This is a genomic window from Cytobacillus sp., assembly GCF_032154635.1.
In the GTDB taxonomy this organism is placed as follows: Bacteria; Bacillota; Bacilli; order Bacillales; family Cytobacillaceae; genus Cytobacillus.
Genome location: NZ_JALDXW010000003.1, coordinates 1 through 115,343, shown reverse-complemented (window position 1 = coordinate 115,343; position 115,343 = coordinate 1). Strand labels below are relative to the sequence as shown.

The window sequence follows — 115,343 nt, the reverse complement described above, 5'->3', positions numbered from 1 at the left end:
ATGAAACATTTGAACATCTAACTTATAAAGAACGATTGTTGCTACCGATAAGATAAGTGTATTTATACAAAAGGAAACTAACATCCCTAACCATTTGTTTTGCTTTATTTTTACTATCCGAATACAAGCTAGAGCTGAAACAAGGAAGGAAATAATTATGATAACGAAAAACGTGATATTCAAAAATTTGCACTCCCCTCCAATATATTTTAAATATTATCCGAATTCGTTAGTTGAATAAGAAAATCACCTGAATCGGCAGCTGGGTCTTAAAATAAAGCACCCTCGTTTGACCATTTAAGTTAAATACTCGGTTAAACAATGTCTTCTTTATTTGAACATAACTATCTAATTTTGATCAAGTTCGTTATTCAATAATTTGGCCTAATTGCAAAATATCTTATGCCATGACATTCCCTCAATTTTTTTAAATAAAATTAACTTCTTTTAAAGTGGTTAATCATGCAATAAATATCATAAGCTGATTATATGTTTTACTAAGCTTATGATTATTTTTATGCTAAATTTGTCTTTACAACATTAAATAAACGGAGTAATATATCTTTCATAAATTAATAAATCATCTTTATCGCTGAATCCGTATGGAACGGGGGAACCAGTTTTGTAGCAATCTTTATTGCTACTTGGGGTGAATCCTGAATTAGAAGGTAGGGTTACTTCTTGACCCGAATCCGACAGCTAACTTCGTAAGCGTTATGGGAGAGGGTGATTCAAACTTGTGATCTAAAAAAGACCACGGGGTAATCCCCTGTGGTCTTTTTTTCAATGGAAAAAGTTATTGTGGTTTCCTAATAGGAGCAAATCCTAATGAAATCGAGATAAGGAAGGTTAAGATGACAAAAAAATCATTTGCCGTATTCGGTTTAGGACGTTTCGGAGGTACAATCGTTAAGGAGTTTTATGATATGGGCATTGAAGTAATAGCAATCGACAAAGATGAAGCAAAGGTTAATGAATATATCCAATATGCAACACATGCAGTTTGTGCAGAAGTGATTGATGAAACGATTATAAGCCAGCTTGGGATTCGAAATGTCGATCATGCATTTGTTTCTTTTGGGGATAATTTGCAATCAAGTATATTAACTTCACTGATTTTGAAAGAAATTGGTGTTCCACAAGTTTGGGCAAAAGCTAAAAATGATTATCACTCAAAAGTACTTGAGAAAGTTGGAGTAGATAAAATCATTCATCCAGAACGTGATGTAGCAAAAAGGATTGCCCATCATATTGTAACAGATAAAATGATTGATTTTATCGAGTTATCAAACGATCACAGTATGGTTGAGATTGTGGCAACAAAGAAGATTGATGGATGCAGCTTAGGTGATCTTAATGTACGTGCAAATTATGGATGTACGATTGTTGGGATACAGCGTCATGGATCATTTATTGTCTCTCCCTCCGCTTTAGAAGTGATTAATAAAGATGATATTTTAATTGTTATCGGTCACAATCGTGCGATTTCTCTCTTTGAAAAAGAAGGTGTTTAAATGAAGTTTATGTATATTCGATTAACCCCTTCTCAGTTACTGATACTTGTGTTCCTTGTTTTTATTACATTGGGAACACTGTTATTAAAACTGCCTATGGCAACGACTAATTCTGTTAGTTGGATTGATGCTTTGTTTACAGCAACTTCGGCTATGACCGTGACTGGTCTTGCTGTAGTCGATACCGGAACAGCATATACTGCCTTTGGTCAATTAATCATTCTCTTTCTTATTCAAGTCGGCGGATTGGGTATCATGTCATTTGCTGTCCTCATTTTTATCATGCTAGGAAAGAAAATTGGGGTTAAAGAAAGATTGATCATTCAACACGCTCTAAATCAAACATCTATTGGTGGAATAATAAAATTAGTAAGAAACTTATTTATCTATTCGTTTACGATAGAAATCATTGCCATGCTTATTTTAGCTATTAGGTGGGTACCAGAGTATGGCTGGGGAAAAGGGATGTATTATAGCTTTTTTCACTCTATATCAGCTTTTAATAATGCAGGATTCTCAATATGGCCTGATAGTTTGATTCAATATGTTGGAGATCCATTGGTGAATATAGTAATAACTTTCCTATTTATTATCGGGGGGATTGGTTTTACAGTATTAGCGGATATATGGCATAAACGTAATTATAAAAAATTAAGTCTCCATTCAAAACTGATGATTGTTGGCACTTTTGTTCTAAACCTTTTTGCAATGATTATTGTTTTCTTTTTAGAGTACGGTAATCCCAACACTTTAGGCTCTTTGTCATCATTAGGCGATAAAATTTGGGCATCCTATTTCCAAGCAGTAACTACTCGTACGGCAGGGTTTAATACACTTGATATTGCGAATTTACAAGAAGGAACAATTACACTAATGTTACTATTAATGTTTGTTGGAGCCGGTAGTGCTTCAACCGGTGGTGGAATTAAACTGACAACATTCATAGTCATTGTTTTAGCTGTATTGACCTTTTTAAGAGAAAAGAGTCAAATTAAGATAGCGAATAGATCCATTAAAGACAAGGTCATTTTTCGATCACTTGCCATTTTGACAATAAGTAATGTGTTTATTTTCTTAAATGTATTACTATTAAATATTACAGAACGAGAGCCCTTTCTAAAACTATTATTTGAAGTGATTTCAGCTTTTGGTACAGTAGGGTTGTCGATGGGAATAACAGGAGAACTGTCAAACTTCGGGAAAATAATAATTGTGTTTACCATGTTCTTTGGTAAATTAGGACCTTTAACCTTAGCCTTTTCACTAGCAAAACCTCAACAAGAAAAAGTTCGATACCCAAGTGAGGATATTCTAACAGGTTAATAATTTTAATTTCTGAGTGACAAAGATAAATAGTCCCACACTAGAATGAGACATTTGAAAAAATAAATTCGAGTGTCTTCTTTTTTTCGTTTATCGTGTATGACAATAAATTTAAGGAAATTCCTCCTAGTCATCTAGTTACTTTCATAATCAGCCAGCCAATTTTGAAATTGACTAAATATCTTTGTATTTTCACATGACGAAAACTTATTGAGGAGGCAATAAATTAGTGTGGAAGTACAGTGGGGAGTCTGACATAATTGATTCATATAAGGTAAAAACTTATATACTATTCATTTTGAAAAAAGGGTGACTTTTATGAAAAATACAGTATTGGTTAATCTTACAGCAAATAGGAGGGGGACTATACTTTAACCCTCCTAGAAACAAGGAGGAAAATATGAACCGGAATGAAGTGATTAAAGTTTGTGATGAATTTTTGCTCTCAGCCATTTCAAAATTATATGGATTGGAAGAATATCGAATTGGACTGATTTCCCCACACGAGGGAGGACGAAATCTCGTTTATCTTTGTGAAAAAGAAGGATCAAAAACAAAAATACTTAGGATTTCTTACTTAAACGACAGGCGCCTAGAAGATTATCTCGGTGAATTAGAATATATAAACTACCTATTCAATCATGGTGGCAGTGTTTCAAATGTAATCCCTTCATTAAACGGGAATATTCTTGAAAAAATATCCTATAACGGCCATACGTTTTTTGCCAGCTTATTTGAAAAAGCAAAAGGAAAAAGGCTTGTGGAAAACAATTATAAATACCGAGAAGGTGTTGAAATAACTGAATATTATTATAATTGTGGAAAAACCCTTGGTAAACTGCATCAATTATCAAAAGAATATGCTCCTGTTCATAGCAGATATAATTTTTTCGACAAATATAATGAAAACTACATCGATGAGTTGATACCCGATACTCTATCTTTACTTAAAACGAAACTGAAAGACCTTATTAAAACACTGAAAAACTTCAATAAAAGCAGAGAAAATTTCGGTATGATTCATTTTGATTATAATGACGGGAATTATTCAATAGACTTTGATAATGGGCAAATTACGGTGTATGATTTTGATAATTCTTGTCTTGGCTATTATATGTATGACCTCGCTGACCTTTGGACACAAGGGGTTGGGTGGATTCAATTCGAGCCAGATCCTAAAAAACGCAGAAAATTTATGAAAGATTACTTTACTATCATTCTTGAGGGGTATAGGTCTGAAACCGATATCGCTGACAATATGTTAAATAAATTACCAGTATTTATTAACGCAACTATTATGGAAAATATCGTAGACAAGTATGAGAGAATGAAGAATACTGAAAACGATCCAGTGTGTGACAAGGAGTTCATGTATCTTGTAAAGTGTTTGGAGGACGACATTCCGTATAAGGGATTCTTTCATGAAATGTATTCAAATGATGCACCATTTGAATTTTAGGTACGGAGCGTATAACGAATTTAACATTCATTGTTACTTTTAAGTAACGTTCAAGCGAGCTATGCACAAATTGCTTTAGCTCGCTTGATAACAAATGTTGCTTTCAATTAGTTTAACTGACTTCAAATGAGTTTACTTTTTCTTCATTTCCCTGAACCTCTTATTCAGCTAACCTGCTCCGTTCGTTTAATTATTATCTCTATCTTTCACAAGCCCATCCATCATTGTCTCGATCATGTTTGCGTTCATATGCTGGATGGTCAGAAGGGACACCATTAGGATAGTATTTTCTTAATTCAGTACAATTTTTGAATGATGTTGGTGCATTTGGATCAATATTATCACCATTTATTGAATCTTCCTGTTCTAGTAGCGCTAACTTCGCTTTTGAAGGAGTTTCATATTTAACTTTATCTGATTTTTGAACAAACAGTCCTCCTCCTAAACCATAGTATCCTATACCTGATACTACTCTATAACTATATATTCGGTATTCCTCACCTTTTTTAAGACTCTTATCCTGTGTTAATATATTGTCATTTATCTTAGTTGCGTTAACGTTAGCCAGGATCGTTACTTTACCAATTTGTCCTTTTTTTAGTTCGGTTTTCCCCCACATAACTTTTGCTGAAGCCACACTTGAAGAAAAGAGCAACAAAAACACTATAAAAATACTAACCATTGTTTTCTTTTTGTTATTCATTCTTAACCCCTCCTATTTATCTAGTATTTTAATAACATGCCATCATTTTACTACAATGCCCAAAATTTTCCTACTATTTATCAAAAAGGTAAAATTAGACGATTTCTGATTTTGGGACAAATCCCCCTCCACCTAATCATCCGCACCAACTGATACACAGTTATGCGACCCATTAACACTTACACACCATTAAATGGTTCCCATAAGGGTCTTTAAAATTAAACCAATGGTTATGCTCAATTCCTGTTGTTAATTCGACATTCTTACTTTTCAAATACTCATATGCTTGCTCGATATTGTTCGTGTTAAAATGAAAAAGTGGTGTTTTAAAAGTATTTTCTTCTGAATAAATCTTGCTATCTAATACAATTCCTGTCCCATCCATTTGTACTATATATAAATGACCATAAAGTATTTCACCTTCTGCTATTAACCCTAATATGTCACAATACCAATCACGTGCTTCTTCCACACTACTAACAGGAATAAAAATGGTACCGATTTTATTTAATATAGGATTCATAAGACTACCTCCAAAAATAAATTTCGCGTATTCAGAGATAATTCTCTACTGTTTATGTATTTCCTGCTTGTTAAGCTAAATTGCACCGTTAGTAGAATGATTTCATCAAAAAGGCGCGTAATCCTACTTAGGATAAAACTACCCGATCATTTAAGCACATTTTGCAACAAATAAATTCCCCTTTCAGTTCAATAAAAAAGAGCAAACTCCTATTTGAAGTTTTGCCCCCGTTCGTTGACTAATCCATTGATAACTTATCAATTTGCCGATACAAAATGGTCATTATTTAATATTGGAACTGCTTCATAAATATTTAAACGACTGCAATGACTTACATCCTCTTCAAATCCTTTTTGACGTAGCTCTCTTCCACTTCCGCATTCCCAAATTAATTCAGTGATTTTTTCTTTGGCATTTTGGAAGGCACCTATACATACTTCGGCTTCTGGTGATTTTTCACCCTCTAAATAAGAAAGGACGGCTCCAGCACCTAAATAATCTTCAATTGATGGCCGAAGACTATTTTCATGCTCTCTTACCTCATTCCACTGTTCGCCACAAGGGACAACAGTAATATTTGCCTTAGATTGTAATCTTAATTTATTAGCAACAGAGGCTACCGCTGAAGCATTAAGTAATGAACCTATTAAAAGAGCAGGAACTTTAGCAGCCATCCAAGTACAAAATGCACCATTTAGCGAGGACAATACGTACTTCTTATTGTAATGTTTTTTCTTAAAGGAAACAGGCGATAAAGTCGGTTTTCCCGCTTTAGCTGCTTCAGCCCTCCCCAATATATATTCAGCTCCAATTTTTTCTGCGAAACTCTTTCCGTCTAAATTGGGTGGATAAGGATAGATTATTGCTCCCTGTCTTAAAGCTGAAATAACAGTTGATGAAAAACTAAGAACATCTACTATGATAATAATGTCACCACGTTCGGCTGCTTCTCTTGCACCGCGTATGCCCCATTCTACTCGACAAGAAAAAGGAGCTTGATTAAACATATAACCACCTATCCTAAACAAAGATTCACATTACAATTCAATTTTATAAAGGACCATTCCTTCTTGATCTAATCTCCCTGTTAGCTAAATATGAAAATCGACCTTTAAATTACAGACTCCTTTATTCCTTTGGATTGTTCCCACTCTTCTCTTAATAGTCCCATTCTGATAGAGTCATAATATTCTCCATTATAGTACCGGCATTTTCTAAGTCTAGCTTCCAATGTCATTCCAAGCTTTTCTCCTACTTTGACCATTCTATGATTACCCGACCAATTCTTTTGGTGATGATATTAGGATAAGTGTTAAGTCGATCATGGCGGTACTGAACCGTAAAAAAGCATGGAGGAATTAGTGTAAAAATGAATAATGTTTGGGTTTAAATACCATCATAAAAAGATAGAAAGGGTTTAGGCAATATTAAGGAGGACAGGGGTAGAATGACAAATACAAATAAGGATGAAAAAGTATTGACAGAACATAACATTCCTCTTACTGCTTCAGAAATAGGTTTTCTTTGGACGCAATATATGAACGATAGCTTAGCTGTTTGTGTAATGAAGTATTATAAAAGCATATGTGAAGATAAAGAAATCCTTCCCTTAATAGAAAATTCACTAAGTATAGCAGAAAATGACCTCAAAATTATTACAGAGATTTTTACTAAAGAAAATCATCCGATCCCAATCGGCTTTACGGATAAAGATGTAAATGTGAATGCACCAAGGTTATTCTCGGACACTTTTATCCTTATGTATATACAAAAATTAGAGGTAATTGCCATGGCGAGTATTGGAGTCGCAATTGGTATTTCGGCACGTTCTGATGTAAGTAACTTTTTTAGAAATTTACTTATTTCCGTTTCTGAATTACACGATAAGTCAAGAAAAGTCCTGTTATCAAAAGGTGTATATGTCCGATCAGCGCAAATACCTAGTCCTAATAAGGTTGACTTTATAAACAAACAAGGGTTTCTATTTGATTTTTTAGGTTCTCATAAACGTCCATTAACAGCTATTGAAATCACACATCTTTTTATCAATATTCAAACCAATGCAATGGGTAAAGCAATGATGATGGCATTTGCACAAGTTTGTAAGAATGAAGATGTCAGGCAATTCTTTGTAGAAGGTATAGGGATTTCTAATAAGCACATGAAGAAATTTGGTTCAACTTTAACTAATGAAGATATTCCCGCACCTATGAGTTGGGATTCTCACGTAACGGATAGTACGGTTCCCCCATTTTCTGATAAGTTAATGATGTTTCATACAACTACATTAATTGCTGTAGGAATAGGAAACTACGGGACGGCCGCAGGAACTTGCCAACGAATGGACTTAAGTGCTACATATACAAGACTTTCTGCAGAAATTGCTTTGTATGCGGAAGACGGGGCGAACATAATGATTAAACATGCATATCTAGAAGAACCACCAAAGGCGACCGACCATAAAGCACTTTTCAAAAAAAAGAAGTAGCATCCTGCACTGTTTTTAAATTAGGTCTCGCGACAAGAATCTGGTTTACTTATTCAGGAACATTTATCACCTGATAAAATTAATGAGCTGTATTTTGACAATTGAAAAGACTACCTATCATCCTTTTAGACCATTTATTATATTCATGCGAAAAAAAATAAAAACATATGAAAGATATTTAGCACACTGCCAGCGCTTACCCAAACTGCCCCCGGTTACTGGACTGTGTTAAACAATTGGGGGGCAGTTCACTAATACACAATCTCGGCTTAACCGCTTTGCACAGTTCTCTCTTATAGGAAAGGAAAGAAAAAACAAAATCAATATTTATGATCTCTTGTTTTACGCCATTACAATAAGCTAGCTTACGATTGAGAAGACACCATTTGGTTATCCCATTCTTCCGCTAAAATAGCATAGTAATATTCATCCCACCATTGATCCCCATGAGGGATGCATTTTTTAAAATACCCTTCTCTTCGCATGCCGATTTTTTCCATGACACGATAAGATGGAATATTTTCTGGCTGACATGTAGCTACAATTCGATGTAACTTTAGATCCTCAAAACCATATTTTACGATTGCAGAAGCAGCTTCCGTTGCGTAACCTTTATTGTAATATTCAGGGTTAAATACCCATCCTATTTCATAAGAGTGCTCTCCAAAATATTTGAAGAACTCTACATGCCCGATTAAAATATCTTCATCAGCTAATATTACTGCAAATTTCTCAGCTGAATCACCTATATTTCTATTAATAAACTCCTTTGTCTCTTTTTCCGTTAATACACCTTCTGGCATATATTTCATCACGCTCTTTTTGGAAGTATACGCATGTACTGCTTTCCAATCATCTAATTCAAAATTACGTATAATTAATCTTTCCGTTTTTATATACATATTTTTTCCCCTTAAAAAATTCCATATTTGTTAATCCTCGATTAAATTGGACTTTACATATAGAAAGGTTAGTTTACGTGTCAGACTTCGCAAGTTAATCATATTTAAATAAGATTACCTCTTCATTTTTATTCCTGATTTTAACTCCATTTATAAATGGTTCATTTTTTATAATATCCTTCTTCGTTAAATCTTTGGAATCGAAAATTACATAGCCTTTAACTAGTATCTTGTCTTCATGAAAGCTTTTCTCTATCGTTTTATGTTCGATTAGTTTTTCGTTAGTCCAGTCCGTTAAAACAAATTCAATAGAGTTATCAATGATAGATACATTTCCTTTACCACTAATAGTAAATTCATAATTTATTTTTTGCTTATCAAATGTTCCACTAACTTCACCGATAGAAATCAAAGCATCAGCAATTTGTAAGTCATTATTCTTTGCTGTTATGTTCGAACAGCCAGTCAATAGATATAACGTCATTAACGGAACCAATATTTTATTCAAAATTCCCCCCCTCTACGATTTTATTTTACCATAATAATCCAATCAGATATTCAACTATTCTGATTTCATCATTTCTTTTCAGGTATAATACACATATCCCATTATTTTAAGAAATTTTCTAAATTTAGTTGCTCCAGCATCTGGCCCTTTCATGAAGAAAGACGATTCCCCTTCTTTCAGAATAAATAGAGCCTTAACATAAACAAAGAGCGCAATTCTAGCTGCAGAATTGCGCCCGCCAATTGAATAACTAAAGAAAATTTTCAATAAATTGTTCTTCTGAAAGGACTTGTAAACCATTTCTTTTAAGTAAGGCTGAAGTAACTCCATTTCCAACAATTTTCTTCCCCTTAAATTCACCGTTATAAATCATCGAACTGCCACAGGATGGGCTATTCTCTTTGAGAACAACGGCTGTTGCGTTTATTTTTTTGGCCTTTTCCAAAGTAGCATAAGCTCCTTTTATGTAAAGTTCAGTTACGTCTTTACCAGATTTCTCAACCACTTTAGCTTTTCCATCCAGTACATCTCCTCCGTCTCCGCCTACTATTTCAGCAGGTTCTCTTGGGGTTAAAAATCCACCAAGCAGTTCAGGACAGATAGTAACCGCTTTATTCTCTCCAACTAATTTACTTATTCTATGATCTAGACTATGTGTACCGTTATACCTTACTTCTAATCCAGCTAAACAAGAACTGACCAAAATCATGAACTACACCTCTCAAATCAAATCATACATTGTCATCCTTATTGTACTAAACTGTCCCTATAGTTTAAATGCATTTATTCACAAAGTCTTTCCTTTTATAATTAAAAGAATCTTGAAGTACTATGGAAGTATGATAGCTGTAAAGAACCATTACACAACACCTAAAAAATTTTCACCTTTTGATTATTATATTAAAGTTAAATAGATTGTTTCTTTTGTTTTCAAAATGAATATCCTCCTTTCAGTCAATAAAAATGCACCGCTAAACCCTAAAGGTTTAGCGGTGCTTCCACTTAAAATGATTATTATTTTTTCTATTAATGGTGAGATGGAATTCCAAAAGTTGAGATTAGTTCTGCACTATGATGGGATGGAATTCCTGCAACTTCTGTTACAGGTTTAATTACATGATGAGATGGGATTCCCGCTTGATCATAGCTTGCAGAACCAGAATTCAAGCCGAAAATACTAAGTGTTATGGCCCCAATGATAAGAACTTTTTTCAATGTAGCACCTCCTAATTAATCTTCTATAGTAATAATATTATCACTTATTGAGAAGTTTTTCCAGTTCTTCCTCTATATAATTCGCAAGATGCTCATTATTTTGAATTCTCAAAAAATCAATAGCGGTATTAATATAGTTTGTTCCTAGTTCCTTTTCCCCTAATTCAATTAAATTCTCCCCTGTTTGATAATAAAATTCAGAAAATAGATAAAGGGTTTCATATTGAATACAATGATCAATTCCTTTTTTACTGTACTTAAGAGATTCTTCGAATTCGCCTATGTAGGTAAGAGCTTGTGATAAAGCAAACATGGCACGTAATTTTGATTTGGGATCAACGATATTTGGTAATTTGTCTAAGTCTGCTAATGCTTCAACAAGTAAAGTAATAGAATGTCTGTAATTTTTTTCTTCATTAAAAAGAATAGCAATACTTGTTAATACTTCAATTTCTCTTTCTGTGAGATTCTTTCTAGATGGATTGGTTAAATCGATTGCAGAATACAGAATATTTATTGCCTTGTCAAAGTTGCTATCTAGATAATAAACACATATACCTTGGTGCCATACTAGATATTGTTTAAGAGAGGTATCATTAAAAAGAGGGTTACCTTCTTCCCTTTTAATTATATTTTGAATGGCATGGTAATTTCGTTCTCTTTTATACTTGTTGATTAAATTAATTATTGCAGTCGTGTAACTATGAGGCGTGTTAGAAGTTAAAGCATAAAAATAACTCAAATCCACATTTAACTTTTCAGCAAAATGATTAAGTTGGTCAATTCTCGGATACTGTTTTTCTTTTTCAAATTGGATTAGTTCTTCTTCTGTACATATTCCTGAAGCTAATTCTTTCACTGACATTTTCTTGTATTTTCTTAGATCATGTAAAACTTCTCCATATCCCATTACACTTGACATTATCAACATCACCTCGATTTTAATCTATTTAATTTTATCATAGGCTCATTATTTAACATGTCAAACTTTGTCACTTTCTTTAATCTTTCTATATGAATTTGATTCATACATCTAATTTTTGAATGAAGCATATGGTTTAGGGCTGTTCCCTTCTTTTCTTATATAATTTTGAAAGAGGGTTTTCGATTTTAGTATCCATCACTTAAAAATAAAATCCCAATAAAAATAAGAAAAAACACACTAAAACGAGTGTGCTTCTTCTTATTTTAATGTTCTAAAATCTGATTCAATTGAAGTTATTTTTTTAAAAATATTTTTTTAAATGATGGCTTCCATTCTGACAAATCCTGATAAACAAATGTTATATTGTCACATATTTTTTCTGCAACTTCGTACATATGTTTGATATCATTAGCCGTAAATAAGATATATCCTTGGCGCCCTGTACTGTCTACAATAGTTGGTATGGTTTCACCCTCTTTAACTAATAGATCAATTAATACAACCTCGGATATGTTTGCTAACCCTTTATACTTGATTTCTTTTAAGCAGCCTGGTTTTGGAATCAAGCTTAAAGACATCGCTTGACATTTTGAAGGTACACATCTAAATTCATCTATCGTCTTAGTAGCTAACGCATCATAATAATATCCAAATTGAGAGATGCCGGTTGTTAATTCGACCATTTTCCAAATATTGCCCCCGCCTATCCTGACTTGAGACTCTATAATGATTGGCTTATTTTGTTTGTCCATCTTTACCTCTGTATGAGTAATGCCGGCTTCCAGTTGGATGTCGTCCAAAAATAGCATGACTTTTTCAATTATTAATTTTTTTTGAGATTCATTTATAGGTGCCGGCATCATAGTATAGTTTATTAAAAACGTATCTTCTTTAAATATTTCTGCTGATATAGCTAGTACAGAATGTTTTTTGTTATAAGAAACGGCTTCGACCGTATAAACTACGTCACCTTCAACGTACTCTTCCACTAAAATAGGTAGTTGAATACCATGATCTTTAAAATACCCCTCTACGTCATCTCCTATGTCTAGCTTAGATACTCCTTTGCCACCTGCACCAATCGGGGGCTTTATTATCAAACTATCTTTTTTGTTCAAAAATTCATCCATGTCTTTAATGTTATTGCAAACGAACGAATCGATCGAAAAGTCTTTGCCCGCTAGAATTTCACGCATCATGTCTTTATTGCGGGTTATCATATTAGCATTGAAGGAAGGTCCTTTCACATTAAATATCTTTGCAATGATGCAAGCCGTATCTAAGGCTGCTTCGTTGAAAGATACTACCACATCAAACGGTCTCTCATTGTACAATTCTTCCGCATAGTATACACACACAGGTATGTTTGTTGTGTCTATTTCTTTTTTATAGAAACACTTTTCTATGATCGCTCCATCGAAATATATGTGTGTAGTGTAAGGCCCTATATACGAAACTGTATATCCCCTGTCTAAAGCATCTTGTATAGGCTTTGTCCATCCCCCTATAAATAAAACGTGTGGTGTATTTTCTATGTCAGTTCCTTTTGAAAACTTATCCATCATTATCATCTCCACTAAATTGAACTCATATATTCAATGTTGGTTCCTTTTGATATACCTCGCCTTAACAACACGATTAAACACAATGTTGTTCCGAAGCCCCCTATAAATAACGTAGTTTGAAGCCCAAATATAGAAACTAAAAATGCACTAGCAAAACTTCCCAATGCCCACGCTCCCCAATTAAGCGTACGCTGTACAGCATTTACTCTGCCTAGCATGTGATTTGGTGAGGCAAGTTGTCTTATGGTTGCAGCGTAAGGGCCAAATACCCCTTCTCCCACACCATGTATGATACTTGCAGCTACTATCCCGTAAACAGTTCCCAAATATCCCATTATCGGTATTAAGGACAAACCGATAACTGATACAGCAGCGCTATAAATAAGCATTTTAGTATGATTCATTTGCCGACTTTTTTTTACGAGGATCGTATTGCCTATTAAAAATCCCACCGCTGCCGAACCTATAACAAAGCCTATTTCAAGTTCAGATAGACCCATTACCTTATAAAGAAATATGACTAAAATGCTATTTAGTATGTATTTAAAAAAACCGTACACAGCGCCACAGCTTACAATCGGTTCCAATACAGGGTGGTTTTTAAAATAGATCAAACCTTCATATATGTTTTTATATATCGATTTTATATTTATGTTTTTTAAAGAACCTTCTGTATGCGGTTTAAACCTTGAAATAAATAATACACACACAAAACAAACAAAATACGTTACTGCATCAACAGTAAATAAGCCTGTTAATCCAACTAGAGTAATAACGATTCCTGCTAGCATAGGACCAATTACTATAGAAAGAGACTCCGAAAGGGCTAGCTGAGCATTTCCTTTTTTTAAGTTGTCTTTATCTGTTACTATTTCCGGTAAGAAAGAAGGAATGGCAATGTTGTAAAACGTAGTAAATATGCCATTTATAAACATGAGAAGCACTAATATAGGAAACGTTATTATATTTGTTACAGTCAGTATGAATACTGATAAAAATAAAACGCCTTGACATATACTACAAACTAGCAAAACCTTTTTTCTATGTAGGATGTCTATCAAAGCACCGGCTACTAATCCGAAAATTAGGTAGGGGATGAATATAATCCCACGAAGCATGGCAGCATTCGCCTCACTTGTTTCTAGCACCTCTAATGCAAAAAGAGGCAAAGCAACTACTGTAAACTGGGTGCCTAACAAACTGATAGACTGTCCTAGCCAAAGCTTGTAAAAATTAAAATGTTTGTTATTTTTCATAATAAACCCCGTTCATATTTTAAAAATTTTCAAGTTTACGATTGATATAAGTTGGTTCAGGCGAAACAAAAATAAAGACTTGATGTATACATACCATTAGGGTTCGAACCCCTTCTGGCTAATGAAAAGTTCATCTTCCGAAAAATATTGCCGCATGCGTTTATAAACCATTTGATAGACGGATGGATGATACCATTCTTCCATTTCCAGATTTCTATATAACGCTTGTAAGCCCATTTTGTGTGTTCGTTTCCCACCGCTGCCGTCCCCCATAAAATAATCGTCAATACATACTCGGTTAACCAAGGGACGCAATCTTTCGGCAAATTGCTCGCTGCTTGGTAATACAGGTGCGATAGCAGCCTGTACAGGAATCCCGAATTCAGCAAGCAGCTGGAGTGTTTTAAACCTTGCTGGAATTGGGGGAGCATGGGGCGTAAAATGCTTGCGAATATCTTCCCTATCAGTCTCTACTGTCATACTTACCCGAACTTTATCTTTAAAAATCTGCAGCAAATCGATATCACGGCTCACAAGTGGGCTTCTAGTCTGTACGAATAGGAAGTCAGGGGGATCTTCTGCCATTACTTCAAGTAATGATCGCGTCACTTTTTCCTTATGCTCTATTGGTTGATACGGGTCTGTACTTGATGACATGAAAATGGTTACATTCCCTTTGGCTTTAGCGCGATGGAGCTCCTTTTTTAATAAATTCGCAGCTCCGTTTTTAACATCGACCCAATGTCCCCATTCCCCTTCTCGAAAAAGAGAGACAGGCATTTCGCGTACATAACAATAGGAACACCCAAATGAACAGCCTGTATAAGGATTTAGCGAATGAGTATATCCAGAAAGAAAGCCAGTCCCTTTATTCAGAATGGTTTTCGGGCTTTTGTAGAATAATTCACATTTCATGACGGAAACCTCCATTCACTGTACGGCAATCATTCCTCATTGCTAGATGAAGCTCGCTTCTCAAGTTCCAGGAGCCGTGTCTTCATTTCTATTCCTCCCCGATAGCCAGTTATTGAGCCACTCTTTCCTATTACCCGATGGCACGGTACAGTAATTAATACCGGATTCGCCCCAATAGCGGTACCTACAGCACGAACAGCTGCTGGTTTATTTATATCGTTTGCAATGTCAGAATAGGATTTCGTCTGTCCATAAGGAATTTCACAAAGTGCATTCCAGACTGCAAGCTGAAATTGTGTACCTGCGTACTCAAATGGAATAGTAAAGGTTTTCCGTTTTCCTTCTAGATACTGAGTGATTTCAACGGCATAGGGTTCAAGCTTTTCATCATCTTCAACAAGAGGACTTCCTGGAAAGCGTTTCTTAGCCCATTCAAACAATTCCTCGAATGGGTAGTTCTGCGAACCTACAAACACAAGCCCCTTTGAAGATGAAGCAATATAAAAATTCCAATCCTTAAACTTTAGCAGAGACCAATAAAGGGTTGGTTTATTCGTTATTTTCATTGTACGTTTCCTCCATTTTACTCATTTGACGAAATTGTGCTGGTGTCTGTCCCGTTTTCTTTTTAAATAAAGTAATAAAATAAGGCGCGTTAGCCATACCTACACTTATGGCGATATCTCCAATCGCTTTATTTGTCTGAATCAAATACTTTTTAGCCGCATGTACTCTAACTTGTTGTATATACTCAACCGGTGTAATGCCTTTAATCTTTTTAAATGTTCGATGCATATGATACGGACTCCCGTGACAAATAGTTGCTAACGATTCAAGCGTTAATTTTTCTGTAAAATTTTTATCAATGTATTCAGTAATTAAATCAACCCACTCGCTATCAGGCAGATTTTCATTCGTGGGCTTGCAACGTTTACAAGGGCGAAAATTTGCGCGGAGAGCTTGTTCTGCGTTTGGAAAAATACATACATTTTCTTTTTTCGGCACGCGAGATTTACAGGATGGTTTACAGAAGATCCCTGTCGACTTTACAGCGTAGAAAAATTGATTATTGTATGCTGTATCATTATTTATAATTGCTTGCCACTTTTCATCTGTCATCATTTCAAAATCATTCAAAATTCTATGAACAGGGCTCTCTTTATGTTCGTTATTATTGATATCCGACATGTATTTCACCTCTCCTTACAATTTACTCCTTATAAGATCTCATTTCTAAGAGTGGAATAGCTAGATATTGAAGTTTAATTTTTTATTTAGAGTCATGAAAAATGATTCCAAGACCGTATCGTTCTCCAGAAGTAACCGTGCTTACTCCGTGACGAACTGTATTTTTGTAATATCCTTTTTTACCTAGAACAGGTCTATAGTTGGTAGGAAAGATCAGTGCACTGCCTTGTTCTAAAGTAATGACATGTCCCCTGCTCTGAGCACGAGGAATTTGTTCAACTAATAGAGATTCTCCACCGCAAAAGTCTTTTTCTCGTTGATTTAATACAAATACTACTTGAAACGGGAAAAATATGTCGCCATATAAATCTTGATGCAAACAATTAAACCCGCCTATTTCATACTTTAATAGTAAAGGTGTCGGTCTAATTTGTTCATATTCTTCACAAGTGTTCAAAAAATCTTGAAGATGAGCTGGAAACTGTTCTGTTTTCTTTAAATAGCCTAACCATCGATTGGCTGTTTTGGCCAATTCTAAATAAAAGGACTCTCTTAAACTTTGGATGATTCCAGGCAATGGATAGGAAAAATATTTGTACTCCCCATTCCCAAAGCGATATCTAGTCATATTGATTGTCGTTCGGTATGACTCTTCCTCCCTATACAATTCTATGAAGAATTCACATTCCTCTTTTGTTAAAATCGCAGGAAGCTTTGCAAACCCTTGCTCATCTAATTCATTTTGAATAGAATCACAATGTAAGTTTTCGACACGTGTTTTTATATCTAGGACCAATTTTATCCACTCCTATTTAGCATTCTTGATAACTAACACTATAACCTCATAAATAGAAAAAAATAAGATGTTTAGAATGTAATAGCAAGATAACAAAATTAGAAAAAATTATTATGTGATAAAGTTAAATTTAGTAAATAGAATAGAAAATCGTAATAAGATGAGGAGAATGAAAAGTGATATGGCATGAAGTCAATGATGTTATTGTCATTACATTACCTGAGCATTTCGACATGAATGCAAATCTTGACTATCTAACAAGGGAACAAAATGAATGCATGTATGAAATAGCGAACAATATCATTACAAAAGTTATAGCTATTGGGGAAATTCGATCCTTAGTACAGATAAGCGTAAACAATCACAATCAAATGGTCGTTCAATTCCTAAACGGTTCTAGACCTGCTGAAAAGTGGATGCGGGAAGAGATTGTAAACAATATTCAAGAATGGTTCGATCTTAATAACGATTTAACACCATTTTATGAAATGGCAAAAGCAGACCCTTTACTTAAAATGCCTGCCTGCAAGTTCTATGGATTACGAGTGGTCGGCATTCCCGATTTATTTGAAGCTTTATGTTGGGGAGTTTTAGGACAGCAAATTAACTTAGCCTTCGCGTACGCCTTAAAGAAGCAATTGGTAGAAGGCTTTGGCGATTCTATCGAATGGAATGGCAAAAAGTATTGGGTGTTCCCACCGTATGAACGAATTGCACAGTTAACACCTGCCGACCTTGCAGATATTAAAATGACGGTAAAAAAAAGGGAATATATCATTGGAATTGCCAGATCAATGGCAAGTGGAGAATTATCGAAGGAAAAATTAATGAAAATGAACTTTAAAGATGCTGAAAAAAGCTTAATGAAAATACGAGGCATCGGTCCCTGGACTGCCAATTATGTCCTGATGCGCTGCCTCAGGTTCCAAACAGCTTTTCCAATTGATGATGCGGGTCTTATTCATTCGATAAAAATAGTACGTAATATGAACCGCAAGCCTACGAAAGATGAAATCTTAGAAATCTCGTTGCCATGGAAAAACTGGGAATCATACGCTACCTTTTATTTATGGAGAGTCCTTTACTGAATAAGGGCGCGATTGTTGAAAATGGAATGTCTCCAAAATGGAGACATTCCTTTAGATTTTTTAGATAGGTATGTTACATGTAACAGACATTAATCAGATTGAGGGAAGATTTTAAATATGCCTATGTCTATACTTCATTTCTACTCACTTTAAGTGAATGTTCGATAATCAAGTCAAGTAGCTTATGATAAGGAATACCCGCTCCCTGTGCACTTTTTGGCAGCAAACTATTTTTCGTCATTCCAGGTAATGTATTCACTTCCATCACATAAGGAATACCATCTTTAATCATCATGTCGACTCGGGCGTAAACACTACATTTCAAAGATTTATAGCAAGTCATTGCAGCGGAAGAGACACGGGCCTGTGTTTCGGGCGGGAGCTGAACTACCTCTTCAATGGTAGCCACATCATTATATTTGGAGGTATAATCAAAAAATTCACCCTTATGACGAATGGAAATCACCGGTAGAAGCTTGCCATCTAATATGGAACAAGTGATTTCCTCTCCCGTAATAAGCTTTTCGATGATCACTTCAGAATCCCATTTGAATACGTCCGCAATCGCAGGCATTAGCGTTTCTTTGTCATAAACAATTTTCACTCCTACACTCGAACCGCCTGAATTAGGTTTCACAACTAATGGGTAACCCATATGATCTAGTTCATCCATTTTAAGTTCTTCCATGTCCGTAAGATGAATCCAATCCGGCGTTTGAACGCCTTCAAAACGGATGATTTTTTTGGAGATATTCTTATCCATGCATAAACTGCTGGAAAGGACGTTGCTCCCTGTATAAGGAACTCCCATCGTTTCAAGGGCACCTTGAATCGTGCCGTCCTCACCGAATTTGCCATGCAGTGCCAGTAGCGCAACGTCAAGATCTTTCACCTTTTCCACTAAACCTTCTTTGTTTACTAGGTGGATCGGTACAATTTCATATTTATTTTTATCTAAATGTTCCATCATTTCTTCACCTGTCATGATCGAAACTTGCTTCTCGGAAGAAACCCCTCCCATAATTACGCCAACTCTCATTTTTCTAGCCTCCATAATCATTTTTTAACGTGTCCCCTATGATTTTAATCCCCTGAATAATTTCTCTTTCTTTCAGCCTAGAAAATCCTAATCGTAACGTATGATTTCCACTACTGTCAGTGTGAAAAACATTACCTGGTAAAAAAACAACGCCCCTTTGATAACATTTTTCTAATAGATTTCGTGAATCAATGTGGTTTTCTAGTTCTATAAAAAGGTGGAGTCCACCGTCACCAGTTATCCGTTTAAAAGGAATAAACTGCTTACAGTAATGAACCGTTAATTCATACTTTTTCTTATAGACTGATTTCGCCTTCTTTATATACTTCTCAAAGTATCCATCATTCAAATATTGATATAACACAGCTTGATCTAATGTAGACGTATGAATCGTTCGAGCTCTTTTTATGCTTTCTAAGTAATAAATCAACTCTTTATCTGCTACTATCCACCCAACCCGTAAGCCAGGAAAAAGAATTTTCGAGAAGCTGCTAATATAAATCACATTATTGCCTTGTCCGGAGAAGGATGCCAGCGATGCAAGATGTGACCCTGAGTAACGTAATTCTTCATTAAATCCATTTTCAATGATAGGAAGCTGATAGGCGGAAAACAGATCCATGATTTCTTTCCTTTTTTTAGAGGATGTTACGATTCCAGTCGGATTATGATAGGACGGAATGAAGTAGGCAAAATCATATTCTTTTTTTGATAAGAATGTTTCTAGCTGACTAACATTGATGCCGTCATTATCCATTTCAATTCCATCAATTTCGAAGCCATGTAACCGAAACAGCTTAAGAGCAGAATCATTGGTTGGATTTTCACAAATAACACGGCCGCTTTTTTTATTTAAAGACGATAAAATGATATCCAGACCTTCTGTAAATCCATTGGTAATTAAAACATCTTTATTTCTAGTGTCTACTCCTTTAATTTCCATGTAGTGAAGCAAGTATTCGATAAGTGGTTTATAACCCTTCGCATATCCATAGTTAAGAACGATGTCTCCTTCAATGGACATCCGATTTAAAAAAGCCCGTTTAAAATTTTCTACATCAAAAAGCTTTTCATCGGGTGCAATGCTAGTAAATGAAATCATTTCCTTATTCCAGCGCACGCCATGCTTCATAAGGTCCAATTCATCTGCCAAAAAGGTTTGCTCATTGACTTTTTCAGTCCAATTTAACTGGATAGATGGGGATTTGAAGGTCTCAACATGACTTACAAAGTTTCCTTTTCCTTTTACCGCATAGATAAGGCCTTCTTGTTCCAAATCCGCATAAGCTGTTAGAACCGTGCTTCGGCTAATTGATAATAAAGAACTGAGTTCACGAGTGGATGGAAGCTTTTGGTGTTCAAGCAAATGCCCGTTGGTTATCATTCTTTTTAAATATTCCTTAAGTTGAATATATACAGGACGGCCTTCTGTAATCTTAAAATCGTTAAACACTACTTTCATCCCCTTGCTAACATTTTTACATTCCTGCACCCATTTCAAAAGGTCCACCCCATATGTATTTTTACGGTCTTGTGGTAGGGTGTATACCATTGGTCTTATTCCAGCTAAATGACCCGAAGTTTCATCGTTGATTTACCATGTTTATTCATATCCATTTGATCAAACTTTATTTTAAAGCAACAATAGGAAAACTTGAAATCTAAGGTAATCATTATTACAGAGGATCCAGTGGAATTGGCAGCGAGAGGAGAGGAACGACTCGATTTCATCGTGAACGGAATAAATCAGGAAGACGGAGAAGCTGTTTGTATAGCAGCCAATGTGACTTCTGCTTAAGACATGCAAAAACCAGCCGAGTTTGCTGTTGAAGAGTATGGTCGAATTAAGTGATCAATCTTTTTTATAAAACTACATTTACAGGTGTACTGAACATACGATGTTGATTTTCCCTGTGACAATATTCAAAAACAACCAACCGATTATTGACAAGATGGGTTTATTACAATAAACTAACAAGCAAGAGGTTTAGGTTTACCTCAATAAACCATACGAGGAGGACGTTCAGAATGGAGCCGTATAAATTGTTCGATGCCGAATACAAATTTACATGCCTGATTTGGGATAACGAACCTATTAATTCTACTGATCTTGTAAAGCTAAGCCTAGCGGAGCTTGGCTGGAAAAAATCCACAACTTATACTGTTCTAAGAAAGTTATGTAAACGGGGAATCCTTAGAAACGAGAATGCAACGGTCACATCCATTGTTAAAAAAGAGGATGCACAGAAATACGAAAGTCAGTTGGTTGTTGAAAAATCCTTCAATGGATCCTTACCGCAATTTTTAACTGCATTTCTAGGTGGAAAGGGGATTTCTAATGAGGAAGCCGAAGAGTTGAAACGGATTATTGAGGAGGCAACTAAATCATGAACCTGTTTCTTGTCATCCTTAATATGAGCATTACTGCAAGCTTTGTTGCACTTGCGGTTATCATCGTGAGGCTTCTTTTAAGACGCGCTCCTAAAATATTCTCCTATATTCTATGGGCAGCCGTAGCCATCCGACTGATCACCCCTGTTAGTTTTACCTCAAACTTTAGTATGTTAAGTCTTGTAAAGTTTCCGAATAACACTGGCACAGGTTTCATGGGATTTATCCCCCAAGAAATTGGGATGCAGAAAAATCCAGTTGTGGATATCGGAATGAAAGAGATAAGCCATTTTATAAATTCATCCCTTCCAGTGGCTGCCCCAATGGCGAGCGCAAACCCCATGCAAATCATCGTGTGGATTGGAAGTATAATTTGGATAACAGGTGTAATCATTCTTTTGCTTTCTAGTATTCTATCTTACTTAAAAATATTAATTAAGGTCCGAACAGCAACACTTTTCAAGGATAATATCTATGAGACTGACCAGATTGACACACCCTTTGTTTGTGGTTTTCTAAATCCGAAAATATACATCCCAATTGGCATGAGTGATCATGAGCTGTCTTACATTTTACTACATGAGAAAATTCATATTAAAAGACGTGATTATCTGATAAAACCTTTTGCATTTATGCTTCTTATCATTCATTGGTTTAATCCACTAATGTGGTTATCTTATGCACTTATGAATAAAGATATGGAGATGTCCTGCGATGAAAGTGTTGTTAACAAAATGGGGGATCAGATTAAAAGAAGCTATTCAAGCTCATTGCTTACGCTTTCTGTTCGTAAAAAAGGGGTACTAACCGGTAGTCCTCTTCCTTTTGGAGAGAGCAATGTAAAGGCAAGAATTAAAAATATTCTTACTTACCGTCAACCTTCTAAGAGGATGATTGCAGTCTACATACTCATTATTGTAGCCTTAGTTGTAGGATGTACGTCCAATCCAATGCCTTTGCAGCAATTGCCATTGGAATCCTCGCAGTCATTATATTCAGGATATAACATAAATCAGCTAATGGAGAACAAAACACTTTATGTTGGTAGCGCTAGTAAGGTAGGTGGCCTCATTGGTGGAATGGCTAAGCCAACAGGTGTTGAGTGGAATGGGATGGCACTTCAAACAAAAGCTCAACCTTATGGAGTAACTGTCAACTATATAATGAACGACTCTATTCATGGGATGGAGGAAAGGGAAATAAATAACAAAACTTTTCTTCGTAACTCCATTCTACTATTAAGCCTCATTGATAACGTTGATATTATAACCTATTCCTTTGTTGACAACTTGGGGCAAAATGATGATATGGTTAATACCCTTAAGTTCACAAGAGAACAGGCAGATAAACTATTTGGAATGGATGTCAGGTATTTTGCTAAAGATGAAACAAGCCTACGGCAACTAATTGATCGTTTAGACAATATGCACTTCAGTGAAATCAATAACACCCCTTAATGTATATCATTGAAAATATGCCTAATGGGGGATACCTTAATTGGATCACACATAGCGTGAATGTTATTATTTTTTAGACTGCTTTAGATGTAAAGTGATAATAAAGTTATTTAATTTTGATATGAAAAAATAAGAGCCTTGATACATTTTATTGTAGTAAGGCTCTTTAAAGCTGTTTAATTTCTATCCATCTAAATGTATTTGCAATCAAAAATCAATCATTCTATAAAAATTAGAATATCTTCGGGCAAGTCTTTATATACAGTTACCGGTTAGCTGCCAAGTATCACCAAGAGGGTGGCGGCCATTCTCCAATTAATTGCCGAATCAGTGCGATCTGTCCGGTATGATAACTGTTGTGTGCCATAAGAGTGGCTAAAATTTCTCCACGAGTCCTTTCCAATCTTAGGTCTTTCAATTCATTTAAATCTTTTTTTGCTTCGTTTTCAGCTTCCTTTAACCCCTTACTGAATAGAAGAAGTGTGTCACTCCACTCTGTTTCATTTGACGGAGCTGTTTCATTTGGCCATGAGTCTTCATCACGTTCTGGATGTTTGGGCACCTTCCCTTTTAGAAAGGCAAGGTAGAAATCTTGCCAGAAAATCATATGGTTAAGAATCTGCCATACTGAATATGGACAGTTTGCAGGTTTCCCCCCAGCCTTCTCCCACCGTAAACCCTCAAATACCTCCAAGGGGTCAACATGAGCATTTACCCCATGTAACCCGTTTTCAAAGAAATAAGATGACATAAGCATTCCCCCACTTTTACAAAATTGAACATTTTTTTCTTACAACAAAGTTGACCACCCTACTGTTTCATAGGCCTTTGGCACGTTTTGTGTACTTTACATACAACAAGGGATGAATATTCAGTATTTTCAGTATAACAGATATACACTAATCTTTCTTTTAATTTTCTATTAGCTGGTTTAGTGAAATCTAGAATAGCTGTGCTTAACATATTTTGCAACGAACCCATATGAATGCTACATCTGTCATTAATTTTTATATGTTTCCTTTACAAAATTTCAATGCATGATCAGCTTCTTGCGTATCTTTCCATAATCCTAACGCGTGACCAACAGCAACTGTAAATTCAGCAAAGGCTGTTCCTTTAGCTGTTATGAAACCTTCTTCGACTTCTATTTCTGCTCCTGTATAGTGAGCATCTTTAAAGACCTCTTTAAATGCTTTATATGTACCCGGAACACACGTAAAACGTTTATTCTGAAGTAGCCCTGCTTTTCCTAACAGTGTCGCTGATGCACAAATAGAAGCAATGGGAATGCCTAAAGATTTTGCTTCCTGTAGGAAAGAATGAACTTTTAATTCGTCCATTACCTCATGTACACCATCACCACCAGGAATTAAAACAAGATCGTAATCCCTCATTTTGACATCAGAGATTGATCGTTGTGGCAAAGTTTTTAAACCAGCAAGACTTTCTACTGGATTCCCATCTAACGTCATTGTCGTAACTATTGCTTTTCCTTTTTTTCTGAGAAAAAATAGCACATGAGCAATTTCGAAGTCTGCATAACTTGGATATGCAAAAAACAATACTTTCATCCCGTATTTCCCCTTTTCCCATTAAATTCAAAACATTGTTCCAAGAAACTATTAAATACCAGCATTTTTATAAAACATCAAAAATATTCCATATGGAATTTCGGAAGGTAATTTTTCATTTAAAAGATTTATATTAACAATCTACTAGCTGGTTTGCCGAATATCGTTATTCATGCAATGTCGTTTTTGTCTGCACATTCACGAAAATATTGAAAAAGAGGCGATCCATTTTTGGATCCCCCTTTCTTCTCTAATAATAAAATTTCTAGTAAAGTTTTCACCCTTGGTCACTTCAGCGTATTTCCAGCTTTACTTTTAAAGAAGACTCTCCAAAAATGAATCGGCTTTTAATCTTTGAAAACTATGAGAATACTACAATTTTACGTGCAATAGATTCTGTTAAACGTGAGGCTACCTTTGGAACAGCCCATTTAATAATTGGTGTTAACACCGCACCCGATAATCCACCAGCATGGACGTTCACCGTACAAGTCATTAATGTTTTACCGCTAACATCCTCTGCAGTAAAGTGACCGCTTCCTGTAAAATTATCTGATAACCCTTTTAGTTCAAACTTAATATTTGAAGGTTCATTCCATTCTGTAATATCTACCTGTGCTTGTATTGTTTTTCTGATCCCTTTCACATTACCTTCAAATGTCCAAATAGATTGCTTATCATTTAAGATTTCATGTTCTTTATAGGCCGGTACTGACGTTGCCCATTTTTCAAGATCACTTACATAGTCCCAAACTGCTTGTACTTCTACTGGAATTTCTACTGTATGTGTTCCCGTTGCCATTATGATTCCCACTTTCGCTATGTATGAATGGTGAATTTGCATTTCTTTAAAATTATTATGACATAAAAAGCGTAAACTCACATCAATTACCCACAAGAAAAACCGAAATCCCTTCTTTATAGAGATAGGAAATTTCGGCTCATCCTTTTTATAAACAGCTCAATTTTCTTTAAAAGCTACAACTGTTGTTGCATAAAAAAATTCTTTATTACATGTCATAAAATCATTAACGGGCAATTACGTTATTTACACTGTTAAGATAGATTATTTAACCGCTTCTTTTAATTCCTTACCTGGCTTAAAAGCAGGGACTTTAGAAGCAGCAATATCTATTTCTTCACCGGTTTGTGGATTACGGCCTTTTCGTGCTGAACGTTCGCGTACTTCAAATGTTCCAAATCCAATTAATTGGATTTTCTCTCCATCAGCTAATGTGTTAGAAATCGTATTCAATAACGCATCAACTGCCTTTGAAGCATCCTTCTGTGTCAGTTCAGCTTGGGCTGATACAAATTTTACTAATTCAGTTTTATTCATTCTTATACACCTCAAGTTTTTTTATGTAGAAATAAAAACATAACATATTTTCTTCATTTTTTCTATTTTAAGCTAATACTTATAAGATCATTTTAAAACTCACACTAAACGATATTTCCCATGCCGAACAACTGTATTTGGCTGTTCGTATCCTAAAGCTTTTGCATCCTTACTTGAAATTTTTACTAATACACTATTAGTCCGAACAATAAACACTCTACCTTCATAGATGTTACTTTTTCTTTCAAAAAGAATAATATCTCCTGTATTTGCCCTCGTTTTAATGGAAAATTCACTCTTTTCTTTTTGCATTTTTAGTTATAACGCTCCTGTTTATATATTCAAAATATCAAACTCCGACAGTTTCCTTCCCTTGTGTTATCAGACTAATTGCATATTTTAGATTTTCTATACATTCTAACCGAATTCTTTCATCGCATACAAAATCATATAAAATTTCTTTTTGTAGTTTTGAAATAATGACAGCTAGAGAATCTCCATTTATTTCTTTTAATTGATTCTCATTCAGATAGTTGTACATTTCCCTTTCAAAGTATTCAACTGTACCAAATAACACAGTCAATGATCATCCCTCCTCCTTTTTTCTATTTACTCGAAAGTACAAACTTCGACAAAACTATCTCAAAAAAAAAACCCACCCAAAAGATTGGTGGACTTGTATGATAAAGGCTATTCTATCATAGGTAACAGTATCCAATCATTTGGTAACCCGATTATCCTAGCTAATCACCTTAGACTCGTGGCTTTGCGTCCTTATTTTTCAATAAGTTTGCCTTTATCAAACTGATACTTTTATAATAAAACTTTAGCATGATAATTTCCAATGAAATCCGTCATTTTCCAACATACTTTAATGAAAATAGTAGTTTTTTACCATTATAATACAGGCAAAAGGATACAACTATCCTTTAAGAGAAAGATGTATGAGAAATTTCAGGGTGCACCCTGGAGGAATTCATCTATAAATTCTATAAAAAAACCATAAACAAAAATACTGATAGGTGCTAGATTTACAACTAAAGAAAAAATTCTTTTAGCTAAGTTTTCTTTACTGAACATTGAAACGATGCTCAAAGGGACGCCAAACAAGGAAGCACAAAGTGTAAGTAATATAAAGGCTATAGGATAGATTCCATACTCTCATCAGAAGTATTTAATAATAAATAGAGAGAAATAGGAATAGTAATAACCGTAGTCATCGCAATAAAGAACGAAATTTTAGTGAATACCCTTAGATTTTCCCTTGCCAAAAATCCCACCTCACCTAATAATAGTTCTATCCCAGCCCTGTTTTTTACTATTTTCCTACCTTATTTATACATTAACATAAATATCCAATTTTTTTTAAGGTGTTGTACAATTAAATGGCCCGATTCATGAAGAAAGACGCTTTCCTTATTTCAGAAAAGCGGCCTTTAGCGGAAGATACCATCATTTTGTATTAGCAGATTATGCTAGTTCAAGTATTAAAAATCGGTGTGGAAAACGGATTCTAACTGATTTTCTTGTATTTTGGAAGGCAGGATTCTCATAACTGAATTACGAATCCTAATTTGAAGTCGGTTTTCTATCTGTGCAACTTTTCCTGCTCGCCATGAGAGATTGACAATCTTTTTTGTTTTTGGCATGCGTAATTTTTCAAATTCACAAAAAGCAGCTTGAATATTTCTGTTATTCTTTATAACGTTGCTTAGTATGATGGCATCTTCAATTACTTGACCTGCTCCTTGACCAATATTAGAAATTTGTAATCCCTAAGCGTGTGAGCCCTTTCCAGGCATTGGTGCCAAGCCCCAGACCTGCGCCAGCCACTTTTAATTCAGGACTGCGCTCAAGTACCTTGACATGGTAACCATCTTTTTGCAATGCAATGGCTGCTGACAATCCAGCAATTCCGCCTCCTACGATAATAAAGTCATATTTCACCTTACTATCCTCCATTTTACTTACTGATTTTCAATACAGCAGGTTTGAGATAAAGTTCGATCATTTCTTCACCCCTTACCATTAAGTTCCCCGACGTTAAAAAGTGTTCCAGACACTTCACACTGAAAGGATATTCACGGTAAGCACTGGAAACTGATTACTGTTTATCATACCCTTTTTGATGTAGAATGATAATTAAGTTATTTAATATAAAAGGCCAAACAAGCATAACCCTGTTCTAAAATTAGGACGGGGTTAAAAATATAGTTGTTAAGTTTTTGATGCAAGATACTTCAATTACTAAATAATATAATAATAAAGTCGTTTAAAATCTAAAGTTTATTCAACAATCGCTCCCTTTAATGGAGTATTAATTAGTTTCTATTTGCTAGTTTAGTTGATGAGGAAATCATTTATTTATCTTTCAACTGTTTTAGTAAGTTATAACGACAAGGCTACAATCATCAATACGTAATTTTTTTGTAGCAGATTTGGGTTGATTTAAGTTTAAAAAACAAATCCACCTCATAGTAAAACAGAAGTGGATTTGTTATTAAGTCTATTTATTTCTTTTTATTTAAATAGTCCTTATAGACTAAAACAGCAACAACAAGAAAGCTTAAACTTACAATCCGAAAAATCATCTCTAAACTAATCCATTCAGCTAACAAACCTAATATGAATGCGCTAACTCCAACACCAACGTCGAAGCTAGAAAGAAAGGTTGCATTAGCTGCACCACTTTTTTCTTCACTAACATATTGAACCGCCAGTGTTTGCAGACAAGGCATCACTGTTCCATAACCTGCCCCAAATAAAATCGCAGCGATAACAAGATGAAAGTCGTTTGTTGCAAAAGACAACACAACTAAAGATAAAAACCCGATTATGGAAGAAACAATGATGATAGACCAGGGTCCTTTTCTATCATACCATTTCCCTGTATACGGACGTAACAAAGTTGAGACTGCCGCATTGACAAGGAAAAACAGAAAAATATGATCCAAGTTCTGTTGTTCTCCAAATACAACTAAGAACGTAATAATCGCACCAAAACCGAGTGTTGTTATGACCGTCAATAACGCTGGGAACCATGCACTTTTTTCAAAAATCATATCAAAAAAAACAAATGGTTCTTTCTCTTTCTTTATCGGGGCAGGCGAATTTACGAATAGAAGTGCAGTGAACGCTAATAGACTGAGTATAACTGATGACCAAATTACCATGTTAAACGAATAAGAGCCATATATAAAGATACCTAAACTCTGTGCAATTATCGCCCCGCCTGTTGTTGAAATAGAGAAATACCCCAATCCTTCTCCCAATCGTGCTTTAGGAATCGAGTCGACTGCTATTGTACTATTGGCTGTTGTTGATACACCCCATGCTGCACCATGAAAAAATCGTAACAATAGCAACATCCAAATAATGTTAAGAAAAGGATAAACAAAGGTAATTATCATTAACAATGCACTTGCACCGATCGCTAAAGCTTTCCGTTTGTTATCAATTAGAAAGTATCCCACAAAAGGTCTAATTAATATTGCGCCTATTGTGAATAACGTTGTTACTAAACCTATTTGAATGGGTGACATAAGCCGGTAAAATAGGAAGCAGCATTTCAAACCCAATAAAGATTAAAAAGTTGCTAATAAATATGAAAAGAAATGATTTGTTAACTATTCTTTGATTTTCCATATAGAGATTCCTCGCTTCTAAATTTTTTTCATTCAATTCAGAAGCGTCTTGAACACTGAAACGTTTCTACATTGCCTAAGTTTTTTAAGCATGAGTCTCACCCTTTCTTACGACATCTTTCTAGTTAACTTTTCATGATTCTCATCCAATAAGAGGTCTTATATACAAACTCATCTCAAGCTTCTCTCCTTTAGAACAAAAAAGATGCCGGCGTAAACCGGCATCTAGTAATTTTTTAGTTTTAATCGAATGCACTAAAAAACTCATTTCGTCTTCAATAAACCTAAAATAAAAAGACAAAAAGTTTCCGGGAACTGTTTTCCATATGAAGTTTACTTAAAAAAGGACAGACTACTCCCTTTGCCCGTAAATCTCCTAATTGTAAAAATGACTTTACTTCTTCTGCTATACTTCTGAAAACAGTTTCCATTACTTTTTGCCTCCTTTCTTAATGATTAATTTTATCTATTTTAGTGCATCTTAATAAAAAATGCAACCACCTCAGACTTTATTGTAAATTAAACAACTTTATTATCTCTGTACATTTGAGTCTGCTTGTTTTTCATTCGGTGCTGAAACGACAGAGTTGCTATAAATACAGTTACTCCCCACAGGAACAATCCACCGTACGTTACCACATACACCCAAACGGCTAACCCTTCAGCGTATCCTCTTGGAAGCACTCCTAAAAATTGAAGAGCTGTTAAGAAACTAATTAGAACAGTCAATCCCCCTACTGACCATCCTGCTATGATTAGTACACATTTTGGCAGCTTCTCCCCCCATGAAGTCACAAGTGCTAAAGCAAATAAAGATGCCAGTAGTGCCAAGAGAGCTGTGAAGTCTATTCCGATGGTATATAATGTATATAAAAAAGCAGGTCCTTCCTTTAATGTATCACTAAACCCTGCTACATTTTGTACCGCTTGTTTTGTTGTAAGTCCTACCGTTGACCCCCATGCCCAAAGTGATTTTAAAATCGCATACGGCAACAGTGCAAGTGCTGCAACATAGCCCCATCCTTTAGTCAAATACGTTTTATCAGCTATTTCCGACCTCATTTGTTTCTCATATGTTAAGCTCAACAGACATTCTCCCTTCTTATAAAAAAATGAAGCTTATTAGTTTTAAAAACTATCTAATAGTGAGAAATTTCAAAAATTAAGATTTAGTTCCACCTTACTCTATCACCTCTCATGCAGTATTCACATTTTCCACGACGACGATAATAGTAGGAAATAGCCGCAAGTCCTAGAGCTAATCCCCAAGGCATCCAGGACAGCATCGGCCCAATGGTCCCTCCCATTTCACTTAATACAATGCCCTCTGCTGGAACAACCTGAAGTTTTATAGCGAAAAAGCCAAAGGTAAAAATAAAGCCAGCAGTTGTCAAAGCAATCGCTACTATACATGCAGGAATAACAGCCATCAGAACCGGTACTCTCTTACTCCCAATAAAAGGAACCCAGCGTGGAAAAACCTCCCCCCACTTTTGAATTAATCCAATTGTTAAAAATCCGCCTCCTACACATAACCCTCCAAAGACCCATTCAGTTAAAATAGCATCTGGATTCACTTTTATACTTTCTTCTAAGAATTGAGGATCTACACCTAGTGGGACTCCCATTGCCCAGGCAATTCTTGTAACAGCATATGGCAGTGGTGCAAGCGCAGCTATGATCGTAATCCAATTTCCCCACCTTATTAAAACAGACGGCTTACTATTTTCTCTTCTTCCACAATCCCTACAAGCATTACGTACTTTACGCTGATAAGAAATAGCCGCAAAAATCCACAATAATGCACCAATGATGCAAATGATTTGATTCAACATCTGCCAGCTAAGTGCAAACTTAAACAAAAAAGCATAAGCAATGGCGGCAATCAATCTGAAATCAGGGATAAAAAGGAGCAAGAAAACAGCAAACGTCCAAGAAAAAATGATGATCAACGAGTAAGGTATCATTTTCCCCCATGGACGAATCATAGCTGAGCTAATAAATAATCCGAAAATACAGAGCACACAAAAAATGATGCTGCCTGCTTGAACTGGCAGATAGGTGAATAACGCTGAAAAGATCCCCGTTCCTGATTCCTGTATATAGGGATACCCTTCTCCCCCTTGTAACCAATAAAAATTGATCATTCCGTAAAGTACTGACCAAAGTAAAGCTGCATATCCAATCCATGAATGCCACCTAATCATGTGTTTTCCGCGTTTGTTTTCTAATTTTTGAGTATTAATCCCCATTTGAATACAATCCTTTCTATTTGGTATTTATAAAAAGGATATAATACAAAGGTGTTCATTAAGATGACTTCATTTTAAAGATTTGTTTAAGTTTTCATCCCCAAATAGATGCTAGTTCCCTCCGAGGAAGTGGTCACTTCCCAATCTAAATTCATTTCCTTTGCCATAAGAGAAACGATTGATAGTCCAATCCCAGCCCCTTTATCTTCAGATTCATGATTGAATCCTTTGCCCTTGTCCCTAATGACGATGAAAGTGGATCCATGACATTCGAGCGCTTGAATTCCAATATATCGCCCTGAGCGAGCGTGTCGAATAACATTTTGAATGAAGTTATCCAAAATACTTTTAAACCAAATTGGGTCTACCTCCCATACCAGCGATTTTTCCGGTAAATCAATATCTATTTCAAACGTATACTCTTCAAATATCGGATACCATTCCGCTATCACTTTCCGAACTTCATCCAATATATCCGTGTCCCTCATTTCGATTGGATGTTTGCCAGCTGAAAGCAGTGTGTAAGAAAGGAGATTGTTGATCATTTTAGCCATATCATCTAGTTTGTTTTCAACAATTTGAAGTGATTCTAATTCTGCAGAGGATGTTGAGTACTTCTTTACGGAATATACGTGCTGCCTCATAACTGTTAAAGGTGTTCGTAAGTCATGAGATATATTGGCGATTAGCTGTTTTCTAAGATTTTCTTCCTTTTTCTCCCGATCCCTGCTGCACTTCAATTGGTTGATCATCTTGTTAAAAGCACCTTCTAGTCTTCCAATCTCGTCCAATTTACTAATGACGACTTTATCGGGGATCCCTTCATCTCCCATTTCAGACATCGCAAATTGAAGTTTAACAAGCCTTTTGCGTATATTAAAAAAGAAAAACCATGAGATTAATAGAAAAGCTCCACTAATGGAGATAAAAAAAATCACAAATGGAAAGTCTTCGTATAGAGAAATACTGCCAAGATTTGTGTCAGTAATCGGAACTTGAAGAACCATTACCCCTTGATTAGGATCGTTTCCTATTAATGCTGAAATGGTATATATATTTTGAGGATTTTTATTTTGTAAAAACGTGTCCACATGAAATTTGCTTTCCTCCATAAATACAAGAGAGTCGGTAAATGTCCAATGTTCAGGAATATCGTCAGACCGATTTCCAATAAACCTAGATTCGCCACTGCCATTTATCCAGAACACCGCAGCCTTTGGATACGTATTTTTTATAGACTCAAGACGGCGCTGAATGACCTCCTCTTTCTGATTATTCAATTCAGCTGCCTCCTGTTTCCATATCTCTTCTATTTCCTCCGGATCGTACAATACTTTATTGAACAAAAGAGGGGAATAATAAATGGCAGGAATAAGAGGAAAAAGAGCGAAAGCAAATAAAATAAGTAACAAATATCTGGTCATTAAAGATTGTATGATATTCATGAGCTCATCCTATATCCAATCCCCCGGATTGTCTGAATAATTTGCGGATTGCTTGTATCCAACTCAATTTTTTCACGCAAATGGCGGATGTGAACCATTAAAGTTTTATCCCCTTCAATATAAGTATCTCCCCATACTGCTTCGTAAATTTGTTTTTTCGTCAATATTTGATTCAAGTGGTCTAATAAATACATAAATATATGAAATTGTTTTCCCGTCAAAATGATATCTTCATTTGAGCTTGTATCGAATATACGATTTGACCTCTGATCGATTCGTAAATGCTTAACCTCGATACTTTCTGGGGCAATCACTCCTAAACGCCTTACTAGTACTTGAATACGGGCAATTAACTCATCCGGATGATAGGGCTTTGTCATATAATCATCCGCGAAATGGAGTCCCTGCAGCTTATCTTCCATAGCAGTTCTTGCTGATAGCATCATAATTGGTGTATTCGGGTACTTCTGCTTCAGACGCTGACCGATTGTAAATCCATCTAAACCAGGCAGCATAATATCTAAAATAACAAGATCAGCCCGTTCCATATGCTCCATTGCCTCATGACCAGACGTAATCCAAATCACTTCATATCCACATTCAGTTAAAAATTTGCTTACCCATGAGCCAATTTCTTGATCATCCTCTATATGCAAAATGGTTAGCTTCATAAACTAGGTGCCTCCCTTCCTTAATAAAACAGGAAAATTTCACCTTATTATACCATGTGATTTATCTAATTATTTTAAATTGATTGAGTACTGCCAACAGAAGTGCTTTTGTAATCATTCCACTTACTCCATGCGCAATCAAAAAGGAAGCGTTAATAAGGGTTGCGGTCAATAAAATAACCTCCCTTTCACTCTAACTATCGAAAGTTAAATGAAAGTGAGGTCATATTTTAGTTTTGTTTAATATTTTTGAAATAGTGGAATACCCAAGCTATCCGACATATTGAAGAATTAACTTATATATTGCTAGGCAAAGTCCTAAAATACACGCTTTCATTTTGGATGGATGGTTTCTTTTACTACCAAATAAGTACAAGAAAACGACTATAAATCCCAAGGGAACCCATAGTTGGAAGACACCTTCTTTTGTACTGTGAGAAAAAATTGGAGCAATGTAAGTACTAATCAGAAAGTAAAAGAAAACGGTAAAACGACGTGTTTCTAATTGTTTGCTCCACCTTACTAAAAAGAAAATAATTATGATTGCGATAATCGTTATATGTAAAGGAGGTAGAACAATAGCACCATTTCCAAATTCGAATTCCATTCTGGATCGCCTCCTTTTTCATAATGTATTACCTATATTCCTTCATCCACTAATCTGCACCGTTAGTAAAAAAGCGACTGCCCGTTATTACGTAATCGTGTCCTACCCCCGTTAACTTAACAATCACTTTTCAGATATAGGCATATATTTTGTAAAATAAGCACCTAAAATCAACAATACAACAGTAATTGACCAATTCAATAACCCCATAAAGTTAAACCAATAAGCTAAAAGGTTTGTTATACCAATAAGATAAAAACAACTTGGAGTTAAAGCACTTTTTATCCCTGTTATACCTGCCTTCTTTCTTTTTTGAACCACAAGAGTTATGGAAAAAATAAGTGCGAGTATTAATATTATAGATAAAATAATCGGTACGATTTTAATTCCCTCCTTTTTATAGAAATATATACCATATTTCCTTTTCTAAATTTACGTTTCATAACTCATTTAGTTTCATAACTTACTGCATTATCCTGCTCTGCCCCGTTACTTTATGTACAAAACTTTACATTCTCTTCTAATCTCTAACATACTTATCCAATTTTCTTTGAAGTGTTATTCTATTAAATAGCATTTTTCATAAAGAAAGACGCTTTCCATATTTCAGAAAAGCGTCCTATAATGGAATAACGGCTTACTCCTTATCATTATCGAAAGCAATTTCAATTAGGGCAATTAACAATGCCATCATTATCTCTGTTTCCCTTGAAAGTGTAATACTGTCCATAAACTCATCCACTGTAAACAGGACTAGCCAGTTCGAAGTGAACTCCAGACTGATTCGGATAAGAAATCCCCATATTCTTCCTGTCATATTTCGGATCGACAGCTTGAAAATTGTTGTGAAAAACAATTCGACAATCATGGCTAGAAAAAAGTAACTGACAACAAAAACAACCAATGACCAGATAGATTTATACTGAACACCGAGCAATTTAAACATCCCTGCCATGCCAAAGAAATAAATCCCCAATACAAAACCAGCTACCAGGATAATGAGCAATAATATTCCTGCAACTGTTGTCGCTTTATCTTTTAGATTCATGTTACGAAATGAATCATTTTTTTCTGGCATCGATCTATTTCTCCTTCTGTAAGTTTTCTCCATTGTTATTTAAGTATACAATTTCATAATTACTTCTAAACATTAATATAGAGTTTCAGCATTTTATAGTGGACTTGAAACGTAAAAGACATATACTATTCAACAATCTCCTCTCTACTTTAACATAAATATCCAGTTTACATGAGGAGTGATAGTCAATAATTACTGGCTGAACTTTTTTAATTTGGTTTTATTAGAACGCTTGTCGGAGTAGAACGGAAAAAGTTTTATCACCAAACAGAGAGACCAAAATAGTTGAAGGAAGTAAAGAAACAGTGGATGATAGGACATAGCAGCTTGTTCTCGGTGACTATAATAAACTTATACATCACTTACTAAAAAGTATTAGCACTGCTAATATATCAGTAGGTAACTAACTATGTAGATGTTTTTCTTTATTCGCTCGTAAGCTAACTAATAAATGGAAAGAAGGAGCTCCAATGAAAATTGATTTTCCCAAAATTTCGCCAGAATTATCTTCAAGAAATTTTCACGATATTTTTTATGAAGAAGACCCCATTCTCGAAATGTGCCAAATCATCGACTCTGCCTTTGAGAATGAAGCAGTAGATAGAGTCCGACTCTACAATGCAGTGATAAAGAATTGTAAATTCACGAATACAGACTTTACTCATATTGATATGACAGATGTTTGCTTTGAAAATTGCGATTTTTCAAATGCAATTTTAAGCAAATCTTCTATTCATAGAGTCGAATTTAAAAATAGCAAATTAGTCGGCGTTAATTTTTCAGAATCAAGCATAGGAAATGTTTTGTTTGAGGATTCAGTTTTAAACTTGGCGGGATTCGGAAATTCTAAGCTAGAAAAAGTTATTTTTAAAGAAGCTTCATTAAATAGTACAGATTTTTATGACTGCAAACTTAAAAAAGTTGAATTCCAAAAATGCAATCTTAATGGCGCAAACTTTGAGCAAACATCATTAAAAGGAATCGATATTCGTTCGTCTGCTTTTGAAACACTTACTGTTTCTATCGAAAGCTTAAATGGCTGCAAGGTATCATCCTATCAAGCCATTCAGTTTGCATCGCTAATGGGATTGATTATTAAAGATTAGCAGTTCTGAGTAAATAGAATAAATCGTCCCACACCAAAAAGAAGACATTCGAATATATTGTTCGAGTATCTTCTTTTTTACGCTTGTATTGTATTACATAAAATTTTAAAAATTCCACCTAAATCAGCCAGCCAACATAGGGATTCATACAGACGCTCTTTCCACAAGGCGATACGGAATTTTCACCTTTTCTCTAGATTTTTGGATCACTAGGCTGCACGCTTGTTCTCCCACTTTCATTAGCTGGTGATCCACGGTCGTTAGCCCCAGTCCGATACCTACTGGCTGATTTTCTTGGCCAATAATCGCTAAATCAGCAGGAATCGTCATTTGCAGCGACTTCGCATATAAATACATACCGCCAGCCACTTCATCTCCATTCGCATATATAGCTGTTGGTCTTTCTGGCAGCTGCAAAAACTGCTGCGCTGCTTCATATCCGTCTTCCAAGCATTGACAATTGGAAATATGATAGCCAGGCGGAACTGCACCGAAAATCTCATGATAAGCATCAAGCATTTGCTTCGTGCTGTTGCTTTCTAGTCTAGCAGTTGTGAAAGCTGCTGCCTGATGCCCTTTGTTTTTTAATAATTGAAAGGCATCTAGAAAAGAGGAATATCTGTCTATATAGGAACAGCCAATTTCTGTATGCTCCGTATATTCACAAGATACGATTGAACCATAATCGCTATACGGAATGATCGTCTCCCAGTCATTCGCTCTTGAAGTGATAATGATGCCATCAAACAGCTTGCTTTTTAATTTTTCCAAGTACTCCATTTCCTTTTCACTGCTATATTTTGAAGGAAGTACCGTGATCAAAAAATCGTTTTCTAAAGCCTTTGCTAGAATTCCATTTAATAGTTGATCAAAGGAGGGGTTGTTGTTATATGGGAGAATCACGCCGATTGTTCTTGTTTCTCCTCGAATTAAATCAATCGCATGCTTGTTTGGTGTATAGTTCATTTCTTCAATGACTTTTAAGACAGACTCTCGTTTGTTCTTGGCGACATACTTATAATTATTAAGGACTCTAGAAACAGTAGAGACAGAAACACCTGCTAACCTAGCAATATCGTTAATATTTGTCATAACACAGCTCCTACATAAACCATCATTCAAAAAAAATTACATATTCATTTGCTGAAACACCTTCCTAAAGTTATGAAGGTTTCCTCTGCAGATCCATCTTACCGTAATCTGATGTTTTCCTACAATGAGTGCAGAATGTCCAATATCTTTCATTTTTCCTTCAAACCATAAAGATTCTTCCACATTGATTCGATTATTGCTCACGATATATAATCTTTTATTGGTTAAAAATAACTCTCCAAAATAAACATTTTGAATGCCATCAAAGATTTCAAATAGCCCTGTAAGGGCAGATAGGACACTTTCATCTTGTTGAAGGGGAATGTTTCTGTTCATCATTTTTCCTCCATTCGTTGAAAATAGCTTACTTTCACTCTAATTTATGAAATGCATTTCAAGTCAAGGAAAAAAATTAAATGAAACTCGTTGGTAAAAGCGGGTATACCGAACAGAATGTTAGCCATTCCTAGACAATCTTTTCGAATCGTTTAAGCAAACACCTTCACAACCTATTTTCCATCAAAAAATTTACTTATATTGAATACGTTCCTCAACAATCTACCATAACCATAAAAAAGCACATTTCTTTCTGTAGAAATGCGCCCCTCTCTTAAAATTGTTTCCTTTCAAATGATGTATTCTACTAAATGCAGTCACTCAATCGCTTGTGAGAAACACTTTTCCTTTAGCTGTCTTTGAAGATTCAACAGCAGCAATCGCCTTTTTTATATTTGATAAGTCATAGTGAGAATCTTTCCTCATCAAACTCAATTGTTTATCTTGGATTAGTCTGATCAACCGATGAAAAGTCTCTTGCCATTTATCTGCTGACACATCTTTATTCCAATTCCGTAAATGAAACATATTCGCATTCACCTTGGCTTTATTTACAATATCTGCCCAGTTTACTTGTATCCCTGATAAAAGACCAATGGTTAAAAAGTTCCCATTCGGGTGAACACAAAAAGCTAACTCATTTCCAGATGAACCTCCAACAGAATCAATCGCAGCATCTGCCCCCTCTCCATTTGTTAATTCCATCACTGTTTCATGAAGTGGAAAAGCAGAAGTATCTATTACATAAGAAGCACCGAGATGAAGCAAATCTTTTGTATATGTATTATTTCTTGTCACTGCAATCAACCGAAAACCGAATACCTTCGATAATTGAGCAAAAATATGCCCTATCGCAGATCCGCACGCATTAACTAATAGAATATCATCCTGCCCTAGTTTTAATATTTCTGTACAAACCACCCATGCTGTAATTGGATTAATATACATCTGTGCTGCCGTAAAATCATCCATCGAGTCAGGGATAGCAACTGCAAATTCTAATGAAGTCTTCACATACTCTTGCCATGTGCCTTCCCCACGTAAAGGTAAAACACGTTTCCCAATAAAATGCTGAGAAACAAGAGGACCGACATCTTCTACAATCCCAACGCCTTCATAACCCGGGATGTTCGGTAAAGAAATTCGATGAGAATATGCCCCTCTAATCGGGATCAAGTCAGAAGGATTGATCGGACGAGCCAACATACGAACAAGGACTTCATGATCTTTTGGCCGTTCAATTCTTTTAGACTCAACTTTTAACACATCTTTAGGGCAGCCAAATTCAGAGAATATAATACATTTTGCATCCAAAATTATGAGTCTCCTTCTACCAATGAGTTTTATTAAAGTATATCATTTTCTCAACGCCTGACTTGTTTGTTTAGTTTTCAATTTCTTGCAGCAGAATCCCGTCAGATGATTAAATAAAAAAATCCTGCATATAAACAGGATTTTTCATCTAGAGCCGAACTTTGTTCGTTAATATCATGCGGTAGAAATTGACTTCTATACTTTTCAGCTAGTTTAAAGAATTGCTTAGAACGCTTTTCGCTGGTAAATGATCGTAGTAACTCCCCAAGAGGCTCCATAAAGGATCACGATAATAACTGCCGCTCCCGTATATAAAGCTGGAATGGATAATCTGGCAATAAAGTCAGTAATTGTTGTCAAATGTTCCGCTAAAAATAACACAATATGCGGTCCTACCGCTGCTAAAATGATAAAGCTAATCATAATAACCGATGATATATGGCCTGATTTAAAGATATAAAATAATGGGAACGTTACCGCAGCAAATAATAGGAATAAGCCACTGCCAATGGCAAGATCAGTAATCGCAAAAGGTTTATTGAAAACAAATAAAGCGATACTTGTTATCGCAACGGATAATCCCATGTAAATAATAGCACCAAGATAGCGTGATGCAATAATTTCCTTACGTGTATAAGGTAAAGAATTTAACATAATATTCGTCTCTGCTTTTTCATCGTAAAAATAAGTGTTAAAAGGGATAAAAATACTGACAACTAGAAAAATTAAAGCTGGATGTCTATCCATGAAAATAAAGAATAGGATAAAAGGAATATAGGTTAATAGCATCTTTTTCTGCAGTATGATATCACGTCGGATTAAATTAAACATAGCTTTTTCTTCCTTTCATATAATACATAATTTCTTCCAAAGATGCTCTTTCAATGACAACCGCATCCCCGAATATATTTTTCACTGCTTTCATATTATCCGTTAATGCCACAAAACCAGTTGGCGCAGGATGAATATGGATAAAAGCCTTTTCCGTGTCTCTATCTAGCAGCTCCATTCCTCCTTTTACGAGCGCATACTGTTCAGCTATATCATGAATGGATTGATTAAATACTAATTGCCCTTTTTGTATAAAAGCAATATAATCAGCGATACGATCTAAATCTGTTGTAATATGTGTGGAGAAGAAAATGGTACGACTCCCATCAATCATTAATTCTTGTAAAAGATCCAGCAGCTCCCGTTTAAAAATAGGGTCTAAGCCTGCTGTTGGTTCGTCCATTATGATCAGCTCTGCATGATGGGACAGGGCGATCGCCAATGATGCCTTCATTTGCATCCCCTTTGAGAACGTTTTTATCGCTTTATTAAGGGGCAATTCGAATTTTTCCACATATTGATAAAACAAGGGATCATCCCATTGTTTATACGCTGGTCCAACGATCCGCTTTATATCTTTTAAATTTAATCCTTCAAAAAACACATTGCCATCGTATACAAACCCAATGCGCTCCTTGATCTCCTTCTCATGCGTCGCGTAGTCCAACCCGAAAAGCTTAACCTCTCCAGCATCCGGTTTTAATAAATTCATGATCATTTTTATCGTTGTCGATTTACCTGCGCCATTTTCTCCAATGAAGCCCGTAATAAAGCCTTGTTTCACTTGTAAATTCATATTTTTAACAGAGAAACCTTTGAAATTTTTCGTTACGTCTTTTAATTCAACTACATTTTCCATTCATTTCACTCCTCAGATAAAATCTTCAACAATTGCTGTAATTCGTCAATTGATAGACCAATTTCTCTGCTATTGATTATGACCGCACTCAACTGCTCCTCAATTGCCTTCAGCTTCCTCTCCCTCATGACCTCTACATTTTGTTCTGCGACAAAAGAACCTTTTCCGACAATGGAATAAATAAGGCCTGCCTTCTCCAATTCCTCATAAGCACGTTTCGTTGTTATCACACTAATTTGTAAATCCTTTGCGAGTTGACGCATGGAAGGTAAAGATGTCCCCTCTTTCAAGTCACCTGATAAAATAGACGATTTAATTTGATTCGTAATTTGTTCATAAATCGGCTCCTTAGAACTATTCGAAAGAATTATTTGCATGTCAATCCCTCTTCATTGATTCTCTCATCTTCTTTTTTTTCATCTGAGATAAACCATATATAATGATAAAAATTAAAAATACTGCAAAAACGAATATATTTGTTATCGGCTCGCTAATTTTTGGTATCGAGTCCTGAAAAACCTTTAAAAAAACAAATATGACTACAATAAAAATAACTCCAATGATCGGTGCTCGTTTCATTCTTTTTTTCCTTCCTCAATAAAGTGAAATTTTACGACCATCTCGAAAATCACTCTCCATCCATGCATCATGCATTTCACCAATTATGCAAAATGATTGGTTATCGATTTAAAGCGATATGCTATTGATCTTTATAATGTATATATACTATATGAACATTATATGCACCCTTAAAAACAAACGCAACCATTTTTTATCCAACAAAAGAAAATTTTACATATATGACCCTCCATCAATAGAGTGGGGACGGGGATGAATAGGCAAAAAAATAAACCTAGTACTCGGAGTACTAGGTTTATAAAAGGTATTATTCGTTTCCTTTTCCATGGTCTTTCTTATTTTCAGCGCCTTTATTTTGTCCGTTTTGTTTCTTTTCGTTTGCTTGTTGTTGTTTAGTAACTTGCTTTTCTTGAGCTTCTTGCTTCTTAGCAGCACCTGTTTCCTGACCTTCAGCACGCTTTTCTTCCGCTTTAGCCTTTGCTTCTTCCTTCTTAGCTGCTCCTGGAGCAACAACAGCAGTTCCTTTAGATTCTTTAGTTCCTTTAGGTTCTTCTGTAACTTCAGTCTCAGCTTGTTCATCTGTTACTATTTCTTCTACCGCTTTTTCTTCTTCTACTTTTTCTCCTACTGTTTCTTCAGTTCCCGCTTCGTCAACTACTGTTTCCTTTGCTACTTCTTCTAATGGGGTTTCTTCTGTTACAGTCGTTTCAGTATCTACTGCTGCTTCTTCTTCAACAACTTTATCTTCAGTAGATTCAACTGCGAATTTTTCTGCTTTTGCTTCAAGCTTTGAAAGTTTTTTGTCTAATTTCGCAAAAGACTTTTGAATATTTTTCATTAATGATGATTGAGCTTTAGGATTTTTAACATGTGTTAATGCGGCGGCTAATGCGTCAATATTTTGAGCAAGTTTCGCTTCTACTTCATCTTCTGCTGCAACTTCTTCGCCTTCCGTTGTTTCAGCAGTTGCTTCAGCGTCTTTAGCTTCCTGATCTTCTGTTACTACCGTTTCCTCAGCAGCTTCCTCTATTGCTTCTGCATCTTTACCGGCAATTTCTTCTGATTCTACTAAACTTTCAGCAGCTTCCTTTTGAGTAGCGATTGCCTCTTCTAAAAGTGCTGTTGCTTCCTCCGTTTTTCCCTCTGCAAATAATGCATTTGCTTCAGCAATACGCTCAGCAGCAAAATCAGCTAAAAGACGAGCTTCCTTATAATCATCAACTGTGACAGCAAGCCTTACCTTTTCCATCATCGTTTTTACAAAGTAAAAGAAATCTCCAGGTACCAAAGCCGGTGTCTCTTCTTGCTTCTGATCCGTTTCTTCTGTTGTTTCTGTATCATCTGCCTTTTCTTCAGTAGAAGAATTTTCTTCTGTTGCAACTTCCTCATCCGTAGTCACTTCTTCTGAAGCCTCATCTTCTGCAATAGTTTCTTCATCAGCTAGATTTTCTTCTACCGCTGTTGCTTCATCATTTACATCAACTTCAACTTCAACTACTTCTTCCGTAGCTGATGTCGTTGTTTCAGCAGTATCCTCATTTGCAAAGGCAGCGCTTGTCCCAAAAGTCGAAAGAAGGAGTGCTGATGCTGCTGCCCCGCTTAGTAATGATTTTTTCATTTTCATAGATGTTTCCTCCCTAATCTGATTGTCAATATACCCTTCGACAAAAGCAGACAGGTTTGTGGCGGTAAATCTAAAAAAAATTTAAATCAATTCCCGAAATTTCAAATGTGAATTTTTGACAGAGAGGCAAAACCTAAGTGCAGAGTAATCTGTAATTCAAAATGTTAAACAGTTTTCCTGTTTTTATTATCGTAATTTTTAGGAATGAATTATTATTACTAACTAAATCAAAACCTCCAATTTTCTTATCTAATGTAGCTTTTTAACTATAAAAAGACAGTTCCTAAACAAACGCGCCTTTTTAATTGAAGATTGAAACAAAACCTTTAGCACAATAGCTACTGGGTACGATCTCTCAGTTATTACCAACCGTTAAAACTCTATTTCCTTATCATTAATATAGATTGATTTAACCTTTGAAACATCTAAAGGCAAGGAAGGTATAAATTTAACTTTCACCTGTTTATCCTCACTAAAACTAGTCATAGAATCCAAAATTTGAACACTGCCATCGGTCATTTTAGCTCTTACATCCATTTCAATTGAATCGTTGAATATACCGTTCCCGTATAAAGTTACTCCCAATGGTGAAATAGAAACACTTTTCGAATTCCAAGTTCCAAAGTTTTCATTCAAATCACTATTCATTTCTGCTTGAACAGATTGCATTTTAAAGGTAGTATTCCAGTCCCCTGTTATAAATTTACCGTTTGAAACAAAATGGCCCAGTAATTCTTGTTCATTAAAATCTATACTTTCTATATCAAAAATATATTCAGTATACTCGTCACCATAGTTGGTATGACCTTCTTCATCTATTCCAAAATTAACACTGGTAGGATGTATTTCATTATCTGTATCATCAACAAAATAAAAATAACCATGACCATCAACAATTTCTTTATTCCATCTTGTTTGAATATGAAGGCGATGATCAATGATTCCTATATTTGAAATATGCATAAATTCTATTCCTGGAAGAGAAATGTCAGTTTCATTTGGCTTTAAAACCTGTACGATTCCCTGATCTTCTAGTTTCTGATACAATTTTCCACCACCGCCTGGAATGTTATTCATATCAAGCGGAACCGTTTGAGGTGGTTTACTTGTTGTTTCTGATAGATTAGCATCAACTTCGACTTCAAATGTTTGTTTCTCGCTTAGAAAGGAAGTCATACGAAAATTCATTTTTCTATCGTTTAGGCTCTCCCCACCATTTCCTTGGATTCGTAATGTAGCAGTATTTGTTTTTCCATCATAATCTACAATTCGGCTATTAAACATGTGAGCACCAGTTAAAGAATAATCGTAAAGATCAAGTGTTTCATCAATCCTGTTACCCGTGAAGTCTTGTAACGTAACATAAATAACTGCCATTTCATTATCATTCATCGCAGCAACCACTTCCATTTTAATTCCGTCACTTTCACTGCTAATTTCAATAGGTTGAAGCATTAATGCAATTTCAGGACTGACAAAAGCTACTAAATTATTAAAGCTTGGTATACGAGCTGCTCCTACTCCAGCCGAGAATACTACAAATGCAGAAGCTACCAAAGGAATCGCTAACTTTTTTATTCTCCCTTTTGTTTTTTCTGATTTCGCCTTCATTACGCCAAATTTTGATCTCTCATGTAATTCTTTTGGAATATCAATTCTTTCTAATTCCTGCTTTATTTTATTACTCACAAATATCAGCCCTCCTTAAACTCTTTGCGAAGTTTATCTAATGCTCGATATAATACCGATTTAGCCGTACCAAGTGGGATCTCTAATACCTCTGATATTTCTTTAAACGTAAAATTTTGATAATACCTTAAAAGAACAACGCTCTTTTCATCTTCTTGTAAAGTGTCTATCAAATTTTGTAATGTTAAAGAAAGGGGTATGTCTTCATCATCTGAGCCAACGAATTCTTCGAACTCCGGTATTAATTGAATCACTTTCATATTTTTTTTAATTATGTTAATTGCACAATTTATTGTAATTTTCATCAACCACGTTTTGAAATACTCTGGTTTTTTCAATGTATGTATCTTTTTAAATGACTGGTATGCTACTTCTTGAACTACATCTAAAGCATCTTCTTGATTTTTCACATATAAAAAGGCCATTCGATAAATGTCTTCCTCGTATTGTTGAAAAATATTTAAAAAGGCTTTGTCATTCCCTTTTTGAGCTTTTTTCACTATTCCTATAATCGTAGTTCACCCTCTTTTTTTCGTCCTACATCTATTAGACAATTAAAATCTCCATTTGGCTTAAAACTTGCAAAAGTTGTTTCATTAAAAATAAAAAATCGCCTAAAAAGACGATTAAATGAGATTACTTTTTAAATTCGTTATAATTTCATTTTCAATCCAAGTATTAACCAGTCCTTAAATTGATTTAGTTACTCGACATTATCTTTAATAATAGCATGATATATATCTACACTAAAAAAATCCCTACGATATTTAGGGTAACTAGCTGATTCCTTAAAAAGACGCTTTCCTTATTTCAAAAAAGCGTCCTTTAATCAAATAGCATAAAGTCTTCATTTACTGATTATTTTTATTTCTTTAATAGGATAATAAACTATTTTAGTTGTTCCAACTACCTTTTCCATGGGAATAGCCCCGATATGTCGACTATCTGTACTTCCTCTTCTATTATCCCCCATAACAAATATATGCCCTTCTGGAACCAAGTCAGTTCTCACCGGTGTTTCTTCTAACGTAAATGAATCAGTTAAAGGGCCAGCCATCACCTTTTGTTTATATTCATTTAAATACGGTTCCTCGTAAGATTCTCCATTTATGTAAAGTGTATCGTCTTTATACTCAATACGGTCACCAGGCAATCCAATTACACGTTTAATAAAGTCCCTACCATCTGGGGCATGAAACACAACAATATCAAATCTATGCGGCTCCCCTATTTTGGTTACAATCATACGGTTTTGATCTTGTAAAGTGGGTTCCATAGAAGAACCATCAACAACAATGGGTGTAAAGAAAAATGCACGAATAATAAAAGCTACTATTATTGCAATAAGAAGTGCCTTCACCCACTCCCCAATTCCATTTTTTATTTTTACCGTAGTCATTTACTATCATCCTTTCACAATACAATAAGATTTTCCTCTCTGTTAATCCATTAAGTGTAATTATAGGGATTAATCCAACTTTTAATCTATAAATAATTATAACATCTATCATTCTATTACTCGCATCCCCTCGCAATCTACCTATTATAAATATGAACGAAGGGTTTTTGATTTTTATTACATATAATTATGGCTTTAGGTTTGTCTATCGAAGTGATTAATAAAGTAACAGGAAAATCTTGTGAAAGATTAGAAATTTCAGGAGTTATATATTGAACGAAACCTACAAGACTGGGATAGCTTAACGGATCTATGGATAATTCTAGAGATATTTCCTTTATATTCGAATGATCCATACGACCTTTCCCGTTTAGAGAAAAATCCATATTGTAATGTTTTTCTATGTCCTCCTTTAAATAAGTAATTTTATCATTGATTTCTTTACTTATTTTTCCAAGTGTTTTAGATGGGACACTAATTTCCTTTCTATTTATGTCATCCCATTTAATAGGTTGTTGATTATCATTAACTATTGTCGATGCGAAATAATTGCCTGGCAGCGTGCTATTCTTATTTGCTTGAATATAAAGTGCGATAAAGACTGGGACAGTAGATAGATCCTTTTGTTCTCTGATTCTATGTAATACTTCTTCCCCAACTTCTTTCCCTTTCTTTTTTAAAAATTTTGCATCCAGTTCAACTAGATCCGTATGTTTCAATCCTTGGTCATCAGTGATTTTATCAATATAATATGTAGAGTTTAAAACAACTCCAATAGACAACCCTTTTATTGTACCTTTTTTATCTACATATTCTTGGTCCTCAATAAACGCAAGATATTTAGGAGATTCTTTTTCTAATTTCAACCTAATCTCCCAGCCCGCATCTTCAGGAATATCAATAGGAGGGTTTAATCCCTCAGGTTCAACCGACTCCCTTTTGTGCCATTTAGAAATATTCTCTATTGTATTCCCCTCTCTATAAAAGAATTTTGTTGAAGGGAAATATTGTTGCGATAAATTCATTAGCTCTACCTCTATGTTGCTAACGTCCAGTGGATTATAAATCTCCTGAACAATTACTCCCCTTGTATCTCCGTAATTCGGCAAAATTTGATAATCACTTCTTTCCTCGATTCCAGATGTTGAATGCTCCACCCCTATTTCTTCTTTCTCTTTATCCTCCATTTTGCAACCTGCTACTATAGTGAAACTAAAACTAGCAAATATTAATACCATTTTTATATGATTCGTCATTATCTTTATCTCCTCAATATTCACATGAAATTATTAAGTTGAATCTAAGATAGGTAGGAAACTAAAAGTATATATAATTATATCAAAAATTGTATAATATTGGTAATATTTCAATAATAACGGAATTTATTGCGGAGAATAAGTATATGAAATATTTTATTAATATAAAACAGGTATTCGAAGATACTACTTTTGAAAAATTCTTAAAGAGGGAGTGCTGTATTAAGGACAGGGGCTAAAACGCATTTCACTTTGCTGCCAAACGGTGATATCCATTTCTAGAGTTTTATCGGTAGTTGCCCCTACTTTATAACTTAAATAGATAAAAGGATAAAATTATACTAATGCATGCAAGAAGTGATAAAATGTAATTCGTTTTCTTATTAAGCTCTTTCTTAAGAAATGAAGTTTTATCAACTATTTTATAAAATACACCAACAAGGCAACCAGCAACTAGCCCACCAACTAATGTAGGCATATCATAAACATATTGATCTACTAACATTGTGAAAATTACTGATACAGGAACTGAAAAGGCTTTAAAATATGTCTCGTATGTTTCCATATTTCCTCCCACTCACTGAAGTTCTCCTCTACTTCTTTATATTTAAAAGCCGGGGTCCATTCAAAATTCCTCATTCAATCTATTCGCCGTTTTTCTGCATTTTCCTATACAACTTGTTAAAACTATTAAAGTTGCAATTTGTAAAGAAAAAGAGCGTAAGAAACTAGCCAACTTTTGATAGATGAATAGTAGGTATGCACCCGATTTGATGTCCACATATCTTATGTGGAGCAACCTTTCCATAAGGTGGGTGACGGTCGGGCGGCCTAACGAAATATGAGTTATTTGCTAATAGAATCATAGATGTCCGAAATATTGTTGGCAAAATTACTTACAGGCTTAGCCCCATTTCAACGGTATGAACAATGTTTTTATGCAAGCCAAAAAACGGAGATCATTTAATGTTCACCAGTTTTTCTTTTAACCGCCAATTAAATAATTATATTCAAGAAATATAACATTTACATTTTTAATTTTCTTATGTTACGATGTATAAAAATGTTCTATATAAATCGAACTAATTATTGTTCTAAGGAGGTAGAACCTTGTGTCTTATCAAGTAATTGTAGATTTTTCACCTGTTAACGAACTTATTACAAGTTTGTATCACTACATCAATTTCAAACAGCATCGCCATTTCTCCCTCAGCAAAGACTGGCATCATTCCGTTAAAACAGAACTGCATCCTCATTTCGCAGCTGAGCTGGAAGATGACCGATTAGAAGTATTGCATCGAATCAATTTATTAGTTTGGCAATGCCCTGGGGAGAGAACTCCAAAAGAATTTATCAAATGGCTTCAAGACCAGCCGCCTGGTGAATTGTATGAACGATTGGCACCCTGGATTAACAATATACCCGGCAATTTAAAAGAACTGCGTGATCGAATGGTATACCTATTGTCAGAGTGGGATGTACAGTACTTTCAGCACATTGATCCTAGAATGATCGAGCAATTAAAAGATGATGCCAGACAAAAACGGGACCTGATCTCTAAAGTATCATCTATTAACTTAATTGAAGAAGCGACAAATGGAATTAGAATTGAACCAAATGACATGTTAAAAACTGTGTTTCTCATACCGCAATATCATTGCCGTCCAGCAACAATACTCGATTACTTCGAATCTATGTGCACTTGTCTATATCCAGTAAAATCTGCTGCAAATGATGCGAACGAACTGCCCTGGGAGTTAACAGTTGTTACCCATGCTTTAGCTGATGAGAATCGTTTAAAAATCCTGCGATTTTTGCATTCCGGGATGCAAAATTTTTCGGCCATTCAAAGTTATATTGGACTCGCAAAAAGCACTACCAACCACCATTTGTCCATTTTAAGAAGGGCTGGATTGATCCGAACTCACTATTTTGGAAGTAAATTTATTCACCAATACAGTCTGCGTGAGGAAGGACTGGGGCAAGTGCAAAACCTGATCAATGCTTATATTAGGAACAATGACGGAGGCGTTTAACATGAATAAAGCCAATCTGTTCTTAAAACAATATCACCCAATCGTACATACACTTCTTTTTGGTACGTTTTTAATCGCGCTTGCTCAATCAATGAGCCTGTTATTTTTGCCTATCTATTTGGTGAAAGAACTTCATATGGATCCTGTGGTCATTGGACTTACCGTTGGGGCTGGTCCTCTTGCGGCAACGTTTGGAGGATTCATAGCAGGTGTTGTGTCAGATCGGATAGGGAGAAGGAAGGTATTGCTTGCATCCCTTTTATTATCATCATTCTCTTTTTTGGGGTTTGTTTTTGCTGAAACGCCAATTTTTCTCATCATATTAGTGATCTTAATAGGGCTAAGCAACTCATTCTTTACGCCTGTCGCTAAGGCACTGATGGGAGTTGTCACCGATGCGGATAAACGGGTTCGCGTCTTTTCCCTTCGATATGTAATTAACAACATCGGTTTTGCAATTGGCCCAATAATCGGAGCTTATCTTGCACTGACTGCAAATGAAGTTCCCTTTCTTATTGCAGCATGTCTATATCTAGGATTCACTATTCTTCTTCATATATTATTGAAACGATTTGGTATTAAACAAATAGAGGCTCAAGATACAGAAAAGATCACTTTAAGGAAATCTTTACATGTACTGCGCTCAGACACTATCCTCCTCTACTTTGTCATTGGAGGAATCATTTGCATGGTAGTACATGGACAATGGTCAGTTCCTGTATCACAATATTTGGAAAATGATTTCACGAATGGGGTTCAATTGTTTGCTATCATCTTGATTACAAACAGCGCTGGAGTTATCTTCATTCAATATCCAATAACGAGATGGGCAGAAAAACGAACACCATTATTTACAATCATAATCGGTTGTATTTTTACAGCTTTTGGCATGTTCTTGTTTGCTTTTTCCGGGACTACGGTTATGTTCGTTATTTCGACAATAATTTTTACTCTAGGGGAAGTGCTTGTGATACCGGCAGAGTATACACTTATTGACCAAATTACGCCAAAAGCATTGCGAGGAACGTATTATGGAGCACAAAGCTTTAACTCTTTAGGAAGCTTTATCGGGCCCATGCTCGGAGGCTTTATGTTAAAGCAATTTAGCGGAACTGCTTTTTTTCTAACAATGGCTCTCATTTCAATATTGAGCATTCTCATCTTCTGGCGTGGTGTGCATCTTTTCAAAAATAAAAACACAGCTTCAAATGTTAAAGAAAATTTGATTAATAGCCACTCACAAATCAGCATTTTACGATAAATAAAAAGAATCCCTTTTGAAAAATAGATTAATCAGAAGGGATTCTTTTTCACAGTGCGGGAAAACATCCAATAGGGTGTATGATGTTGGAGATAACGATCATGGTTCTTTATTTTAAGAAGTTCGTATTCCTTTCAACAAATTTGCGTCTATTTTGTTGAATAACAAAATGAACACTTGATATCTTTTTGTTAACTGGTAAACTATAATTATTAACCGGTTAATAATATTAAGAAATTAGGTGATATACGATGAATCATATGGATAAAAAAACGGAAGCATTGAATGCTTTACAGCAGTTAATTAAAGTGAGAGAAGCTGCTCAAAAAAGAAGGAGCTTCAATAAAAAAGAGACAGAAGAATCGGTGGTGATGGATTGGACTCTTACCCAGTTACACATCGTTTCCGTCATAAAGGAAAAAGGATCTGCGAATAACACCTCACTTGCCGAAACGTTGCAAGTGTCCAAGCCGGCTATTACGAAGGCTATTCGAAAAATGCTAGAGAAACACGTCATTGTTAAAACCAGACAGGAAGATAATCAAAAGGAAGTGCACTATCTCCTTACTGAATATGGAGAACAACTCGCTTCGATTCATGCAAGGCTGCACGAGCAAGTAAAAAATCAATATTTGCGTTTGCTGGACGGCTTTACAACAAATGAGCTGGACACCATTATCGCCTTTTTAAAAGCGATAACCGATAATCTTAAACATACTGACATGTCATTTGAAGAGTAACCATATGACAAGAGATATAGCACAGGGAAAATGGTTTGTCGTATATGTCTTGGGTATTAGTTCGTTTTTTGCTTCTTTAAGCCAGAACATCTATACACCGATTATTCCTATCATCCGGGACTCCTTTCATGTGCGCATCAGCTGGGTGAATTTCACGGTCAGCAGCTTTATCTTTATTATTGCGGTGATACAAATCCTTCTAGGAACGGTGATTGATCACAAAGATAAGAAAAGATTGTTGCTGGTCAGCCTTGTACTGATTGGTGTCTCAGCCGCCATTTGCGCTTATACAGACAGTTTTGCGTTATTTCTATTGTTCCGGATGGTTCAGGCTGTCGGAGCTGGCATCATTCCTTTAGTTGTCATCAGTATCGTTGCACAGCAGTTTGAAGGTGAGGCAAGGGCCCATGCGATGGGAACTTACCAAATTCTGCTTACCCTTGCCCCTGCCGTTTCACCTATCCTTGGGGGTTTTATTGGGGAGTATTTCGGCTATGAGGGTACCTTCCTTTTCCTTTTGATGATCGCAGTAGTGCTGCTTATTTTCATCGTTTATTTCCTGCCAGGCGAGAAACAGACTGAAACGGTTAAAAAACAGCGTAAAGGATTTTTTGAGACGTATAAAGCAGTTTTATCCCATTACACTGGTGTCAGTATCATCATGGTTAGCTTTATGGTGTTTTTCACCTATTTTGCCATTCTCGTTTATCTGCCCATTCTGCTCCATGATCATTATCGGCTGACTTTAAAGCTCATTGGGCTGTTATATTTACCACTCTCTGTCAGCATGATTGCGGGAAGCATCTTGTTCAAAAGATTGCAGGCAAATAGATCGTTAAACAGATTATTAATGCCGCTTTTAATCACCATGCCCTTGTTAATCATACTGTTTGGTGTATTTCACACACAATCACTTATTGGGTTAAGCATGATTTTATTTGGATATGGCATTATGGTGGGTTTTTCTGCCCCACTTTTTTCGACGCTTATCAGTAATGAATACATTGAGCATAGAGGAACAGCTCTAGGTTTATTTAATTTCGTGCGTTATTCAGGGATGGCACTTGGAGGAATGGCTCCTGCCTTATATCATATCCTGTCTGGACCTGTTTTATTTGTACTGTTAGGTATCGTGCTGCTTTTCATTTCAGTATTGCCGTATCAAAGCTTTCAAGGCAAGAATGTTTCGTAAAATAAATAGGCAACGGGTATAGGGGAGGAGACTATATCCGTTGTCTATTTATTTTACTACGTAATCTATCCCTTTTCATGAAACTACTTTTGTTGTTCTCTACTACCTTTTCCATGGGAATAGCCTCGAAATGCCGACTGCCTGTACTCCCTCTTCTATTATCCCCCAAAACGAATATATGTTTCAGCGCTTTTGTCCCCCTACTCAGTAGCACTGCTACCACATGTTTATTCATGAAATACTTATAACTGCTCTCTTCCTTGCGAAGTAAGCATGCTTTGAAAAGTTATCGAATCTCTTCCTTTAATCTACAGATAAAAAACAGTGCACAAATAATTGGTGCACCAATTATTTTTATGCTATGATATACACATCGAAAATACCTATTTTAGAGGGAGAGATTCTAAATGGAAAAAATTGAAGATTGTCTTTGCTTTTTGTTAGGTAAAACATTTCACAAGGTATCCCACAGAGGAAAAGAGAGATTAAGTGAATTTGGACTTACCCCAGTGCAATTCACAATATTGCATTTGCTTTGGGAAAAAGACGGGCAAAAAAGTATTGACTTAGCAAAAAGACTACTTTTGGACGGATCAACCATAACGCCAATAGTAGACAGATTAGTTCAAAATGGACTTATTGAAAGGCGCCAAGATCCTGCGGATAGGAGAATTAATTTAATATACCTTACTCAAAAAGGAAAGGAACTAGAACTTCCGTTAAATAAGGCCATGGATGAGGTTAATGATACGGTAAAGCAGGGGTTTAATGAGGATGAGATTGAAGTTTTTAAAAAAGTACTTACCAAACTAGGATTAAACCATGAAGGTTAGATCAGAAAGGAATTTTCTATGAGATTTAAGTTTCATTATGCTTGGGTAATATTATTAATAATATTCTTAATTTTATTAGCTGTACAGGGAATTCGTTTATCCTTTGGTGCCTTTATTGAACCATGGGAAAATGAATTTAATTTGGACAGAGGCTCTATTTCTCTTATTTCTGCACTAAGCTTTATTGTTTATGGATTATCCCAGCCTTTAGTTGGAAAGCTTGTTGACCGATTTGGTGTTCGAGTTATTTTATCCTTTAGCACACTTCTTGTAGGCATTGGTATATTTCTATGCAACTGGGCAACTTCTCCTTGGCAGCTGTTTATTTTGTATGGAATTATCGTTTCTTTTGGTGTTGGTGGAGCATCTAATGTAGCTGCCTCTGTTGCAGTAACAAATTGGTTTAACAAAAAACGTGGACTTGCTTTTGGGATCATGGAAGCTGGATTTGGTGCTGGTCAGCTCCTTCTAGTACCTGCTTCTCTCTTCCTAATACACTTGTACAATTGGCAATTAACCGTCACTTTATTAGGGTTATTATTAATGCTCGTTGTTTTTCCTATTGGATTGGTTTTTTTACGTAATAAACCTTCCGATAAAAAATTAAAGCCAATTGGCGGCATTGCCAACAAGGAAGATGATGATCGTAACTTTCAGAATAAAAAGTTATCATTTTGGCAAATTCTTCAGAAACGCCATTTCTGGTTTCTTATATTACCCTTTTTCATATGTGGATATACAACTACAGGACTGATGGATACTCATCTCATCCCTTTTGCTCAGTTGTGTGGTTTTAATACTGGTGTAATAAGCTCAGCTGTCAGTCTTTTAGCTGCCTTCAATATTGTGGGGACATTAGTATCCGGGGTAATTTCTGATCGGTGGAGCAACAGAAAATTTCTTACATATTTATATATTGGTAGAACACTTACCTTAATCGTACTTGCCATTTTCATCAGTAATAATGAATTCTTAACGTTCTTTGTTAACAATCCTTCATTTTTAATCATTATTGCTATATCCTTTGGTATTGTTGATTTTGCAACAGTTGCTCCTACACAAATGTTAGCAACCTATTTTTTTAATCGACAGTTATTAGGATTCATTTTAGGCTGGCTATTCTTTAGTCATCAAATTGGATCTGCACTAGGCGCATATTTACCAGGATTATTATTTAATATTTCCGGCAACTATAACATGGCCTTTTATTCTGCCATCATTTTGTTACTCGGAGCAGCCTTAATGAGTTTCATGCTTCCTGAACCTGAAAAAATAAATAATATGCAGTAGAGTGAGAAAGGGCTTAATTCTGGTTTTGAATTAAGCCTTTCTCTGAAGAAACCTCATTTATTTCTTCTACAAAGAAACCATATATTCTTATGAAATCTTTCTACCTCAATGACAAGTCTTTATTCTGTTCTATGGCTAAAGGGAATCTATTAGATCTGTATTACTGAATGATTTCTTTTCTATTCGATGATTTCTGTTTAGCATTTGTACGGGAAGCTATCAAAGAAGCAATCATAGCGATTGCAACACCCAATGCCCCTATCCAGGTAATGGAAGCCAGTGATACCTTTTCTACAAAAATACCTCCTACTCCCGCACCTACGGCCATGGCTAATTGCATCATTGACTGATTAATGCCTAGCAATACACCCGAAAATTCTGGTTCTATTGTAGCTAAGTGATATTGTTGTGTCGGGCCAGTAGACCATGCAGCAAACGACCATAGTATTAGTATGATCAACACGCCGAAATAGGAGTTGGTTACGATTGACAGCAAAACCAGCATGATGATATGTAACACCATTCCGCCAATTAGTGTAAAGGACACTCCCCTTCGATCGGTACTATATCCCCCAAACTTTGACCCTACCAAACTTGCTATTCCAAATATAAGTAAAAAGCCACTTAGCAACTTGTCACTTATCCCTGAAATCGTAAGGAGGTATGGTGATAGATACGTATAAACAATAGAATACCCACCTAGCCAGAAAAAAGTGATGGACAATCCAATCGCAACTTTTCGTTTCCTAAAAAGAGAAAACTGTTTAGATAAAGGTACCGGCCGATCTCCTTCTATATGGGGAAGAATAAAATATAAAACCATCATTGCTAGTAATCCTAATAAGGCAATTGCACCAAATACAGATTTCCAGCCAAATGCTTCGGCTATCATTCTTCCAATGGGAACACCAATAATAAGCGAAGCAGTAAAGCCCATGACTACAGTAGCGATTGCACTCCCCTGTTTACCTTCTGGTGCAATCTTGGATGCAATGGCTAATGAAGTGACAACAACTATACCTGCGCCTAATGCCATCATGACTCTTGCCACAATAAACCAGCCATAGCCAGGCAGGACATACGCTAGGATATTTCCTATAACAAACAAAAAGAGTGAATACATCATTAGCTTGCGTCTATCCATCCTTGCGGTCAATGCCATGAGAATTGGTGTGAAAATAGCGTAAACAAGGGAAAAGATCGTAATTAACTGGCCTGCAGCAGCTAAAGTTATCCCAAGTGTATGAGCAATATTGTCTAAAATACCAGAAATAATGTACTCTGAAGTTCCTACTAAAAAACTGATAATTGCTAAAATATAAATTTTCCAAGTGTTGGACATCCTCGTTCACTCCTTGATTATATTTACATATCGAGAATTATCGATTTGTATGGTTTAAAATTAACAAATCGCAATATGTCGATTTGTATGCCGTAAAAATAAACATCTAGAGATGTTTATTTTTTTGAAATATTAAACTCAATTCCCCTCAATCAATATCATATTTCTTTTTTTAGAATGTCAGCAATTTTTTCAACGGCATTCTCATCTCTTTTGTAATACGTATACTTTCCTATTCGCTCCGCCTTAATAAGACCAGCTCTTAAAAGTATGGTGAGGTATTGGGAAGCAGTCGATTGTGTCATTTTCAATTTATCTGTTATTTGACTAACACATACCCCTGTTGTGTTCATATCAATCCCTTCATGGGGTGTAAAATGACGATCTGGCTCCTTCAGCCATTGCAAAATTTGCAGCCTTGATTCATTTGATAGAGCTTTGAAGATTTCAATTGGTTCCATGAGGTTTATTATATCGTTATATTCCGATATGTCAATACATTGATTCTTGATAAATATGTTCTATGCTGTTTCGTATTTCTTAAATACTCGCATGAACGTTCGTACTCGTTGTTACATATGAAAAAGCCGTTACGACTAAATCAATAACGTTCCATAGTAAAATCAGTATTGATGGAAACGGCAGCTTTATTGCCATCGGCAGCAGAAATTATTAATGATGAGGGGCCTGATTTTTCTGTTTCTCCCGCAATATATACATGTTTTATAGTTGTTCGACCCGCACCATCTGTTACAACTGCTCCATTTTCTTGTATTTCACACCCAAGCATCTCAGCAAATTGATTGGGGCGATAAAAAGATGGAACAACAAACCCGCCTGTTCTCATGATCGTTTCTCCTGATACAAATTCAATCTTTTGTAGATAACCGTCATCTCCAATTAAATTTTTTATCGGCTCCGATATTATTTGGATATTGTGTTTGTGTAACTCTTGAATTCCTTCTTTAGATAGTTCAGCTCCATTTGTTAAAACAACTAAATCTTTCGACCAATTATAAATTAATTTAGCCATATGAAGTGCATGCTCTTCTTTTTCAGCTATTATAATTAATGGCTTATCCCTTAGCTCCCAGCCATCACAATACGGGCAGCTAAATAGGCTTTTACCATAATAATTTCTTATATTTTCAATAGGAAATATCTCTTGAATCCCCGTCGCTAACATCATCTTTTCTGTAATAAATTCCTGCCCATCCTTTGATTTAACAATGAATCTGTCATTACCAATATCCCTGATTATTTCAGTAATTGTTGTATTGAAATAAGATACGGAAGGATAATTCTCCAATTCCTTTAGCCCGATTTCTTTAAATTCTTGTGGCTTAATCCCATCTCGAGTAATAAATCCATGTGACTCATGTGTTACGCTATTCCGATTCGTTCCATCGTCAAATACAGCAATTTTTCTTCTAGCCCTTCCTAAAGTTAAACTGGAGCTTAATCCAGCTGGACCTGCACCCACAATGATACATTCAAACATTTCCATTTCTCCCATCCTTTACTTGTTAATGATTTGATCCTTTTTATTTCGTCTCAGGAATGACACACAAAAATGAGTGCTAACTATACAGATAATTCAACCTTTGTAGATCTATAATATCTATAATTAATTTAAAAAAAGATAATTTTTACAAAACTATCTTTATTTTTTTTGCTAGCTCAGACATTGTCTGATTACGCAAATGTTCTTCCATTTTTTCTTCTGCCTCTAGCACTACCCGCTGAATCAAACATTCCGGTCCATGATCCAAGCTACAATCGAACAAGGAGGCATTCCCTTCAATGGCTTGAATAATATCAAGGAACGAAACATCTTCCCAATTCCGCTTTAACCTATACCCGCCATTGACCCCTGATACTGATTCAATCATCCCCGCCTTGACTAGCTTCGTTAATACTTTGGAAAGATACGTAGGTGAAACGTCTTGCTGCTCCGCCAGCTTCTGCACACCAATAGGTTTATTCGGAGTAGCAGCTACTAGAAAGAGCATGGTGTGAAGGGCATAGTTTGTTGCCTTTGAGTACTTCATACTATATCATCTACCTTATTAAACGACTTTATTTATCCATAATAACTTATATAAAATAGCATCGTCAAATAACGCTCCTTTAGGCTGGCAGGATTATTCCAAAATATACACAAACTAAGAGATTGTTTTTCCATACGAGTTCATTTTCGTAACTATTTTCTTGACTCTAAAAGGTTTAGTAACTAAACTAAAAACAGGTGCATCCATGTGACATTCGTATTTTTTATGCTAATCATTCTACAAGCTATTTTTATAATGCGTTTATTACTTTATGTTAACCAAGTGAAAATGATCATGAGTAGATTGGAGTGAACAAAATATGGATCAAAAAATAGTAGATCAAACAAAGTCAGGCAGCCAGAATCTTGGCCAATTAATGATGCTGCTCCAACGTTTAGAAAAACATCCACACACGTTTGGAGAGGCGGGACCTTTGACACCGAGTGAGATTCATACTATTGATGCGATTGGCGTTGAAAAAGGTGTGCTAATGAGTGAACTCGCTAATCGACTTCAAGTAACCAAAGGAGCCATTACGCAAATTATTGTCCGTTTAGAAGAAAAGAACTTAGTGGTACGAACTCCAAATCCAGCCGATTCAAGAAGTGTGATTGTATCTTTGACCCCAAAAGGGATAAGTGCCTTTCGAGCCCACGAAGAGGTCCGCTTACATTTCTATCGTGAATTGCGTTCGCAATTAACTGATCAAGAGATTGAGATTTTTGAGAAGTGTATAGAGAAATTGTGTACTCACTTACGAAAGTAATTTTTTTACTCTTTTAGTTTAGCTACTAAACTACTTAAGCCGTGTAAAGTTAGGGGGGATTTGATTGAAAGAAAAAATTATTGTGGTTGGTGGGTATGGCCAGGTTGGCAAAGTGATCTGCGATGAATTAGGAAAGCTTTATCCATATAAGGTGTACGCTGCTGGACGTAGCTTCCAGAAGGCAGAACAGTTCTCAGTTCGTACAGGGAGGAAAGTGCTACCGCTACAACTTGACGTAAATGAACCGATCGCTGGTGACTTTTTTCGTGATGTTTCTATGGTTGTCATGTGCTTGGACTTACAAAATACAGAATTTGTTCATTCGTGTGTAAATCATCAGGTTGATTATATTGATATTACAGCTGATTATTCTGTGATGTCAAAAATACAAGAGATTCGTCCTGCGGAATCGACAGTTATCCTTAGTGTCGGGTTGGCACCTGGAATCACCAACATGCTAGTGAAACAGGGAAAGAATCAATTGGATCAGGTTGATTCTGCAGATATTTATATTTTGTTAGGTTTAGGGGAAACGCATGGACGTGCAGCAATTGAGTGGACAGTGGATCATTTGAATGCTGATTTTTCAGTCTTTGAGCAAGGACATAGAAAACAAGTTACTAGTTTCTCGGATGGTAAGAGGATCGATTTTTCAGAGAGATTAGGAACAAAGAAAGCTTTCCGGTTCAACTTTTCTGATCAACACGTTTTGCCACAGACATTGGGTCTTCCTTCTGTATCCACTCGTCTTTGTTTTGATTCAGCAATGGTGACAAGTTTACTAGCAAGTTTAAAACGTTTAGGGTTGTTACAGTGGATAAAGCATCCCTTGATCCGGAAAAAGGTAGTAGATCTCTTTGAAAAATCGCAGCGGGGATCAGAAATATATGTAGCAAAGGTAGATGTTAAAGGGCAGTTGAACGGTCAGAAAGTACGCTATCAAGGGGCAATTCGCGGCGAAAAAGAATTTGTTGCAACAGGAAAAGTTGCGGCGTATGTAGCGAAAAATGTTTATGCATGCCATACTCCACCAGGTGTATTTCATATGGAAGAACTGTTCCAGCCTACTGATTTATTTACTGATTTAAAAGACATCCTCTCATTTGATGAAAAAATACTAGATGCATAGACAAATAGAGATGAGAAATATCCGGTATGCAAGAAAGAGCGTAATGCTTGCTACAGAATTACGCCAATCCAATACCACACTAATGACACATTATCGATTCTACAGAGCTTAAACAAAATGTCTGTTCAATCTAAAGGTGAATTTCTTTTCGAATATTTGACAACCATTCGCTTGAAAAATGCGCTGCATGGGGATATTTTTATATCCAGTTGCCCCAATGTAATATGCAGCCCCCATTTTTTTTAGGAGATGCAAGGACAGTTTGTGAAGAGTTGAACCCCAGCCTTTTCCACGATACTCGGGGAGTAACCCAAAATAAAATAGTCTGCCCTCATCTACGGTTCCCCGTTCGATGTGAGGCATTGTAATGCCTATCAGTTTATTGTCAATAAATGCAGTCAGACAACTTTTGGCATAATCGAGGCCCAATTCGGATTTCATTCCTATAAATTCTTTTTCAACGGAAAGGGTCGAAGAAGCATTTAGCGTCCCTTTCCTCGTTTTTTGCCAAGCCTCTATAAATAAATCCGCGGTTATTTGTTCAAACGATTTTATTTCAATGGATTCTCCCCCTCTGTACTCATTAAAAGAAGTCAGCTCTCGTTTATAAAAATATTGAGTTTCTTGCTGCCAAAAATCGAAAGTGCCTAGCAGATCAAGATAATCAGTGTTCGCAGCTTCTTTTTCGTTTAATACGATCGATACAGATTGTATTCCCTTCTCAATTACATATTCCATCATCTCTTGCAGAAGTTTATCAAAGTCTCTTATAGAGGATAGCTGTCCGATATCCTCTATAACAAAGTAATTGGGTGTCCCATCAAGAATTTTTACTCCTAAAGTGTTATTCACTTTCCGTTTCCTTTCTATCACAAATTCTTTAGCTAATGAACCAAAGTGAAAGTCAAGCTTCGAATGCAACCTTACTCTGTTAAATTGCAGAAGTAATGATTACTGATCTATTTTTTTGTATTTCACAAGGTATGGTGTAAAAAAAGAACCGAATAGCAAAATAGCAAATCCTACACCAATTGTTGCAAACGCATGATCAAAGGGGGAAAGGAAAAATCCAAATACTAACATGGGCAAGATAGTCAAAGATACAAATACTACCCTTCCACGAACTAGTATTCTATGTTCAGTATGACAGTTTTCACATTCAATTGGTTCATAGCCCTTCCAAAAAGATTTATATATTTTGCTCCAACTAAATTGCCTGTTGCAGTTTTTACATGTTTGCATTGCTTACATCACCACACTTCCTTTTTAGATATGCGATTTGGTTTCCTTATAATCTAATTGAATTATTCTCTCCGTACATTTGCGTATATTTCCTAACAACCTCATCTTCATTTTAACATAATTTTCTAAGTATTCTCTTATTACTTCCCCTCTAAAGTCCACACAGGAAAACCGTCTGATGGAGATTTCATCAGACGGTTTAACATTTTACTGCACCTGCTTTGTTTTCCGTTCTATTCTTTTTCTTATTTTTATCTCTTCTTTAAAGGATTTAATTAACGAGAACATCATAAAGATTAGGATGAACGCAAAAGGGAAGGCAGCGATAATTGACGCCGTTTGCAGAGCGGTCAATCCACCGGACCAAAGCAGGACCAATGCGGCTGCAGATACAAGGATTCCCCATACAATTTTAGTGATGTTTGGAGGATTTAGACTTCCATTTGTCGTTTGCATACCTAGAACAAAGGTTGCTGAGTCTGCCGAAGTTATAAAAAATGTACTAATAAGTATAATCGCTAATATAGAAGTAAATGTGCTCCACGGGAAATGCGCCAATACAGCAAATAACGATACTTCGATACCTTTTGTGTTAATTACGTCTCCGAGGTTTACATGCATGATCCGTTCTAAGTATATGCCCGAGCCGCCAAAAATGGAAAACCATAATGTACAGAAAATGGTTGGAACAATTAATACCCCTATAATAAACTCACGTATTGTACGCCCCCTTGAAACGCGGGCGATAAATGTCCCTACAAATGGAGCCCAGGCAATCCACCAGGCCCAATAAAAAAGTGTCCAGCTTTGCATCCACTTGCTGTGCTGCTCGTCAAATGGCGAAATGTTCAAACTCATCTCCGGCAACTTTTGGATATAGCTTCCGAGGGTCGTTGTAAAATAATCTAGCAAGAAACCTGTATTGCCCGCAAATAATAAAAATAGCATCAAAATAATAGCAACGATGACATTCGAGTTGCTTAGCCATTTTATTCCACGTCCTAACCCAGATATAGATGACAGGATAAATAATACTGTAACAATAGCAATAATAATACTTTGAATAACAATGGTTTTTGGGATGGTAGGAAAGATAAAATGTAAACCGCCATTAATTTGTACTGCTCCAAGACCTAATGATGTGGCGACACCAAAAATCGTTGCAAAAACAGCAATAATATCAATGAGATTGCCTATCCACCCTTTTACCCGATCTCCTAATAAGGGATAAAATGTAGCACTAATTAATCCGGGTGCCCCTTTTCTAAATTTAAAATAAGCTAAGGCAAGGGCCATCACGGCATAAATTCCCCAAGGATGGAGCCCCCAATGTAAGAAGGAATACCGCATGGCATCATTTGCGGCCTGCTTTGTACCGGGATCTCCATAAGGCGGGGCCATATAATCCTGTAATGGTTCGGCTACGCCATAGAAAACAATCCCAATGCCCATTCCAGCGCTGAATAACATGGCAAACCAACTGATGAGATCATACTCTGGCTTTTCGTCGTCCCTGCCAAGTTTTATATTTCCATATTTAGAGAAGATTAAGTAGATCGCCAAGAGCAAGATGACACTCGCTACTAAAAGATAAAACCAGCCAAAATTTGTTTGAAGAAATGTTTGGATATTCCCTGTTACACTTGCAAGATTATTGGGTGCAAGGGCACCCCAGAGAATAAATAAAACAGCAATGATAATTGATATCGTAAAAACAATCGTTACTTTCTTCATCAAATCCACCTTTCAGGCTCTTGCTGTTCATGTCATGCCTCTTATCTATTGTCAATCCTCTAGGAGACTATATTGAAACTCCCATCGTTCACTATCGTTTAACTCATTTAAGGAGAGTTCTAAATTGTTCCCCAAAAAGACTGTTTCGCCGTTGATGGCAACCACCATCGCTTCAATGGAATGATTCCCACCCCGTTTTTTATAAACATCACCAATATTCGGCATTTCCCCTTGGGTACTTTTTGCAGGTTGATCAGAATCGTTGCTCGTTAAACCACTATCTGTAATATTTTTATCTAGAAAATCTATAGGGTGACTGCCATTTTCACGACCCGGAACCATCAGTAAATATTCACTATGCTTGACTCCATTAAACTTAGTTGTGATCACTCCTTTGGTTTCAACAGACGATACAATTTCAATTTCATGTAATGAATAGTGATCCAGGTAATCTGGACTTGGATTCGTAATTAAAATATAGTCCCCTTCCCCAGCTTTTTTATCCTGGTGAAGTGTATAAGCCTTATGATTGAAAATAAAGCTATCAAGCTGTTTGGGTTTATATAATTCAATTTTTGAGGCAGTTGTTAAATGCTGTGTTAAATCTTTAAGCTTAATAAGATGGATGGACTGTTTGTACACTGGTTTTACAGAATATACCTTGTGCAACTCATTGTTAAAATATACAAATTGTCCTTTTCTTACTTGATATAGTTTCATGTTTTAACTCCCCTTTACCAGTTTCCTCCGCAAAAACATTTATTGTTTCATATGAATGCTTGAGCTGAATCCTTTATTAACCATTCATTCTGCATGATACTAAATTTCCCCACCCCTTCATGTTATATGAATGAATTTTGATTTTTAACATCAAAAATATAATCTTCGTTTGCGGACTTTAAATTGTTTTATCGTTCCGAGATGCTTTCTTTTTTGAAATCCTTATAGAATTCTTAGAATTAGCTTGTAAAGTAGGTTTCAGAAACGAAAGAAAAGGATGAGAACCAATGAAAAAAATGATCTTACAAACACATAACTTATGTAAAAGCTTTGGAGGCCAGCGAGCGGTGAGTGACCTCTCCCTCTCCATTCCCAAGAATTCTGTTTACGGGCTGCTCGGTCCTAACGGCGCCGGAAAGTCCACAACGCTCAAGATGCTGACTGGTATGCTGCGCCCAACCTCCGGTGAAATTCTGTTTCAGGGAAAGCCTTGGTTACGCAAGGACTTATTCCATATTGGTGCCCTGATTGAATCGCCTCCACTCTACGAGAATCTAACAGCAAGAGAGAATCTTAAGGTTCGTACAACACTCCTCGGCTTACCAGACTCACGAATAAATGAGGTTTTGAATATCGTTGACTTGAGGGATACAGGAAAAAAACGTGCCGGGCAATTCTCTATGGGAATGAAGCAGCGGCTTGGCATCGCCATTGCCCTACTGAACAATCCCAAGCTGCTGATTCTTGACGAGCCGACCAACGGCCTCGACCCACTTGGCATCCAAAAGCAGCGGGAGCTGATTCGCTCTTTCCCGAAGCAGGGAATCACGGTTATTCTGTCTAGCCATATGCTGGCCGAGGTCCAGCAAACGGCCGATCATATCGGGATTATTGCTGGGGGCATACTCGCTTATCAAGCTAAAGTAAACCCTAGCGAGGATTTAGAAGCATTATTCATGCAAATCGTCAGCGAGCACCGGAAAGGAGGAGAATAAGATGCATACCTATATTTACGCTGAATATTTAAAAACGAAAAGAACGTTTACGAAAAAATTGAGCTGGATGGCCCCTCTGCTAACCATGCTGCTGTGTGCCGGGCTCATGGCCGGATCGTTCTTCCAGAGCGGAACCTATAACTGGTGGTATACGTTATTGCTCCCAGGGGCTTTAACGCTGATCTGTTCAGGGGTCATCCAGAAGGATCGAAAAAAATTGAATTACCGGGCCATCCTCGGGCTCCCTATTCACCCAGGACTAATCTGGCTCGGCAAAATTGGTACCGTTGTATGCCTTCTCCTGATTTCCTCCATCGTCCTATGGGTCGGCAGCATCCTTGGAGGTATCATTTTTGGTGCAAATCTGTCATTGGCAGAAAGCACCTTAGCCAGTATGCTCCTTTTCCTTACCTTTTTGTGGCAAATTCCTTTCTGTCTGTTTCTTATCGACCGAATCGGCATGTTTGCAACACTGATCATTAATCTACTGGGGAATGTGGCCTGTAACATCCTTTTTGCGACCACTGCTTTTTGGTGGGCAGCTCCCTATGCCATCCCTTCCCGGTTAATGTGTGCCGTTATCGGTGTGCTGCCTAATGGACTGCCCGTTCCAGAAGGAGATCCTCTGCTGGAAAAAGGCGTCATTCTGCCAGGAGTGTTGATTACGCTCGGACTATTCATCATCCTGTCCATCCTGACAATGCTGCCCTTCCAGAACCGGGAGGCGAAGTAAGATGACCAGTTTTTTCAACAGTCTCATGTCTGAGCTAATCAAGCTAAAAAGGCAGCCAATGCTGCTGGTACACCTCTTTACACCCTTGGCAGTGATTGGCATTTTTCTTGCCTACTATGCCTATGTTCCTTTCTCCTCAGTCTCTAAGGTGGAAGGTTATTTTCAGGTGATTGCCCTCGCTTTTCCAACAATGATTGGGATTGTGTGCGCGATTGCCGCCGAGCAGGAAGCCGCAGCGGGACAATACCAGCAGCTGTTGACCCAGCCGAGTCGACTTACACCCCTTGCCAGCAAGCTGATCTTGCTCCTTCTGTTAGGCTTCGGCAGTACGCTCCTCGCTACTATAGGATTCGGGGCAGGCTTTCTCTATATGCTGAATCAGTCTCCCTATAGTCTCGGGTTCTACATGGAGGCGGCGTGCATCATTTTTGGAAGCTGCATTTTTCTTTATGCGCTGCATTTCTTCATCAGTCTAAGGTTCGGCAAAGGCGCCTCCATTGGCCTGGGAATTCTCGAAAGTCTGACGGCTTCCCTGCTTCTAACAGGGCTTGGCGACTATAATTGGATCTATATTCCCTGCGCCTGGGGAGCCAGGATGATTACCATTTGGATACAGTACGGGGCATCGCCGGGGATTCCGGCAGCACTCCTCCTCTTGCGGCCTGGGATGCTCTATTGCATCGTTGGTACGGCTGCAATTATGGTATTATTAGGTAGTTGGTTCAGACGTTGGGAAGGAAGAAAATCGTTTGACTAACAGCATTTATGTTCAAGGAAGTGATGGTCTTGGCAAATATTCTAGCCGTTGATGACGAGCCTGCCGTTTTGGCTTTGCTTCGTAATATTTTGCAGAAAGATGGACATGTTGTAACGACTCTCTCTGACCCATCCAAGGCAGCGGACCTCCAACTGGGCGCCTATGATCTTATTCTCCTGGATGTCATGATGCCGGGGATGGACGGCTTCACCCTCTGCCGTTATATCCGTACCAAGGTGGACTGTCCTCTCTTGTTCCTGACCGCCAAATCCATGGAGAATGATGTCATAACAGGTCTCGGCGAGGGTGCGGATGACTATATTATTAAGCCCTTTGGCGCCGGGGAATTGCGCGCCAGAGTTCATGCCCATCTCCGCCGGGAAAACCGGGTGCGGAGGAATGTACTTTGCATGGGCGAGGTTTCCTTTAACCTGTCCGGCAAGGAAATCAAGGTTAAAGATGCGGACGTTCCTTTAACTAAGAGCGAATATGCCATCTGTGAGTTTCTGGCATTGAACCGAGAGCAAGTCTTCTCCAAAGATCAAATCTACGAATCTGTCTTTGGCTATGAAGGAGATAGTGATTCCTCTACAATTGTTGAGCATATTAAAAATATCCGGGCCAAGCTTAACCAGGTGGGAGCCTCACCGATAGAGACTGTTTGGGGGATTGGTTACAGATGGAAGTGACCTCTCAACAATCCAGACGAAAATCCACAAAGCTCCGTACGCTATTTCTCAAATATTTGGCTGTTTTTTGCACTGGTACTATTGGCCTTGTCATCGTACTTGGTGCCATCTTCTTCGGCTTCATGGCTACAGGGGCAATCATTCCGGCTAATCATGCAGAGAAGCAGGTGCTGAAGGCAGAATCCGAGATTTTGGCGGGCCATGAACCACCAAACATTCAATCGGCTACTTTGTACAAGTATGCGAAATTTACAATAGATGGCAAACTGCTTGAGCATAATTTATCGGAAAAACAGGGAGTTTTTGCCTGGGAATTACTAGAGGATACTAAGGGCTCATATAGCTTCCCCTATTACTATACGAAAATTACAAACCAGCAAACGGTTTATATTCTTCAGTATTCCATATCCGCACAGTTCAGCAGCCCTGCCCTCCGCAGGATCCTGCCCAATGCAGAGCTGTTCTTTTTTGCCCTGTTCGGCATCGCTTTTCTCTGCGGATCAGCCCTTCTCGCTTCCACCTTTGGACGGAAGATAGCCCGCAAGATGAGCGGGCTGCAGGAGGCCGCCATGCACATTCAGGAGCAGGATCTGGATTTTTCTATCCAATATAGCGGGATCAGTGAGATCGACCGGGTGCTTATGTCTATGGACCAGATGAAGGACGCTCTTAGGGACTCACTTGAACGACAATGGACCCTCGAGCAAAGCCGGCGGGAGCAGATTTCGGCGCTGGCACATGATGTGAAGACACCGCTCACCATCGTCCGTGGCAATGTAGAGCTTCTAGCCGAAACAGATATGAATGACGAGCAAAAAGAGTACTCCGACTATATCGCCGAAAGCACCCGCCAGATGGAATCGTACATCAATACATTGATTGAACTCACCAAAACGGAAACCTCCACCACACTCTACCCAGTGAGTGTTAATCCAGAGGCATTTATCCGTCAAATCGAAGGCCAAATGCAGGCTTTGAGTATCATGAAAGACCTCTCTCCTGCTGTCACAACCTACGGCCTATCGGATACGATAGTTGCCGATCCGAAATTGTTAGAGCGAGCACTTATGAATATCATTTCCAATGCCGTCGATCATGCCCCAAACGGAAGTAAGCTCACATTGTTCGTCGAGCAGGTGAAGGATTGCATCCGGTTCTGTGTCCTGGACGAGGGACCAGGCTTTTCACCTGAATCTCTTCAGCTTGCGGCCGAACAATTTTATATGGGCGACTCATCTCGGGGAACAAGCGGACATTATGGGATGGGCCTTTATATCACCCAGTTCATTGCCCGCCTTCATGGAGGCGAACTATATATCGCCAACTCTGAAATGACTGGGGGCGGTGAAGTGACTATTGAAGTGCCGCTAAAACAAAAAGAATCCACTCCTATTTAACGAAAGGATGGATTCTTTTTACATCGGGCAAGAAACAGAACTAGTAATCTTTCTCCTTCTCTAATTCCCTCCTCTCCTTCTACAAGCCAACATCCAAGTTTCTGCATTGTTACTAACAATATCAATTTTCCTAGAATGTTAGATCGCCGTTTCCACTTTTTAAAAACAGTATTTCCAATCGTAACACCCAGCCTCATGGGGAGTAAAAGTGGAGAAAAATAAACGAAGGTATGGAATTAGTCTATACATCTTTCATCCAAGAAGAATACAGTATTACTGGGACAAATATAAAGAGAGTTAAGTCGCAACGTAAATAGGAAAGGGGAGACTTATTCAAGCGAGAGAAAACAGGAAAGGGAATGAATAGATCAATGTAATGATTGATACCGCGATGTTAAAAATGATATTCGTTATAAACACAGAGATCATTCAAAAGCCGAATTCGAATTACAAACACTGAACAAAAACTTCATTTTCCACACACTACTTTTATAGTTTTCGATCATTCTGCTGTGTATGTTCAAATGCAAGGCAATGTTTATTAAAAAACGAAGGAGTAGATAAATTTGTCAAGAAGAAGAAATAATGAAAATACAAATGTAAATGTGGATGTTGATACTGATTTTGATTCCGAAGTAAGAAATAGAACTGAAGCAGATGCAGATGCAAATGTACGAAATACCGATAAAAACACCAACGTTGCGCGTTCTAATATCACTAGATCAGGTAATTCTAACGTTGATGTCAGACTCAACAGCCGCAGTAACGCTAGAGTGAGATCTGAACAAGATCAGGATAATGACCAAGATCAAGATTTAGACATAAATATAGATATTGATATAGAAGAGGCAGAAGAAAGAATACGCCCACGTCGCCGTCGCCGCCGTCGTTCTATTTAAATAAAAGGTGGGATAGTATAATATCCTATCCCGCCTTATCTATTTTAAGGTGATGAATGGCAGAGCAGTAAGACGGTTTCCCGAAAGGCTTTTCCAGCGAGGGATTCGAATTTCATCTACACTAAATAAGGGAGAACGCCCTTTCAACAAAAGGAAAAAATCAATCAATATTGGCGGTCTGATCCTTATCATGATCGAAAGCTATTTACTTATTTCTGAAACTTTCTATCGAGTGCTTTAATACAATCATCACTTCATTCATAACTTCTTTCTGGTCAAGGTGATCAGAAATCCATAACACGGCTTCATTCATGGCACCTGAAAGACAATGGGTCATTGCCTCTACAGAAATAGGCTTTATCAGTTCTTGTTCCTGCATCATTTGTAATTGTTCCTTAAGTGAATTCATCGAATATTTTTCGTCCATTTTCCGAAAGGTATCCCAGCCTAATATAGCTGGCCCATCAATCAATAGAATACGCTGATTATGTGATTCTACTGCTCCTTCCAGATAAGCTTGGCACCCGTTGATTAATTGCTGCCAGCTATTATTACTTTGTGCTGCAGCTGCTTCGACATACTCTCCGATCTCTTTTTGAACGACTTCAAATACGGCAAGAAAAAGCCCTTTTTTATTTTTAAAATGATGATATAAAGCACCCCTTGTTACATTTGCTTCTTTTGCAATATCCTTTAGGGTAACATTTGCATATCCATACGCAGTAAAGTGCTGCCGTGCTATTTCCGTTAAGTTTTGTATTGTTTGTTCTGTTTCTGTTTTATTTTTTTTCATGCGGCCTACACTCCTTACTCCACTTGACGGGATAACTCCAATGCCTGTTCATCATTTGATTTTATTAACGTTCTTAACCCATTTTTAATGATTTTAGGATCTACACCATTATTATCAGATATATACTTCTGTAACCATTTAAGGACTGCTGCTGGGTTTTCTTTTGTTAAATCATTTATATGGTTAGCCACAGACTTTTGAACATAGCGAGAGCGATCACACATTAATTTTTCTAGCAAACTCAAATTATTTTGTACATCATTTTTTAATGGAGGAATCCTTTTAGCCCATGGCAGCCGTGGACGCGTTCCTTCGCTTACTAATCTCCTAACATGTGAGTTGGAGTCCTTTATCCAGAATTGAAAATAATCCATGCAGCGATCACTGTTTGCAATTAAATAAGGGCGGATCGCATACTCTGATGTATGTCGTTTTGTAATTTCATACATGGCATGTAAGGATAAATCAAAGTGATCCTGGCCAAACTTTTCGACAAAACAGGCGACTGGCATTAGAAAATAGCCATTGGTAAACATCCCTTCTTCTGTTTTATTTTCCGGTCCTAAAATCTTTAATAAGATAGCTAAAGCTTTTTCGTAATCAGTTGGAAGATGTTTCATTAATATGTTCGCAATTACCTCAACACGAGCCTTCAATTCTTTATTTTCTACTTCTATAGAAACAGCATCTACAAAAGATGTTCTGGTAAAACGAGGATACTGTGATTGGATTAAATCCGCCAAATGAAGGGCCAATTCCCTATCAAAGTAATATTTTAAAGGGATATACTCACTCATAATGACTCCCCACTCTCACTTTTTATTTATAATGATTTTGAAAGGATGTATCAGGCGGAATAACCTTAATGATATCAATCAATACGCCATTCGGGTCACTTGTAATAAAATGCCTTTGACCAAATGCCTCGTCACGTAAATCGAGATGTAAGGGCAGCTGTTTTTCCTTAATCAATTGATGATATACTTCATCTACATTTTCAACTTCAAAATTTAATAGTAATCCTTGGACAGGCGTTCCAAAAGAAGAAGGCACAGTTTCATGAGCAGACTGAAGGATTGCCAATTCAGCACCCGTCTCTTCTTGCTTCAGACTTACATACCAATCTGCTTCAAAAACACTTGAGAAGCCAAAATAGTGTTGATAAAATTCACTCGTTTCCTTCACTTTCATTGTCATTAGCACGGGGTAAAAGCTGCTCAGTTTCATATTTTTCACTTCCTCTTCATTAGTTAGATTCATATTAACATACATTCAGTATGTATGTAAAATACGATTTATTTTCCTGATTATTCCGTTATGGTACACATTATCTATAGTCATAATGATTACCATGTCAAATTCCGGATTCACACCCTAATGATTAGGAAACTTCTCAATATTAAAGGCCATTTAGGTGAATAGTTTCACCATAAATAATAAAGAATATCTTAAAAAAGGAGGGAGAAGGAATGGTACCTAATCTAATTCGAATAGCAGTACTAATCATTTCATGGATTTCTGTTATGTTGTTGCCTAAAAGTGCACTTCGAAAATATTTGCCTGTTTCCATTTTTTGTTCACTGCTAGTTATATGCGGATGCTTTCTGTCCTATAAGTATAAGTGGTGGAGAGTAAGAGGAGGAATCGCAGAGCTTATTTTTCATGATTTAAGTTTTATTTTTGGCCCTTTTTTTGCCGGTACCCTATGGATTTTCCATTTATCATTTGGAAATTTTAAACGTTATATTCTTTTGAATTTAATTTCAAATATAAGTTTTTCCTACCCACTTACTTATCTCTTTGAAAAATTTAACGTTTATACATTAGGAAATTTTAAACGGATACACCTTTTTTTATATTATTATGTATTTGCTTTTATCATTTATTGGTATCAGCTGCTAATAGAGCGTTCGAGAAAATGGTTTATGGTTAAATTATAAAGAATATGACAGTTCAAGAAGTACTCACCAATTTGCTATTATAAGTGTTATTTTGAACAGAGCGAAATAAAAAAGAGATGGCGATCGCCACCCCTTTCATTTTTTGACCCACTAACAATATATTATCGATCCACCACTGGAATGTTTATATTATTTGTCTACAACTTCAAAAATATAAGGGGTATTTCGGTAATGCTGGCCATAGTTCAGCCCATATCCTGCTATAAATCGATCTTCTATAACAAACCCTTTATAATCTACATCCATATCCACTTGTCTGCGTGAAGGTTTATCGAGGAACGTACAGGTCTTCATACTTTCCGGGTTTCTTTTCATTAGATAATCATAGACTGTTTTCATCGTATACCCTGAATCCAGGATATCATCTACGATTAAGACATCATAATCGGAAATATCCACTGTCAAACCAGAAATAATTTCTACTTTTCCCGTACTTTCTTTTCCAAATCCGTAACTTGACGTTTCCATAAATTCAATTCTAACAGGAACGGTTATGTGCCGGACAAGGTCTGCTGTGAAAATAAAGCTTCCTTTTAATAGTGAGATAATAAGGAGATTTTTATCCTCATTTCGGTAGTCACTCGATATAGTGGATCCTAGTTCTTTTACTTTTGCCTCTATTTCTTCTTTACTATACAAAATATTTTTTTTCATCGTTTTTTCCCTCCTAGCCAATTTCTATTGTATTTTGAGCTTCACTTAAAATACGTACTGAATAACCATAGTGCTCATAAACAAAATGGCAATCATATATAGGGCAGGGTGAATATCCTTCCCTTTCCCCATTAAGAGCTTTATTAGCGGATATAGAATAAAACCAACTGCCATCCCATCTGCAATGCTGTATGTTAATGGAATTAACACAATAATTAAAAGTGCTGGAAAGCTTTCTGTTAAGTCTTCCATTGAAATATGAACAATATTTTGCAGCATAAGAAGCCCGATTAGTATTAGGATTGGCGAAACTGCACTAGCCGGTACGATTTTAATAACTGGGATAAACAGGATCGAAATAAGAAACATACATCCAGTAACAATGCTCGTTAATCCTGTTCTACCGCCTGCTGTAATTCCTGCAGCTGCTTCCACTGATGCAACCGTAGGGCTCGTACCAAAGATCCCAGAAGAAAGTACTGAAACAGCAGTAGCCTGGAGAGATTTCTTGCTGCTTTCAGGACGGTTTAGCATTTTGCTATGCCCATGAATCAATCCGATATTTTCAAACACAATCACCATCGCAAAAGAGAGGGATGTTAGCCAGAAAAGAATATTTCCTGCTTGTCCCCACGATATTTGCCCAAACACCCCTAGGTATTCATGAAAAGAAGGAGTTGAAAAGGCCACCCCTTCAAAAGTAGCTCCTCCTAGCCAAATTGATAGAAATGAAGTAATGATGATGCTTAATAATAGGTTTCCTGGTACATTTTTTATAAATAATAAAATAGTAATAAGTAAACCAATAAAAGTTACGATTACCGTCGGACTGCTTAAATCCCCAATTGCAAGAAGCGTGTGATCAGCACTTGTAATGATGCCAGCATTTTCAAAACCAATTAGGATCAGCAAAATTCCAATTCCAATCGTAATGGCTTCTTTTAAGGAATTAGGAATAGCGGAAGTAATCACATTCGCCAACGGTGTAAAGGCAATAACAACAAAAATTAGTCCAGAAACAAACACCATTGCCAGCGCTTCCTCCCAGGAAAAGCCCCCAGATTGAACAATTGTATAGGTAAACATCGCATTAAGACCCATTCCAGGAATAATTAGCAGAGGTGTATTGCTCCAGATGCCCATGATTAAACATCCTATAAAACTGGATAAGATCGTTGCAATGATCCCTGCCTCCATCGGAATTCCTGCTACAGCTAAAATCGTCGCATTAACGATAATGATATAAGCCACTGTGATATATGAAATAAGACCAGCAGAAATTTCTTTTCCTATCGTTGTATCATATTGATTAAATTTAAAAAAACGCTCCATATGATTCACCTTTCTACTATAAATATCAAATGAAAACATGGAAGTAATCATAACATGGACTTAACCATTCGAAAAATATATAATTTGTATGGAAACCATATATTTTTCGTATAGAGGGAGGAAATCATTGGACATTAAACAATTGCGGTATTTTATTGCCATTGCAGAGGAGAAGAATATAACAGCTGCTGCTACTAGGCTGCATATGTCTCAGCCACCTCTTAGTATGCAGTTAAAACAAATAGAAAATGAGCTTGGGGTTAAATTGTTCGAACGAAGCGGGAAAAGTATGGAATTAACGGATAAAGGCAGCGTACTCTACCAAAGAGCCGTACATTTGGTGAATAGTATAGAAGAAATAAAACATGAATTACGGGAAACAGTGGAGGGAAAAAGAGGGGTAATTGCAATAGGCATTAACACCTTATCTTTATCAGGTTTTTCAGAAGTGCTCCAAACCTTCCACAAAAAGTATCCCTTTGTTTCGTTAAAAATTGTTCAAAATGACTCCTATTATTTAGCAGAAATGATAAAAACACGGGCCATTGAAATGGCATTTGTACGCCTTCCCTTGGAACATCGCGGACTGACTTACCATCATCTAATGAACGAGCCATTTTTCTTCGTAACAAATAAAGAAACACATACGATTACATTAGAGGAGATTTCCCATATCCCTCTTATTATTCCAAGTACAGAAGGTTTGGGGATATATAGTACAATTCTTGAAGCATTTACAAGGCAAAACCTCCAACTAAATAAAATGGCTGAGTGCTCCGATATGCATACATTATTGGAATTAGTTAATGGAGGTATAGGAGCAACGATTGTTCCAAAATCTGTTATAGATGTCTATAGGGACAAAATCCCCTACTCCATCCCGATCAATAACACTGATCTAATGTCTTCTTTAGGCGTCATTTGGCTAGAAAATCATTATGTCTCTACACCTGCCAAAAACCTTATAGAACTAGTAAAGGAATACAATAGACACTCACGTAATATTTAAATAATAAAGCCAACAATAACCCTCCAAATTCGTTTTAGAGGGTTTTGAGTTGTGCATTTTTAATATAAGCATGAAGTGATTTTTACAATCATAATATTATTGGAAGTGAAATGAGCTTACACATCCAAGTGGTTGATGATACCTAATATTTGATGATCTGTCCATTTGCCATTAATCTTTAGATTTTCTTTAGCTATCCCTTCTTTTTTAAACCCTGCTTTTTCTAATACACGAATAGATGCGATATTGTCAGGCATTGCTCCTGCTTCAATTCTATGAAGTTTTAATTCTCTAAAAGCAAAATCTACAACAAGTTGAAGAGCTTCTGTCGTATAGCCCTTTCCATTATACTCCTTATCTAAAGTAAATCCCGTATAACAGTTTTGGAGGTCCCCCCTAGCAATTTGAGTTAATGAAATGTCTCCAATAAGTTTATCAGTTGCTATTAAAAAAATTCCAAAGGCATATAACTGCCCTTCTTCTGTCTTTTTCAATGCCTGTTCAATGCGTATTTTTTGATGTTCCTCTGTATAAAATACATCTGGGAGTACTGGGCTAACTCGTTGAAAAAATTCGCGATTTCTAATATGCAAGCTAGCTAACTCGCTGGCGTCAGATGGTTTGTAAAGTCGAAGATAAATTTGTTTCCCTACTAGCTTCATTAAACCCCTCCCATATTTTATTACTCCTATTTTATTCTAAGTCTGGAAAAGTATGATGTATATCCTATTCAAGTCCTATTCACATGACGAAACATTATCGAAACTTATTTGGGGATATCTAAGTAGGGAGAGAGAAAATTCAGTTAAAAACAAAAAAGACAGCTCATACCACATTTTAAGCTGTCTATCTACTGGATTTAGTTTATTCACTAGTTCTATAATAAATTGAACCAATAAATAACTTTCTTATTTTTCCACCTTATATCTCACTTGCTTGAAAGTTACTATATCGCTATCTTCTTTATCATTCTTATATTGTACAAGCTGAACTTTTGGCTTGTAGTCTGTTCGGTGAGCATCTTTAATGTCTTTTATATCAATCTTATATTCTTGGTTATTCACTATTTTATCCTCAAAAACTTTTTCATTAGCTACATAAATGAAGGTAACTTTATTTTCATCCATGTTTTCTGTTATAAATTTCAACTGATTTTCATCAACAGTTATCGTAGGAGTAAGTAAATCAATACTTCCATTTCCAGTATCCTGTTTCGTTGCTATTTCATAACTAGCCTTATCACTTGAATCCAGATAATTCTCTGGATTTATGGAACATCCTGTTAATGAGATACCAACAAGTAAAGCAATTCCTAAAATAAAAACCCTTTTCATTTTTATAACATCCACCTTCATAATAGTATTATATTAATATATAATAAAAGGGATTTTTTGTAAAACAAAAGAAGTGTTCTAGTAGACACCAAAATAAGCGCAGGTAAGAAAACTGGCTTTTATATTCAATAGGAGTCAGGTTTCTTAATTTAATGAAAATAACCCAATTTCTTAGTAAAAGATTGGGTTATTACTGTTTATATGAATATTTCTATCCCTCAACGTGTACAGTTCAAATTAACACTTTAATCGATAGTAAACTGTTCTCAAATTCTTCCTCAACCTTTCCGAACTCTTGTAAAGCTTTAGCTAGTTCCTTAAACTCTTCTTCCACTGTTAAAGAATGACACAGTCCAAGAATTTCAGCTTGCTTTTTCTTTAATTCGGAAAGATCACGGTGATTTTTTTCAAAGTATCGTGAGAAGTCGTTTGCTCTCTTGGCCCCTAATTGAAACACAAAATATTTTAAGTTGCCGGCCGCCGCTTCGGACACTTGTCCGTTTTGAATCTTTTCGACAAAATGATCAATGGCTTCCCTACCAGTCTTTGCTCCTATTTGCACCCCAATTTTCCCTGTCTCTTCATATAAATATTGGAAATATTCAATCGATTGACGATAGATTTCCGCTTCCGAAGGCGTGTTGATCTTTTTGATGGAATGCCAGTACTGAAATGGTCCTCTTCCATACGGTATATCATCTGCCTTCCAAGCTAACTCAAGCTTCTCTAAAGGTAATCTGACATACGGAAAACTTGCCGGGTCGTGAACATAGATGAAATGTTCATCCATAGCGTATGCCAGCACATAATGATCCGATCCTTTTGCATATTGATGGTTTGGCGAATATGTTAGATAACCCATATCTACTGGACCAAGAATGGCTGTAGACGTTTTTAATACCTCTTTCAATTCATCGATTGGCATGACGTCAGCTGAATTAGATTTCTCTTCAACAAATGAATACCCTAACATTTTTAATGCATTGGAAATCGCTACATCAGGATCTGCCGTATTGTTGTGTAGAAATATACTGCCATTTCCATACATCGTTACTCCTAAACCGACGCCTGACAAAACCTCAAGTAAGGATGGGGAAACCTCTTCCCCGATTCCTCTAACAAACATACTAGCTGAATTTGCATAACAATAAGCACCGTTACCAATATACATTCCTTTTCCTCCTTATTTAATCGGGATTAAAATTTTCAACGTATAAGCTGGATCATTTGCTGCATAATCAACGTCGTAGAACTCTAAATTAAAGTTAAGATCCGGTTTAAGATTCATAGCTGGAAGCTGAATTTTATAAATGTACTCTATAGCATAGGGGATTTGTTCGATATCATTATATAGTGTAAACGAAACATATTTGTACCCCGGAATCTTCACCCCTATCCATCCTTCCGGCAGCCGTTCAAGAGAATCCACTTTAATTGCTGCGATATAGAACGGAACGTCTGCATCGTCCAAGGATTCATATCCATAGCATGGTACAGTATTGGGATCGATTGAAGCTTCTTGAAGTTCATCATAAAACCTATTCCACAGCTTTGAGATTTGGTGATTGTCCACTATCTCTTTGCACTTAAGGCCAGCAATAAAAAATGTAGACATCTTAACGATTTGTGCAGGATAGTCTGCATGTTGTTTTGTTCTTTTCAGAGCAGATTCATTTAGTTCGGCTTTGTATAAGTTATGAAAATGACTCCCTTTTTTCCGGTAACTATGAGGAGACAATCCTGTAAAGCTTTTAAAAGACCTTGTAAACGCTTCTTGTGTTGTATACCCATAGTCAAGCGCAAGTTGATTGATTGGCATTTCTGTCTCAATCAAATCTTTTGCTGCAAGAGTAAGTCTGCGCTTTCGAATGTATTGATTAATTGATTCTTTTGTTACAGCTTTAAATACCCGAGTGAAGTGGAATTTAGAAAAAGCAGCCTCATCCGCAATTTGATCTAACGTAATCTCACCATGAATACCATTTTCGATATACTTGATGGCTCTCATAATGCTAATATCATATTCCTCCATTTATTCCCTCCCCTAAAAACTTCTTTCATCCTTATGAACTTATTATATAATCTTAAAAAACTATTTTTTTGATTTCAATTGCTATTCTCCATTAAGCGATCTCTTTAGTGATGAAAGGCAATGCAGTTTGGAAGAGAGAGCTCTTACTCTCTTTCTTCCTTTCTTGTTCATTTTGCTTTTGTACATACCGTGATCACTGAAGGATATACATGAGGCTCATACAGCTTTAAACCATCATTACTTAGGGAAAATATGTCTGCAAGTCAAACCTTGATTTAGAGAATAGAAGAATGAAGGATTGAAACACATATAACTAAAATACATGATAAAATAAAGTGCTTGCCCAGTTTTTACACTAATTGTAGGTCGTTCATGGATAAGAGAGGTGATTTGTTCATGGAAAGTTTGACAGCAGAAGAAAAGCAGCAGTCAATTGAAGCGTTTAAGTCGATTATTCGTAAATCTGAAAAGGCGCTTTCCCATATGAAAACAAATGCGCCACAGACGAAGTTGCTTGAGAAGCGAATGAAGGCTGCACGGATTGGGATAGATACACTTCTTGCACGTTGGGAAGGGAAGAAATTAGGTGTCAGCAAAACCGATTTGATTGAAGCTAAAAAGGAGTTAGAGAACTTGCTGTTGACACTTCCTTCATTTCTCGAGAAATCAAAAGCAGGCAGTGGGCAGCGGACCTACATTACAAGAAGGATACACGCTTTTAAAGTCGCAGTTCTCTATATGGAAGATTTGATTGAAAAGTTCGATTAAGCGTAATCAATAAGAACTACTGCACATGTTGAGCCAGAATTTTATTTACTCAGTAAAGTAGTTTGTACCGTAATATTTTTCATTAAAAACTTATATTCATGATTAATTTCCAATTTCTCCGTATTAAAATGAGAAATTGGAAATTTTTATCCATAATCTAGCCCGGTTTCAAACTCATGATTTAATAAATTGGAACAAACCTTGTAGTTTTTGAAGATCAAATTAGTAGAGACAATCCTTTTTCTAACCGAGAATTATCAAATCTCCCTTCTTAAACAAAAGCGCCCGTCTATTGAGCAATGAAATATGCGTAAGATCACTGAATTATGGTGCTTTAGGACCAATCAATGCCATCCCAAGAGGATTGCAACTTTCGCAACAGAACAATTTGGCCGAAATGATACGTATCGTGCATCATAATGTTGCTGAGTAAACGCTCAATAGAGTACCTGTCAGCTGCATACGGAGCTTTTAACTTTTCATCGTCAAGATCCGCAATGACCATTTTTAATTTATTCATGACTTTATTAAGGCGCTGGACTGTCAGGGTCCACCCAATTTCATCTTCTGGATCCCCCGGATTTCCAAAGGTTTCTTCATTGTCATCTGCCTTATGCGGATTCTTTGTGCCCTCAATTCGATGGACTACGTCTTCATTCCAAAATATCAAGTGGTTGACAATCTGCCAAATCGAATTGCTGTTTCCCGAACTTGTCCATGCTGCCTCAGCTGCTTTGACTCCATGAAGCGCCTGATCCATGGATGCAAACCAATCATTCTTATGGCAATGCATGTCGAGTTGTTCTAAAAACATTTTGGTTACAACTTTCATACAACCATTCTCCTCACTGTTTAGTGTCATCTTTCAAAGTTAAAAAATAAGAAAAATCTGACTATAGTATAAATTAATAGGTCCTAAAAAGGTAAACTCCAAAACCAAGTGCTCCCCATTCATATTGGACATAGCTACCTCGCAACTTCTACTTCTTTCCAGCATGGCAGGGTAATCCGAATTTCCGGGTGACGATAACAATAATCCTCAATCCATTTCGAAAAAAGCCATTCATACGCATAAAATAACCTTCATAATCAACTATCGGTCATATAACGAATAACGAAAACCTAATCACAATAAATTACTCCATTTTTTTGCTTTGAGAATACAACAAAACGATGTTCACTATGACTTATTCGGCTCATCCAGCTTTTATTCCTTTATCATAACAACAAATTACTCCCTATTATTGAACAACGGTGTTTAGGGCTTTTCTTCTTCCCCCTACTTCCTTCCATGAGGTTTGATTCTATTTCAAATTTTGTTTCATCTCTATGAAATCTGGATTTTCCATGAGTTCTGGACCAGCAAATCCTAGGTATAAATAAAGATCTTTGTTAGGAACGTTCGTTGTTGCCTTTAAGATTTGATTCGTTTCCTTTGAGTAAATAAATCGGTCATCATCTGGATTCATTAATGAATAGGAAGATGTAAATTTAAATCCTTCATATTCAGCAAATAACTGGTTAAAGTACTTTTTATCTACTTTCATTAATAATATATTTATTAATTTATCTTCAAAAAAATAAAGTCTCGCAACTCCATCATAAACCATGACATAGTCTGCCCCGCTGCCATCCTCTTGCTCTATTGAATATTTTTCACCTAAGCTCTCAATTACACTTTCTTGTGAGTCACCTAAAGTAAGACCAAAAATATATAATTGACCTTTTTCAAAAGAAAATGTAGGTTTTACAAAATCTATATGCTTTTCTGGTGGAGATTGTTGTTCGTTTGTCGTCCATTGCTCATTTTCATTCTCTATTTCATTTAGAATAAAAAACGTAATCCCTGCCATTAAGCTTATTCCCAAAACCGGAGTTAATAAGACAGAACACCATTTGTGTTTTGGCGTTTTTGCTGTGTTTTCAAGCTCATATAATACATTTTTCATTACACGCTTTTTACTCTCAGTTAAATTTTTTACTTCTCTAAAAAAATACTTATTCATTTAAAAACACCTCCCATTGTACCCCACTCAGTTGATTTCTTAATCGCCTCACCACGCTCTTCATAATTTTTCTGATAATGATAAAACTTTATAAACACTTCCTGTACAATGTCCTCCGCAGCATGGAGATCCTTCACATACCCATAAGCAATGCGAATCAGGAGTTCTGTATATTGAAACATTAATTCTTTTATGTTATGAATCGTAAACAATAACTACCTCTCCTTTCTCTATTTATTAAACGATTCCCAAACCTTTATAGTTTCAATTTATAAAATTTTTAAATAAATAATTGTTATTTAAGAAAAGCGGGACTGAAAGATAGATGGGAAAATAGGCTGTTATCTATATAACACTGGCGACTCAGAGGAGTAAACTGAATAGTGGTTTTTTCATATAAGGGGGTAATCATCTACAAATAAATCGATTTTAAAAATTAAAGAGGTTATACCACATAGAGATCCCTGCAGTAAATACGGCATAAATAAACGCTTAGCAAATTTAGACATAAAAAATCATTTTTCCTTACACTAAGAGAAAAGGGCTTAAAATAATTTATAAAATAAGCGCTGATCCTACTTACAGATTAGCGCCCGTGAGACTTGATCCCGTCAGCAAAATTATTCACTCCCTACTTCTGCTTGCATGTTTCAGGCTGGTTGGGAATGATCCCGTTTTGTTTAAGAACAATTCATCTCAAACTTTTCTAACTCTACACTTCATCAATATTTTTATTCAACAAATTAAGTTCCTCATCAAGTGATGTTCCACTGTTCTTCTTTGTAATTTCAAAAGGTTTTTTATAAAGACAGGCATATTTCAAAGCAAGAAATCCATCGATAGGGAATGTATAATCTTGCCACTCCTGGCGATATCCTAAAATTCCTCCTTGTTTAATAACTCGGTCTAACTCTTTTACTACGCAAAAAACAAACTCCTCAAAATTACATTTCGTCTTTAATATTGTTCTAGGAAAATTTGTATTCCTATTTCTATCTATATCAGGATTTTGACTTTCTGTAATTGTTATTTCTAAGTCTTCAAAATCACGCTTAAATTCCCAACGTAATAAATAAGGACCATTATGCCACTCCATCCCCCCCTTTTTTTTATGAAAAGCACCATCTTTCCAACTCAATTTACATAATGGATGTATTGATGCTAAATATGAAACAAAGTCTCCGAGAGCATCTGAATGGAAAGTAGGATGAAACTCAAACGTTTGCTTATTAATTTCAAATATACATGTTGCACTACCACTTCTAATATCCACATATGAAAATTTCAAATTAGACCACCTCCACAATATATCAAAGCCTATAATATATATCTCTTTAACATAATCGTTTAAACCTTTTTTGCGTTAACCTCTTCTTTACTTCAATAAGAAATGAAGAATAGCCCCTGTTAGGAAGTTTGATTATTTATTAATTCATCATAATACTTTTTTGGATTAGAAATATTGTTATCAATAAAAAACTTCGCCTGACCTTTGAACATATCAATGTAAGAATCTCTACTAATTGTTAAATCTCCTAATTCATCAACGTTTCCTTGAACTTGTACAGTATCATTTATTAAATCAACAATAACAGTCATATATGTTTCCTCATTGTATAAAACAATACAGGTTACTTGTTGTTTAACTAGATTAACATGAGGATATTCATGACGTACTCCCGTTGCTTTAAAAATCGTATGTCCAACATTAGATTTATCTGTGTTATCATTCATTTTCACACCCCATTAAAGACTATTTACCACATAAATCTTCGATGTTTGAGTGAATGTAGTATCCAGACACAACGGCTCCTCCACTGCTGTACAAGTTGAAATAATCTGACTTTCCATCACTGTTTTCGAACGTAGCTTGATGTTCCAATACAAATTCCATTTCTTGTGTACCTTCTCTTTCTGAACTGTTAATTTCCTTTATTACTTTATTAATAACATCTGAATCATCTGCTACAATCTTTTCGCCGTTTTTACATTCTACTGTGAGTTTGACCATTTCATCCTCAATTAAGGGCTCACTTAATGGCTCACTCAAATCCTTACAGCCACTTAAGAAAATGATGCAGAAGCAATAAAGTAAACTTTTTTTTATCAATTCACTCCTTAAAATAGAATGTTAATTTTAACTATGTGACCTAATAGCAGGCTTTCTTTTTGATTCTTCCTGTCTCATTTACTCTCGTCTTACTTCAGCCATTTCTTTGTCTTTGCTCATTTTAATCTGCCTTTATTTTTATCAAACCTACTTATCCTTATAAAACACTTCTGCCTGTTAGTTGAAGTACATCACTTCACAATCTTACATAAATATCTCGTTTTGTTTAAAGTCATTAAATGGCCCCATTATAAAAAAGACACAATTCCTCATTCAAGAATTGTGCCTTTTCAAGTAGTTTCTATTAACTTTATCCTCCTGAATTAGTGCTTCACATCTAAAAGTAATTTTATCTCTTTTATTTGTTCTATGTGCCGCTGTTCATGCAAATAAATCTGTTCGATCCATTGATCAAGAGGCAATTCACCTAAGGCAGGATGCTTCACTGACTTTTCTTCCAATATGGACTTATCTTTTATCGTACTAAGAAAAGCCATTAATTTTTCCCTTGAATCATTTAACAACTTAATTATTTGCGGAACTTCAAATGATTCTGCACTTGGTTCAACAATTTTTGGAGCTTTAATCTTGTTCGTTCTATCCAATAATATAAAATGAACATTTTTACGTTCTTTCGGCGTACGATCATTGTCTTTTAATCCCCATGCAATCGCCTTTATAGTTGCCTCTTCCACTAAAACTAAGTGATGGCAAACTTGTGCGATACTCCACATATTCATGTCAGGCTTACTATTAAAATCAGTATCACTTAATAAAGTAATTTCCTTTACTAGGTTATTTCTCGTTTCCGACAGATTGTCATTTACTAATTTATTCATGATATTCCCCCCTCATTAGAAAATGCTTACTCTTTGATTTCTATTCTGCTTTTATTACTATTATAAGTTTAGTTGAATAAAAAAGTCTCTCTAGATAAATATATTTTCATCTGTTAACTTGTCTGTTTAAATGAAGGAGTAAGCCCATATTCACGGATAATTTCTTTACTTGTTTTTCACTTTCACACAGCTGCACGATCTTTTGCTTATAGTTTTACTGCACCGACAGTAAAAAAACAGATGCTTGCAACAGTCTGTCTTTTTACTGAGTTTGGGTTAGTGGGAACAAATCATTTGTGTTTTTAAGGTGTTCCAAATTTTGATCGACACAATAAATATCAAAGCTATGGATACAAACGTTAAACTTAATCCAACTGAGGATTCGGTAAAACTCAAACCAATATAGCTATACAAAAGTCTCAAAGGGGTATTTGAAATAACTATAGTGAAGATGTAAGTAGAATATTTGATTCCAGTGGAAGCGGATAAAAAACAGAGCACATCTGAAGGAATGATTGGATAAATCATTCCTAAAGCAAGAAGCTTAAAATTATCCCTTTTTAATAGTTGGTTCAATTCTTTATGTCTATTAATCATATAGTTATTAACTTCTTTTCCAACCATGCTCCTTGAAAAGAAGTAAATCAACGTTCCACTTAATACTAAACCAACGGTTGATAATATTGAACCTTGTATAGGTCCAAAGGATACACCCCCAAACACCATTAAAGGAGTTCCTGGTATTAGAAATAATAGCCGAACTACCCATGCCCCTATAAATAGCAAAGATGCATATTGTTCTTTTTCAGAAAAAAAATGTTTAATTGTATCTATGTCTCCTGGTAATGTATCAAAGTAAACTAATATTGAAATAACTAATACCCAAATGGTGATAAAAGCAAATTTTCTTTTCATTCTCTCACCTCTTCTATACATTAACCATGCTTATATTCTAAGGGAGAGTTCTTAAGATTTACCTAATATAATTCTTAAGAATTCTTAAGGTGAATAGTAACTTTTATCAATCATTCATCCGTACATAATGGTATTTCAACTTTAAAGGTAATCGTTTTCCTTCTATATTCCCCAGTTATCTTCTCATTATGTAATTCAACAATTTTTTCGAGATGCCAAGTCCAAGACCAGTTCTGTTTTTCCCCATTCTTGCTTTCTGAAAAATAGGTTTTCAGTAAAGGTATTTTAACCTTAGTATATTGAAAAGTTACAAACTCTCCACCTATTTTTAAAACATGTAATGTATTTGATGGGATCTTATGGGGCACATGTGCGGGTAAGCTCGCAAACGGTAATCCTGAGATAGCCCCTACTTATAGAAATATGATTAAACCCGGAATTTATTTTAAAAGGGGAAAGCCGGTTCGTAAAATACATATAGAACCAAGGATTTACATTAAAAGGAAAAAGCAGGTTCATAAAGTACACATAGAACCTGAAATTTACATTAAAAGGAAAAAGCAGGTTCATAAAGTACACATAGAACTCAAAATTTACATTAAAAGGAAAAATAGGTTCACAAAAATAAACTTTGTCATACTATGCCCGCTTTTCTAAATCCTTTGCTGTCTGACTGGTCTCTACTTCTTTTTCATTCTTTAACGTACCAAATAATACGTCTACAAATGGAGTAGACACACCATACCAATAGTTTTCATTTTTATAGTGATGGAGGATGTGGGTCTTCTTCACCCATTTGCCTAGCTTTGTTTTCGGACTGATTGGACGATGAGCAACATAATGCTTCCATTCGTATATGAGAAGCATAAGGACTATTCCGCTAATAAACGATACCGTTCCAACCACCGATTGGATGATTATATAGAAGATGCCGGCAGCAACAAGTAAATTAGGAACACTGTACCAAAGAGGGAGGAACAATAAGTGTAAATCATTTGGATGTTTATGATGATCATAATGGAGACGTTTCAATAATTTTAGGAGTAAGGGATTTTTAGGAGTTTTTAAGTGAAAAAAATAGCGGTGTGTTACATATTCTGTGAACATATAAGAGACGAATCCAATTATAAAATACAGCATGTATAGCCAAGCCATTCCTTTTACTAGTACAAATGTCGTTGCCATGCCCAATACCGCAAGCATAACAAAAATATCAAAATGAAGAAAAAAATCTCGATACAATCCTTTCTTTTTCATGATTCCTTCTTCCCTTCCCTTTTTTTCTTCCATAGCGATAAGCTTTTTTCCATCATTGTTTTTGTAATCTGTTCTGTTTCTTCTACATCCCCCTTTAAAAGAGAGGAAACAAGATCAGCAAAGTATTGTTTGGAAACGATCCTGTGGTGCGGTTCACTAAAGTATTTTTCGGCCATAGGAATATATATTTCTGCGAAGCTATTGATAAGTAAGCGATAGATTGGGTTCGGGGAGAGCTGTGCAAGATTTTGCTGTAGAGCCCAATCAAAAGCAGCATAGGATTTCGCATCGTCCTGAAGCTCATCAAGCTTAGCAAATAATGCAAGGACCTTTAGCCGGTTATGCCCGGCTGCCTCTTTCACATAGGCCGGAGTAATCGCAATTCTTAAACCGAGCATGTATTCAATAAATACATTTGGAATATCATCATAGCATTGCAGAATATCCACGATTGTCATTAGATTCCCATGCGACCAATAATCGTTTACAACAGCAGGCATGCCTTTACGGGCAGCTATCCATCCATCCCGTTCTAAACGCTGTAGTGTCTCTCTTATTGTTGGTCTGCCAACGTGAAATTTCACAGCCAAATCCCTTTCCGGTAACAGGGGTTCGTTTATTTTATATTCTCCCTCTAAAATGGCTGAGATGATTTTTTTACAAATTAACTCCGAAGATCGCAGCTTCAAACCTATACTCACCTTCTTGTCTGTTTGGTATTACCAAAATCCATATTGGTGTTACCAATATATTATTGTTTATCGAAACAGTTGTCAATATATTCATAAAATTAAAATAATTATTTCCTGCTTCGATCTTGCAGCCGTGGGCAGTTCTCCCCTTAAAATGAAGATCTATTATAACTGAATGCTGATTTTACTGTGTTTGAGAAATAAACGGAAAAATTCCGTTTAAATTGAAAAATAACAGAGCCAAAATTAAAACAAAGGGACGGTTCTTCTGCTTCAAAGGAAGCACGAGAACCGTCCCCATGTTTGCTTATTCATTTTTAAAATGGACCTTATAGTTCGCCTTATCTGGACGAGTATAACTTCTTGCATATTCAATGACTGCTTCTGATTGGTTATAGCTTGTGTTCGTAAATAATAACAGCGGAGCAGAAGAGTCCACATCTAAGAATCGGGCATCCGATTGATCCAATTGTGTCAGATCAAGGGTCTGGTGTGAATAGGAAATCTCGATAGCATAAAAGTCATAAATCTCAAAAATGGAAAACACCGTTAAATCAATATCCTCCAATTCGGGGATCACATACTGCGGTATATAGATTTCTTCAAGTGAGTACGGCTCATGATCAATATGGTTGACACGTTTAATGTAAAAGATCTGATCAGCAGGATCAATGTTAAATATCTTTCCATACTTATGCCCAGCCATTCTCAAAGACTTCGCGAGAATATGCGAAGAGGGTTTGGCATTTTTCTTCTTGACCATTTGCGAGAAACCTTCCAAGGTTTCCAAATCCTGCTCTCGTTTTTCCCCTAGAACATAAACACCTTTCCCTTGAATTCTTTTTAGCAGCCCCTCATTTACAAGAGCAGCGATGCCATTTCGAACAGTTAATCGATTAATTCCATAGGATTTTGCCAGTTCATGCTCAGTTGGGATCGCTGTTCCAGGCGGGTATTCGCCATCTTCAATCTTGGTTCTGATAATCTCCCTTAGCTGTAAATACATTGGGGATTGGTAATCTATATTGGACATAGCCCATTTCACTCACTTTCCAGAAGAATTCAATATAACGCGCAGACAGTCATTCCCACGCACCTTGGTATTGAATCGTAATACTGCTGTTCCTCGCTCCCATTTCCATACATTCTTCAATCGATTTTTTCCGAAGGATTCCACAAATAAAGGCAGCGATGTAACTGTCTCCGGCGCCCATTGTATCAACAACCTCACAGGGAACGATCCCATAATGGAAAAAAGAGGCGCCATCGTACACCATGCTGCCTTTTTCCCCCATCGTTACAATAGCCAATTGTGGACCTTTGGCATGTATGGTTTTCATGTAATCCTGTATAAACTCATCATCCCCATTAGCGTAGGAAAAGAAAGCATAATCCACATGAGGAATAATTTCTTCTACAAGTGGATGGTCCAGCTTGTCGGCAAAGTCAAAAGCGATAGAAACCCCTTTCCTTTTTATCGCATCCAGACTTTTTTCTATCTTCCCCCAAATGCCTGATACCACGATATCATGTGTGGCCAAAAAATCGATATCCTCATCTGTCAATTCAAATTGTTCTAAAACACCTTCATAATAATCACCTAAGACCCTATCGTTATCAATGAAATCTACTTCTGTAATTGCAGTCTGTCCAGGCAATTCTCTAACATGTGATACATCGACTTTTTTATCCCTTAAGGCATCCTTCAATAATCTCCCATAATCGTCGGTTCCAACTACACCCGTGTAAGAAGCATCTTCCCCTAGCCTTACACAATACACTGCCACATTGACAGGATTTCCTCCAGGGAATGCTTTTCCTAACTTTTTATATACATCTATACAATTATCGCCGACTGCCCCGATTTTCATATCACTTTCCTCCCCTAAGACTACTGTTTATGTTTAAGTATGGAAGAAAAACGGATTTGATCTGCTCTTACGACCGACTTATAAAACTCAATCGGCTTTTCATCTTCAGTAAATACATTACCCGCAATATAGAAAACAGGTGTCCCGTTCTCAACATCTAACCATTCACCTTCCTGTTCACTCACATAGGTAACGCTTAATGTTTCCGAGCCATGATCAATTTTCACGTTATAGACTTCTTCCAACATACGGTAAATAGACTCCTGCGAAAAATCATACTGTTCAATTCCCTTGCAAATAGAGTAGTCAAAATAGGCCTGTTCCATCATCGCCGGAATCCCATCTATTAGCCTCAATCGCTGCAAACAATAAATCTTGCTGCCGAGTGTTAATTTCATCCGCTTGGATAACTCCTTATTGCATTCGATTATATCTGCATATAGAACCTTAGTTGACAATACTTTATTGGCTCTTCTTGCGCTTTTTGATAACGACTCCATATCCTGCAAGTTACGCACCAATTTCTCTGGAGCAACAAATGTACCTGCCCCTCGCTTACTATATATAACACCATCAATAATGAGTCTCTTTATCGCACTGCGCAATGTCGTTCTGCTTGTCCCCAATACCTCGCATAAATCCCGTTCCGAAGGAAGTTTATCATGCGGACACAATTGATTCTGCTGAATATATGATTCGATTTTTTCCGCTACTTCTTCGCGTGGTTTTAAATAACTACGATCCATAAAGCAATACTCCCCACCATTTCGCATCCATTCATATTATTAATTAAAATATAGCACAAAAAGTGGAAGAGAATATAATGCAGAAATACAACAGAAGCCTTATCCTCATGTATATAGACCAAAATCATCTCTCTGATGGATTATCAAATTCGCGAGATTCTTCCTATTTTCCTATATTCATTCCATTATTGCCTTTAAGTTATTGATTGCCCGACGAGCATAAAGACGCGGCTCGTTCATATAGGCAGTGACTAATTCAATCGTCGCTGTGCCCCCATAGCCAATATGTTGTAGTTCCTGCATCAATTCCTTGAGCGGGAGTACTCCCTCACCCGGAATCACATGTGTATCAGATGTTCCATCACTATCAATAATATGGAGATGCTGCATCTTATTCTGTAATTTATCAAAATAAGCCATCATGCTTTCATGCTGCACAAACGGCGGAACGATATCGCACATACCTGCCAAATAATCAGATTCAACCTGTCTAAACACCCTCGCTAAATCATTGGCAGTTGTACAAACATTCGATTCCATTGGTGTTAGTGCCTCAAGAATAATTTTATGTTTTATTTTTTCGGCATGATCGGTTAGTTCCTGCATGGATTCTATCAATCGATGCCAAATTTCTGACTCAGGGGTATGATAACCGGCATGAGCCGCAGACATGAGGGTACACTCGGCTCCCATCTCTTTTCCCATCTCCATCGCAAGCTTCAAATAATTGATGGCATCCCTTCTCATCTGTTCGGTTCCCATCATAAAATTATAGGGATATGCATTATGCTCAGGTGTATAAACCCTTACAGGCATCTCGTATTGATCAATTAATTTCTTCACTATGTGAATATCACCGCTTTTTAAATCCGGTGCATAGGCATGAGGGCGGCCACCCCAGAGCTCTATGTAATCGTATCCAAATCTTTTTGCATCCTCAAAGGCATGTTCTAGCGGATTTCTCTGATAACCTGATGTAAATAATCCGATTTTCATGAAATAATCCTCCTTAACGTTTCATGTCAGGTAAAACGCTTTCATTTTTTCACTTTTTAATAGAATCAAAGATTACAAGTAAGTATCCTTGATTCTATTTCATGTTCACTTCATCGATTTAGTAGTCCAGTTGACGATAATATCGTCTGATTTCCATTGGGTGACAATTAATTTTTTCAAGATGGGCATCGATTCGCTGAGTGATCGCACGTAGCACTAGATGCGAGATTCTCCCTCTGAATTGAGGGCTAATCCCCTCCAGCGCATACTCCTTTGTATCAATGATGGTATGCCTTGAACAAATTCTTGGCAGAAAATTGGCTACTCTTTCCGATAACGGACGCTGTTCATCCTCACCTACAAAAACGGTAACGGCTGTATCGCGGTCTACGATTTCCAATGTTCCATGGAAAAACTCGGAGGAATGGATCGATTTTGAGCGGAGCCAGTGCTGCTCTTCCCAATAGCACATCGCATAAGAGTACACTGCACCCCAATGATTCCCCGCACCAACAAAATAGTGCATCGGGTCGTCCTTATGTGCGAGTGCAAATTGTTCGCCAAAAGAGTCAGCAGCCTTCTCAACGTTAACCAATGCTGCAGCCAAATGCTCGTTTAGTTCTTTGTAAAATTGCTCGTATTCTGGAAAATCTCCATTATTAAACATTAAGCGATCGGCAACCATAAAGAACTTGATCTGTTCATTTGCCGGGTAAGAAATTAAATAATCTACACTTTGGGCAAGTGGCGCTTCTTTAACATCAATAAAACCGATAATGCGAGCACCAACTTCTTTAACTTTGGAAACAGCTCTTACCATTTCTTCGGTGCTTCCTGTAACCGAAGAAATAACCACGACCGATTGCTTTGTTAACTTGCGGTTTCCGGTGGTCAAGTATTCTGCCGCATTCTCTACATAAGCTGGCAGCGCACTTTTTCCGGTAATATATGTGACTGCTTGCATGCTTGATGCATATGTACCGCCAATCCCCAGATAAAAAATGTTGTCAAACCCCTCTGAATAAATCTGGTCTACTATTTTCTCGACCTCACTTCGTAATTGAAGTGCTCCATTCACGCTTTCCATTTGTTTCGCTTCATCAAACTTTAACATAGTATTTGTCCACCTTTCCTTTTAGTCTCCCGGTTTACAACTATGAGGTCTGTAAAGATGTGCCGCATCTCCCTCACGATAACTAGATGTTATATTGTATTTTTAATACCAATTTATTTATGTTGATTTTTAAATTATATCACCTGATTCAAAACTAGGTCAATTCAAACTTTCAGATCATTCATAAAACCTTGTAAATATATAATTTTATCCCATTTCTGATTCGTTGAATGTTTGAAGAGAAAAATTAAAAAATTGGTATTAAAAACAATTGTTTTCATTTATATATCAAAAGGATGGTATGATAGTGCATAAAAAATAGACATGAGGATATCCCCTCATGTCTACTTGAATCTTAAGCAGCTGCCTGTTTATTTTTTCTTTCCCAATAATAATAGGCTGGAAGACCAGTTCCTACTGCAATCACTGCAGAGATGATCCCTGGGATTGGCGCCCACATAAAGGTAGAAACAATTAGGGTTGCAGTTACAAGCATGGCAACTGCTGCCATGAAATACCCCATCGGCATTTTCCACATTGGATGATACCCCGATTTCTTACGGCGAAGAACAAAGACAGTCCCAAATGTGAGAAAGTTTTTCAGCAGTGCAACAATCGTGAAATACCCTAATAAGTCACTTAGCGATGAAGCAAATACAAGCACAATCGCAATCGCACATTGAATAAGGATTGAAATATATGGAGTCCCCCATTTAGGATGCACTTTTGCAAACGATTTAAAGAATAAACCATCCTTAGCCATCGCATATGGCATACGCGGCTGGAACATAATACAGCTTGATAGAGAACCAATAATAACAATAATGGCCATGATCGCAGTTAGTGAACCTGCAGCAGAGCCAATTCCCGGAATTTGCGCCATCGCATCTGAAACAGGCGCACTGCTAGTTGCTAATTGATCGATTGGCAGCAAGCCAGTGATGGTTATACTTAAGAGAACATACAAGACAGTGATGAGTACACCGCTGATAATCAGCGCTCTTGGCATCGTTTTCTTAGGGTTTTTAATCTCCCCTGTCATATAACATACAGAAGCCATTCCATCAAATGACCAAGTCGTTGCTGAGATCCCTGCCACTAGTGCCAAGATTCCAACTGGGACTACTTCTGATCCTGCCGGCTTAGCGCTCATTAATTCCGGACTGAAGTAGAAAAAACCAACTCCAATTAACACAGCAAACATGATGATCTTGAAGGCTGTAATAAACGTTTGAAATTTACCCCCGCCTTCAACACTGCGAAGGTGCATAAACATAAACATAATAATAAGGAAAACGGCAATAAATTTCATCGTTAATGGCGAAAAACCAACAAAATAAGCTAAATAATTCGTAATGGCGATAGCCATAATCGAAATGGATGGCGGGTCTGTAGCCCAGAAGCTAATCCATCCACATAAAAATGCCATGGGACGGGATCCCGCTTCCCTAAAATAAATATATTGACCGCCATTTTCCGGATAAGCTGTGGCCAGTTCTGCATAGCACAGATTAGCTGGTATATTAATCATTCCACCAATTAAAAAAGCCAGAATAACAAATAATGCCGTCCCACTTGCTGCAGCAACTTCTCCCAATGATGAAAAAATACCAGAACCAATAGTCGTACCTACACTAATGGCAATTGCAGCGCTTAAACCTAATTTACGCTGTAGACCGCCAGCACCTTTACCTTCCGCACTTTGCTCGACTTTTGCAACCTCACTCGCCATTTGCATATTCTCCTTTTCTACGTATCTATCAACATTGGAAATAAAAAGGTATTAAAAACGTGTAAGCGGTGTCAATTTAAAAAATACATAAACAGCTGGGTGCGGCTGCCCAACCATTTCAAATAAACTAACCAAGTTTACTATAAATTAATACCACTTAATTAACAAATTAGCATATAGGATAAAAGAATACAATAATATTGCATAAAAACAGATATATTTTCCCTTATAAATTCTTTTAATAGCCCTCTCTTTGCAGAAATCCAACTCATTTAATCCCACTTATGGTATCTGATTTGCAAAAAATAGATGATTTATTATTAATATAAATCCAATTACTTTAAAGCAGCGGTTAGTTCTTACATAATCTTTGGGCTTACTGCTAATAACTTTTATCATTACGTATATGTTCTCTTCTGCAGTTTGAAAGGCAATCTCTTAAAGTTTTTACTAATACAATAGAAAAGGAGTCAAGCATTTGGCTGCTTAACTCCCTTTTCTAATTTGTTCCTTCAAAATCAGATATTAACTTTTATAAGTAAACAATCGAATACATATTAATTTATGCAACGTTTTCTAGCTTCTTTTCCTGTTTCTCCTTCCTTCCACTCCTTAAAGTAAGCTGCTTAATAAACCCTGCCAAGCCAGAAGGAAATCCAAGCAGAACCACGATATACAAGAACCCAAGAATGATCGTCCATCTTTCAAAAATAGGGTAAGTCATCGCGAGTTCTGATAGATAATGTCTGAGGAACTCGATGATGCCCGCTCCGGCGATGGCACCTGCCAAGGTACCTAGTCCGCCGATCATTGTCATTAAGAGTGCATCCAGCGTGACTTCAATGGAAAAGACATTTGTATTGATGAACCTTAAGGATACAGCATATAACGCCCCGCTAAAGGAAGCTGCTACTCCAGCGGTTACGCTTGCAATTAGTTTATAATGCAGTGATTTATACCCTAATGCCTCTGCACGATATTCATTTTGAGAGATGGCTTTTAATACCTTGCCAGTGGACGATTCAGTAAATAGCTTCAGCAAAATGAATACGACTGCTACACTTATGAGCGTGATATAATAGAAGGAAGTACGGTCTTTGAACACATCAGGCACACTGAATGTAAATCCGTCTCCGCCATGTGTCAAGCCGCGCCACTTCTCTGCCAGGACGAGGAACAGCTGTGAAACAGCCAGTGTCAGCATCGCATAAAAATGACTTTTGAGCCGTAAGGATAATAAGCCAATGATATAGCTCACCAAGGCAGACAGGATAATCCCGATAGCCAAACCGATCATAAAATGAAGCAGGGTGGCTTCTAAGTGATTAAAAATGATGGCTGTACTATAAGCACCGATCCCAAAGAACATACAATGCCCAAAGGACACAATACCTGTATAACCTAAAAGAATATCAAAGCTCATCGCAAAGATAGCAAAGATGAAGATTTGCGTTAACAAAATCAGCATGCTGCGGGAGTCGTTAACAAGCGGGAACAGCAGCATAAACAGCAGAATCGCAAGTCCCCAATACAGCGGGACTTTATGAAAAAGACCTCTCATACAGCACTCCCCTTTTCTCCCATCAGGCCTGTTGGTTTTACTAGTAAAACCATGGCCAAAAGAAGCATATTCAATGCAAGTGACAAATCAGGGATATAGTATGCCATAAATGCGCCAGCAACTCCTACAATCAGAGAAGCGAGTGCCGATCCCTGCAGACTGCCCATTCCTCCTATGATTACCACAATAAACGCCAAGATAGCGTACTGCATGCCCATTTCCGCAAAGACCACTCCCGAATACGGAGCCAAAAGGGCTCCGCCTAAAGCAGCCAGTGCTGCGCCTAACAGGAATACAAAGGTAAAAAGACCCTTTACATTGATTCCAAGCGCCTGAACCATTTCCTTATCCATGACTCCAGCCCTGATCATGAGTCCGATTTGGGTTCTGCTAAGCAATAGCCACAATGCGAGATATAGAAGCAGTCCAACCACGATGACAAATACGCGGTATTTAATGATGATAATTCCATCAAACTGATAGCTTCCTTCCAGCCATCCAGGCAGATTTACCCGTATCGGATTCGGCCCCCAGAAGATTTTGATGCTTTCTGATAAAACGAGCATGCCACCTAAGGTAATTAGCAGCTGTCTGACGTGATTCCCATAAACAGGACGGATAAGGAACCTCTCTAATACCCAGCCCAATGCCATTCCGATTACAATAGCACCAACAACCGCCAATAGGAAGCTGTTTGTCTCTTTAAAAATCCATGCACCCGAAAAAGCACCCCAAACGAATAGTCCGCCATGGGCAAAATTTAATACACTCATCAGTCCGAAGATTAAAGTAAGTCCAGCAGCCAGAAGGAAAATAAGCAGCCCTGTTGAGACCCCGTTGACCAATAAATTAATAAAGACTTCCATTTCCAGCCCCCCTTCATTGCTTACGCTATGCCCAAGTATTTCTGACAGGTTTCTTTGTCTTCTTTTAATACTTGCATCAAGCCTTCATGGACAATTTTTCCGTCATCCATAATGTAAAAATAATCACCGATTTCGCTTGCCATCAGAAAGTTTTGTTCAACAAGCAGAATCGTCGTTTTTTCCTTCATTTTTAGAATTGATTCCATTAGCTTTTCAACCATAATTGGGGACAGGCCTTTGCTAGGCTCATCAATTAGCAGCAATCCGTCCCCATTGATATACGCCCTGGCAATCGCCAGCATCTGCTTTTGTCCGCCGGAAAGCAAACCGCTTTTTTTGCGCCAAAATTTCTTTAGGTCTGGGAATAGCTCCAGCATCCATTCCATTTTTTCTTCCGATTCTCCCGTGCTTTTTGCCTTAGCTAGGTTTAGCGTTTCCTCCACTGTCAGGGCACTGAAAATCCCCTGATTTTCAGGCACATATCCGATTCCTTTTCTCGATATTAAATGGGTAGAAATCCCGCTGATCCGCTGGTTGTGATAATGTACAGAGCCAGTGGTGGATGGATTGAAGCCCATGATGGAGCGAAGTGTTGTCGTTTTGCCCGCTCCATTTCTGCCGAACAGGACAGTGATGCTTCCTTCTTCTACGGACATGGACACACCCTGCAGGATATGATATTGCCCTAAATAGGTTTCTAGATTATCCAGTTTTAATAGACTCACGATGCAGCCCTCCTAAGTATGCCGTCTGAACTCTTTGATCCTTAATGATTTCCTGTGGGTTTCCGCTGGCGAGGAGCTCGCCATTGAAAAGAACCACAAGGATATCCGATAGATGCATGACCATCTCCATTTTGTGTTCGATTAATACAATCGTGTACATGCCGTCCTTCTTTATGTTTTCGATCACTTCCAAAATGGCAGGTATCTCTTCTATCGAGATGCCTGCTGTCGGTTCATCGAGAAGCAGCAGCTCAGTTTTGAGAGCAAGCAGCATCGCCAGCTCCAGCTTTCTTTTTTCGCCGTGTGCCAGATCTTGTGCCAGCACCTGTTCCTTGCCGTTCAGCATACACTTTTCCATGTAAGCTTTGGCTTCATCTTGCTGACGGTTCAAAGCAGACAGCCTCGGAAAGATCGAGTAATAATCTTTGCTTGAGGATTGGATAGCCAGTCTGATATTCTCAAGAACGGTCAGCTCAGGAAAAATATTTGTGAGCTGGAAGGAGCGGCCAATGCCCCTCCTGGCCCGTAATGGCACAGAAAGCTTTGTTACATTATCGTTCTTAAAATAAATCTCCCCTTTTGTGGGGGGAATCTGGCCGCTCAGCAAATTAAACAGTGTCGTCTTTCCAGCGCCATTTGGGCCGATAATGGAGATCAGCTTTCCGCGCTCTATTTCCAGGTTCACATCTTTTATCACATCATGCTCACCAAAGGAAACGGATAGATCTTTCGTTTCTAGGATATTTTCCATCTTGGCGATCCCTCCCTGGCGATTTATCGCAGATTAACGGGCTGTATGATCCTCACTTCAAGAAGTAGAGCTAGAAATTTTAGTGGGATCAACAGCCCGTAAATGCTTGATTCGTTCAACTAACAAACAGTGGGGGATGAAGAAAAACCCAACTGATTGAAATTCTCCTCTTATATCTAACTATTCTGAAATTTTATTTGCTATTTCTGATCGGCGGCTCCGTTTCCTCCATATTCAATTCCCTAATAAGAACCGGAACAGGATGATCCACGCCTTCTTGCTTCTCAAGGGTTACCGCATACAGAGACTGCAATGCCTGATGGTCTTCTGCCCGGAATTTCATCGTCCCTTTCGGTGTCTCGAACGCCATATTTTCCATGGTGCTGATTAAGCCATCCACATCTTTGTCGCCATCTGTTTTCTTAAGAGCTTCCATAATAGAAATGGCAGCTGTCATCCCGCCAGCAGTAAATAGATCAGGTATTTCTCCATCAAATTTTTTCTTGTGCTGTTCCACAAGCCAGTCATTCACTTTATTATCAGGCAGCGTATGATAGTAAATAGAGAAACCGCTCATGCCAATTAAAGAATCCATTGTTTTTAACGAAGCAATATCCTGTGCAGCAGTGGATATCTTGATTCCCTGTTCCTCCAGCTGCATATCCTTTAACTGCTTCCATGGTGCATTGGATCCTGCCCAAACAATATAGAGGTAATCTGGCTTTTCATTTATAATGCTTTGAATATTCGCCGTGAAATCAGTGGAATTTGGATCTGCATATTGCTCATTTACAATTGTAGCACCTAGCTTCTCCGCCCCCTCTTTAAAGGCAGCGATCCCTTCTCTTCCATAGGCATTGTCCTGTGCGAAGGTAGCAATTTTCACATCCTTTTCAGCGATTGCTGCCGCACCTGCAACTGCATCCTGTGAGGAGTTTCTTCCTGTTCTGAAAATGTACTTGTTCCAGTTCTGACCAGTGATACTATCTGCTACCGCAGGCTCCACCACCATGATTTTTTCGTATTCTTCAGCCAGCGGCAATACGGCCAGCGTATCTCCTGAGCTTGATGAACCAACTAAGAAATCCACCTCATCTTCTTCCAGCAGCTTTGTCGCCTTTCTTACTGCCACATCTGGCTTCGTTTCAGTATCTTCTACGATAAACTCGATCTTCTTGCCTGCTACTTCATTCGATCCTTCTGTTGCATACTCCAGCCCCAGTTCAAAGCCTGCTACTGTTTGCTTTCCATACGTCTCCAGCGGACCGGTTAAGGAAGCAAGTACACCGATTTTAATCGTTTCACCATCTGAACTTGCCTTGTCTCCGGAACATCCAGTGATGAATAAAAGAGCAAGTACGACAACGAGCGATAATATAGACTTAAAGCCATACACCTTACACTTCACTTCCCATTCCCCCTATCTTTCATTTTCTCTATTGAAAAACTGTATTTTATGAAGAAGCCCGTCTGCGATGATGATGTTCCCACTTCTGTCTATATCAAGTCCTTGGGGAGAAAAGAACTGCCCGTCTTCTCCGCTGAAAGAACCAAAGTGTTCGATAAACGTCCCATTTTCATCGTAGACATTCATGCGGTTATTTGAAGTATCAGTCACATAAACACGGTCCTGATCATCTATAGCAATTCCAGTAGGCAAGAACAAATCACCCGGTTCTTCCCCCCAATTCTCGAGTGGATCTAGGTGGCCGCTTCCGTTGTTTGTTCCCCACTTGGCAATAAACTGGCCATTGTTATCGAATTTCTGAACACGATTGTTAATTCGATCCACAACGTACACATGGTCTTTAGAATCGATCGCGAGCTGCATTGGCTGAGAGAATTTGCCATTGGCAGTCCCTTTTCCTCCCCATTCTTTCATATATACAAAAAAGGAATTAAACTTTTGGATCCTATTATTCTCCGAGTCTGACACAAAAATATTGCCTTTGCTGTCGACGGCTACTCCACTTGGAAAACGGAAAAAACCGCTTAATGTTCCTAAAGAACCGTATGCTCCCAGAAAAGTACCTGAATTAGAGAACTTTTGAATGCGATGATTCACTGAGTCTGCCACATATATATTGTCATAACGATCAACCGCAATTTGCCTTGGCACGAAAAATTGGCCTGCATAGCTGCCATATCCAAAAGGCCCGCCTGTACCGAACATGCTTCCCCATTTGCTTACTAGACTTCCGCTCGAATTATATTTCAATATCCGATGATTAAAGGAATCTGATACAAACACATTCCCCTTTGAATCGCTCTGAACATCATAAGGCCCTGCATATTGTTTGTCCCCATATCTGCCTAAGCCAATTGTCATTTTGTAAGTAATGCTCAAGCCAATCTCCTTGTATACCTCCATGCGATTATTGCCTGTATCAGTTATGAATAAATCCCCATCCTCAACTGGAAGAATCTGATTCGGATATACTAGATTAGGAAAAATGCCTGTTGTATAAAGAAACCTGTCTGCATGATCAAATTTCATTATTCGGTTATTATAAGTGTCTGCTACATATAAAGCTCCAGACTTCGACTCAAAATTAATGCCCCTTGGATGGTAAAACTGATAATAGCCTAATCCAGGTTCAAGCCCGCCGATTTTCCGTTTGAAGCTGCCGTTTTGATCAAACACTTGAATGCGATTATTGTAAGTATCAGCCACATAAACTTCACCTTTATTGTTTATGGCAATGCCTTGTGGGAGTGCCATCTGTCCATTGCCTTTCCCATAAGAACCAATGGTAAGAAGATACTGGCCATCCGAATTATATTTTTGAATGCGATGATTAAACTCATCCGTGATGTAATAATTATTCTGCTGGTCTATCGCAATTTCTCTCGGAAAGCCAAATTGATTATTCCCTTCCCCTTTTGTCCCCCAGCTTTTCAAATAATTAAATTGAGAATCGAACTTTTGAATTCGATAGTTTCCCGTATCAGCAACTAGAATATTTCCCTCGCGATCAACAGCGATGCCAAATGGCATATTGAATTGTCCAGGGGATTGACCGAGCGTGCCAAATGTGTTTAGTATTTTACCGGAAGAATCCATCTTTACAATTCGATGATTTCCCATATCGGCCATGTAAATATTACCTGAGCTATCCTTTGCCAGAGCAACTGGAGTCCGGAACTCGTTTGCGGGATCGGTTTCATTTCCCCATGCATGCTGGAAGCTATAAGTGGCTTCTGCAAACCCGCTGCTGCCGATGCAGAGGGAAAATAGAAGGAGGAACAGGAACATTCCCTTGATCCTTTTCATCTTTTCTCTCCTTCCCACTTCACAGCAGTCGCAGCCCATGTGTACCCTGTTCCGGCACTGACTGCTACTGCAATATCTCCAGGATTCAGAAGCCCCTGTTCCTGGGCAAAATGCAGCCCTATACACGGATCAAGGGCAGACATATGACCATGGTGATTAAGATAAATGGCTTTTTCTTCAGGAAGTTCCAACGATTGTAAAAGTTCTTTGAACATTGAGCGTTTTGTATGCAGTGGCAATAGAAGTTTAATATCTTGAGGAGAATACCCGCTCTTTTGAAGTGCTTTGCGAATAACATAATCAAAATTTGAGATGGATACAGGATCCAGTCTTTCTTTCATCGATTGTGGATCTTTTACATCAATATAATGAAGATTGTTTTCGACTGTTTCGTGGCTGGCAAAATGTTTCGACCCTCCAGCCGGAGTTCTGACATCATCGTGAAAGGATCCGTCTGTCAGGATGGCGCTTTCCAGTATTTCGCTCTGGGAACAATCCCTGGTGACTAATGCGGCAGTGCCTCCATCCGCAAAATTGAACATGAACCGTGAGCGCGGGTTCTCATAATCTATGATTTGCGATTCTTTGCATCCCCCAACAAGCAGGATGTTTTGAATCGATTGGTCGGAAGCAATCATATCCTTTGCTACCTTTAAGGCAATTGGAAAACAAGAGCTGACATTCATGATTTCAAACGCATAGGCATTTTTCGCGCCCAACTCATGCTGGATTTTCGGTGCACTTGACCAGACGTAATAATCCTTATGAGGGCTGCCAAAATAGATCACCACATCGATGGATAGCGGGTCAATGCCTTCAATCGCCTGCCTGCCTGCAGCAATGGCCAGATCAGATGCATGGAAGCTTTCATCTGCCACATGCTTCTGGACTAAACCGAACTTTTCGATAATCACCTGTTCGGGTATGCCCGTCTTTACTGCCAGATCGGCAGCCGTTTCTACCCCAGGAGGAAAAAATGCTCCAGTTGTTTTAATGCCAATTCCCATTAGATTACCCCTCCATCTTCAGGCACCTTCATTTTAGCTGTACCCGTCAAAACTAGTTTTCCATCCTGATTAAAACACTCTGTAAGCAGCGTTAGTATTCGTCTTTCCTTGTCAATTTCCTGAACCGTTCCTGTTGCAGTAATCGTTTCACCTATAAAAACAGGTGCTTTAAACTGGATCGTTTGCTCGACATAAACAGCCCCTCTTCCTGGAAGATGAACGCCCAGCAGCTGCGATAATAAGCTTGACGTTAGAAGCCCGTGTGCAATCCGCTGCTTGAACCTCGTTTTTTTGGCATATTCCCCATCTATATGGATGGGATTAAAGTCCCCGCTTATTCCTGCAAAAAGGACAAAGTCTGTTTCCGTAATGGTTTTGCTGCAGGATGCCTGCTGCCCGATACTATAACTAACCATCCCTTCACCTGCTTTCTATCAATTTTGTTTTTTGAATTTTCCCAGTAGCATTCTTCGGCATTTCTTTTAAAAATATTACTTTCTTAGGAATTTTATATTTTGCTAGATGCCCTTGACAGTATTGAATCACGTCATCCTCTGTTAAAGCGCTTCCATTTTCTTTTACAATATATGCTGCTGGCACTTCTCCCCAAAGAGGATCGGCATTTCCGACCACGGCTGCTTCAGCTACACCTTTCACTTGGCTAATGACTTGCTCCACTTCAAGCGGATAAATATTTTCCCCGCCGGAAATGATCATTTCTTTTTTCCTGCCTGCAATGAACAGGAAGCCTTCATCATCTGTTTTCGCTAAATCTCCTGTCAAAAGCCATCCATCTTTCAGTGCATCCTTTGTCGCATCAGGTCTGTTCCAATATTCCTTCATAATATTTGGTCCTCTAACAGCAAGCTCGCCAACCTCTCCTTTTTCAACCTCGTTGCCCTCAGAATCAATCAGTCTATATTCGGAAAACAACACAGGCTTGCCAATGGACCCTCTCTTACGTGGCGCATCTTCTTTCGTAAGCATAAATAGAGTCGGAGACGTTTCGGTCATCCCAAACCCTTGGCCGAATAAGAACCCTCTATCAAAATAGGCATCTATTAATTCTCGCGGACATGGTGCTCCACCATTATAGAACCAGCGGACTGAACTCAAATCAGCCGTATGAAATGCGGGGCTCGTGAGCAATGCCTGGTGGATCGTCGGGACTCCCATCACGATGGTCACTTTATAGGTTTCAATCATTGACAGTGCTTTTTCAGGCTCGAACTTGCCAGGGATAACGATCGTCCCCCCTGAAAATAAGGACGGAAAGGCAAACAGCCCCATTCCTCCAATATGAAACAGCGGAAGCAGCACGATGCATCGGTCCTCCGACGTTAAATCGATGGCAAGCTTATTATTGATGGCATTCCAGAACATATTGCTCTGAGTCAGTACGGCGCCTTTTGGCTTGCCGGTTGTCCCTGAGGTGTAGCAAATAATATAAGGTGCATCCTCATCAATCCTGCTCTCAAAGTAAGGATTCTCTCCCGCTGAACCTTGACATAATTCTTCCATGAACCCCAAATACTCTATGTCACTTTGCTCAACAAGAGAGGATGCAAACTCTGCATTTTCTTTTTCGGCAAAGATGAGCCTTGAGCCGCTGTCATTGAGCTGAAAAATAAGTTCCTTCGCGCTCAAGCGGATATTTAAAGGAACTGCCACACATTCAGTCTTAGCAATTGCAAAAAGAAGGACGATGTACTCCATCCGGTTGTGTGACAAAATCGCAATGCGCTCTCCTTTTCTTCCTCGCAGTGTTTCTCGAATTTTTTGAGCAGCTGAATCGACCATTTTATTGAGCTGCTTATAGGATACTTTTTCGTTATCTGTTATGACTGCTGTTCGATCTGGATGTGTATATGCCCATTTCTGAATCCAATAGGCAATCCCTTTCATCGAACTCCCCCTTTTACTTTTTTAACCCTTGGAATATCAGTGTCATCGCAGCATCAAATGCTTCTTCTGGCACTTCTTTCTTTTCCCAATATACCCATCTCATTCCCAGAAACTGTCCAATGGACATCAAGCAGTAAGCAACTGTCTCCTGATCCAGATTCTTAAATTCCCCCGCCTCGATTCCTTGAGACAAACTCTTTAAAAATCCATTCGCAAGCTTTCCGTAATACCAGCGGAATAGCTCCTGATCCACGACAACTGCCTGCTGAACGATGCTGTACAAATTGGGGTGATTTTTTACCCAGCTGAAGAAGGCGAAGAAGCCATTTCGCTGTGCTTCTTCAAATGAAGAGCTTCCTGCCATTCCTTCTTTAATCGCAATTCGCAAATCCCGGCTATAGCTCCGGATTAGCTCATCATAAATATCCTTTTTTGAAGGAAAATAATTATAAAAGGTTCCTTGGGCAACTTTGGCTTCCTGTGAAATGTTAACGATGGAAGCTTCAAAATAGCCTTTCTGCCCAAATACCTCCTCAGCAGCTCTTAAAAGCTTTTCACGTGTTTCCATTCCTCTTGGGGTTAGTGCTTTTTCCTCTGAAATATTATTAGTTGACACCTGAATCACCTCTCAACTTTATTATAATTAATATTCTTAAAATTACAACAATATTTTTGTTTTGAAAAATACTAGATTATAGTTCTCTATTTCCAATCAAACTTCATATATACAATTGTCCTTACGGTACATAAAACACGGGATGAGAAGAACTAAGCAAAATTAAAAGGCATGATCCCGGTACAATACCGAGTCCATGCCTACGGTGCCTAATAAAAAAACGTGTCAAACTTTACTTTTTTAGCTCTAAAATTAATTATGCGACCACTATTGGTAGTTTTTTACTTTTTTAGATTTTATAATGATTTTACCTGACTTCTTTTTCCATTTTTTTACTTTCCTAGGTTTTATAATGATTTTATCTGACCGCTTTTTCTAGTTTTTTACTTTTTCGGATTCTATAACTTTTTTACGTGACCACTTTCCCCAATTTTTTCTAGGTTTTATAATGATTTTATATCAAGGGTGAAGATTATCTGGAAAAATTACGATGTCACGGGTGAACCCTCTGCAAGAAACACCAGGATGTTTCTTGCACTTTCTTTCAGAAAATAACTACAGACTAGTTCACCAAAACTTTCACCACATTATCCACATACTTCGTTGTATTGTATCCAAAAATTTCTAGCTTTTTTGGAAAAACGTATTCTCCTGAGTTGTCTTTGTTCCACTCTATATTTTGTACGGTGATGAAATGGCGCAGTTGATCCAGCTGATCAACTGCGACTTCCATATTATTCATATCATATTGCTTCCCATTTCTATCAAGGATGACCCATTCTGTATCCATTCCCATTGAACCCATATTGCTTTCATCCTCTTCTATAAATTGAAATTGAAAGGACTCATATTGTCGATTTTCAACTTGATGATTACTTAAGACTATTTTTCTCATGTCTCCATCCTCCTCTTTGTCGATAGAGATCGTACTGCCTGCATATTGAAACGATTGAGGATATTTTTTAGAATCATCAAGGTCAATTGTTTTATAGTCGTCGATCCATAAATAAACTGATCCGAATTTTACATGCACTTCTTTTGGCTTTTCTTTAAATAATGGGTCGAAGTGGGTTTGAAAACTGCTCCATCCTCTGCCTTGTTGATAATCCGGATAAGAACCGATATACGGATTGTTTTCTACGATTTTCTTGTTCACTTCAAGGTGATCGAAATTAATGAATTCAATCCGCTTCTCTGGATTTATATTTTGGAAACCATAATGTAAAATGGTCGCTGTTGGAGCTATCGTTAATTTATTTATTCGAAGCGGTATTCCTTCCATTTCCATTTCTTTATCAAGCAAATATTCGTAAGAGGGACTTTTGGTTACAGGGATTTCAAAGCTCCACTCCCCATTTGCAAATCCAAATTCACCGTGGCGACTAAAAGGATCCGGATTAGTGGAGTCCTGGACTAATTTATACAGCCTTGTGACCTTCAGCTGGATTGTCCCACTATCCTCTTTAAGTGGCAGTAGACTGATCTTCCCCTGATATACATTCTTTTCTTCATTATTTTGATCAGGGGGATAGTATTTCGGATATGATCCAAGGTTCATGATTTTATTTTCATTCTCAACCTTAACACCATCAAAATTATTCATCATATATTGATTGTCTTCATTCATATCTTCAATTTCGTAAAAAATTAGCGTCTGTATATCATCGGCAATCACACTTTTGATCGTAATTTTCACGCCATCACTTTCCTTTTCCAGATTCAGCCTTTCCGCTAGATTATGCTGAAGAAATTGACGAAGCTGCTGATCTTCTTCTGTCCACGAATAATAAAGATAGGAGAACCAGCCAGTAAAAAAGCCAATACACAAGAACACAGTGAATGCTCCTGCCAAAAAAAGACCCCGCTTTTTATATTTCTTTAGCTTCAGTTGTCTGCGTTTTTCCTTTTCAGCCAATCTACCTTTGACTTTCTCCATGAAATCTAATGGCACCTGGAAATCTTCAACGGTTTCAGTAAGCTCTAACATAGTTAACATGACCTCTTGAAAAGTAGCCAAATCCTCCTGACAGTTTTGGCAATGATAGAGATGCTCCTCAAAGTCAATCTTTATCGGCCGATCGAGCGTTCTTCCTAAATAATCAATGTAAAGCCGATGTTTTTCCTTACAGCCATCAAAATGCGATCCATATCCCGACTTTTCTCGAAGTGACCGGATACCAGAAAACAAACGTGCCTTCATCTCCTCAATTGAAACGTTTAGAATATAGGCTGATTCCTCCATGGAGATTCCTATTACATATGTAAGGACCATCGCTTCTTTTTCGCATTCTTTCAATTGATCAAGTGCTTTAAACACATCCTGACGCTTTTCACTTTCCTCTGAAGCTTTTAAACTACTATCGGCTGAAAGCTCCCTACTCGTATGTATGAAAACAGACGTTAGCCAAATATCAAATGATGTTTCTCTTTTAAATCGAGGCAGTTCCTTATGTACTTTTAAAATAACACGATAAAAAAGCTCTTCCATTTGCTCTTGACTTCTAAAATAGGACCAACCAAGTATATAGAATGATTCCTTATTCTGATCAAACCAATCTACGATGGACTTCAGGCTCATTTGGCAATTCGCAGTAATTGGATTGGAGTCTATTTTTATTGGGATCATAGTGATGCCCCTCCCCTTTTCTTGATGACCTTTAAAAGTAAAGACGGCTGTTCATGCTCGGTTATTTCCAAAACCCCCATATTTTGTTATTTCTTTCATCTTATCATATCGATGCACAGCCTGTACTTTTCCATTCATCGAGGGGATATAACGTACTACATTTTTTCTTTCCCCTCCTTTGATGGGACGCTCCAAGTCAAATCCTTACCATGAATTATATTCTAATAAAACTTCTTCCAATACAATAAAATCTTCCATCTTCCTCCACTTACTTGCTTCGTTATTATAAGTACTTTTGTTCCAAAGCCATCCTTTTTGGCAGTTGGTAATGCTTCTTAAAAAATCATCATAATACAATACATAAAGCACTTGATGGTATAGCTTTTCCCAGCATTCATCAAGTGCTTCTTGGTATCTTAAATTAAATAATCCTATAAAATAGGAGTTTTTCTTTGATTGATTTTTTCTTGTTTAATAACCCCTTGTGATAGGAGGTAAAATGAAAAAAGCAATAATAAATAGCTTAATAAAGGGTAAAAGAGTATCCATTGATAATAATATATTGTTGAGCGAAATTGTCCAATTAAACCAGCCCATTCTTTTGTAATCGAAATAAAGACAGGAGGATCCATACGAATATATGTACCACCAAAAAACAAATTAAATATGCCCAATTGCCCAATTAAATGTAAAACCTGTATTACTTCATTCATGAAGATTATTAATACTTGACTCTTAATGCTTGGAATAATATGTCTTTTGGCGATGTGTATCTTATTTCCCCCTAGAGCTTGGGAAGCCGTAATGTATAAATTCCTTTGCACCTCAATTGTTTTACTATATACATTGTCATACACACTCATTATGCCCAAAATAACCATAAGGCTTCCAGCAATGAAACTTAAAGTGAGTGGATTTAAAACTGGTTCTATATTAATCCTTATTAAAATGAAATATAAAATGATAAAGACAGGAAACCCACTAAAAATATTAACTTTTATTTTTGTATTGTCATTAATACGAGTATTTAGAGGATTCCTTTTTAACGCAACAAATATACCAAGTGCCCCACCAATTAGCACTCTTAAAAATGCTACAATAATTACAGTAAAGAAAGTATATTTAGCACCATATAATAGTAGCGTTAAAATATCGTAGCCCCATTGATCTGTTCCAAAGATATGTTCCTTTGAAGGAGGAAATGGAGGAGCAGATAGTTTCCTTCCCTCATCTGTAGATATATATTTTACTTCTGCCGTTTCATCAACACTATAAGGAGCTAGACTTGGACCAAAAACGGCGATCAGAAAGAAAAAACTAATCATTATCATACCGACAACTAACTTATAATTTAAGTTACCCATTTATGAAAATCCTCTCTATTAAAAAGATAAAGATTTTAATTGTAATTAAAGTTGCCAGATATAATAAGAAAAAAGATAAAAGTGTAATCATAACAAGATTATATTGATAACCGAAGTTTTCTGGATATTCGAAAAGAATTTCTGTCAACCCCCTTGTATTGTATAAGTACTCAATTATAAAAAGGTTACTGAGAGAAATACCTACAATTTTATATAAGTCCGCCTTTAAAAAAGGAAGGACATTACTAGTTACATGTTTTGCATAAATATATCGTTTCGATAATCCTTTTGCTTTTGCCGTTAAAATGTAGTCCTCTGTTAAAACCTCATAAGTTTTATCATTCAATGTCCGTATCAAATAAAATAATGGCAATATCGTTAAAGTAAAAATAGGTAAAAAAATTGCCGGATCATCCATAGATAAAGAAGCAACCTTAACTACTTTGACTCCTGTTTTTTTATAGATATATGTAACGAATAATTGAAGTAATAGCACAAGAATAAAATCAGGGATTATTCCTATAAATCCTAAAATTGAATTAATCCATTTCTCACTTTTTCTCCAAAGCCAAATACCAAGTATAAAAGAGAAAATGATTACGATAAGCAAAGAAACAGTCAAATATAAGTATGATGAAACAAAGAAACTAGCTAGATCACTTATTAAAAATCTCCTTCTGTCTCCTTGCATGTAAAAATATGATTCGCCATTTATTAATCCAGACAGGAAAGTAATTATTTCATTTGGAATTTCAAATGGTTGAAAAATCAACTTCCCATCCATGTTATATAAATATAACGGCAGAGCAGCAAGAAAAAAAAGGATGATGATACTTCCTACTTGAAAACTGAAAAATTTTATATATTTCATTTTGCCTACCTCGTTTATAATGTCTATCCTGTATTTATGAAACTTTCTATTTATACATAGTATATTGTGGATTAAGTTGTATTGCATCTGCTATTAATTCAAAAGATTTTATTTTAATATCGATATCAGATAGTAAAGATACAAGCATAACCTCATCTACCCCATGCTCAATTTGAAGCTTCAAAAGTTGATTTTTTACTGTTTCAGGAGTACCTATTAGTATTTTTGAGCGATTTTGTTCAATAATTATTTTATCAGATGGAGAGTATGTATAATTCCTAGCAGTTTCAATACTCGGAATACCATGGGGTTGAATGCCTTTTTGGATTAATAATAGGTGTAAATCAAAAATAAGAGCCAATTCTTCAGCCTCTTCTTCCGAATTAGAACAAACAAAATATGTAGTTACGATGGCATGAGGTTCTTTATGAAAAATTGAAGGGACAAAATTATCTTTGTAAGATTGTATTATTGATGGACCTCCTATAGGATGAATAAAATGCGCATAATTAAAGGATAGTCCTTTTTTTGCCGCTATTTGAACACTGCTTCCTCCAGTACTTAATAACCATGTATCTGGTTTTGATGTTACGATTGGAGTAGCCTTTAAGCCATAATAAGGATGATCGTTTGGTAGATTATCTTCCATGTAATACAATAAATCATTTATTTGCTGAAGGTAGTTATCAGCTTTCCAATCCTCACCATTTTTCAATGCTTTTGCTGCTAACGGATTCCCTCCCGGTGACTTACCGATTCCTAAATCGATTCTTCCAGGCGCCAAAACTTCCAATACTCGAAAATTCTCAGCAACTTTATAAGAGCTATAATTAGGCAGCATGACTCCACCTGAACCTAACCGAATTTTAGATGTTTTTGCAGCTAAGAATGCAAGTAATACTTCTGGAGAAGATCCTGCCAAATTAAAGGCATTATGGTGTTCTGAGACCCAAAATCTTGTAAAGCCCAAACTTTCTATTTTTTGAGCAAAAACAATTGTATCCATTAATGCATCAGCTGCAGTTTTTTTTTCAGAAATAGGGGATTGATCCAGTACACTAAGTTTCAACATAAAACCTCTCCTGTCCGAGTGGCACCTCTCATTGAATAATATTTATATAAGGTGTCTTCAATGTATTAATAACAAACACAAGTATAAATTTATAAGAGATATAGATAATTAAATAGAAAAATTTATTTTCTACTTGTCTCTATATCTCATATAAAGATACATACTATTCATTAAGAAAAAATACATATATATATAAAGTGATAGGTCTTATTGTTAATTACTTAAATACTATTTTACTGAATTATTTTATTTGTCGTTATGGCCTGTCCTATATGCACAAAAGCTTCCGTTTGTACACTCCGGAATACCGCCGATCATAGTACCCTTCGTCAATTCTTCAACGCTACCATATTTAATAAAAATTGGAGATACATATAACTCTTTATTCATCTTAACCATCCTCCTCAATATTCATTTAGCAAATAAGACCTATCAACTTTATAACAACTTTTTTTGTAGCCATATTTCTAAGGCTAATGCCCTCAACATTCCAGTAAAATATTCGAAACTTGGACTATATCCTAGATACCATTTTTCAAAAATTACTTTTATATTTTTAGGTTCTAACCAGCCTAAGGAACTCAAGATTGGAAAGTTAAGATATTTATTAATATTTTCCCATTCCTTTTTTATTCCCATATAAATAATAGGTGCGTGTGATGCTTTGTTACTCCTATTTATTATTTCATCAGGAAGAATTGAACTCATAGATTTTCTCAAAATATACTTTGTTTGATCTGGCTGAATTTTGATAGTTACTGATACTCCTGCTAAAAATTCCATAAGTCTTTTATCAAAAAATGGATGCCTAACCTCGATCCCCATTTTATTAGGTATATATTGATTCACCCATTCAACATCAGATCTTTTTACAATGGATTCAAAATATGCCTTAGTTCCATTTCTATCCCAAATATTTTCTCTTTTTCTTATTCTGTGATTAGGGTATTTTAAAATGATCCATGGGTATATTTTTTGTGAAGATTCCCTAGAAAAAAGAGGCAAGATTGTATTTTTATACAATAATTCTTTAATTGAATACCCATCTGTTTTCCACTTTTTATGTTCATTAATTAAAGTTAGTATCTTCATTTTCTTAGCTAATAGAGCTAAATAATTAAGATCACCGTATAATACGTGATCACCTATATGTCCATCTAATAAAACGTTAATGCCTTCATCATATACATGGGTAGGTACTAAACTTGATAGATAGTGAGTAAATAATGGATATGGCTCATCCAAATCTTCAATAACACGAATACTTTCCTTAAAAAGCCAAGCCGCATCTCCTTTAATAAACTTTGTAGAAATCTTTTTTTCCTTAGTAAACAGAGTTATATAATTACTCTCATCAGCTTCAGGAAATGTATTAAAAGTAAGAGAAAAACTCTTGATATTTGCTTGAGTTTCATTTTTCGAGTATAAATCTAATGCTGTCGCTGCAATTGAGGTTGAATCTAATCCTCCACTTAACGAAATACCTACTTCGGATTGATTAGAGTTCAATCTATTTTTTACAGATTGACGGAATATTTCATTGAATTGTTCGAAATATAAACTTTCATCATTATAGGAAATAGTAGATGGGGTAAATTCATAATATTTTTCCTTTTTTATTCGACCATTTCCAAAATATATAACCTCTCCTGGTTCAACCCTATAAATATTTAAATAGGGTGTCAAATTACAATATGTAGGTCGTTCTAATAATAAATTAAATAGATATTGTTCATTTAAAGGGCAATTATCATAAAAGCTTAGTATCTGTTTTAAAGTACTAGCCCATACAAATGTACCATTATAATAACTATAGAATAAGGTCCTCATTCCTAAAGGATCTTTAGCAATTAATACAAGATCACGTTGTTTATCCCAAATTCCTAAGGAGAAGTCACCCTCAATTAGATTAAGAAAAATTTTAGGGAAGGCATTATATAAAATAACAACTAATTGTGCATCTGAAATATTTTCTGATGGACTCAGATTAATTTTTTTTAAGAGTTCATATCTATTATCTATTCGCCCATTAAACACTATTGAATATTCATTTATACCAATACGATAATTAATAGATTGCTCATTTTGAAAATTTGTAGTAAACCTGAGCACATGGCCCATCGTAACATTATTATTATCAAAAACCTTGAAACTGTCATAATTTTCATTGGGATTTAACCCTAACATATATTCAACTTTTTCTCTGTTAGCTTCGTCCTTGTTAAAAGAATATAAACCTACAATGCTATTCATCCAATCATTCCTTCTAATTAATTCCTCTTTTCATCATTGGGTTTGCAGCACTTTTTCTAAGTAAAAACTTCCGTTTTTGATATGATACTTTTTATCAACATTCTCAATAAATTCAGGTCTATGAGAAATAATTATTATTATTCGATTTTCCTTTATAGAGTTTAATAATTCCCATAATTGTGCTTGAGAATTAGGGTCTAATGAGGAACTGGGTTCATCCAGTATCAATATCTGTGGATTTTTTATTAGAGCCCTCGCAATAGCAAGGCGTTGTTTTTGCCCTCCGGATAAATTATTGGCATTTTCAGATAAAAAAGAATTATATTTGTCAGGCATTTTTTGAATAAACTTATCTATATTAGTAAGTTTCCCAATATTATAAATTTCTATTTCAGAAGAGCTGAGATTGCCAAACTTAATATTATTGTATATCGTTTCTGAAAAGAAAAAATTTTCTTGAAAAACAACTGAAACTTTTTCTCTTAAACAATTCATTCTCCAGCTTGATAAATCAAGACCACCAATTTTAATGATCCCTTTTGTTGGTTTATAAAGTCCCAATAAAAGTTTAATAAAAGTTGTTTTTCCAGTTCCGCTTTCACCACATATTGCAACAATTTCTCCTAAATTAGCTTCAAAGTTTATATTGTTTAATTCATGAGTTTTATTATCCCTTGAAAAACATAGGTTATGGGTAGAAATAGAACATACATTAGCTACATCATTGGGGAATCTATCTTCCCTTTCTTCTGCCTCTTTGTAGTCTAGTACTGAAAATAATCTTTTTGCCCCCCCTAATGATTTTTGCATTTCACTATATAGAATTAAAAGCTGATGTATTGGACCAACTAAGCTCATAAAATAAGTGACTGATGCTATAAGAGAACCTACTGAAATAATTTGATTCCTAACCATGTGACTACCATATAATATAAGCATTGCAAATGTTGCCCAATAAATAATTAAATTAATGTTTGATGATACTGAAGATATAAAAATAAATTTCTTCTTGATGTTTAGTGAGTTGTTAAATATAGGATTCAATCGTTTAATATCCCAGTCAACTCTTGAAAATGCTATTATCTCTTTGGAACCTAAAATACTTTCTTGTATTTTTTCAGTGGTCTTTGCAATATTATTTTGATATATATTAGCTTGTTGTTTAATTGGTTTAGAAAAAAGTAAGGTTGCTATAATTGAAAGAGGCACAAGAATAAATCCTAAGATTGTTATTTTCCAATTTATGGTATACAAAAGATAAGCAGATATAATTATTTGACATATAATTTGTAATGCCATTGGTAGAACCAAGCTATAAAAGGAAACAAAAAGCGTAATATCGCTTTGGAATAAAGTGAGGAGTCCACCACTACTCTGATTTTCAATGTATCGATATGGCAGGGACCTAAGATGTAAAAGCAGCTTTTTCTTTAATAAAATCTCCATTTGCTCGGAGACATATGCAATGAAGACATCTCTTATAGTCTGACTGATTCCTAAGAAAATTGCTGCACAAACTATTATAATAATAATTGTTTTAAGTAAAGAAAAATTATGTTCACCAAAAACATCATCAATTATTATTTTATTTATGTAAGGTGAAAACGATTGAATTAGGGCTGATATTATAATCAGAAATAATGCAATAATATACTTTTTTTTATATGGAGATAGATATTTGATTATCCGCTTTTTCAAATTTATCACTTCTTATTTAAAACTTATAAATAACGTTAAAATTTTTTTTTATAGCATCATGTTCATCATTTATTACCTTGTTTTTATACTCCAACCAAGCATGAGCCTCAAATTTCTCTTTGTGAATACCTAAACAAAAAGTTACTTCTATGTTCTTTTGTAAAAATATGAAAAATCCAAGCAATGACCTATGTAAACATTGAGCCTTATTTTTTAATAGGTGTTTATCCCGAACCTCCTCTATTTCTGAACAAACTTGATAAGCATGTTCTAGCGCTAAGTCATTAAAAACTTTAATCTTATTTTTCCTCTCCTCTAACTTTTCTGAAATCCACTTGAAACCTTTAATTTTTATGAGGCTATGTATTATAAAAAATAATAAGTTAATTTTTGACCTTTTAATCAACTTAATTGTACCAACCCTTCTTTTTCTAAGTTATTAATTAGTGTTAATAAGTCATTAGTGACCATGTGCTTATCAACTTCAAATCTATTAATAACAATATCAATAATCATATCAATATTTTTATGTTCGCATAGTAGATTCCAAAAATAGGCACCCATTTTGTCTAACCCATAATATTGACCATTATTATAATTAAATATTACTTTATCTCCATTTTCATTATCGGTAATAAATACTCCCTTAGGGATAGTAATGCAATTAGTAGATAACATTAAAATGTCCCCCTATATAGTCATAAATTGTAAATTATAATTAATTATTGCATTTTTTAGAATAATAAGTCAATTGTTTTTCCTATTTTTTTGGAAAATACGACTAGATTCCCACGTTCTATAATTATAGATAAAGAGAAAAGTAATAGCTTTTACTTTTCA

At 36.6% G+C, this 115,343-nt stretch carries 120 protein-coding genes, 3 pseudogenes and 2 riboswitches; of the genes and pseudogenes, 26 read left to right on the top strand and 97 right to left on the bottom strand.

Annotation, left to right across the window (positions count from 1 at the left end; translation table 11 throughout):
• Nucleotides 1-580 precede the first annotated feature (580 nt).
• Nucleotides 581-730: riboswitch (cyclic di-AMP (ydaO/yuaA leader) on the top strand.
• A 124-nt stretch (nucleotides 731-854) separates the two neighbouring features.
• The 3 genes from RUH74_RS03975 to RUH74_RS03965 all read left to right on the top strand — a co-directional run bounded on the left by RUH74_RS03975 (nucleotide 855) and on the right by RUH74_RS03965 (nucleotide 4,296).
• Nucleotides 855-1,514, top strand: a complete 660-nt coding sequence (locus RUH74_RS03975) for a potassium channel family protein (RefSeq protein WP_313798958.1) — start codon at nucleotides 855-857, stop codon at nucleotides 1,512-1,514.
• Nucleotides 1,515-2,837: a TrkH family potassium uptake protein gene (locus RUH74_RS03970; RefSeq protein ID WP_313798957.1), complete on the top strand. Its 1,323-nt coding sequence runs from the start codon at nucleotides 1,515-1,517 to the stop codon at nucleotides 2,835-2,837. It begins immediately after the preceding gene.
• A gap of 400 nt (nucleotides 2,838-3,237) precedes the next feature.
• The gene (locus RUH74_RS03965) at nucleotides 3,238-4,296 is read left to right on the top strand and encodes a phosphotransferase enzyme family protein (RefSeq protein ID WP_313798956.1); all 1,059 of its coding nucleotides are present in this window, start codon (nucleotides 3,238-3,240) and stop codon (nucleotides 4,294-4,296) included.
• A gap of 199 nt (nucleotides 4,297-4,495) precedes the next feature.
• Here RUH74_RS03965 and RUH74_RS24220 read toward each other — a convergent pair.
• The 4 genes and pseudogenes from RUH74_RS24220 to RUH74_RS03945 all read right to left on the bottom strand — a co-directional run.
• Nucleotides 4,496-4,612: pseudogene (locus RUH74_RS24220) on the bottom strand (excalibur calcium-binding domain-containing protein); the annotation flags it as partial.
• Between the two features lie 559 nt (nucleotides 4,613-5,171).
• On the bottom strand, nucleotides 5,172-5,522 hold the full coding sequence (locus RUH74_RS03955) for a VOC family protein (protein ID WP_313798954.1): 351 nt from the start codon (nucleotides 5,520-5,522) through the stop codon (nucleotides 5,172-5,174).
• A 257-nt stretch (nucleotides 5,523-5,779) separates the two neighbouring features.
• Nucleotides 5,780-6,529, bottom strand: coding sequence for a 2-phosphosulfolactate phosphatase (locus tag RUH74_RS03950; RefSeq protein ID WP_313798953.1), 750 nt, complete (start codon nucleotides 6,527-6,529; stop codon nucleotides 5,780-5,782).
• 104 nt (nucleotides 6,530-6,633) lie between these two features.
• Nucleotides 6,634-6,804 (bottom strand): annotated as a pseudogene (locus tag RUH74_RS03945) (GNAT family N-acetyltransferase); the annotation flags it as partial.
• A gap of 165 nt (nucleotides 6,805-6,969) precedes the next feature.
• Here RUH74_RS03945 and RUH74_RS03940 point away from each other — a divergent pair.
• Nucleotides 6,970-8,010 (top strand): DUF3231 family protein, encoded by a 1,041-nt coding sequence (locus tag RUH74_RS03940; protein WP_313798952.1) that lies wholly within the window; start codon nucleotides 6,970-6,972, stop codon nucleotides 8,008-8,010.
• A gap of 365 nt (nucleotides 8,011-8,375) precedes the next feature.
• Here RUH74_RS03940 and RUH74_RS03930 read toward each other — a convergent pair whose 3' ends face one another.
• The 11 genes from RUH74_RS03930 to RUH74_RS03880 all read right to left on the bottom strand — a co-directional run bounded on the left by RUH74_RS03930 (nucleotide 8,376) and on the right by RUH74_RS03880 (nucleotide 17,280).
• Nucleotides 8,376-8,912 carry a GNAT family N-acetyltransferase gene (locus RUH74_RS03930; protein WP_313798951.1) on the bottom strand — a complete coding sequence of 179 codons (537 nt, stop codon included), beginning with the start codon at nucleotides 8,910-8,912 and terminating at the stop codon, nucleotides 8,376-8,378.
• 94 nt (nucleotides 8,913-9,006) lie between these two features.
• Nucleotides 9,007-9,420, bottom strand: coding sequence for a hypothetical protein (locus RUH74_RS03925; RefSeq protein WP_313798950.1), 414 nt, complete (start codon nucleotides 9,418-9,420; stop codon nucleotides 9,007-9,009).
• Nucleotides 9,421-9,670: 250 nt separating this feature from the next.
• Nucleotides 9,671-10,129, bottom strand: a complete 459-nt coding sequence (locus tag RUH74_RS03920; protein WP_313798949.1) for a 2-thiouracil desulfurase family protein — start codon at nucleotides 10,127-10,129, stop codon at nucleotides 9,671-9,673.
• A gap of 317 nt (nucleotides 10,130-10,446) precedes the next feature.
• A complete protein-coding gene (locus tag RUH74_RS03915; protein WP_313798948.1) occupies nucleotides 10,447-10,635 on the bottom strand; it encodes a hypothetical protein in 189 nt (62 codons plus the stop codon).
• A gap of 40 nt (nucleotides 10,636-10,675) precedes the next feature.
• Nucleotides 10,676-11,557, bottom strand: a complete 882-nt coding sequence (locus RUH74_RS03910) for a helix-turn-helix domain-containing protein (RefSeq protein WP_313798947.1) — start codon at nucleotides 11,555-11,557, stop codon at nucleotides 10,676-10,678.
• A gap of 296 nt (nucleotides 11,558-11,853) precedes the next feature.
• Nucleotides 11,854-13,122, bottom strand: coding sequence for an ATP-grasp domain-containing protein (locus tag RUH74_RS03905; RefSeq protein ID WP_313799037.1), 1,269 nt, complete (start codon nucleotides 13,120-13,122; stop codon nucleotides 11,854-11,856).
• 14 nt (nucleotides 13,123-13,136) lie between these two features.
• Complete coding sequence (locus RUH74_RS03900; protein ID WP_313798946.1) at nucleotides 13,137-14,381, bottom strand: MFS transporter; 1,245 nt, start codon at nucleotides 14,379-14,381, stop codon at nucleotides 13,137-13,139.
• A 96-nt stretch (nucleotides 14,382-14,477) separates the two neighbouring features.
• Nucleotides 14,478-15,296 (bottom strand): SPL family radical SAM protein, encoded by an 819-nt coding sequence (locus tag RUH74_RS03895; protein WP_313798945.1) that lies wholly within the window; start codon nucleotides 15,294-15,296, stop codon nucleotides 14,478-14,480.
• A 29-nt stretch (nucleotides 15,297-15,325) separates the two neighbouring features.
• Nucleotides 15,326-15,862, bottom strand: a complete 537-nt coding sequence (gene adaB / locus RUH74_RS03890; RefSeq protein ID WP_313798944.1) for a methylated-DNA--[protein]-cysteine S-methyltransferase — start codon at nucleotides 15,860-15,862, stop codon at nucleotides 15,326-15,328.
• Complete coding sequence (locus RUH74_RS03885; RefSeq protein WP_313798943.1) at nucleotides 15,846-16,484, bottom strand: bifunctional transcriptional activator/DNA repair enzyme AdaA; 639 nt, start codon at nucleotides 16,482-16,484, stop codon at nucleotides 15,846-15,848. The genes adaB and RUH74_RS03885 overlap by 17 nt, the downstream gene beginning before the upstream one ends.
• Before the next feature lie 82 nt (nucleotides 16,485-16,566).
• A complete protein-coding gene (locus RUH74_RS03880) occupies nucleotides 16,567-17,280 on the bottom strand; it encodes a 2OG-Fe(II) oxygenase (RefSeq protein ID WP_313798942.1) in 714 nt (237 codons plus the stop codon).
• 176 nt (nucleotides 17,281-17,456) lie between these two features.
• Between RUH74_RS03880 and RUH74_RS03875 the strand changes: the two genes are divergently transcribed.
• Complete coding sequence (locus RUH74_RS03875; RefSeq protein WP_313798941.1) at nucleotides 17,457-18,368, top strand: DNA-3-methyladenine glycosylase family protein; 912 nt, start codon at nucleotides 17,457-17,459, stop codon at nucleotides 18,366-18,368.
• A gap of 127 nt (nucleotides 18,369-18,495) precedes the next feature.
• Here RUH74_RS03875 and RUH74_RS03870 read toward each other — a convergent pair whose 3' ends face one another.
• Nucleotides 18,496-19,407 carry a D-alanine--D-alanine ligase gene (locus RUH74_RS03870; RefSeq protein ID WP_313798940.1) on the bottom strand — a complete coding sequence of 304 codons (912 nt, stop codon included), beginning with the start codon at nucleotides 19,405-19,407 and terminating at the stop codon, nucleotides 18,496-18,498.
• Between the two features lie 4 nt (nucleotides 19,408-19,411).
• Nucleotides 19,412-20,860 (bottom strand): MocR-like pyridoxine biosynthesis transcription factor PdxR, encoded by a 1,449-nt coding sequence (gene pdxR, locus RUH74_RS03865; protein WP_313798939.1) that lies wholly within the window; start codon nucleotides 20,858-20,860, stop codon nucleotides 19,412-19,414.
• A gap of 201 nt (nucleotides 20,861-21,061) precedes the next feature.
• On the opposite strand from pdxR, the gene RUH74_RS03860 reads away from it, so the two are divergent.
• The 3 genes from RUH74_RS03860 to RUH74_RS03850 all read left to right on the top strand — a co-directional run bounded on the left by RUH74_RS03860 (nucleotide 21,062) and on the right by RUH74_RS03850 (nucleotide 23,255).
• Nucleotides 21,062-21,205: a hypothetical protein gene (locus tag RUH74_RS03860; protein WP_313798938.1), complete on the top strand. Its 144-nt coding sequence runs from the start codon at nucleotides 21,062-21,064 to the stop codon at nucleotides 21,203-21,205.
• 230 nt (nucleotides 21,206-21,435) lie between these two features.
• Entirely contained in the window at nucleotides 21,436-21,798 is a 363-nt protein-coding gene (locus tag RUH74_RS03855) for a BlaI/MecI/CopY family transcriptional regulator (RefSeq protein ID WP_313798937.1), read from the top strand.
• Nucleotides 21,795-23,255, top strand: a complete 1,461-nt coding sequence (locus RUH74_RS03850) for a M56 family metallopeptidase (protein ID WP_313798936.1) — start codon at nucleotides 21,795-21,797, stop codon at nucleotides 23,253-23,255. Before RUH74_RS03855 ends, RUH74_RS03850 begins: the two co-directional genes overlap by 4 nt.
• Nucleotides 23,256-23,541: 286 nt before the next feature.
• Here RUH74_RS03850 and RUH74_RS03845 read toward each other — a convergent pair whose 3' ends face one another.
• The 16 genes and pseudogenes from RUH74_RS03845 to RUH74_RS03770 form a co-directional block, all read right to left on the bottom strand.
• Nucleotides 23,542-24,006: a DinB family protein gene (locus tag RUH74_RS03845; protein WP_313798935.1), complete on the bottom strand. Its 465-nt coding sequence runs from the start codon at nucleotides 24,004-24,006 to the stop codon at nucleotides 23,542-23,544.
• A gap of 256 nt (nucleotides 24,007-24,262) precedes the next feature.
• The gene (locus tag RUH74_RS03840; RefSeq protein ID WP_313798934.1) at nucleotides 24,263-24,826 is read right to left on the bottom strand and encodes a DJ-1/PfpI family protein; all 564 of its coding nucleotides are present in this window, start codon (nucleotides 24,824-24,826) and stop codon (nucleotides 24,263-24,265) included.
• A 361-nt stretch (nucleotides 24,827-25,187) separates the two neighbouring features.
• The gene (locus tag RUH74_RS03835) at nucleotides 25,188-25,628 is read right to left on the bottom strand and encodes an SRPBCC family protein (protein WP_313798933.1); all 441 of its coding nucleotides are present in this window, start codon (nucleotides 25,626-25,628) and stop codon (nucleotides 25,188-25,190) included.
• A 264-nt stretch (nucleotides 25,629-25,892) separates the two neighbouring features.
• Nucleotides 25,893-26,165: an HU family DNA-binding protein gene (locus RUH74_RS03830; protein ID WP_313798932.1), complete on the bottom strand. Its 273-nt coding sequence runs from the start codon at nucleotides 26,163-26,165 to the stop codon at nucleotides 25,893-25,895.
• A 99-nt stretch (nucleotides 26,166-26,264) separates the two neighbouring features.
• Nucleotides 26,265-26,477, bottom strand: coding sequence for a DUF2187 family protein (locus tag RUH74_RS03825; RefSeq protein WP_313798931.1), 213 nt, complete (start codon nucleotides 26,475-26,477; stop codon nucleotides 26,265-26,267).
• 37 nt (nucleotides 26,478-26,514) lie between these two features.
• Nucleotides 26,515-26,742 carry a hypothetical protein gene (locus RUH74_RS03820; RefSeq protein ID WP_313799036.1) on the bottom strand — a complete coding sequence of 76 codons (228 nt, stop codon included), beginning with the start codon at nucleotides 26,740-26,742 and terminating at the stop codon, nucleotides 26,515-26,517.
• Between the two features lie 144 nt (nucleotides 26,743-26,886).
• Nucleotides 26,887-26,970: riboswitch (cyclic di-GMP riboswitch) on the bottom strand.
• 953 nt (nucleotides 26,971-27,923) lie between these two features.
• Nucleotides 27,924-28,127, bottom strand: coding sequence for an FAD-dependent oxidoreductase (locus tag RUH74_RS03815; protein ID WP_313798930.1), 204 nt, complete (start codon nucleotides 28,125-28,127; stop codon nucleotides 27,924-27,926).
• 548 nt (nucleotides 28,128-28,675) lie between these two features.
• Nucleotides 28,676-29,810, bottom strand: a pseudogene (locus tag RUH74_RS03810) (MFS transporter).
• 283 nt (nucleotides 29,811-30,093) lie between these two features.
• Complete coding sequence (locus RUH74_RS03805; protein ID WP_313798929.1) at nucleotides 30,094-30,240, bottom strand: hypothetical protein; 147 nt, start codon at nucleotides 30,238-30,240, stop codon at nucleotides 30,094-30,096.
• A gap of 88 nt (nucleotides 30,241-30,328) precedes the next feature.
• Entirely contained in the window at nucleotides 30,329-30,895 is a 567-nt protein-coding gene (locus RUH74_RS03800; RefSeq protein WP_313798928.1) for a hypothetical protein, read from the bottom strand.
• Nucleotides 30,896-30,978: 83 nt separating this feature from the next.
• Nucleotides 30,979-32,061 carry a hypothetical protein gene (locus RUH74_RS03795; RefSeq protein ID WP_313798927.1) on the bottom strand — a complete coding sequence of 361 codons (1,083 nt, stop codon included), beginning with the start codon at nucleotides 32,059-32,061 and terminating at the stop codon, nucleotides 30,979-30,981.
• Nucleotides 32,062-32,147: 86 nt separating this feature from the next.
• Nucleotides 32,148-33,341, bottom strand: a complete 1,194-nt coding sequence (locus tag RUH74_RS03790) for a sensor histidine kinase (RefSeq protein WP_313798926.1) — start codon at nucleotides 33,339-33,341, stop codon at nucleotides 32,148-32,150.
• A gap of 161 nt (nucleotides 33,342-33,502) precedes the next feature.
• Complete coding sequence (locus tag RUH74_RS03785; protein WP_313798925.1) at nucleotides 33,503-34,177, bottom strand: response regulator transcription factor; 675 nt, start codon at nucleotides 34,175-34,177, stop codon at nucleotides 33,503-33,505.
• Nucleotides 34,178-34,448: 271 nt separating this feature from the next.
• Nucleotides 34,449-34,784 carry a hypothetical protein gene (locus tag RUH74_RS03780; protein WP_313798924.1) on the bottom strand — a complete coding sequence of 112 codons (336 nt, stop codon included), beginning with the start codon at nucleotides 34,782-34,784 and terminating at the stop codon, nucleotides 34,449-34,451.
• Between the two features lie 123 nt (nucleotides 34,785-34,907).
• On the bottom strand, nucleotides 34,908-35,165 hold the full coding sequence (locus RUH74_RS03775; protein WP_313799035.1) for a hypothetical protein: 258 nt from the start codon (nucleotides 35,163-35,165) through the stop codon (nucleotides 34,908-34,910).
• Nucleotides 35,166-35,421: 256 nt separating this feature from the next.
• Nucleotides 35,422-35,862: a regulatory YrvL family protein gene (locus RUH74_RS03770; RefSeq protein WP_313798923.1), complete on the bottom strand. Its 441-nt coding sequence runs from the start codon at nucleotides 35,860-35,862 to the stop codon at nucleotides 35,422-35,424.
• Nucleotides 35,863-36,332: 470 nt separating this feature from the next.
• Here RUH74_RS03770 and RUH74_RS03765 point away from each other — a divergent pair, with 470 nt between their 5' ends.
• Complete coding sequence (locus RUH74_RS03765) at nucleotides 36,333-36,968, top strand: pentapeptide repeat-containing protein (protein WP_313798922.1); 636 nt, start codon at nucleotides 36,333-36,335, stop codon at nucleotides 36,966-36,968.
• 144 nt (nucleotides 36,969-37,112) lie between these two features.
• Here RUH74_RS03765 and RUH74_RS03760 read toward each other — a convergent pair whose 3' ends face one another.
• The 12 genes from RUH74_RS03760 to RUH74_RS03705 all read right to left on the bottom strand — a co-directional run bounded on the left by RUH74_RS03760 (nucleotide 37,113) and on the right by RUH74_RS03705 (nucleotide 48,512).
• Nucleotides 37,113-38,060, bottom strand: coding sequence for a LacI family DNA-binding transcriptional regulator (locus tag RUH74_RS03760; protein ID WP_313798921.1), 948 nt, complete (start codon nucleotides 38,058-38,060; stop codon nucleotides 37,113-37,115).
• Nucleotides 38,061-38,096: 36 nt separating this feature from the next.
• Entirely contained in the window at nucleotides 38,097-38,399 is a 303-nt protein-coding gene (locus RUH74_RS03755) for a hypothetical protein (RefSeq protein ID WP_313798920.1), read from the bottom strand.
• Between the two features lie 318 nt (nucleotides 38,400-38,717).
• Nucleotides 38,718-39,710 carry a zinc-dependent alcohol dehydrogenase family protein gene (locus RUH74_RS03750; RefSeq protein WP_313798919.1) on the bottom strand — a complete coding sequence of 331 codons (993 nt, stop codon included), beginning with the start codon at nucleotides 39,708-39,710 and terminating at the stop codon, nucleotides 38,718-38,720.
• Between the two features lie 225 nt (nucleotides 39,711-39,935).
• On the bottom strand, nucleotides 39,936-40,541 hold the full coding sequence (locus RUH74_RS03745) for an ABC-2 transporter permease (RefSeq protein WP_313798918.1): 606 nt from the start codon (nucleotides 40,539-40,541) through the stop codon (nucleotides 39,936-39,938).
• Nucleotides 40,534-41,400: an ABC transporter ATP-binding protein gene (locus RUH74_RS03740; RefSeq protein ID WP_313798917.1), complete on the bottom strand. Its 867-nt coding sequence runs from the start codon at nucleotides 41,398-41,400 to the stop codon at nucleotides 40,534-40,536. The genes RUH74_RS03745 and RUH74_RS03740 overlap by 8 nt, the downstream gene beginning before the upstream one ends.
• 5 nt (nucleotides 41,401-41,405) lie before the next feature.
• Nucleotides 41,406-41,777 carry a GntR family transcriptional regulator gene (locus RUH74_RS03735; protein WP_313798916.1) on the bottom strand — a complete coding sequence of 124 codons (372 nt, stop codon included), beginning with the start codon at nucleotides 41,775-41,777 and terminating at the stop codon, nucleotides 41,406-41,408.
• A gap of 509 nt (nucleotides 41,778-42,286) precedes the next feature.
• Nucleotides 42,287-43,603, bottom strand: a complete 1,317-nt coding sequence (locus RUH74_RS03730; RefSeq protein WP_313798915.1) for a DUF5667 domain-containing protein — start codon at nucleotides 43,601-43,603, stop codon at nucleotides 42,287-42,289.
• A gap of 372 nt (nucleotides 43,604-43,975) precedes the next feature.
• Nucleotides 43,976-45,292, bottom strand: a complete 1,317-nt coding sequence (locus tag RUH74_RS03725; protein ID WP_313798914.1) for a hypothetical protein — start codon at nucleotides 45,290-45,292, stop codon at nucleotides 43,976-43,978.
• A 5-nt stretch (nucleotides 45,293-45,297) separates the two neighbouring features.
• On the bottom strand, nucleotides 45,298-45,792 hold the full coding sequence (locus tag RUH74_RS03720; protein WP_313798913.1) for a sigma-70 family RNA polymerase sigma factor: 495 nt from the start codon (nucleotides 45,790-45,792) through the stop codon (nucleotides 45,298-45,300).
• A gap of 347 nt (nucleotides 45,793-46,139) precedes the next feature.
• Nucleotides 46,140-46,691: a signal peptidase I gene (gene lepB / locus RUH74_RS03715; RefSeq protein ID WP_313798912.1), complete on the bottom strand. Its 552-nt coding sequence runs from the start codon at nucleotides 46,689-46,691 to the stop codon at nucleotides 46,140-46,142.
• A gap of 137 nt (nucleotides 46,692-46,828) precedes the next feature.
• Entirely contained in the window at nucleotides 46,829-47,929 is a 1,101-nt protein-coding gene (locus RUH74_RS03710) for a CamS family sex pheromone protein (protein ID WP_313798911.1), read from the bottom strand.
• Nucleotides 47,930-48,254: 325 nt separating this feature from the next.
• Nucleotides 48,255-48,512, bottom strand: coding sequence for a hypothetical protein (locus RUH74_RS03705; protein WP_313798910.1), 258 nt, complete (start codon nucleotides 48,510-48,512; stop codon nucleotides 48,255-48,257).
• A gap of 547 nt (nucleotides 48,513-49,059) precedes the next feature.
• Between RUH74_RS03705 and RUH74_RS03700 the strand changes: the two genes are divergently transcribed.
• From RUH74_RS03700 to RUH74_RS03675, 6 genes are all read left to right on the top strand, one after another.
• The gene (locus RUH74_RS03700; protein ID WP_313798908.1) at nucleotides 49,060-49,983 is read left to right on the top strand and encodes an ArsR/SmtB family transcription factor; all 924 of its coding nucleotides are present in this window, start codon (nucleotides 49,060-49,062) and stop codon (nucleotides 49,981-49,983) included.
• 1 nt (nucleotide 49,984) lies between these two features.
• A complete protein-coding gene (locus RUH74_RS03695; RefSeq protein WP_313798907.1) occupies nucleotides 49,985-51,244 on the top strand; it encodes an MDR family MFS transporter in 1,260 nt (419 codons plus the stop codon).
• A gap of 251 nt (nucleotides 51,245-51,495) precedes the next feature.
• A complete protein-coding gene (locus tag RUH74_RS03690; protein ID WP_313798906.1) occupies nucleotides 51,496-51,984 on the top strand; it encodes a MarR family transcriptional regulator in 489 nt (162 codons plus the stop codon).
• Between the two features lie 4 nt (nucleotides 51,985-51,988).
• Nucleotides 51,989-53,176 (top strand): MFS transporter, encoded by a 1,188-nt coding sequence (locus RUH74_RS03685; RefSeq protein ID WP_313798905.1) that lies wholly within the window; start codon nucleotides 51,989-51,991, stop codon nucleotides 53,174-53,176.
• A gap of 407 nt (nucleotides 53,177-53,583) precedes the next feature.
• Nucleotides 53,584-54,009 carry a MarR family winged helix-turn-helix transcriptional regulator gene (locus RUH74_RS03680; RefSeq protein WP_313798904.1) on the top strand — a complete coding sequence of 142 codons (426 nt, stop codon included), beginning with the start codon at nucleotides 53,584-53,586 and terminating at the stop codon, nucleotides 54,007-54,009.
• An 18-nt stretch (nucleotides 54,010-54,027) separates the two neighbouring features.
• Nucleotides 54,028-55,299: an MFS transporter gene (locus tag RUH74_RS03675; RefSeq protein ID WP_313798903.1), complete on the top strand. Its 1,272-nt coding sequence runs from the start codon at nucleotides 54,028-54,030 to the stop codon at nucleotides 55,297-55,299.
• Between the two features lie 160 nt (nucleotides 55,300-55,459).
• On the opposite strand, the gene RUH74_RS03670 is transcribed toward RUH74_RS03675, so the two are convergent.
• From RUH74_RS03670 to RUH74_RS03655, 4 genes are all read right to left on the bottom strand, one after another.
• Nucleotides 55,460-56,641 carry an MFS transporter gene (locus RUH74_RS03670; RefSeq protein WP_313798902.1) on the bottom strand — a complete coding sequence of 394 codons (1,182 nt, stop codon included), beginning with the start codon at nucleotides 56,639-56,641 and terminating at the stop codon, nucleotides 55,460-55,462.
• A gap of 158 nt (nucleotides 56,642-56,799) precedes the next feature.
• Entirely contained in the window at nucleotides 56,800-57,102 is a 303-nt protein-coding gene (locus tag RUH74_RS03665; RefSeq protein ID WP_313798901.1) for an ArsR/SmtB family transcription factor, read from the bottom strand.
• A 140-nt stretch (nucleotides 57,103-57,242) separates the two neighbouring features.
• A complete protein-coding gene (locus RUH74_RS03660; protein WP_313798900.1) occupies nucleotides 57,243-58,148 on the bottom strand; it encodes an NAD(P)/FAD-dependent oxidoreductase in 906 nt (301 codons plus the stop codon).
• Between the two features lie 142 nt (nucleotides 58,149-58,290).
• A complete protein-coding gene (locus tag RUH74_RS03655; RefSeq protein ID WP_313798899.1) occupies nucleotides 58,291-58,692 on the bottom strand; it encodes an Rrf2 family transcriptional regulator in 402 nt (133 codons plus the stop codon).
• Between the two features lie 319 nt (nucleotides 58,693-59,011).
• Between RUH74_RS03655 and RUH74_RS03650 the strand changes: the two genes are divergently transcribed.
• Nucleotides 59,012-59,458 carry a MarR family winged helix-turn-helix transcriptional regulator gene (locus tag RUH74_RS03650; protein ID WP_313798898.1) on the top strand — a complete coding sequence of 149 codons (447 nt, stop codon included), beginning with the start codon at nucleotides 59,012-59,014 and terminating at the stop codon, nucleotides 59,456-59,458.
• 64 nt (nucleotides 59,459-59,522) lie between these two features.
• Nucleotides 59,523-60,587 (top strand): saccharopine dehydrogenase family protein, encoded by a 1,065-nt coding sequence (locus RUH74_RS03645; RefSeq protein ID WP_313798897.1) that lies wholly within the window; start codon nucleotides 59,523-59,525, stop codon nucleotides 60,585-60,587.
• Nucleotides 60,588-60,695: 108 nt separating this feature from the next.
• On the opposite strand, the gene RUH74_RS03640 is transcribed toward RUH74_RS03645, so the two are convergent.
• From RUH74_RS03640 to RUH74_RS03625, 4 genes are all read right to left on the bottom strand, one after another.
• Entirely contained in the window at nucleotides 60,696-61,439 is a 744-nt protein-coding gene (locus RUH74_RS03640) for a GNAT family N-acetyltransferase (protein WP_313798896.1), read from the bottom strand.
• Nucleotides 61,440-61,538: 99 nt separating this feature from the next.
• The gene (locus RUH74_RS03635) at nucleotides 61,539-61,829 is read right to left on the bottom strand and encodes a TIGR04104 family putative zinc finger protein (protein WP_313798895.1); all 291 of its coding nucleotides are present in this window, start codon (nucleotides 61,827-61,829) and stop codon (nucleotides 61,539-61,541) included.
• Nucleotides 61,830-62,036: 207 nt separating this feature from the next.
• Nucleotides 62,037-63,563 carry a glycine betaine uptake BCCT transporter gene (locus tag RUH74_RS03630; RefSeq protein WP_313798894.1) on the bottom strand — a complete coding sequence of 509 codons (1,527 nt, stop codon included), beginning with the start codon at nucleotides 63,561-63,563 and terminating at the stop codon, nucleotides 62,037-62,039.
• Between the two features lie 51 nt (nucleotides 63,564-63,614).
• Nucleotides 63,615-64,283, bottom strand: coding sequence for a hypothetical protein (locus RUH74_RS03625; RefSeq protein WP_313798893.1), 669 nt, complete (start codon nucleotides 64,281-64,283; stop codon nucleotides 63,615-63,617).
• Between the two features lie 287 nt (nucleotides 64,284-64,570).
• Here RUH74_RS03625 and RUH74_RS03620 point away from each other — a divergent pair, with 287 nt between their 5' ends.
• The 6 genes from RUH74_RS03620 (at nucleotide 64,571) to RUH74_RS03595 (ending at nucleotide 69,753) form a co-directional block, all read left to right on the top strand.
• A complete protein-coding gene (locus RUH74_RS03620) occupies nucleotides 64,571-65,278 on the top strand; it encodes a lantibiotic protection ABC transporter ATP-binding protein (protein ID WP_313798892.1) in 708 nt (235 codons plus the stop codon).
• 1 nt (nucleotide 65,279) lies between these two features.
• Nucleotides 65,280-66,011 (top strand): lantibiotic immunity ABC transporter MutE/EpiE family permease subunit, encoded by a 732-nt coding sequence (locus RUH74_RS03615; protein WP_313798891.1) that lies wholly within the window; start codon nucleotides 65,280-65,282, stop codon nucleotides 66,009-66,011.
• 1 nt (nucleotide 66,012) lies between these two features.
• On the top strand, nucleotides 66,013-66,768 hold the full coding sequence (locus RUH74_RS03610) for a lantibiotic immunity ABC transporter MutG family permease subunit (protein WP_313798890.1): 756 nt from the start codon (nucleotides 66,013-66,015) through the stop codon (nucleotides 66,766-66,768).
• A 29-nt stretch (nucleotides 66,769-66,797) separates the two neighbouring features.
• Nucleotides 66,798-67,457: a response regulator transcription factor gene (locus RUH74_RS03605; protein ID WP_313798889.1), complete on the top strand. Its 660-nt coding sequence runs from the start codon at nucleotides 66,798-66,800 to the stop codon at nucleotides 67,455-67,457.
• Nucleotides 67,448-68,854 carry a HAMP domain-containing sensor histidine kinase gene (locus RUH74_RS03600; protein WP_313798888.1) on the top strand — a complete coding sequence of 469 codons (1,407 nt, stop codon included), beginning with the start codon at nucleotides 67,448-67,450 and terminating at the stop codon, nucleotides 68,852-68,854. Before RUH74_RS03605 ends, RUH74_RS03600 begins: the two co-directional genes overlap by 10 nt.
• A 566-nt stretch (nucleotides 68,855-69,420) precedes the next feature.
• Nucleotides 69,421-69,753 (top strand): hypothetical protein, encoded by a 333-nt coding sequence (locus RUH74_RS03595; protein WP_313798887.1) that lies wholly within the window; start codon nucleotides 69,421-69,423, stop codon nucleotides 69,751-69,753.
• A gap of 205 nt (nucleotides 69,754-69,958) precedes the next feature.
• On the opposite strand, the gene RUH74_RS03590 is transcribed toward RUH74_RS03595, so the two are convergent.
• From RUH74_RS03590 to RUH74_RS03580, 3 genes are read right to left on the bottom strand one after another with little or no spacing between them, the layout of a single operon-like run.
• On the bottom strand, nucleotides 69,959-70,546 hold the full coding sequence (locus RUH74_RS03590; protein ID WP_313798886.1) for a TetR/AcrR family transcriptional regulator: 588 nt from the start codon (nucleotides 70,544-70,546) through the stop codon (nucleotides 69,959-69,961).
• Between the two features lie 14 nt (nucleotides 70,547-70,560).
• Entirely contained in the window at nucleotides 70,561-71,343 is a 783-nt protein-coding gene (locus RUH74_RS03585) for a DNA alkylation repair protein (protein WP_313798885.1), read from the bottom strand.
• A gap of 22 nt (nucleotides 71,344-71,365) precedes the next feature.
• Entirely contained in the window at nucleotides 71,366-71,773 is a 408-nt protein-coding gene (locus RUH74_RS03580; RefSeq protein WP_313799034.1) for a VOC family protein, read from the bottom strand.
• Between the two features lie 242 nt (nucleotides 71,774-72,015).
• Between RUH74_RS03580 and RUH74_RS03575 the strand changes: the two genes are divergently transcribed.
• Nucleotides 72,016-72,486 (top strand): hypothetical protein, encoded by a 471-nt coding sequence (locus RUH74_RS03575; RefSeq protein WP_313798884.1) that lies wholly within the window; start codon nucleotides 72,016-72,018, stop codon nucleotides 72,484-72,486.
• Between the two features lie 150 nt (nucleotides 72,487-72,636).
• Here the strand turns inward: RUH74_RS03575 and hpt are convergent, their stop codons facing one another.
• Nucleotides 72,637-73,161 carry a hypoxanthine phosphoribosyltransferase gene (hpt, locus tag RUH74_RS03570; protein ID WP_313798882.1) on the bottom strand — a complete coding sequence of 175 codons (525 nt, stop codon included), beginning with the start codon at nucleotides 73,159-73,161 and terminating at the stop codon, nucleotides 72,637-72,639.
• A 45-nt stretch (nucleotides 73,162-73,206) separates the two neighbouring features.
• The gene (locus RUH74_RS03565) at nucleotides 73,207-74,493 is read right to left on the bottom strand and encodes an NCS2 family permease (RefSeq protein ID WP_313798880.1); all 1,287 of its coding nucleotides are present in this window, start codon (nucleotides 74,491-74,493) and stop codon (nucleotides 73,207-73,209) included.
• 127 nt (nucleotides 74,494-74,620) lie between these two features.
• On the opposite strand from RUH74_RS03565, the gene RUH74_RS03560 reads away from it, so the two are divergent.
• Nucleotides 74,621-75,502, top strand: a complete 882-nt coding sequence (locus tag RUH74_RS03560; protein WP_313798879.1) for a LysR family transcriptional regulator — start codon at nucleotides 74,621-74,623, stop codon at nucleotides 75,500-75,502.
• A gap of 116 nt (nucleotides 75,503-75,618) precedes the next feature.
• Here the strand turns inward: RUH74_RS03560 and RUH74_RS03555 are convergent, their stop codons facing one another.
• From RUH74_RS03555 to RUH74_RS03540, 4 genes are all read right to left on the bottom strand, one after another.
• Entirely contained in the window at nucleotides 75,619-76,164 is a 546-nt protein-coding gene (locus RUH74_RS03555) for a GNAT family N-acetyltransferase (RefSeq protein WP_313798878.1), read from the bottom strand.
• 246 nt (nucleotides 76,165-76,410) lie between these two features.
• Nucleotides 76,411-76,836, bottom strand: a complete 426-nt coding sequence (locus RUH74_RS03550; protein ID WP_313798877.1) for a hypothetical protein — start codon at nucleotides 76,834-76,836, stop codon at nucleotides 76,411-76,413.
• 232 nt (nucleotides 76,837-77,068) lie between these two features.
• A complete protein-coding gene (locus RUH74_RS03545) occupies nucleotides 77,069-78,007 on the bottom strand; it encodes a hypothetical protein (RefSeq protein WP_313798876.1) in 939 nt (312 codons plus the stop codon).
• 12 nt (nucleotides 78,008-78,019) lie between these two features.
• Complete coding sequence (locus tag RUH74_RS03540; RefSeq protein WP_313798875.1) at nucleotides 78,020-78,868, bottom strand: AraC family transcriptional regulator; 849 nt, start codon at nucleotides 78,866-78,868, stop codon at nucleotides 78,020-78,022.
• Nucleotides 78,869-79,264: 396 nt separating this feature from the next.
• Here RUH74_RS03540 and RUH74_RS03535 point away from each other — a divergent pair, with 396 nt between their 5' ends.
• Entirely contained in the window at nucleotides 79,265-79,636 is a 372-nt protein-coding gene (locus tag RUH74_RS03535) for a hypothetical protein (protein ID WP_313798874.1), read from the top strand.
• A 334-nt stretch (nucleotides 79,637-79,970) separates the two neighbouring features.
• Here RUH74_RS03535 and RUH74_RS03530 read toward each other — a convergent pair whose 3' ends face one another.
• The 35 genes from RUH74_RS03530 to RUH74_RS03360 all read right to left on the bottom strand — a co-directional run bounded on the left by RUH74_RS03530 (nucleotide 79,971) and on the right by RUH74_RS03360 (nucleotide 115,181).
• On the bottom strand, nucleotides 79,971-80,468 hold the full coding sequence (locus RUH74_RS03530) for a DinB family protein (RefSeq protein ID WP_313798873.1): 498 nt from the start codon (nucleotides 80,466-80,468) through the stop codon (nucleotides 79,971-79,973).
• Nucleotides 80,469-80,940: 472 nt separating this feature from the next.
• A complete protein-coding gene (locus tag RUH74_RS03525; RefSeq protein WP_313798872.1) occupies nucleotides 80,941-81,642 on the bottom strand; it encodes a hypothetical protein in 702 nt (233 codons plus the stop codon).
• Complete coding sequence (locus tag RUH74_RS03520; protein WP_313798871.1) at nucleotides 81,639-81,854, bottom strand: RNA polymerase sigma factor; 216 nt, start codon at nucleotides 81,852-81,854, stop codon at nucleotides 81,639-81,641. Before RUH74_RS03520 ends, RUH74_RS03525 begins: the two co-directional genes overlap by 4 nt.
• 500 nt (nucleotides 81,855-82,354) lie before the next feature.
• Complete coding sequence (locus RUH74_RS03515; RefSeq protein WP_313798870.1) at nucleotides 82,355-82,930, bottom strand: hypothetical protein; 576 nt, start codon at nucleotides 82,928-82,930, stop codon at nucleotides 82,355-82,357.
• Between the two features lie 119 nt (nucleotides 82,931-83,049).
• Entirely contained in the window at nucleotides 83,050-83,376 is a 327-nt protein-coding gene (locus RUH74_RS03510; protein ID WP_313798869.1) for a hypothetical protein, read from the bottom strand.
• Nucleotides 83,377-83,395: 19 nt separating this feature from the next.
• Nucleotides 83,396-83,692, bottom strand: coding sequence for a hypothetical protein (locus RUH74_RS03505; protein ID WP_313798868.1), 297 nt, complete (start codon nucleotides 83,690-83,692; stop codon nucleotides 83,396-83,398).
• Nucleotides 83,693-84,075: 383 nt separating this feature from the next.
• Nucleotides 84,076-84,591, bottom strand: coding sequence for a DinB family protein (locus tag RUH74_RS03500; protein WP_313798867.1), 516 nt, complete (start codon nucleotides 84,589-84,591; stop codon nucleotides 84,076-84,078).
• A gap of 276 nt (nucleotides 84,592-84,867) precedes the next feature.
• A complete protein-coding gene (locus tag RUH74_RS03495; RefSeq protein ID WP_313798866.1) occupies nucleotides 84,868-85,506 on the bottom strand; it encodes a TVP38/TMEM64 family protein in 639 nt (212 codons plus the stop codon).
• Between the two features lie 639 nt (nucleotides 85,507-86,145).
• Nucleotides 86,146-86,763 carry a sterol desaturase family protein gene (locus RUH74_RS03490; protein WP_313798865.1) on the bottom strand — a complete coding sequence of 206 codons (618 nt, stop codon included), beginning with the start codon at nucleotides 86,761-86,763 and terminating at the stop codon, nucleotides 86,146-86,148.
• Nucleotides 86,760-87,452 (bottom strand): GntR family transcriptional regulator, encoded by a 693-nt coding sequence (locus RUH74_RS03485; RefSeq protein WP_396229819.1) that lies wholly within the window; start codon nucleotides 87,450-87,452, stop codon nucleotides 86,760-86,762. The genes RUH74_RS03490 and RUH74_RS03485 overlap by 4 nt, the downstream gene beginning before the upstream one ends.
• Before the next feature lie 310 nt (nucleotides 87,453-87,762).
• Nucleotides 87,763-88,488: a GntR family transcriptional regulator gene (locus tag RUH74_RS03480; RefSeq protein ID WP_313798864.1), complete on the bottom strand. Its 726-nt coding sequence runs from the start codon at nucleotides 88,486-88,488 to the stop codon at nucleotides 87,763-87,765.
• A 49-nt stretch (nucleotides 88,489-88,537) separates the two neighbouring features.
• Nucleotides 88,538-89,326, bottom strand: coding sequence for a fructoselysine 6-kinase (frlD, locus tag RUH74_RS03475; protein ID WP_313798863.1), 789 nt, complete (start codon nucleotides 89,324-89,326; stop codon nucleotides 88,538-88,540).
• A gap of 20 nt (nucleotides 89,327-89,346) precedes the next feature.
• On the bottom strand, nucleotides 89,347-90,072 hold the full coding sequence (locus RUH74_RS03470; protein WP_313798862.1) for a GntR family transcriptional regulator: 726 nt from the start codon (nucleotides 90,070-90,072) through the stop codon (nucleotides 89,347-89,349).
• A 177-nt stretch (nucleotides 90,073-90,249) separates the two neighbouring features.
• On the bottom strand, nucleotides 90,250-91,068 hold the full coding sequence (frlC, locus tag RUH74_RS03465; RefSeq protein WP_313798861.1) for a fructoselysine 3-epimerase: 819 nt from the start codon (nucleotides 91,066-91,068) through the stop codon (nucleotides 90,250-90,252).
• 118 nt (nucleotides 91,069-91,186) lie between these two features.
• On the bottom strand, nucleotides 91,187-92,182 hold the full coding sequence (locus RUH74_RS03460) for an SIS domain-containing protein (protein ID WP_313798860.1): 996 nt from the start codon (nucleotides 92,180-92,182) through the stop codon (nucleotides 91,187-91,189).
• A gap of 355 nt (nucleotides 92,183-92,537) precedes the next feature.
• Nucleotides 92,538-93,914 (bottom strand): amino acid permease, encoded by a 1,377-nt coding sequence (locus RUH74_RS03455; RefSeq protein ID WP_313798859.1) that lies wholly within the window; start codon nucleotides 93,912-93,914, stop codon nucleotides 92,538-92,540.
• Nucleotides 93,915-94,476: 562 nt separating this feature from the next.
• Complete coding sequence (locus RUH74_RS03450) at nucleotides 94,477-95,430, bottom strand: branched-chain amino acid ABC transporter permease (RefSeq protein ID WP_313799032.1); 954 nt, start codon at nucleotides 95,428-95,430, stop codon at nucleotides 94,477-94,479.
• A 41-nt stretch (nucleotides 95,431-95,471) separates the two neighbouring features.
• Nucleotides 95,472-96,341 carry a branched-chain amino acid ABC transporter permease gene (locus tag RUH74_RS03445; protein ID WP_313798858.1) on the bottom strand — a complete coding sequence of 290 codons (870 nt, stop codon included), beginning with the start codon at nucleotides 96,339-96,341 and terminating at the stop codon, nucleotides 95,472-95,474.
• Between the two features lie 20 nt (nucleotides 96,342-96,361).
• Nucleotides 96,362-97,066, bottom strand: a complete 705-nt coding sequence (locus RUH74_RS03440) for an ABC transporter ATP-binding protein (RefSeq protein WP_313798857.1) — start codon at nucleotides 97,064-97,066, stop codon at nucleotides 96,362-96,364.
• The gene (locus RUH74_RS03435) at nucleotides 97,044-97,817 is read right to left on the bottom strand and encodes an ABC transporter ATP-binding protein (RefSeq protein ID WP_313798856.1); all 774 of its coding nucleotides are present in this window, start codon (nucleotides 97,815-97,817) and stop codon (nucleotides 97,044-97,046) included. The genes RUH74_RS03440 and RUH74_RS03435 overlap by 23 nt, the downstream gene beginning before the upstream one ends.
• Nucleotides 97,818-98,010: 193 nt before the next feature.
• Nucleotides 98,011-99,213, bottom strand: a complete 1,203-nt coding sequence (locus tag RUH74_RS03430; RefSeq protein WP_396229845.1) for a substrate-binding domain-containing protein — start codon at nucleotides 99,211-99,213, stop codon at nucleotides 98,011-98,013.
• A 24-nt stretch (nucleotides 99,214-99,237) separates the two neighbouring features.
• Complete coding sequence (locus RUH74_RS03425; protein ID WP_313798854.1) at nucleotides 99,238-101,091, bottom strand: 6-bladed beta-propeller; 1,854 nt, start codon at nucleotides 101,089-101,091, stop codon at nucleotides 99,238-99,240.
• A complete protein-coding gene (locus tag RUH74_RS03420; RefSeq protein WP_313798853.1) occupies nucleotides 101,088-102,098 on the bottom strand; it encodes a 3-oxoacyl-ACP synthase in 1,011 nt (336 codons plus the stop codon). The genes RUH74_RS03425 and RUH74_RS03420 overlap by 4 nt, the downstream gene beginning before the upstream one ends.
• A complete protein-coding gene (locus tag RUH74_RS03415; RefSeq protein ID WP_313798852.1) occupies nucleotides 102,098-102,514 on the bottom strand; it encodes a MaoC family dehydratase in 417 nt (138 codons plus the stop codon). The genes RUH74_RS03420 and RUH74_RS03415 overlap by 1 nt, the downstream gene beginning before the upstream one ends.
• A gap of 4 nt (nucleotides 102,515-102,518) precedes the next feature.
• A complete protein-coding gene (locus RUH74_RS03410; RefSeq protein WP_313798851.1) occupies nucleotides 102,519-104,003 on the bottom strand; it encodes an o-succinylbenzoate--CoA ligase in 1,485 nt (494 codons plus the stop codon).
• 13 nt (nucleotides 104,004-104,016) lie between these two features.
• Nucleotides 104,017-104,571, bottom strand: coding sequence for a TetR/AcrR family transcriptional regulator (locus RUH74_RS03405; protein WP_313799031.1), 555 nt, complete (start codon nucleotides 104,569-104,571; stop codon nucleotides 104,017-104,019).
• 610 nt (nucleotides 104,572-105,181) lie between these two features.
• Complete coding sequence (locus tag RUH74_RS03400; protein WP_313798850.1) at nucleotides 105,182-107,245, bottom strand: DUF4179 domain-containing protein; 2,064 nt, start codon at nucleotides 107,243-107,245, stop codon at nucleotides 105,182-105,184.
• A gap of 431 nt (nucleotides 107,246-107,676) precedes the next feature.
• Nucleotides 107,677-108,609 carry an ABC transporter permease gene (locus RUH74_RS03395; protein WP_313798849.1) on the bottom strand — a complete coding sequence of 311 codons (933 nt, stop codon included), beginning with the start codon at nucleotides 108,607-108,609 and terminating at the stop codon, nucleotides 107,677-107,679.
• Nucleotides 108,602-109,480, bottom strand: a complete 879-nt coding sequence (locus RUH74_RS03390) for an ABC transporter permease subunit (protein ID WP_313798848.1) — start codon at nucleotides 109,478-109,480, stop codon at nucleotides 108,602-108,604. The genes RUH74_RS03395 and RUH74_RS03390 overlap by 8 nt, the downstream gene beginning before the upstream one ends.
• 46 nt (nucleotides 109,481-109,526) lie before the next feature.
• Entirely contained in the window at nucleotides 109,527-110,552 is a 1,026-nt protein-coding gene (locus tag RUH74_RS03385) for an LLM class flavin-dependent oxidoreductase (RefSeq protein WP_313798847.1), read from the bottom strand.
• A gap of 246 nt (nucleotides 110,553-110,798) precedes the next feature.
• Entirely contained in the window at nucleotides 110,799-110,942 is a 144-nt protein-coding gene (locus RUH74_RS03380) for a lasso RiPP family leader peptide-containing protein (protein WP_313798846.1), read from the bottom strand.
• Nucleotides 110,943-110,990: 48 nt separating this feature from the next.
• Complete coding sequence (locus tag RUH74_RS03375; protein WP_313798845.1) at nucleotides 110,991-112,805, bottom strand: asparagine synthetase B family protein; 1,815 nt, start codon at nucleotides 112,803-112,805, stop codon at nucleotides 110,991-110,993.
• A 33-nt stretch (nucleotides 112,806-112,838) separates the two neighbouring features.
• Nucleotides 112,839-114,503, bottom strand: coding sequence for an ABC transporter ATP-binding protein (locus RUH74_RS03370; protein ID WP_313798844.1), 1,665 nt, complete (start codon nucleotides 114,501-114,503; stop codon nucleotides 112,839-112,841).
• A gap of 16 nt (nucleotides 114,504-114,519) precedes the next feature.
• On the bottom strand, nucleotides 114,520-114,909 hold the full coding sequence (locus RUH74_RS03365; protein WP_313798843.1) for a lasso peptide biosynthesis B2 protein: 390 nt from the start codon (nucleotides 114,907-114,909) through the stop codon (nucleotides 114,520-114,522).
• Nucleotides 114,906-115,181, bottom strand: coding sequence for a PqqD family protein (locus RUH74_RS03360; RefSeq protein ID WP_313798842.1), 276 nt, complete (start codon nucleotides 115,179-115,181; stop codon nucleotides 114,906-114,908). The genes RUH74_RS03365 and RUH74_RS03360 overlap by 4 nt, the downstream gene beginning before the upstream one ends.
• Nucleotides 115,182-115,343: the final 162 nt, after the last annotated feature.

Excerpts from the sequence above, each read along its gene's own strand:
- RUH74_RS03525 (WP_313798872.1), bottom strand. The coding sequence starts at position 81,642 with ATGAATAAGTATTTTTTTAGAGAAGTAAAAAATTTAACTGAGAGTAAA.
- RUH74_RS03495 (WP_313798866.1), bottom strand. The coding sequence starts at position 85,506 with ATGAAAAGAAAATTTGCTTTTATCACCATTTGGGTATTAGTTATTTCA.
- RUH74_RS03600 (WP_313798888.1), top strand. The coding sequence starts at position 67,448 with ATGGAAGTGACCTCTCAACAATCCAGACGAAAATCCACAAAGCTCCGT.
- RUH74_RS03390 (WP_313798848.1), bottom strand. The coding sequence starts at position 109,480 with ATGAAATATATAAAATTTTTCAGTTTTCAAGTAGGAAGTATCATCATC.
- RUH74_RS03480 (WP_313798864.1), bottom strand. The coding sequence starts at position 88,488 with ATGTCCAATATAGATTACCAATCCCCAATGTATTTACAGCTAAGGGAG.
- RUH74_RS03825 (WP_313798931.1), bottom strand. The coding sequence starts at position 26,477 with ATGCAAAAAGAAAAGAGTGAATTTTCCATTAAAACGAGGGCAAATACA.
- RUH74_RS03770 (WP_313798923.1), bottom strand. The coding sequence starts at position 35,862 with ATGCCAGAAAAAAATGATTCATTTCGTAACATGAATCTAAAAGATAAA.
- RUH74_RS03490 (WP_313798865.1), bottom strand. The coding sequence starts at position 86,763 with ATGAAAAAGAAAGGATTGTATCGAGATTTTTTTCTTCATTTTGATATT.
- RUH74_RS03585 (WP_313798885.1), bottom strand. The coding sequence starts at position 71,343 with ATGAGTGAGTATATCCCTTTAAAATATTACTTTGATAGGGAATTGGCC.
- RUH74_RS03410 (WP_313798851.1), bottom strand. The coding sequence starts at position 104,003 with ATGAAAGGGATTGCCTATTGGATTCAGAAATGGGCATATACACATCCA.
- RUH74_RS03470 (WP_313798862.1), bottom strand. The coding sequence starts at position 90,072 with ATGGATCGTAGTTATTTAAAACCACGCGAAGAAGTAGCGGAAAAAATC.
- RUH74_RS03530 (WP_313798873.1), bottom strand. The coding sequence starts at position 80,468 with ATGAAAGTTGTAACCAAAATGTTTTTAGAACAACTCGACATGCATTGC.
- RUH74_RS03930 (WP_313798951.1), bottom strand. The coding sequence starts at position 8,912 with ATGTATATAAAAACGGAAAGATTAATTATACGTAATTTTGAATTAGAT.
- RUH74_RS03625 (WP_313798893.1), bottom strand. The coding sequence starts at position 64,283 with ATGAAACTATATCAAGTAAGAAAAGGACAATTTGTATATTTTAACAAT.
- RUH74_RS03550 (WP_313798877.1), bottom strand. The coding sequence starts at position 76,836 with ATGAAAAGGGTTTTTATTTTAGGAATTGCTTTACTTGTTGGTATCTCA.
- RUH74_RS03955 (WP_313798954.1), bottom strand. The coding sequence starts at position 5,522 with ATGAATCCTATATTAAATAAAATCGGTACCATTTTTATTCCTGTTAGT.
- RUH74_RS03950 (WP_313798953.1), bottom strand. The coding sequence starts at position 6,529 with ATGTTTAATCAAGCTCCTTTTTCTTGTCGAGTAGAATGGGGCATACGC.
- RUH74_RS03745 (WP_313798918.1), bottom strand. The coding sequence starts at position 40,541 with ATGTTTAATTTAATCCGACGTGATATCATACTGCAGAAAAAGATGCTA.
- RUH74_RS03670 (WP_313798902.1), bottom strand. The coding sequence starts at position 56,641 with ATGTCCAACACTTGGAAAATTTATATTTTAGCAATTATCAGTTTTTTA.
- RUH74_RS03870 (WP_313798940.1), bottom strand. The coding sequence starts at position 19,407 with ATGAGAGTTGGCGTAATTATGGGAGGGGTTTCTTCCGAGAAGCAAGTT.
- RUH74_RS03755 (WP_313798920.1), bottom strand. The coding sequence starts at position 38,399 with ATGATGAACAGAAACATTCCCCTTCAACAAGATGAAAGTGTCCTATCT.
- RUH74_RS03555 (WP_313798878.1), bottom strand. The coding sequence starts at position 76,164 with ATGAAGCTAGTAGGGAAACAAATTTATCTTCGACTTTACAAACCATCT.
- RUH74_RS03460 (WP_313798860.1), bottom strand. The coding sequence starts at position 92,182 with ATGTTAAAGTTTGATGAAGCGAAACAAATGGAAAGCGTGAATGGAGCA.
- RUH74_RS03905 (WP_313799037.1), bottom strand. The coding sequence starts at position 13,122 with ATGGATAAGTTTTCAAAAGGAACTGACATAGAAAATACACCACACGTT.
- RUH74_RS03940 (WP_313798952.1), top strand. The coding sequence starts at position 6,970 with ATGACAAATACAAATAAGGATGAAAAAGTATTGACAGAACATAACATT.
- RUH74_RS03885 (WP_313798943.1), bottom strand. The coding sequence starts at position 16,484 with ATGTCGGATATCAATAATAACGAACATAAAGAGAGCCCTGTTCATAGA.
- RUH74_RS03630 (WP_313798894.1), bottom strand. The coding sequence starts at position 63,563 with ATGAAGAAAGTAACGATTGTTTTTACGATATCAATTATCATTGCTGTT.
- RUH74_RS03695 (WP_313798907.1), top strand. The coding sequence starts at position 49,985 with ATGAATAAAGCCAATCTGTTCTTAAAACAATATCACCCAATCGTACAT.
- RUH74_RS03830 (WP_313798932.1), bottom strand. The coding sequence starts at position 26,165 with ATGAATAAAACTGAATTAGTAAAATTTGTATCAGCCCAAGCTGAACTG.
- RUH74_RS03740 (WP_313798917.1), bottom strand. The coding sequence starts at position 41,400 with ATGGAAAATGTAGTTGAATTAAAAGACGTAACGAAAAATTTCAAAGGT.
- RUH74_RS03540 (WP_313798875.1), bottom strand. The coding sequence starts at position 78,868 with ATGGAGGAATATGATATTAGCATTATGAGAGCCATCAAGTATATCGAA.
- RUH74_RS03665 (WP_313798901.1), bottom strand. The coding sequence starts at position 57,102 with ATGGAACCAATTGAAATCTTCAAAGCTCTATCAAATGAATCAAGGCTG.
- RUH74_RS03840 (WP_313798934.1), bottom strand. The coding sequence starts at position 24,826 with ATGAAAGTATTGTTTTTTGCATATCCAAGTTATGCAGACTTCGAAATT.
- RUH74_RS03375 (WP_313798845.1), bottom strand. The coding sequence starts at position 112,805 with ATGAATAGCATTGTAGGTTTATATTCTTTTAACAAGGACGAAGCTAAC.
- RUH74_RS03805 (WP_313798929.1), bottom strand. The coding sequence starts at position 30,240 with ATGGAAACTGTTTTCAGAAGTATAGCAGAAGAAGTAAAGTCATTTTTA.
- RUH74_RS03635 (WP_313798895.1), bottom strand. The coding sequence starts at position 61,829 with ATGCAAACATGTAAAAACTGCAACAGGCAATTTAGTTGGAGCAAAATA.
- RUH74_RS03835 (WP_313798933.1), bottom strand. The coding sequence starts at position 25,628 with ATGGCAACGGGAACACATACAGTAGAAATTCCAGTAGAAGTACAAGCA.
- RUH74_RS03545 (WP_313798876.1), bottom strand. The coding sequence starts at position 78,007 with ATGTATATTGGTAACGGTGCTTATTGTTATGCAAATTCAGCTAGTATG.
- RUH74_RS03610 (WP_313798890.1), top strand. The coding sequence starts at position 66,013 with ATGACCAGTTTTTTCAACAGTCTCATGTCTGAGCTAATCAAGCTAAAA.
- RUH74_RS03795 (WP_313798927.1), bottom strand. The coding sequence starts at position 32,061 with ATGGGGATTAATACTCAAAAATTAGAAAACAAACGCGGAAAACACATG.
- RUH74_RS03850 (WP_313798936.1), top strand. The coding sequence starts at position 21,795 with ATGAACCTGTTTCTTGTCATCCTTAATATGAGCATTACTGCAAGCTTT.
- RUH74_RS03360 (WP_313798842.1), bottom strand. The coding sequence starts at position 115,181 with ATGTTATCTACTAATTGCATTACTATCCCTAAGGGAGTATTTATTACC.
- RUH74_RS03705 (WP_313798910.1), bottom strand. The coding sequence starts at position 48,512 with ATGGAAACATACGAGACATATTTTAAAGCCTTTTCAGTTCCTGTATCA.
- RUH74_RS03920 (WP_313798949.1), bottom strand. The coding sequence starts at position 10,129 with ATGATTTTGGTCAGTTCTTGTTTAGCTGGATTAGAAGTAAGGTATAAC.
- RUH74_RS03385 (WP_313798847.1), bottom strand. The coding sequence starts at position 110,552 with ATGTTGAAACTTAGTGTACTGGATCAATCCCCTATTTCTGAAAAAAAA.
- RUH74_RS03785 (WP_313798925.1), bottom strand. The coding sequence starts at position 34,177 with ATGAAGCTAACCATTTTGCATATAGAGGATGATCAAGAAATTGGCTCA.
- RUH74_RS03535 (WP_313798874.1), top strand. The coding sequence starts at position 79,265 with ATGGAAAGTTTGACAGCAGAAGAAAAGCAGCAGTCAATTGAAGCGTTT.
- RUH74_RS03845 (WP_313798935.1), bottom strand. The coding sequence starts at position 24,006 with ATGTCATCTTATTTCTTTGAAAACGGGTTACATGGGGTAAATGCTCAT.
- RUH74_RS03780 (WP_313798924.1), bottom strand. The coding sequence starts at position 34,784 with ATGGAATTCGAATTTGGAAATGGTGCTATTGTTCTACCTCCTTTACAT.
- RUH74_RS03500 (WP_313798867.1), bottom strand. The coding sequence starts at position 84,591 with ATGAATAAATTAGTAAATGACAATCTGTCGGAAACGAGAAATAACCTA.
- RUH74_RS03660 (WP_313798900.1), bottom strand. The coding sequence starts at position 58,148 with ATGGAAATGTTTGAATGTATCATTGTGGGTGCAGGTCCAGCTGGATTA.
- RUH74_RS03655 (WP_313798899.1), bottom strand. The coding sequence starts at position 58,692 with ATGAAGTACTCAAAGGCAACAAACTATGCCCTTCACACCATGCTCTTT.
- RUH74_RS03910 (WP_313798947.1), bottom strand. The coding sequence starts at position 11,557 with ATGTCAAGTGTAATGGGATATGGAGAAGTTTTACATGATCTAAGAAAA.
- RUH74_RS03965 (WP_313798956.1), top strand. The coding sequence starts at position 3,238 with ATGAACCGGAATGAAGTGATTAAAGTTTGTGATGAATTTTTGCTCTCA.
- RUH74_RS03580 (WP_313799034.1), bottom strand. The coding sequence starts at position 71,773 with ATGAAACTGAGCAGCTTTTACCCCGTGCTAATGACAATGAAAGTGAAG.
- RUH74_RS03615 (WP_313798891.1), top strand. The coding sequence starts at position 65,280 with ATGCATACCTATATTTACGCTGAATATTTAAAAACGAAAAGAACGTTT.
- RUH74_RS03380 (WP_313798846.1), bottom strand. The coding sequence starts at position 110,942 with ATGAATAAAGAGTTATATGTATCTCCAATTTTTATTAAATATGGTAGC.
- RUH74_RS03445 (WP_313798858.1), bottom strand. The coding sequence starts at position 96,341 with ATGGAAGTCTTTATTAATTTATTGGTCAACGGGGTCTCAACAGGGCTG.
- RUH74_RS03425 (WP_313798854.1), bottom strand. The coding sequence starts at position 101,091 with ATGAAAAGGATCAAGGGAATGTTCCTGTTCCTCCTTCTATTTTCCCTC.
- RUH74_RS03710 (WP_313798911.1), bottom strand. The coding sequence starts at position 47,929 with ATGGTATTAATATTTGCTAGTTTTAGTTTCACTATAGTAGCAGGTTGC.
- adaB (WP_313798944.1), bottom strand. The coding sequence starts at position 15,862 with ATGAAAATAACGAATAAACCAACCCTTTATTGGTCTCTGCTAAAGTTT.
- frlD (WP_313798863.1), bottom strand. The coding sequence starts at position 89,326 with ATGAAAATCGGGGCAGTCGGCGATAATTGTATAGATGTATATAAAAAG.
- RUH74_RS03680 (WP_313798904.1), top strand. The coding sequence starts at position 53,584 with ATGGAAAAAATTGAAGATTGTCTTTGCTTTTTGTTAGGTAAAACATTT.
- RUH74_RS03815 (WP_313798930.1), bottom strand. The coding sequence starts at position 28,127 with ATGGAGGATAGTAAGGTGAAATATGACTTTATTATCGTAGGAGGCGGA.
- lepB (WP_313798912.1), bottom strand. The coding sequence starts at position 46,691 with ATGACTACGGTAAAAATAAAAAATGGAATTGGGGAGTGGGTGAAGGCA.
- RUH74_RS03435 (WP_313798856.1), bottom strand. The coding sequence starts at position 97,817 with ATGGAAAATATCCTAGAAACGAAAGATCTATCCGTTTCCTTTGGTGAG.
- RUH74_RS03650 (WP_313798898.1), top strand. The coding sequence starts at position 59,012 with ATGGATCAAAAAATAGTAGATCAAACAAAGTCAGGCAGCCAGAATCTT.
- RUH74_RS03900 (WP_313798946.1), bottom strand. The coding sequence starts at position 14,381 with ATGAAAAATAACAAACATTTTAATTTTTACAAGCTTTGGCTAGGACAG.
- RUH74_RS03765 (WP_313798922.1), top strand. The coding sequence starts at position 36,333 with ATGAAAATTGATTTTCCCAAAATTTCGCCAGAATTATCTTCAAGAAAT.
- RUH74_RS03575 (WP_313798884.1), top strand. The coding sequence starts at position 72,016 with ATGGTACCTAATCTAATTCGAATAGCAGTACTAATCATTTCATGGATT.
- RUH74_RS03970 (WP_313798957.1), top strand. The coding sequence starts at position 1,515 with ATGAAGTTTATGTATATTCGATTAACCCCTTCTCAGTTACTGATACTT.
- RUH74_RS03400 (WP_313798850.1), bottom strand. The coding sequence starts at position 107,245 with ATGATCCCAATAAAAATAGACTCCAATCCAATTACTGCGAATTGCCAA.
- RUH74_RS03455 (WP_313798859.1), bottom strand. The coding sequence starts at position 93,914 with ATGGCGAGTGAGGTTGCAAAAGTCGAGCAAAGTGCGGAAGGTAAAGGT.
- RUH74_RS03415 (WP_313798852.1), bottom strand. The coding sequence starts at position 102,514 with ATGGTTAGTTATAGTATCGGGCAGCAGGCATCCTGCAGCAAAACCATT.
- frlC (WP_313798861.1), bottom strand. The coding sequence starts at position 91,068 with ATGAAAATCGGATTATTTACATCAGGTTATCAGAGAAATCCGCTAGAA.
- RUH74_RS03620 (WP_313798892.1), top strand. The coding sequence starts at position 64,571 with ATGAAAAAAATGATCTTACAAACACATAACTTATGTAAAAGCTTTGGA.
- RUH74_RS03420 (WP_313798853.1), bottom strand. The coding sequence starts at position 102,098 with ATGGGAATTGGCATTAAAACAACTGGAGCATTTTTTCCTCCTGGGGTA.
- RUH74_RS03565 (WP_313798880.1), bottom strand. The coding sequence starts at position 74,493 with ATGGAGCGTTTTTTTAAATTTAATCAATATGATACAACGATAGGAAAA.
- hpt (WP_313798882.1), bottom strand. The coding sequence starts at position 73,161 with ATGAAAAAAAATATTTTGTATAGTAAAGAAGAAATAGAGGCAAAAGTA.
- RUH74_RS03510 (WP_313798869.1), bottom strand. The coding sequence starts at position 83,376 with ATGAATGATAACACAGATAAATCTAATGTTGGACATACGATTTTTAAA.
- RUH74_RS03760 (WP_313798921.1), bottom strand. The coding sequence starts at position 38,060 with ATGACAAATATTAACGATATTGCTAGGTTAGCAGGTGTTTCTGTCTCT.
- RUH74_RS03735 (WP_313798916.1), bottom strand. The coding sequence starts at position 41,777 with ATGCAAATAATTCTTTCGAATAGTTCTAAGGAGCCGATTTATGAACAA.
- RUH74_RS03675 (WP_313798903.1), top strand. The coding sequence starts at position 54,028 with ATGAGATTTAAGTTTCATTATGCTTGGGTAATATTATTAATAATATTC.
- RUH74_RS03590 (WP_313798886.1), bottom strand. The coding sequence starts at position 70,546 with ATGAAAAAAAATAAAACAGAAACAGAACAAACAATACAAAACTTAACG.
- RUH74_RS03690 (WP_313798906.1), top strand. The coding sequence starts at position 51,496 with ATGAATCATATGGATAAAAAAACGGAAGCATTGAATGCTTTACAGCAG.
- RUH74_RS03730 (WP_313798915.1), bottom strand. The coding sequence starts at position 43,603 with ATGAAAATGAAAAAATCATTACTAAGCGGGGCAGCAGCATCAGCACTC.
- RUH74_RS03405 (WP_313799031.1), bottom strand. The coding sequence starts at position 104,571 with ATGGAAACACGTGAAAAGCTTTTAAGAGCTGCTGAGGAGGTATTTGGG.
- RUH74_RS03855 (WP_313798937.1), top strand. The coding sequence starts at position 21,436 with ATGGAGCCGTATAAATTGTTCGATGCCGAATACAAATTTACATGCCTG.
- RUH74_RS03685 (WP_313798905.1), top strand. The coding sequence starts at position 51,989 with ATGACAAGAGATATAGCACAGGGAAAATGGTTTGTCGTATATGTCTTG.
- RUH74_RS03895 (WP_313798945.1), bottom strand. The coding sequence starts at position 15,296 with ATGAAATGTGAATTATTCTACAAAAGCCCGAAAACCATTCTGAATAAA.
- RUH74_RS03395 (WP_313798849.1), bottom strand. The coding sequence starts at position 108,609 with ATGGGTAACTTAAATTATAAGTTAGTTGTCGGTATGATAATGATTAGT.
- RUH74_RS03975 (WP_313798958.1), top strand. The coding sequence starts at position 855 with ATGACAAAAAAATCATTTGCCGTATTCGGTTTAGGACGTTTCGGAGGT.